The organism is Pseudomonas sp. NPDC089554, assembly GCF_050280645.1.
Taxonomy (GTDB): domain Bacteria; phylum Pseudomonadota; class Gammaproteobacteria; order Pseudomonadales; family Pseudomonadaceae; genus Aquipseudomonas.
Window position 1 is genome coordinate 1 of record NZ_JBNNVR010000010.1, and the last position, 89,729, is coordinate 89,729.

At 64.2% G+C, this 89,729-nt stretch carries 75 protein-coding genes, 3 pseudogenes and 1 riboswitch; of the genes and pseudogenes, 46 read left to right on the forward strand and 32 right to left on the reverse strand.

What is annotated here, in order from left to right:
* From ACQKPE_RS05030 to ACQKPE_RS05045, 4 genes and pseudogenes are all read left to right on the forward strand, one after another.
* A pseudogene (locus ACQKPE_RS05030) lies at positions 1 to 119 on the forward strand (hypothetical protein); the annotation flags it as partial.
* Positions 94 to 462 (forward strand): annotated as a pseudogene (locus ACQKPE_RS05035) (class II fructose-bisphosphate aldolase); the annotation flags it as partial. The pseudogenes ACQKPE_RS05030 and ACQKPE_RS05035, both read left to right, overlap by 26 nt.
* Before the next feature lie 178 nt (positions 463 to 640).
* Positions 641 to 1,942 carry a hypothetical protein gene (locus ACQKPE_RS05040; protein WP_427663751.1) on the forward strand — a complete coding sequence of 434 codons (1,302 nt, stop codon included), beginning with the start codon at positions 641 to 643 and terminating at the stop codon, positions 1,940 to 1,942.
* Between the two features lie 167 nt (positions 1,943 to 2,109).
* On the forward strand, positions 2,110 to 4,233 hold the full coding sequence (locus tag ACQKPE_RS05045; RefSeq protein ID WP_427663753.1) for a putative bifunctional diguanylate cyclase/phosphodiesterase: 2,124 nt from the start codon (positions 2,110 to 2,112) through the stop codon (positions 4,231 to 4,233).
* Positions 4,234 to 4,338: 105 nt separating this feature from the next.
* Here ACQKPE_RS05045 and ACQKPE_RS05050 read toward each other — a convergent pair whose 3' ends face one another.
* The 8 genes from ACQKPE_RS05050 to ACQKPE_RS05085 all read right to left on the reverse strand — a co-directional run bounded on the left by ACQKPE_RS05050 (position 4,339) and on the right by ACQKPE_RS05085 (position 13,689).
* Positions 4,339 to 5,271 (reverse strand): carbohydrate kinase family protein, encoded by a 933-nt coding sequence (locus tag ACQKPE_RS05050; RefSeq protein ID WP_427663754.1) that lies wholly within the window; start codon positions 5,269 to 5,271, stop codon positions 4,339 to 4,341.
* A gap of 38 nt (positions 5,272 to 5,309) precedes the next feature.
* The gene (xylB, locus tag ACQKPE_RS05055) at positions 5,310 to 6,821 is read right to left on the reverse strand and encodes a xylulokinase (RefSeq protein WP_427663866.1); all 1,512 of its coding nucleotides are present in this window, start codon (positions 6,819 to 6,821) and stop codon (positions 5,310 to 5,312) included.
* Positions 6,818 to 8,293 carry a mannitol dehydrogenase family protein gene (locus tag ACQKPE_RS05060; RefSeq protein WP_427663755.1) on the reverse strand — a complete coding sequence of 492 codons (1,476 nt, stop codon included), beginning with the start codon at positions 8,291 to 8,293 and terminating at the stop codon, positions 6,818 to 6,820. Before ACQKPE_RS05060 ends, xylB begins: the two co-directional genes overlap by 4 nt.
* A gap of 21 nt (positions 8,294 to 8,314) precedes the next feature.
* Positions 8,315 to 9,427, reverse strand: a complete 1,113-nt coding sequence (locus tag ACQKPE_RS05065) for an ABC transporter ATP-binding protein (protein ID WP_427663756.1) — start codon at positions 9,425 to 9,427, stop codon at positions 8,315 to 8,317.
* A 48-nt stretch (positions 9,428 to 9,475) separates the two neighbouring features.
* Positions 9,476 to 10,309, reverse strand: a complete 834-nt coding sequence (locus ACQKPE_RS05070) for a carbohydrate ABC transporter permease (RefSeq protein WP_427663757.1) — start codon at positions 10,307 to 10,309, stop codon at positions 9,476 to 9,478.
* Positions 10,310 to 10,319: 10 nt separating this feature from the next.
* On the reverse strand, positions 10,320 to 11,243 hold the full coding sequence (locus ACQKPE_RS05075; protein WP_427663759.1) for a carbohydrate ABC transporter permease: 924 nt from the start codon (positions 11,241 to 11,243) through the stop codon (positions 10,320 to 10,322).
* An 81-nt stretch (positions 11,244 to 11,324) separates the two neighbouring features.
* On the reverse strand, positions 11,325 to 12,635 hold the full coding sequence (locus ACQKPE_RS05080; RefSeq protein ID WP_427663760.1) for an ABC transporter substrate-binding protein: 1,311 nt from the start codon (positions 12,633 to 12,635) through the stop codon (positions 11,325 to 11,327).
* A 148-nt stretch (positions 12,636 to 12,783) separates the two neighbouring features.
* Entirely contained in the window at positions 12,784 to 13,689 is a 906-nt protein-coding gene (locus ACQKPE_RS05085) for an AraC family transcriptional regulator (RefSeq protein WP_427663762.1), read from the reverse strand.
* Positions 13,690 to 13,795: 106 nt separating this feature from the next.
* Between ACQKPE_RS05085 and ACQKPE_RS05090 the strand changes: the two genes are divergently transcribed.
* The 3 genes from ACQKPE_RS05090 (at position 13,796) to ACQKPE_RS05100 (ending at position 15,474) form a co-directional block, all read left to right on the forward strand.
* Complete coding sequence (locus ACQKPE_RS05090) at positions 13,796 to 14,296, forward strand: M48 family metallopeptidase (protein ID WP_427663764.1); 501 nt, start codon at positions 13,796 to 13,798, stop codon at positions 14,294 to 14,296.
* 13 nt (positions 14,297 to 14,309) lie between these two features.
* The gene (locus ACQKPE_RS05095; RefSeq protein WP_427663766.1) at positions 14,310 to 14,606 is read left to right on the forward strand and encodes a winged helix-turn-helix domain-containing protein; all 297 of its coding nucleotides are present in this window, start codon (positions 14,310 to 14,312) and stop codon (positions 14,604 to 14,606) included.
* A gap of 130 nt (positions 14,607 to 14,736) precedes the next feature.
* Positions 14,737 to 15,474, forward strand: a complete 738-nt coding sequence (locus ACQKPE_RS05100) for a substrate-binding periplasmic protein (RefSeq protein WP_427663767.1) — start codon at positions 14,737 to 14,739, stop codon at positions 15,472 to 15,474.
* Positions 15,475 to 15,493: 19 nt separating this feature from the next.
* Here the strand turns inward: ACQKPE_RS05100 and yccS are convergent, their stop codons facing one another.
* From yccS to ACQKPE_RS05150, 10 genes are all read right to left on the reverse strand, one after another.
* Entirely contained in the window at positions 15,494 to 17,677 is a 2,184-nt protein-coding gene (gene yccS, locus ACQKPE_RS05105; RefSeq protein ID WP_427663769.1) for a YccS family putative transporter, read from the reverse strand.
* Positions 17,678 to 17,753: 76 nt separating this feature from the next.
* On the reverse strand, positions 17,754 to 18,935 hold the full coding sequence (locus ACQKPE_RS05110) for an NAD(P)/FAD-dependent oxidoreductase (RefSeq protein WP_427663771.1): 1,182 nt from the start codon (positions 18,933 to 18,935) through the stop codon (positions 17,754 to 17,756).
* A 141-nt stretch (positions 18,936 to 19,076) separates the two neighbouring features.
* The gene (gene dbpA, locus ACQKPE_RS05115; protein WP_427663867.1) at positions 19,077 to 20,414 is read right to left on the reverse strand and encodes an ATP-dependent RNA helicase DbpA; all 1,338 of its coding nucleotides are present in this window, start codon (positions 20,412 to 20,414) and stop codon (positions 19,077 to 19,079) included.
* A gap of 112 nt (positions 20,415 to 20,526) precedes the next feature.
* Positions 20,527 to 21,954, reverse strand: a complete 1,428-nt coding sequence (gene mdtD / locus ACQKPE_RS05120) for a multidrug transporter subunit MdtD (RefSeq protein ID WP_427663773.1) — start codon at positions 21,952 to 21,954, stop codon at positions 20,527 to 20,529.
* A 108-nt stretch (positions 21,955 to 22,062) separates the two neighbouring features.
* The gene (locus ACQKPE_RS05125) at positions 22,063 to 23,394 is read right to left on the reverse strand and encodes a TldD/PmbA family protein (protein ID WP_427663775.1); all 1,332 of its coding nucleotides are present in this window, start codon (positions 23,392 to 23,394) and stop codon (positions 22,063 to 22,065) included.
* Complete coding sequence (locus ACQKPE_RS05130; RefSeq protein WP_427663777.1) at positions 23,394 to 24,836, reverse strand: TldD/PmbA family protein; 1,443 nt, start codon at positions 24,834 to 24,836, stop codon at positions 23,394 to 23,396. Before ACQKPE_RS05130 ends, ACQKPE_RS05125 begins: the two co-directional genes overlap by 1 nt.
* 30 nt (positions 24,837 to 24,866) lie before the next feature.
* Positions 24,867 to 26,669 (reverse strand): acyl-CoA dehydrogenase, encoded by a 1,803-nt coding sequence (locus ACQKPE_RS05135; RefSeq protein WP_427663779.1) that lies wholly within the window; start codon positions 26,667 to 26,669, stop codon positions 24,867 to 24,869.
* A 127-nt stretch (positions 26,670 to 26,796) separates the two neighbouring features.
* A complete protein-coding gene (locus ACQKPE_RS05140) occupies positions 26,797 to 27,399 on the reverse strand; it encodes a hypothetical protein (RefSeq protein WP_427663781.1) in 603 nt (200 codons plus the stop codon).
* Positions 27,400 to 27,609 carry a hypothetical protein gene (locus ACQKPE_RS05145; RefSeq protein WP_427663782.1) on the reverse strand — a complete coding sequence of 70 codons (210 nt, stop codon included), beginning with the start codon at positions 27,607 to 27,609 and terminating at the stop codon, positions 27,400 to 27,402.
* A gap of 53 nt (positions 27,610 to 27,662) precedes the next feature.
* On the reverse strand, positions 27,663 to 27,785 hold the full coding sequence (locus ACQKPE_RS05150) for a hypothetical protein (RefSeq protein ID WP_427663784.1): 123 nt from the start codon (positions 27,783 to 27,785) through the stop codon (positions 27,663 to 27,665).
* 511 nt (positions 27,786 to 28,296) lie between these two features.
* Here ACQKPE_RS05150 and ACQKPE_RS05155 point away from each other — a divergent pair.
* Together ACQKPE_RS05155 and ACQKPE_RS05160 are read left to right on the forward strand one after the other, a co-directional pair.
* Positions 28,297 to 28,539, forward strand: a complete 243-nt coding sequence (locus ACQKPE_RS05155) for a hypothetical protein (protein ID WP_427663786.1) — start codon at positions 28,297 to 28,299, stop codon at positions 28,537 to 28,539.
* Between the two features lie 74 nt (positions 28,540 to 28,613).
* Complete coding sequence (locus tag ACQKPE_RS05160) at positions 28,614 to 28,883, forward strand: DUF3077 domain-containing protein (protein ID WP_427663787.1); 270 nt, start codon at positions 28,614 to 28,616, stop codon at positions 28,881 to 28,883.
* A gap of 112 nt (positions 28,884 to 28,995) precedes the next feature.
* On the opposite strand, the gene putA is transcribed toward ACQKPE_RS05160, so the two are convergent.
* Positions 28,996 to 32,946, reverse strand: a complete 3,951-nt coding sequence (gene putA / locus ACQKPE_RS05165; RefSeq protein WP_427663789.1) for a trifunctional transcriptional regulator/proline dehydrogenase/L-glutamate gamma-semialdehyde dehydrogenase — start codon at positions 32,944 to 32,946, stop codon at positions 28,996 to 28,998.
* 356 nt (positions 32,947 to 33,302) lie between these two features.
* Here putA and putP point away from each other — a divergent pair, with 356 nt between their 5' ends.
* The 5 genes from putP (at position 33,303) to ACQKPE_RS05190 (ending at position 39,979) form a co-directional block, all read left to right on the forward strand.
* Positions 33,303 to 34,781 carry a sodium/proline symporter PutP gene (gene putP / locus ACQKPE_RS05170; protein ID WP_427663792.1) on the forward strand — a complete coding sequence of 493 codons (1,479 nt, stop codon included), beginning with the start codon at positions 33,303 to 33,305 and terminating at the stop codon, positions 34,779 to 34,781.
* Between the two features lie 107 nt (positions 34,782 to 34,888).
* Positions 34,889 to 35,725, forward strand: coding sequence for a 23S rRNA (adenine(2030)-N(6))-methyltransferase RlmJ (locus ACQKPE_RS05175; RefSeq protein WP_427663794.1), 837 nt, complete (start codon positions 34,889 to 34,891; stop codon positions 35,723 to 35,725).
* A 120-nt stretch (positions 35,726 to 35,845) separates the two neighbouring features.
* Positions 35,846 to 37,600: a carbamoyltransferase family protein gene (locus ACQKPE_RS05180; RefSeq protein ID WP_427663796.1), complete on the forward strand. Its 1,755-nt coding sequence runs from the start codon at positions 35,846 to 35,848 to the stop codon at positions 37,598 to 37,600.
* The gene (locus ACQKPE_RS05185) at positions 37,587 to 38,489 is read left to right on the forward strand and encodes a glycosyltransferase family 2 protein (RefSeq protein WP_427663798.1); all 903 of its coding nucleotides are present in this window, start codon (positions 37,587 to 37,589) and stop codon (positions 38,487 to 38,489) included. Before ACQKPE_RS05180 ends, ACQKPE_RS05185 begins: the two co-directional genes overlap by 14 nt.
* Before the next feature lie 8 nt (positions 38,490 to 38,497).
* Positions 38,498 to 39,979: a hypothetical protein gene (locus ACQKPE_RS05190; RefSeq protein ID WP_427663800.1), complete on the forward strand. Its 1,482-nt coding sequence runs from the start codon at positions 38,498 to 38,500 to the stop codon at positions 39,977 to 39,979.
* Here the strand turns inward: ACQKPE_RS05190 and ACQKPE_RS05195 are convergent.
* Positions 39,976 to 40,638, reverse strand: a complete 663-nt coding sequence (locus ACQKPE_RS05195; protein WP_427663802.1) for a lipopolysaccharide kinase InaA family protein — start codon at positions 40,636 to 40,638, stop codon at positions 39,976 to 39,978. The two genes, ACQKPE_RS05190 and ACQKPE_RS05195, sit on opposite strands and share 4 nt — an antisense overlap.
* 125 nt (positions 40,639 to 40,763) lie before the next feature.
* Here ACQKPE_RS05195 and msbA point away from each other — a divergent pair, with 125 nt between their 5' ends.
* The 4 genes from msbA (at position 40,764) to hldE (ending at position 46,363) form a co-directional block, all read left to right on the forward strand.
* A complete protein-coding gene (gene msbA, locus ACQKPE_RS05200) occupies positions 40,764 to 42,584 on the forward strand; it encodes a lipid A export permease/ATP-binding protein MsbA (RefSeq protein WP_427663804.1) in 1,821 nt (606 codons plus the stop codon).
* The gene (locus ACQKPE_RS05205; RefSeq protein ID WP_427663806.1) at positions 42,578 to 43,474 is read left to right on the forward strand and encodes a GNAT family N-acetyltransferase; all 897 of its coding nucleotides are present in this window, start codon (positions 42,578 to 42,580) and stop codon (positions 43,472 to 43,474) included. Before msbA ends, ACQKPE_RS05205 begins: the two co-directional genes overlap by 7 nt.
* A gap of 3 nt (positions 43,475 to 43,477) precedes the next feature.
* Positions 43,478 to 44,878: a PIG-L deacetylase family protein gene (locus ACQKPE_RS05210; protein ID WP_427663808.1), complete on the forward strand. Its 1,401-nt coding sequence runs from the start codon at positions 43,478 to 43,480 to the stop codon at positions 44,876 to 44,878.
* 63 nt (positions 44,879 to 44,941) lie between these two features.
* Positions 44,942 to 46,363, forward strand: coding sequence for a bifunctional D-glycero-beta-D-manno-heptose-7-phosphate kinase/D-glycero-beta-D-manno-heptose 1-phosphate adenylyltransferase HldE (hldE, locus tag ACQKPE_RS05215; protein WP_427663810.1), 1,422 nt, complete (start codon positions 44,942 to 44,944; stop codon positions 46,361 to 46,363).
* A 36-nt stretch (positions 46,364 to 46,399) separates the two neighbouring features.
* On the opposite strand, the gene ACQKPE_RS05220 is transcribed toward hldE, so the two are convergent.
* The 4 genes from ACQKPE_RS05220 to ACQKPE_RS05235 all read right to left on the reverse strand — a co-directional run bounded on the left by ACQKPE_RS05220 (position 46,400) and on the right by ACQKPE_RS05235 (position 49,790).
* Positions 46,400 to 47,368 carry a metal ABC transporter ATPase gene (locus ACQKPE_RS05220; protein WP_427663812.1) on the reverse strand — a complete coding sequence of 323 codons (969 nt, stop codon included), beginning with the start codon at positions 47,366 to 47,368 and terminating at the stop codon, positions 46,400 to 46,402.
* A gap of 37 nt (positions 47,369 to 47,405) precedes the next feature.
* Positions 47,406 to 48,218 carry an aldo/keto reductase gene (locus tag ACQKPE_RS05225; protein ID WP_427663813.1) on the reverse strand — a complete coding sequence of 271 codons (813 nt, stop codon included), beginning with the start codon at positions 48,216 to 48,218 and terminating at the stop codon, positions 47,406 to 47,408.
* A complete protein-coding gene (locus ACQKPE_RS05230) occupies positions 48,215 to 49,390 on the reverse strand; it encodes an NAD(P)/FAD-dependent oxidoreductase (protein WP_427663815.1) in 1,176 nt (391 codons plus the stop codon). The genes ACQKPE_RS05225 and ACQKPE_RS05230 overlap by 4 nt, the downstream gene beginning before the upstream one ends.
* A 67-nt stretch (positions 49,391 to 49,457) precedes the next feature.
* A complete protein-coding gene (locus ACQKPE_RS05235) occupies positions 49,458 to 49,790 on the reverse strand; it encodes a DMT family transporter (RefSeq protein ID WP_427663817.1) in 333 nt (110 codons plus the stop codon).
* Positions 49,791 to 49,877: 87 nt separating this feature from the next.
* On the opposite strand from ACQKPE_RS05235, the gene ACQKPE_RS05240 reads away from it, so the two are divergent.
* On the forward strand, positions 49,878 to 50,768 hold the full coding sequence (locus ACQKPE_RS05240) for a LysR family transcriptional regulator (protein ID WP_427663819.1): 891 nt from the start codon (positions 49,878 to 49,880) through the stop codon (positions 50,766 to 50,768).
* A 38-nt stretch (positions 50,769 to 50,806) separates the two neighbouring features.
* On the forward strand, positions 50,807 to 52,078 hold the full coding sequence (waaA, locus tag ACQKPE_RS05245) for a lipid IV(A) 3-deoxy-D-manno-octulosonic acid transferase (protein ID WP_427663821.1): 1,272 nt from the start codon (positions 50,807 to 50,809) through the stop codon (positions 52,076 to 52,078).
* A 113-nt stretch (positions 52,079 to 52,191) separates the two neighbouring features.
* Here the strand turns inward: waaA and ACQKPE_RS05250 are convergent, their stop codons facing one another.
* On the reverse strand, positions 52,192 to 53,628 hold the full coding sequence (locus ACQKPE_RS05250; RefSeq protein WP_427663822.1) for a TolC family outer membrane protein: 1,437 nt from the start codon (positions 53,626 to 53,628) through the stop codon (positions 52,192 to 52,194).
* 161 nt (positions 53,629 to 53,789) lie between these two features.
* Positions 53,790 to 53,896, forward strand: a riboswitch (TPP riboswitch).
* Positions 53,897 to 54,051: 155 nt separating this feature from the next.
* On the opposite strand from ACQKPE_RS05250, the gene thiC reads away from it, so the two are divergent.
* Positions 54,052 to 55,932, forward strand: a complete 1,881-nt coding sequence (gene thiC / locus ACQKPE_RS05255; protein WP_427663824.1) for a phosphomethylpyrimidine synthase ThiC — start codon at positions 54,052 to 54,054, stop codon at positions 55,930 to 55,932.
* Positions 55,933 to 56,011: 79 nt separating this feature from the next.
* Here the strand turns inward: thiC and ACQKPE_RS05260 are convergent, their stop codons facing one another.
* Entirely contained in the window at positions 56,012 to 56,758 is a 747-nt protein-coding gene (locus tag ACQKPE_RS05260; protein WP_427663826.1) for an RsiV family protein, read from the reverse strand.
* Positions 56,759 to 56,943: 185 nt separating this feature from the next.
* Between ACQKPE_RS05260 and ACQKPE_RS05265 the strand changes: the two genes are divergently transcribed.
* The 9 genes and pseudogenes from ACQKPE_RS05265 (at position 56,944) to ACQKPE_RS05305 (ending at position 66,318) form a co-directional block, all read left to right on the forward strand.
* Entirely contained in the window at positions 56,944 to 57,561 is a 618-nt protein-coding gene (locus ACQKPE_RS05265) for an NUDIX domain-containing protein (RefSeq protein WP_427663827.1), read from the forward strand.
* The gene (locus ACQKPE_RS05270; protein ID WP_427663829.1) at positions 57,516 to 58,004 is read left to right on the forward strand and encodes a DUF1249 domain-containing protein; all 489 of its coding nucleotides are present in this window, start codon (positions 57,516 to 57,518) and stop codon (positions 58,002 to 58,004) included. Before ACQKPE_RS05265 ends, ACQKPE_RS05270 begins: the two co-directional genes overlap by 46 nt.
* A gap of 85 nt (positions 58,005 to 58,089) precedes the next feature.
* Positions 58,090 to 58,899 carry a 3',5'-cyclic-AMP phosphodiesterase gene (cpdA, locus tag ACQKPE_RS05275; RefSeq protein ID WP_427663831.1) on the forward strand — a complete coding sequence of 270 codons (810 nt, stop codon included), beginning with the start codon at positions 58,090 to 58,092 and terminating at the stop codon, positions 58,897 to 58,899.
* A gap of 212 nt (positions 58,900 to 59,111) precedes the next feature.
* The gene (locus ACQKPE_RS05280; RefSeq protein WP_427663833.1) at positions 59,112 to 59,720 is read left to right on the forward strand and encodes a YqiA/YcfP family alpha/beta fold hydrolase; all 609 of its coding nucleotides are present in this window, start codon (positions 59,112 to 59,114) and stop codon (positions 59,718 to 59,720) included.
* A gap of 35 nt (positions 59,721 to 59,755) precedes the next feature.
* The gene (gene parE, locus ACQKPE_RS05285) at positions 59,756 to 61,660 is read left to right on the forward strand and encodes a DNA topoisomerase IV subunit B (RefSeq protein ID WP_375098837.1); all 1,905 of its coding nucleotides are present in this window, start codon (positions 59,756 to 59,758) and stop codon (positions 61,658 to 61,660) included.
* A gap of 5 nt (positions 61,661 to 61,665) precedes the next feature.
* Entirely contained in the window at positions 61,666 to 62,643 is a 978-nt protein-coding gene (locus ACQKPE_RS05290; RefSeq protein ID WP_427663868.1) for an esterase-like activity of phytase family protein, read from the forward strand.
* Positions 62,640 to 63,161: a retropepsin-like aspartic protease family protein gene (locus ACQKPE_RS05295; RefSeq protein ID WP_427663836.1), complete on the forward strand. Its 522-nt coding sequence runs from the start codon at positions 62,640 to 62,642 to the stop codon at positions 63,159 to 63,161. The genes ACQKPE_RS05290 and ACQKPE_RS05295 overlap by 4 nt, the downstream gene beginning before the upstream one ends.
* Positions 63,162 to 63,336: 175 nt before the next feature.
* Positions 63,337 to 65,429: pseudogene (gene parC / locus ACQKPE_RS05300) on the forward strand (DNA topoisomerase IV subunit A).
* A 178-nt stretch (positions 65,430 to 65,607) separates the two neighbouring features.
* Entirely contained in the window at positions 65,608 to 66,318 is a 711-nt protein-coding gene (locus tag ACQKPE_RS05305) for a PqiC family protein (RefSeq protein WP_427663838.1), read from the forward strand.
* Between the two features lie 64 nt (positions 66,319 to 66,382).
* Here the strand turns inward: ACQKPE_RS05305 and ACQKPE_RS05310 are convergent, their stop codons facing one another.
* Entirely contained in the window at positions 66,383 to 67,843 is a 1,461-nt protein-coding gene (locus ACQKPE_RS05310; RefSeq protein WP_427663840.1) for a histidine kinase, read from the reverse strand.
* Between the two features lie 136 nt (positions 67,844 to 67,979).
* Here ACQKPE_RS05310 and serB point away from each other — a divergent pair, with 136 nt between their 5' ends.
* A complete protein-coding gene (gene serB, locus ACQKPE_RS05315; RefSeq protein WP_427663841.1) occupies positions 67,980 to 69,194 on the forward strand; it encodes a phosphoserine phosphatase SerB in 1,215 nt (404 codons plus the stop codon).
* A 77-nt stretch (positions 69,195 to 69,271) separates the two neighbouring features.
* Here the strand turns inward: serB and asd are convergent, their stop codons facing one another.
* The 3 genes from asd to ACQKPE_RS05330 are packed head-to-tail and all read right to left on the reverse strand — an operon-like array spanning position 69,272 to position 72,541.
* Entirely contained in the window at positions 69,272 to 70,135 is an 864-nt protein-coding gene (gene asd / locus ACQKPE_RS05320; RefSeq protein WP_427663843.1) for an archaetidylserine decarboxylase, read from the reverse strand.
* 15 nt (positions 70,136 to 70,150) lie between these two features.
* Entirely contained in the window at positions 70,151 to 70,960 is an 810-nt protein-coding gene (locus tag ACQKPE_RS05325) for a rhodanese-like domain-containing protein (RefSeq protein WP_427663845.1), read from the reverse strand.
* A gap of 45 nt (positions 70,961 to 71,005) precedes the next feature.
* Entirely contained in the window at positions 71,006 to 72,541 is a 1,536-nt protein-coding gene (locus ACQKPE_RS05330; protein ID WP_427663846.1) for an HDOD domain-containing protein, read from the reverse strand.
* Positions 72,542 to 72,672: 131 nt separating this feature from the next.
* On the opposite strand from ACQKPE_RS05330, the gene motA reads away from it, so the two are divergent.
* Together motA and motB are read left to right on the forward strand one after the other, a co-directional pair.
* Positions 72,673 to 73,524, forward strand: a complete 852-nt coding sequence (motA, locus tag ACQKPE_RS05335; RefSeq protein WP_375098828.1) for a flagellar motor stator protein MotA — start codon at positions 72,673 to 72,675, stop codon at positions 73,522 to 73,524.
* Between the two features lie 3 nt (positions 73,525 to 73,527).
* Positions 73,528 to 74,544 (forward strand): flagellar motor protein MotB, encoded by a 1,017-nt coding sequence (gene motB / locus ACQKPE_RS05340; RefSeq protein WP_427663847.1) that lies wholly within the window; start codon positions 73,528 to 73,530, stop codon positions 74,542 to 74,544.
* Between the two features lie 32 nt (positions 74,545 to 74,576).
* Here the strand turns inward: motB and rsgA are convergent, their stop codons facing one another.
* Positions 74,577 to 75,608, reverse strand: coding sequence for a small ribosomal subunit biogenesis GTPase RsgA (gene rsgA, locus ACQKPE_RS05345; RefSeq protein ID WP_427663848.1), 1,032 nt, complete (start codon positions 75,606 to 75,608; stop codon positions 74,577 to 74,579).
* Positions 75,609 to 75,700: 92 nt separating this feature from the next.
* Here rsgA and orn point away from each other — a divergent pair, with 92 nt between their 5' ends.
* Entirely contained in the window at positions 75,701 to 76,243 is a 543-nt protein-coding gene (orn, locus tag ACQKPE_RS05350) for an oligoribonuclease (RefSeq protein ID WP_427663849.1), read from the forward strand.
* Between the two features lie 83 nt (positions 76,244 to 76,326).
* The gene (locus tag ACQKPE_RS05355) at positions 76,327 to 76,938 is read left to right on the forward strand and encodes a trimeric intracellular cation channel family protein (RefSeq protein WP_427663851.1); all 612 of its coding nucleotides are present in this window, start codon (positions 76,327 to 76,329) and stop codon (positions 76,936 to 76,938) included.
* 8 nt (positions 76,939 to 76,946) lie between these two features.
* Here the strand turns inward: ACQKPE_RS05355 and queG are convergent, their stop codons facing one another.
* Positions 76,947 to 78,020, reverse strand: coding sequence for a tRNA epoxyqueuosine(34) reductase QueG (gene queG / locus ACQKPE_RS05360; protein ID WP_427663853.1), 1,074 nt, complete (start codon positions 78,018 to 78,020; stop codon positions 76,947 to 76,949).
* A 65-nt stretch (positions 78,021 to 78,085) separates the two neighbouring features.
* On the opposite strand from queG, the gene ACQKPE_RS05365 reads away from it, so the two are divergent.
* The 11 genes from ACQKPE_RS05365 to ACQKPE_RS05415 all read left to right on the forward strand — a co-directional run.
* Positions 78,086 to 78,946 carry an NAD(P)H-hydrate dehydratase gene (locus tag ACQKPE_RS05365; RefSeq protein ID WP_427663855.1) on the forward strand — a complete coding sequence of 287 codons (861 nt, stop codon included), beginning with the start codon at positions 78,086 to 78,088 and terminating at the stop codon, positions 78,944 to 78,946.
* A complete protein-coding gene (gene tsaE / locus ACQKPE_RS05370) occupies positions 78,934 to 79,395 on the forward strand; it encodes a tRNA (adenosine(37)-N6)-threonylcarbamoyltransferase complex ATPase subunit type 1 TsaE (protein ID WP_427663856.1) in 462 nt (153 codons plus the stop codon). Before ACQKPE_RS05365 ends, tsaE begins: the two co-directional genes overlap by 13 nt.
* Positions 79,396 to 79,407: 12 nt before the next feature.
* Positions 79,408 to 80,847, forward strand: coding sequence for an N-acetylmuramoyl-L-alanine amidase (locus tag ACQKPE_RS05375; RefSeq protein ID WP_427663857.1), 1,440 nt, complete (start codon positions 79,408 to 79,410; stop codon positions 80,845 to 80,847).
* Positions 80,844 to 82,739, forward strand: a complete 1,896-nt coding sequence (gene mutL / locus ACQKPE_RS05380) for a DNA mismatch repair endonuclease MutL (RefSeq protein WP_427663858.1) — start codon at positions 80,844 to 80,846, stop codon at positions 82,737 to 82,739. The genes ACQKPE_RS05375 and mutL overlap by 4 nt, the downstream gene beginning before the upstream one ends.
* Position 82,740: 1 nt before the next feature.
* Positions 82,741 to 83,712: a tRNA (adenosine(37)-N6)-dimethylallyltransferase MiaA gene (gene miaA / locus ACQKPE_RS05385; protein ID WP_427663859.1), complete on the forward strand. Its 972-nt coding sequence runs from the start codon at positions 82,741 to 82,743 to the stop codon at positions 83,710 to 83,712.
* A 94-nt stretch (positions 83,713 to 83,806) separates the two neighbouring features.
* Entirely contained in the window at positions 83,807 to 84,064 is a 258-nt protein-coding gene (hfq, locus tag ACQKPE_RS05390; protein WP_427663860.1) for an RNA chaperone Hfq, read from the forward strand.
* 14 nt (positions 84,065 to 84,078) lie between these two features.
* Positions 84,079 to 85,380, forward strand: coding sequence for a ribosome rescue GTPase HflX (gene hflX / locus ACQKPE_RS05395; RefSeq protein ID WP_427663861.1), 1,302 nt, complete (start codon positions 84,079 to 84,081; stop codon positions 85,378 to 85,380).
* A 96-nt stretch (positions 85,381 to 85,476) separates the two neighbouring features.
* On the forward strand, positions 85,477 to 86,670 hold the full coding sequence (hflK, locus tag ACQKPE_RS05400) for an FtsH protease activity modulator HflK (protein ID WP_427663862.1): 1,194 nt from the start codon (positions 85,477 to 85,479) through the stop codon (positions 86,668 to 86,670).
* The gene (gene hflC, locus ACQKPE_RS05405) at positions 86,670 to 87,539 is read left to right on the forward strand and encodes a protease modulator HflC (RefSeq protein WP_427663863.1); all 870 of its coding nucleotides are present in this window, start codon (positions 86,670 to 86,672) and stop codon (positions 87,537 to 87,539) included. The genes hflK and hflC overlap by 1 nt, the downstream gene beginning before the upstream one ends.
* 266 nt (positions 87,540 to 87,805) lie before the next feature.
* Complete coding sequence (locus ACQKPE_RS05410; protein WP_427663864.1) at positions 87,806 to 88,993, forward strand: ATP phosphoribosyltransferase regulatory subunit; 1,188 nt, start codon at positions 87,806 to 87,808, stop codon at positions 88,991 to 88,993.
* 57 nt (positions 88,994 to 89,050) lie between these two features.
* Positions 89,051 to 89,729, forward strand: a 679-nt coding sequence (locus tag ACQKPE_RS05415; RefSeq protein ID WP_427663865.1) for an adenylosuccinate synthetase, incomplete at its 3' end; no start/stop codon positions are given.

An 89,729-nucleotide genomic window follows, 5' to 3' on the forward strand; every position in this document is an offset into this window, starting at 1 on the left:
TCCTGCTGACCGGCCTGCTCGGCGTGCTGTCGGTGCTGTGCTCGTGGAAAGAGATCCAGCGCCACGTCGGCTTCTTCCACCTCAACCTGATGTGGTTCTTCCTCGGTACCGCAGGACTGGCTGGCGATCATCAACGAGTACGGCGGCGCGATCAAAGAAACCTACGGCGTGCCGGTCGAAGAAATCGTCGAAGGCATCAAGTATGGCGTGCGCAAGGTCAACATCGACACCGACCTGCGCCTGGCCTCCACCGGTGCCATCCGCCGCTACATGGCCCAGCACCCGAGCGAGTTCGACCCACGCAAGTTCTTCGCCGAGACCGTGAAGGCCATGCGCGATGTGTGCATCGCCCGTTATGAAGCGTTCGGTACTGCCGGTAATGCCTCGAAGATCAAACCGATCTCCCTGGAAGGTATGTTCCAGCGCTATGCCAAAGGTGAGTTGGCTGCCAAGGTCAACTGATTGAAAATTTGAAATTAAAAACCCGCAGAGATGCGGGTTTTTTTATGGGCCTAATTAAGTTTGTCGCGTTGAACTGTCGATTTTTTCTTGGGGGATGTCTGGTACTTCTGGTAGGAGGCGAAGTTTTTTTCATGTGTTAGCTTTAGATTTTACTCACTATTGCAAGGCATGGTTTGCTGTGGATTTTGACAATGTAATAACGGCGCAGACGGGTGAAATGTTTATACTGCCGGAACATGAGGGCTCTGTAGAGTACGAGGCACGTGCGCACCTTGAAGGTATTTCGGAAGATCAGGTAGATGGCCTGGAGCCCAAGGACGGGTATTGCCCAGGTGGTGGCGTTAATAATGGTGTTTGTACACCGGAAGACTACGTCCGCTTTGACTGGATGGAGAGATACGCGGGTGTGCGGGTACTGCCGATAGGCGAAGCGATTCTGCTCGGTACCCATAATTCCGGTTTCGACAAAAAGGCATTTCCCGCCCCGTCTTCGGAGACGTGTCAGGATCGTCCGATAAACGATCAGCTGGCATGGGGTGTTCGTTCGCTCGATCTACGTGTCGAGTTTTTTAGCGCCAGTCAGGGTGCGAGACGCTTTCGCATCTTTCACAACAGTACTAATAATCGCACCGTGGAAACGGACGTTCTGCGAGCACTGTCGGAATACCGATATTACAAAGGTGCTCATAAAGAAATCGTTATTTTAAATTTCCATCGATTCAACAAGTTCACCTATGCTGCGCACGACGAGTTGAGGGAACTTATCAAACGGTATTTAGGTAAAACCATCGTTCCCGTTGCCTGTAAGGAGGCGGCCATCGTGCAGCTCTGGGCGATGGGCATGAATACCGTCGTGTCTTACAACCACACGTATCGTGATGCAAGTTTCTGGCCCGGCGTCCAACAGCGCTGGATTGGCAAGCATACGCCGTCGGAAAATGAGATGGCGAACTTCATTTTGAGAGTTGCTCAAGAAAACAAGGGGTTCGGTGATCTACGCGCCATACAAGCTGCTTATTATTCTCTGCCATTTTTCGTACCGAAAGACCTTTCCAGGCAGCTGATAACATGGTTTTCGGCCTGGGGGGACCACGCGCCGATTCAGGGGCATTACATCATCAATACGGATTGGTCTCTGCGTCAGAGGCTGGCAGATAAGGTGGTCTATGCGAACCAGCGGCGTGCTGCGGCTCGAGACCTCCGTATCATCGAATCCTCAACGTCGTCAGGCTCAGTTGTACAGACGCGTGCCTACGGGATCTTTTCCATCCTAAATGGCGGCTCGGGCGCCACGCTGACATTCGCCGCCAATACGTCCGGTAGCCCATCGATACAGGTCATTACCAATTTATCCGACTATGCTCGCTCGATCTCCTGGGCAGGGCAGATGAGGACAATCAACCGCAACGACTGTCTGGTGTTCAGGGTGCCGCACGGCGGCACACCGACGTTGCTCGGCACCTACAACAGATACACCTGATAGCGCCTCCAAACCTGGCTGTCACGCTGGCCGACTGCCCGTTAGTCGGCTAACGTGAAGCTAGATGGCCTATAGCCAGTTCTTCGCGTTGCGTCTTTCAATAGTAGGACTAGAGTGAGTAATCGGATCCGATTGCTTGACCTGGTTGGCCTTACAAGAGAAGCCGCATGGATGTCGCTCACACACAAACCCCGGATAGCCGCTCGGTTCTACTGGTCGTAGACGACTACCCGGAAAACCTGACCAGCATGCGGGCCTTGCTGTCGCGTCAGGACTGGCAGGTATTGACTGCCAGTTCCGGCATGGAGGCCCTGAGCACCCTGCTCGAACAGGAAGTGGACCTGGTCCTGCTCGACGTGCAGATGCCGGAAATGGATGGTTTCGAAGTGGCCCGCCTGATGCGCGGCAGCCAGCGTACCCGGCTTACCCCGATAATCTTCCTCACCGCCAACGAGCAGTCCCAGGCCGCTGTGCTCAAGGGCTATGCCAGTGGCGCGGTGGACTACCTGTTCAAACCCTTCGACCCGCAAATCCTCAAGCCCAAGGTGCAGGCGTTGCTCGAGCAGCAGCGTAACCGCCGCATGCTCCAGCGCCTGACCCGCGAGCTTGAGTCGGCGCGGGCGTTCAACGCCTCGATCCTGGAGAACGCCGCCGAAGGCATCCTGGTGGTCGACGAGGACGGGACTATCGGCTTCGCCAACCCGGCTATCTCGCGCCTGCTCGAAGCGCCTGTGGATAACCTCAAGGGCGCCCATGTGCTGGAGCTGATCCAGCTACCCAGCGCCAGCCTGTGGCGCGAGTCGGACTTCTACCAGGCCTACCTCGGCCGGCAGATCTTCCGCGTGCACGATGCCCAGCTGCGCAAGGCGTCGGGCCAGTTGGTGCCGGTGGCGCTGTCCTGTGCGCCCTTGCCGGTGGAGCAGCAGGCGATGGTGGTGACGGTGCTGGACATGTCGGTGGTGCGCAGCCTGCACCAGCAACTGGAGCAGCAGGCCGTCACCGACCCGCTCACCGGCCTGCTCAACCGTCGCGGCTTCTACCAGGCCGCCGAGAGCCAACTGGTGCGCAACGAGCGCACCGACAAGTTCCAGGCCCTGATGTACATGGACCTCGACGGCTTCAAGCGAATCAACGACAACCTTGGGCACGAGGCCGGTGACCAGGTGCTGCGTTGGGTCGCCGAGCAGTTGAAGGAGTGCCTGTGCAGCCACTCGCTGCTGGCGCGTATGGGCGGCGATGAATTCACCGTGCTGTTCGACGGCCTGGCCTACCCGGAACTGGCCGGGCGCTATGCCGAGCGCTTGCTCGAACGCATGGCCAGCTACCCGCAGCAGGATGGTATCGAGGTCAGCCTGGGGGTGAGCATCGGCATCGCCACCTACCCGGATTGCGGTTCGAATGTCGAAGGCCTGCTGCGCGCGGCGGACGCTGCGATGTATGCGGCCAAGCGCGCCGGGCGCCATCAGTACCGCTTCTACGACCAGGAGCTCAATGGCCGGGCCCGTTCGCGGCTGATGCTCGAGGATGGCGTGCGCACGGCCATCGAGCACAAGGATTTCACCCTGGTGTACCAGCCCCAGGTGGCGTTCGCCGATGGCCGCCTGCGCGGTTTCGAAGCCTTGCTGCGCTGGCAGCACCCCAGTGTCGGCGATGTGCCGCCTGGGCTGTTCATTCCCTTGCTGGAAGAGGCCCGGCTGATTCACCGCCTGGCCAGCTGGATCTACTGCAAAGGCGCGGCGCAGCGCCGCGAGTGGTATGGCGTCTTCGAGGACGCGCTGGTGCTGGGCATCAGCCTCAGCCGTGCCCAGTTCACTCAGCCGAACCTGGTGGATGAGCTGCAAAAGGTGATCCAGGAACAGGGGCTTGAGCCTTCGCAACTGGAAGTCGAGGTGGCCGAGACGTCGCTGATGTACGACATCGATGCGGCGGTGCGTCAGGTCAGCCGCCTGCGCGAGCTGGGGGTACGGGTGGCGCTGGATGATTTCGGTGCCGGCGATTGTTCGTTGCGCATGCTGCGCGATCTGCCCATCGACACGCTCAAGCTGGACCGCCACCTGGTGGCCAGGCTACCGGATTCGCAGGCCGATACGGCACTGGCGCGCAGCGTCATCGAGCTGTGTGCCGACTACGGCATCACGGTGATCGCCGAAGGGGTGGAGACCGAGGCCCAGGCGCAGTGGCTCAAGGCCAATGGCTGCGCCTATGTGCAGGGGTTCCTGGTGGCGCGACCGATGATGGCCAGCGATGCCAGGCAATTCCCGACGATGTATTCGTGGCCGTCGCAGTCATAGCGGTGGTTGTGTCAGTGCCGGCCTATTCGCGGGCAAGCCCGCTCCTACAGGGGCATCGCAAGCCCTGTAGGAGCGGGCTTGCCCGCGAAGAAGGCGCCGCAGTAACTAGAGTTCGTGCGCAAACGGCAACTGCGGCCCCGTCTTGGAACAGGTGATCGCCGCCGCACGAATGGCGAACGCCAGCATCTCATCGATAGCCTCGCGCCCAAGCCCAGCCAGCCCCTCCGGGCTGTCCGCGCCAAGCCGCACAAGGTACGCCAGCACCGCCGCCTGGAAGGTATCGCCTGCCCCCACCGTGTCCTTCACCGCCAATGAGTCGTCGGCAGGCCTGGCCCACGAGCCATGGGCGCAGTGCACGCTGGCGCCTTCGCCACCATGGGTGACGAACACCAGGCGGCAACGCGCGTTCAGCCAGCCGCGCGCGACGTCTTGCGGGTCGCGCCCGGGGTAGAGCAGGGCCAGGTCTTCCTCGCTGGCCTTGATCAGGTGGGCATGACCGGCGAACGCCTCTACCTGGCGCCGCCACAGCTGCACATCCGGCTGCGGGTTGAGCCGCACGTTCGGGTCCAGGCTGATCAGCCGCTGCCCACTCTCGCGTTGCACAAGGGCCAGCAAGGTATCGGCCACCGGCGTCACCACCAGGGTGTAGGAGCCCACGTGCACGCCGCGCACCTGTTCATCCAGCAGCGGCAGGTGCTCGTGGCGCACCTGCCGGTCGGCGCAGCCTTCGCCGCGGAACTGGTATTGCGCCGAACCGCTGACATCCAGGCCGACCATCGCCAGGGTGGTGGGCGCATCGCTGGTCACCAGCCAAGTGCAGTCCACCTGCTCGCCCTCCAGCACCCGGCGCAGGCGCGCGCCCAGGTAGTCGCTGGAAAGGCCACCGAACAGTGCCGAGGCTACCCCCAACCGCTGCAAGCCCACCGCCACGTTGAACGGCGAGCCACCGGCGATGGCGGTGAAGCCAAGCTCACCAGCACGCGGGCTGGTTTCTTGGCTGAAGACATCGAACAGGGCTTCGCCACACACCAGGTACATGAAATTCTCCGACTCGAAAGATGGGCAAGGATACCCGCTCAGCGCGCGGGCAACTGCGCAAGGTAGCGTTGATAGGCTATTTCATAGGCGGCCTGCTGGGCTGGCCGGGGCAGGGTGCGGGTGGACTCGTCGAGGCTGACGCAGCGTTGGCACAGGGCTTCCAGGCTGTCGCCGCCACCCTGCTGACGCCCCAGGCTCCAGGCCGCCTGGAGCGCCGCGCCGAGGGCACCGGCTTCGGTCTGGCGAGGACAGACCAACGGCAGGCCGAGCAAATCAGCGAGTACCTGGCGCCACAGCGGGCTTTTCGCCGCGCCACCCACCAGGCGAATTTCCGTGCCTTGCAGGCCCCTGGCGCGCATCAGGTCGAGGCCATGGCGCAGGCCGAAGCAGGTGCCTTCGAGCACCGCGCGGCAGAGGTTGGCGCGGGTCAGGTTGCTGCTGGTCATGCCGTGCAGGCTGGCGCTGGCATTGGGCAAGGCCGGCACCCGCTCGCCATTGAAGAACGGCAGCATCAGCAGGCCATCGGCACCGATCGGCGCTTGCCCGGCCAGCTGGGTGAAGTCTTCCAGTTTCAATTGCAACAATTCCTGCACCAGGCCGCAGGCGCTGGTCAGGTTCATCGTACAGATCAGCGGCAGCCAGCCGCCGCTCGAGGCGCAGAACGTGGCCACCTCGCCCAGCGGGCTGACCAGGGCATGCTCGGCGTGGGCCGCCAGGGTGCCAGAGGTGCCCAGGCTGAGGGTGATGACGCCGGGGTGGATATTGCCGGTGCCGATGGCGGTCAGCATGTTGTCGCCGCCACCCGTGGCTACCTGCGCTTTAGGTGAAAGGCCCAGCAGCGATGCGGCCTGCTCGCGCAGCGGGCCGATGCAGGTGCCAGGTTGCAGCAGTTCCGGCAATGCCGTCGGCAGGCGCTCGCCGGGCTCGATCAAATGCAGCACATCCGCGGCCCAGGCGTTGCGGCGGACATCGTAGTAGCCAGTGCCCGAGGCGTCGCCGGGCTCGGTGCAGACCCGGCCGGTCAGCCAGTAGTTGAGGTAGTCGTGGGGCAGCAGGAGATGCGCCGTGCGGGCGAACAGCTCGGGGAAATGGCGCTTGCTCCACAGCAGCTTGGACACCGTGTAGCCCGGCGCGATCACCAGCCCCAGGCGCTCCAGCGAGCCTTGGGGGCCGCCCAGGGCCTGGAGCAGCTCGAGGTTTTCCGGCGTGGTTTCGGTGTCGCACCACAGCTTGGCCGGGCGCAGCACCTGGCCCTGGGCATCGAGCAGCACCAGCCCGTGCTGCTGGCCGGACACCGCCAGCCCGCGAATGTCCGTACCCTCCACACCGGCTGCGTGCAGCGCATTGACCACCGCCGTACGCAGAGCCGCAAGCCAATCGGCGGGTTCTTGCTCGCGACGCCCTTCGTTACCCTGCGGCGGCGCATGGGTGGCGCTGCCCAGGCCCAGCACCTGGCCGCTGGCGGCGTCCAGCACCAGGGCCTTGGTGCCTTGGGTGCCGCAGTCGATGCCGAGAAACAGTCCATGCATGGGGGCGCGCTCCGGGGTCAGTCGCCGAGTACTTGGCTCAAGGTCTTGCTCACGCCGTGTTCGCGCAAGCTGTCGTACATGCGCTCGAACGCCGCAACGAACGCCTTGGAGGCCGGGATCGCCGTGCCGAAGATCACCTCGTCGCCCAGCACCCGTGCCGCCAGCCCTTCGCGCTGCACCACCCGGGCCTTGCAGTCTTCGGCGCGGGGGTCGGGGATCTCGTAGCGTGTGCCCTGCTCGTCCACGCCACGCAGGTACAGGGCCCAGGCCGCCACCACCAGCGCCACGCGCTCCAGTGGCTTGCCATCGGCGATCAGGCGGTTGGCAGTGGGCACGATGAACTTGGGAAACTTCGACGAGCCGTCCGAGCACACGCGCTCGAGCTGGTCGGCGATGGCCGTGTTGGAGAAGCGCTCGGTCAGGCTGCCCTTGTACTGCTCCAGGTCGATGCCAGGCACCGGTGCCAACTGCGGGGTCACGTCCAGGTCCATGAAGGTGCGCATGTAGCGGCGCAGCAGCGGGTCGGCCAGGGTTTGATGGACGAACCGGTAGCCTTGCAGGAAGCCCAGGTAGGTGAGCGCCAGGTGGCTGCCGTTGAGCAGCTTGATCTTCATTTCCTCGTAGGGCGTGACGTCGTCGGTGAACTGCACGCCGACTTTTTCCCAGGCCGGGCGCCCGGCCACGAACTTGTCTTCCAGCACCCATTGCAGGAACGGCTCGCAGACCACCGGCCAGCGGTCCTCGACGCCGTGGTGTTCGGCCAGTTGCAGGCGGTGGGCGGCGCTGGTCATGGGGGTGATGCGGTCGACCATGGCGTTGGGGAAGCTGACGTGGCTGGCGATCCACTGGGCCAGATCATGGTTGGCCAGGTGGGCGAAGGCCAGCAGGGCCTTGCGCGCCACATCGCCGTTGTGCGGAAGGTTGTCGCAGGACATCACCGTGAATGCACCCAGCTTGGCCTCGCGGCGTCGGCGCAGGGCCTCGCAGAGGAAACCGAAGACGCTGCGCGGCGCGCGGGGGTTGGCCAGGTCGTGCTGGATCATCGGCAGGTCGGCGCGAAATTCGCCGGTGCTGTCGTCGATGCAGTAGCCGCCCTCGGTAATGGTCAGCGAGACGATGCGAATGCCCGGCTCGCACAGCTTGTCCAGCAGTGCTGCGGGGCTGTCTTCGGCCAGCAGCATGTCGTTGATCACGCCGATCACCCGCACCTCGGTGTCGGGCGTGTCGCCCAGTTCGAACAGGGTGTAGAGGTGGTCCTGAGCATCCAGAGTGTCGCGCATGGCGCGGTCGTCACTGCGCAGGCCCGCGCCGCAGATCGCCCAGTCGAGGCCTTCGCCGCGGTTCATCAGGGCATCGGTATAGGCCGCCTGGTGCGCGCGGTGGAAGCCGCCGACGCCGATGTGCACGATGCCCTGGGTCAAGGTTGCCGGGTCGTATGAAGGGCGTGCGACGGTATTCGCCAGTTGCCCGAGGTTGTGCCGGTTGAGTTTCATCCTGGATACCTTGAGGCGGCTTCAGGCCGCCTGTTGCAGTCGTTTGTCGAGGGCTTGGCCGTTGCTGTCGAACAGGTGGCAGTGGCCCGGGTCGAAAGTCAGCTCCAGCTGCTCGCCATAGCCTGGGGCGAAGTCGCCGCGTACGCGCACGGTGAGCATTTCCCCGCAGGCGCTGCGCACATGGCAGTAGCTGTCGCTGCCCAGGCGCTCGCTGACGTCGGCAGTGACTTGCAGCGAACCCGCATCGCCAACGCCGGTGCGGGTGATGTTCAGGTGCTCGGGGCGGATGCCCAGGGTCACCGCGCTGCCGGTGGCCAGCTCGCCCACGCACAGTGGCAGGAGGATGCGCGCGCCGCACTCCAGGGCAACTTCGCACTGGTTGCCCTGGTTGCGGCTCAGGTGGCCGCGCAAGAAGCCCATCTTCGGGGTGCCGAGGAAGCCTGCGACGAACAGGTTGGCCGGGTGGTGGTACAGCTCCAGCGGCGAGCCGACCTGCTCGATGCGCCCGCCATTGAGCACCACTACTTTGTCGGCCAGGGTCATCGCCTCGACCTGGTCGTGGGTCACGTAGATCATGGTCGCGGCCAGCTCCTGGTGCAGCCGCGCCAGTTCAAGGCGCATCTGTACGCGCAGGGCGGCGTCGAGGTTCGACAGCGGTTCGTCGAACAGGAATATCTTCGGGTTGCGCACGATCGCCCGGCCGATCGCCACCCGCTGGCGCTGGCCGCCGGAGAGCTGGCGTGGTTTGCGTTCGAGCAGCGGTTGCAATTCGAGGATGCGTGCGGCGTTGTCCACCTTGCTGGTCACTTCGCGTTTGTCCACGCCAGCCAGGTCCAGGGCGAACGAGAGGTTCTTGCGCACGGTCATGTGTGGGTACAGGGCGTAGGTCTGGAACACCATGGCCAGGTCGCGTTTGGCTGGGGCGGTGTCGGTGATGTCGACGCCGTCCAGGGCGATGCTGCCGCTACTGACTTCCTCGAGCCCGGCGATCAGTCGCAGCAGGGTCGACTTGCCGCAGCCGGACGGGCCGACGAACACCACGAACTCGCGGTCGCGTACGTCTAGGTCGATGCCCTTGATGATGGCGTGGCCATCGAAGCCTTTTTGCAGGTTGCGGATCTTCAGGTCAGCCATGTCGAGTTACCTCCGCAGTGGCCAGAAATATGAATTGGAAGGGCCGGCTCATTTCACAGCCCCGAACGACAACCCTCGCACCAGCTGCTTCTGGCTGATCCAGCCGAAGATCAGGATCGGCGCGCACGCCAGGGTGGAAACGGCCGAGAGCTTGGCCCAGAACAGCCCCTCGGGGCTGGAGTAGGAGGCCACCAGCGCGGTCAGCGGGGCGGCGGCCGAAGAGGTCAGGTTGAGCGACCAGAACGCCTCGTTCCAGCACAGGATCAACGACAGCAGCAGGGTCGAAGCCAGGCCGCCACGGGCGATCGGCAGCAGCACATGGACGATCTCCTGCCAGGTGCTGGCGCCGTCCAGGCGGGCGGCTTCGAGGATGTCCACCGGGATGTCCTTGAAGTAGGTGTACACCATCCACACCACGATCGGCAGGTTGATCAGGGTGTAGACGATGATCAGCGCCAGGCGCGAGTCGAGCAGGCCGAACTGCTTGGCCAGCAGGTAGATCGGCATCAACACGCCCACCGGTGGCAGCATCTTGGTCGACAGCATCCACAGCAGCGTGCGCTTGGTGTGGCGGGTCTCGAAGAAGGCCATGGAGTAGGCCGCCGGCACCGCGATGAGCATGCACAGCAGGGTGGCCGAGAACGAGATCAGCACCGAGTTCCAGGCGTAGGCGAAGTAGTCGCTGCGCTCGTTGATGTGCAGGTAGTTCTCCAGCGTCGGCGTGAAGATGAACTGCGGCGGCGTGGCGAAGGCGTCCAGCTCGGTCTTGAGGCTGGTCAGCAGCATCCAGAAGATCGGGAAGAAGATCACCAGGGCGATGCCCCAGCACAGCAGGCCGATCAGCCCGTCACGCAGGCGGCGGTTTTGCTTGAGTGTCAGCATGGCGGGCTCCTTAGCTGCGCTCGGTGAGGTTCTTGCCGATCATTCGCACCAGCACGATGGCGGCGATGTTGGCGATCACCACGGCGATCAGGCCGCCGGCCGAGGCCATGCCGACGTCGAACTGCAACAGCGCCTGGTTGTAGATCAGGTAGGCGAGGTTGGTGGACTCGTACCCGGGGCCGCCGCTGGTGGTGGTGAAGATCTCGGCGAACACAGAGAGCAGGAAGATGGTCTCGATCATCACCACTACGGCGATGGGCCGGGCCAGGTGCGGCAGGGTCAGGTGCCAGAAGATCGCCAGGGGGCCGGCGCCGTCCAGGCGTGCGGCTTCCTTCTGCTCCTGGTCGAGCGACTGCATGGCGGTCATCAGGATCAGGATGGCGAACGGCAGCCATTGCCACGACACGATCAGGATGATCGACAGCAGCGGGTAGTGCGCCAGCCAGTCCACGGGCTGCGCGCCGAACAGCCGCCACACCGCAGCGAGAATGCCCGACACCGGGTGCAGGATCAGGTTCTTCCACAGCAGCGCGCTGACCGTGGGCATGATGAAGAACGGCGAAATCAGTAGCACCCGCACCACGCCGCGGCCCCAGAACTCACCGGCCTCGAGCAAGGCGGCGATCAGCACGCCGAGCACCACGCTGATCAGCAGCACGCTGCCGACCAGGGTCAGGGTGTTCAGTGCGCCGGGCATGAAGCCTGCGTCGGTGACGAAGAAGCTGAAGTTCTCCAGCCCCACGAAATCGTTTTCGCCGGGGTAAAGCAGGTTGTAGCGGATCAGCGAGAAATACAGGGTCATGCCCAGGGGCACGATCATCCACAACAGCAGCAGCGCCACCGAGGGGCTGACCAGGAACCAGCCGGGGCCGACCTTGCGTTTAGCGGGGCGCGGGGCGGCGACGGGCTGGGTGTCGAGGGCCGAGGTGTTCATGGCGACTCCGTGGGTTTCTTTCGAAAAGGGCGCGGCCGGCCGCCACCGCGCAAGGTCTGCGCGGTGGCGATCAGGGACGGGCTACTTGGGGTAACCGGCGCGTTTCATCTCGCGTTCGGTGGACTGCTGGGCAGCGGCCAGCGCCTGGTCGACCTTCATCTGCCCGGTCAGGGCGGCGGAGAACAGCTTGCCGACCTGGGTGCCGATGGCCTGGAACTCAGGAATGGTCACCAGCTGGATGCCCACGTAGGGCACGGGCTTGAGGGTAGGCTGCTTGGGGTTCACCCGCTTGAGCGACTCCAGCGTCACCTTGGCGAAGGGCGCGGCGGCCAGGTACGCGTCGCTGTAGGTCGAGGCGCGGGTGCCGGGCGGCACGTTGGCCACGCCTTCCTTCTCGGCCACCAGCTGGCCGTAGGCCTGGGAGGTGGCCCAGGTGCTGAAGGTCTTGGCGGCGTCCTTGGACTTGGAACTGGCAGGAATCGCCAGCGCCCAGGAATACAGCCACGAGGCACCTTTGTCGGTGACCTCTTTGGGCGCGAAAGTGAAGCCGGTGTCGTCGGTGACCTTGCTCTGGCTCTTGTCGGTGACGAACGAGCCGGCCACGCTGGCATCGACCCAGATGGCGCACTTGCCGCTGTTGAACAGCGCCAGGTTCTCGTTGAAGCCGTTGCTGGAGGCGCCGGGCGGGCCGTACTGCTTCATGGCGTCGACGTAGAAGGTCAGCGCGTTCTTCCACTCGCTGCCGTTGAATTCAGGTTTCCATTGCTCATCGAACCAGCGCGCGCCGAAGGCATTGGCCACGGTGCCGATCAGCGCCATGTTCTCGCCCCAGCCGGCCTTGCCGCGCAGGCACAGGCCGTACTGGCCCTGGTCGGGCTGGTTGAGCTTGGCGGCGAACTCGCCAATCTGTGTCCAGGTGGGCTGCTCGGGCATGTTCAGCCCGGCCTGCTGGAACAGGTCCTTGCGGTAGTAGGTGATCGAGGCTTCGGCGTAGAACGGCAGGGCGTACAGCGTGCCCTTGGCCGACAGACCCTCGCGCACCGAGGGGAACACGTCGTCGAGGTTGTAGTCGGCGGGCAGGTTGGTCATGGGTTCCAGCCAGCCTTTCTCGCCCCACAGCGCCGCTTCGTACATGCCGATGGTCAGCACATCGAACTGCCCGCCCTGGGTGGCGATGTCGGTGGTCAGGCGCTGGCGCAGCACGTTTTCCTCGAGCACCACCCACTTGAGCTTGATGTCCGGGTGCTGCTGCTCGAACACCTTGGCCAGGCGCTGCATACGGATCATGTCGTTGTTGTTGACCGTGGCGATGGTCAGGGTTTCGGCGGCCTGGGCGAACAGCGGCAGGCTGAGGCAGGCGGCGGCCATGCAGGCCTTGATCGAGTCGTTCATCTGTGAACTCCCCTCCCGGGCCGGGTGACGGCGCGGAAGACATTATTGTGTTTTTTTATGTCGCTCGCTGCCGATTACACCGTTGCACGGCCATGCGGACAAAGCCTTGCCTGCACAGTGGCTGATACTTTTTTGCGCTACTGGGTTTTCAGGGCTGGTTCTGCTCGGTCAGGCGCTGGGTCACCAGGCTGCGATAACCGGAGGGGGTCATGCCTTTGAGTTGCTGGAAGCGCCGGTTGAAGTTGGACAGGTTGCTGAAGCCCGATTCGAAGCACACCTCGGTGACTGGCAGGTCGCTTTTGGCCAGCAGTTCGCAGGACTTGCTCACCCGCAGTCGGTTGACGAACTCCACGAAGCCGCGCCCGGCAGTCTGCTTGAAGAAGCGCGAGAAGTAGGTGGGGGTCATGCCCAGGTGCTCGGCCACCTCGTTCTGGGTGAGGTCCTGGGCGTAGTGCTGGAAGATGTAGTCCACCGCCCGGTTGATACGCTCGACGTTGTGCTCGTCGGCCAGCTGCGAGGAGGTGACGGTGGACAGCAGTTGGTAGTCCTCGCAGGCGGCGAGCTGCTCCATGAGGATAAAAAAGTATCCCAGGCGGGTCATGCCGCGGCTGTCGGCGATGCGTTGCAGCAGCTGGCGGCTTTCGCCGATCAAGGCCGGGTCGCGGAATTCGATGCCGTAGCGTGCCCGGGCCAGCAGCGGGGCCAGCTGGTTCAGCTCGGAGAACACGCTGCTGCCGTCTTCCAGCACCTCGTCGGTGAAGTTCACCAGCATGTCGCGCTCGTGTACCGCTTCATCGGGGGCCAGCTGGCTGATCCAGTTGTGGGGCAGGTTGGGGCCGGTCAGGAACAGCGTGTCGGGGCCGAAGTTGCCGATGTAGTCGCCGATGAACACCTTGCCTGCGCTGGCGACGATCAGGTGCAGTTCGTATTCCTTGTGGAAGTGCCAGCGCACCAGCGGGCTGGGGAAGCCGTGCTGGCGGTAGATCAATGAATGACCTTCGTGGTCGTCCATCAATTCATAGGACGGGTCGGTGACTTTGCTGGTTCTGGGCATGGTGATCGCGTCGACCGGGGGCGAGTGGACATCCTAGCCAAAAATGCCAGCCTGTGTCGGCTCACTATTCGTTAAACTGCCACCATCGTTCTGCCAGCACACCACCATGACCCCCCTACGCTACCTGCAAGCCTACCCCCCGCACCTGCAGGACCAGGTCCGCCAGATGATCGCCAGCGACCGCCTGGGCGACTACCTGCAACAGCGCTACCCCGGCCGCCATGACGTGCAGAGCGACAAGGCGCTGTACAGCTACGCCCAGGACCTGCGCCAGGAATACCTGCGCACTGCGCCGCCGCTGGACAAGGTGCTCTACGACAACCGCCTGGACCTCACCCACCGCGCCCTGGGCCTGAACACGGCCGTTTCACGGGTGCAGGGCGGCAAGCTCAAGGCGAAGAAGGAAATCCGTATCGCCTCTTTGTTCAAGGACGCCGCCCCGCAGTTCCTGCGCATGATCGTGGTGCACGAGCTGGCCCACCTGCGCGAACGCGACCACAACAAGGCCTTCTACCAACTGTGCCAGCACATGGAGCCGGACTACCATCAACTGGAGTTCGACCTGCGCATCTACCTGACCTATCAAGAGCTGCCAGGCTCTGCATAAGGAACCCACCCCCATGGAAGTGAGCAAGACCAAGAGCAGTTTCTACCGCCGCCTCTACGTGGCCTGGCTGATCGACAGCCAGACCGCCACCAGCGTACCGGCGCTGATGGAAGCCACCGGCATGCCCCGGCGCACCGCCCAGGACACCATCGCCGCGTTGGCCGACCTGGACATCGTCTGCGAGTTCGAGCAGCAGGCCGGGGCGCGCAACCATGCTGGGCATTACCGCATCCACGACTGGGGCGCGATCGACAAGCAGTGGATCATCCAGCACCTGCGTCAGCTCCGCGAAGTGCTCGGCTACCCCTGATTCGGAAAAAGTTTCATGCATTTCGGCCAAAATAGAGGCTAAATGACATTATTGCCCGCTGCGGGCACCTTCTGCCTTTGTGTAATCTCCCGAAACCAGCGTGGAGCCCCAACTGCGAAAGGAACTGAGCATGCGGCCACTGCTTTGTGTTCTAGGTCTTGCGGTATCGATGCTTGCAACGCCTTCATGGGCACAGCAGCCCCTGCGCCTGGTGGCCGACCGCTGGCCACCGTTCACCGACAGCGGCATGCCGGGCGGCGGCCTGGCCACCGGCATCGTCACCGAAGCCCTGGCCCGCGCGGGCTATGCCAGCAAGTTCGAGGAAGTGCCCTGGGCGCGTGCGCTCATGGGGGTGGGCGAGGGGCGTTATGACGTGCTGGTCAACGCCTGGTACAACGAGGCGCGCACCCGCCTTGGGCAATTCTCAGGGCCTTACCTCACCAACCGCATCCGCCTGCTCAAGCGCCAGGGCGAAGCTTTCAGCTATGGCAAGCTGCCCGACCTTTACCCCTACAGCATCGCCGTGGTCCGCGACTACGCCTACGCGGCCGACTTCGACAGCGATACCCGGCTGAACAAAGTGCCCGTGCGCAACTTCCCCTCCGCGGTGCGCATGCTCGCGGCCGGCCGGGTGGACCTGGCGGTGGAGGATGAGTACGTGGCGCGCTTCAACCTGCGCTCAGAGTCGGCAGCGGTGCGCAATGCAGTGGACTTCGTCGAGCAGCCGCTGGGGGAGAACAGCCTGCATATCCTGGTCAGCCTCAAGCATCCGCAGCATCAGGTGATCGTCGAGCGGTTCGAGCAGGCGATCGAGGCGATGAAGGCCGATGGCAGCTATGCGCGGTTGTTGAAGCATTACGGCTTGTGAGCGATGAGGGCGGCACCGATCAGGCCGGCTCGCCTTCCTTGTTCAAGTGCGCCGCCAGCGTGCGCAGCGGCCCCAACTGCCTGCAGATCAACGCCAGCTGGGTCTGCACCAGCCGCTGGTGTTCATCCAGTTCCTCGGGCATCTGCTCCAGCTGGTTGGCCAATGCCTCCTCGCTGTCGCTGTGGATCGCGATCGGCGCCCGAGCCGCCAGGCCATTGGCGATGTCATCCAGGCTCTGCGCCAGGCTGCTGCCCGCACCATCGATCAACTGCTCGTGCACTTCGGCCGGCAACGCCGTGTCGCGGTGCGCCCCCAGCCCTGACAGGTAGCTGAGCAAGGTGTGCGACAACACCAGGAAGCGGAAGCCCACGTCGGCCTCCTTACGGAAATGCCCCGGCTCCATGAGCATGTTCGAAAGCGTGGTGGACAGCGCCGCGTCGGCGTTGTGCGCGTTGCGCCGGGCCAGGCGGTAGGCCAGGTCGTCGCGCTTGCCGTTGGCGTACTGCTGCATGATCTGGCGCAGGTACAGGCTGGCGCAGGTCAGGGTGTTGGCCAGCACCTTGTTCAGGCGTCGGCCCTGCCAGTCGGGCAGGAACAGGAACACCGCAAGAATGGCGATCAATGCGCCGACCAAGGTATCGAACAGGCGCGGCAGGAACAGCCCGTAGCCATCGCCGATCTGGTTGAAGCAGAACAGCACCATCAAGGTGATCGCCGCCGTCGCCAGGGTGTAGCGGGTGGTGCGGTTGACGAAGAACACCACCCCGGCGACCACCGCGAACAGCGACTGCACCAGCGGGTTGGGGAACAGGTCGAACAGCGCCCAGCCCACGGTCAGGCCGATGGCGGTGCCGATCACCCGCTGCACCAGCTTGCGCCGGGTGGCGCCATAGTTGGGCTGGCAGACGAACAGGGTGGTGAGGATGATCCAGTAGCCCTGGGTGGGGTGGATCAGGTGCACCATGCCGTAGCCGACCGACAGTGCCAGCGGCAGGCGCAGGGCGTGGCGGAACAGCAGCGAGGTGGGGGTGAGCTGGGTGCGCAGGCGCTTCCACACGTCCTTGAGGTTGCGCGGCGAGCGGTCGAGCAGGCTGCTGTCGCTGGCGTCGGCCAGGCTGTCGGGGTTGCTTGCGGCGCTGAGCAGGCGGTCGAGGGTGGCCAGGTTCGCGGCCAGGGCGCGTAGCGAGCGCAGCAGGCTGCGCCAGGCCGGGTTGTTCTGTTCGCGCAGGTGCTCCAGCGACGCGTTCAGGTCTTCCAGGGCTTCGGGGTAGCCGCTGGCGAGCACGAAGGGCTGGCGCAGGCGAATCGAGCGGGCCAGCTCCTGGCACGAGGCGCCTTGTTTGCGCAGCAGGCGCTGGCAGCGGAACATCACATCGCTGTGGAAGAACGCCTCGTTGAGGGCGTTGTAGGGGTAGTGCGAGGCGCTGACCCGCTCATGGATGTCCTGGGCCAGGAAATACAGCTTCAGGTAGCGGCTGACCTTGGAATTCGGCTGGCTGTTTCCGACCCGGTGCAGGATGATCTCCTTGGCCGCATTGAGCGCCGCCACCACCTTGCCGTTCTGCTTGGCCAGCTCCAGGCGCCCGGCCTCGACATCCAGCGTGCGCACCGGTTCGAACAGGCTGGCCTTGAGCTTGAGGTAGCTGCCCAGTTCAAAGAACAGCTTGGCCAGGCTCTGCTGCACCGGCTGGTTGGAGAACAGCGCCTGCCACAGCACCGACAGCGCCCCGTACCAGGCGGCGCCGGCCACCAGCATCATCGGTTCGTGCCAGAAATCGGTGACCTGGCCGCCGCGCTGGTCGACGCCGATCATGGTGTACACCGACAGAATCAGCGTGGCCGAGGCAATGGCGCCATAGCGCTCGCCGAGCGCGCCGAGCATGGTCAGGCCGAATGCCGCCAGGGCCATGGCGATGACGAAGACCCAGGGGTAGGGGAACAGCAGCTCCACCGACAGCGCGGCGACGGCGAAACACACCAGGGTCACCAGCAGGGCGCTGAGGCGGCCCTGCCAGCCATCGTCGGTCTCGGCCAGGGCGCTGGCGATGATGCCCAGGAACAGCGGGATGAGCAGGCTCATCTCGTTCTGGTACCAGCACCAGGCCATGCTGCCGGTGAGGGCGATGGTCACCCGGATGGCGTAGCTGAACTTGTCTTGGCCCCACAGGCGACGCAGGGAATGGCGGAACGAGCTCGATGACATGATGGCCCTGGGCGGTGAGCAGGAGAGAGTCCTGGCACGGACAGCAAGAAGCGTTCCGTGCTGAAAGGTTTCTACTCTACACGAACTGCGCCGCTGCGTTAGCCGAAGCCCAGGCCCACTGGAAGTTGAAGCCACCCAGGTGCCCGCTGACGTCCAGCACCTCGCCGATGAAGTACAGCCCCGGGCTCTTGAGCGACTCCATGGTCTTGGACGACACCTCGCGCGTGTCCACCCCACCCAGGGTCACCTCGGCAGTGCGATAGCCCTCGGTACCCGCTGGCACCACTTGCCAGGCCGCAAGCTTTTCGGCCACCTCGGCCAGTTCCGCCGGGGTGTACTGCTTCAGGGGCTTGGAAACGAACCACTGCTCGGCCAAGAGGTTGGCCAGCTTGCGGGTGAACACCTCGCCCAGCACGGTTTTCAGCTCAGTGTTGGGGCGCTCGGCCTGTTGCCCTTGCAGCCACTCCAGGGCATCGCGGTCGGGTAGCAGGTTCAGCTCGACCGTGTCGCCTGCCTCCCAGAACGACGACACCTGCAAGATCGCCGGCCCGCTCAGGCCGCGGTGGGTGAACAGCAGGTTTTCGCGAAAGCTCCCCCCGTTGCAGCTGGCGATGCAGTCCAGCGAGGTGCCCGAAAGCTCGGTACACAAGGCCTTGAGCTGCGGTTCGGTGATGGTGAACGGCACAAGCCCTGCGCGGGTCGGCAGCAGTTCATGGCCGAACTGGCGCGCCACCTGGTAGCCGAAACCGGTGGCGCCCAGGGTCGGGATCGACAGCCCGCCGGTGGCGATCACCAGCGACTGGCAAGCGAATGCCCCCGCACTGGTTTGCAGCTGGTAGCCGCTCTCGACCTTGGTGATGGTCTCGATGCTGGTGTTCATGCGCAGCTCGGCGCCGGCCTCGTCGCACTCGGCCAGCAGCATGTCGAGGATGTCGCTGGACTTGTTGTCGCAGAACAGCTGGCCGAGCTTCTTCTCGTGGTACGGCACGCCGTGCTTGGCCACCAGTTCGATGAAGTCCCACTGGGTGTAGCGGGCCAGGGCCGACTTGCAGAAGTGCGGGTTGTGCGAGAGGAAGTTGGCAGGCTCGGTGTACATATTGGTGAAGTTGCAACGCCCGCCGCCGGACATGAGGATCTTCTTGCCCGGCTTGTTGGCGTGGTCGAGCAGCAGCACGCGGCGCCCACGGCGGGCGCTGAGCTGGGCGCACATCAGGCCGGCGGCGCCGGCGCCGAGGATGATCACGTCGGTGGAGTGCACGGTAAAAACCTATCTTGATCGGAAATGGAGCACCGCCCCCTGTAGGAGCGGGCTTGCCCGCGAAGGCAGCACCGCGGTGCATGGCACCGGCTGTGCCGGTGTTCGCGGGCAAGCCCGCTCCTACAGGGGCACTGCAAAGCTTTAGAGGATGCGCACCTTCAGCGCGCGGCCCTTGATCTTGCCGCTATTGAGCCGCTGCATCGCCTGTTTGGCCACCGCCCGCTCCACGGCAACGAACGCCTGGAAATCGAAGATGGCGATCTTGCCCACCTGGGTACCGGGAATACCGGCATCGCCGGTCAGTGCGCCGAGAATATCGCCCGGGCGCAGCTTGTCCTTGCGCCCGGCGGCGATGCACAGGGTGGTCATGGTTGGCAGCAGCGGCTCGCCGCCCTTGCTCTTCAGGCTGTCCAACTGGTCCCAGCGCAGTGGACTTTTCTGCAGCGCTTCGATGGCCTGGGCGCGATGACCTTCGGCGGGCGCCACCAGGCTCACCGCGATGCCCTTCTCGCCAGCACGGCCAGTACGGCCGACGCGGTGCACGTGAATCTCGGCATCGCGCGCCAGTTCCACGTTGATGACCATGTCCAGGCCGTCGATATCCAGGCCACGGGCTGCTACGTCGGTAGCCACCAGCACCGAACTGCTGCGGTTGGCGAACATGGTCAGCACCTGGTCGCGGTCGCGCTGCTCCAGGTCGCCATGCAGGGCCTGGGCATGAATACCCTTGGCCGTGAGGTGGGCAACCACGTCTTCGCACTGCTGTTTGGTGAAGCAGAACGCCACGCACGACGTCGGGCGGTAGTGGCCGAGCACGCGGGTGGTGGCCTCCAGGCGCTGCTGCGGGTCGATCTCGATGAAGCGCTGCTCGATCTGGTTGTCGGCGTGCAGGCTCTCGACCTTCACCTGCTGCGGCTTGCGCATGAAATCCGCGGCCAACTGCTCGATACCCGCCGGGTAGGTGGCCGAGAACAGCAGGGTTTGGCGCCGGGCCGGGGTGCGCCCGAGGATGCTGGCGATGGCATCGAAGAAGCCCATGTCGAGCATGCGGTCGGCTTCGTCGAGCACCAGGGTGTTGAGCCCGTCGAGCACCAGCGTGCCTTTGTCCAGGTGCTGCTGGATGCGCCCCGGCGTGCCGACGATGATATGCGCGCCATGCTCCAGCGAGGCGATCTGCGGGCCGAGCGACACGCCGCCGCACAGGGTCAGGACCTTGATGTTGTCCTCGGCGCGGGCCAGGCGGCGCAGCTCCTTGGCGACCTGGTCGGCCAGCTCCCGGGTGGGGCACAGCACCAGCGCCTGGCAACCGAAGTAGCGTGGGTTGATAGGGTTGAGCAGGCCGATGCCGAAGGCAGCGGTCTTGCCGCTGCCGGTCTTGGCCTGGGCGATCAGGTCCTGGCCCTTGAGGATGACCGGCAGGCTCTGCGCCTGGATCGGCGTCATCGCGGTGTAGCCGAGGGTGTCCAGGTTGGCCAGCATGGCGGCGGACAACGGCAGGGTGGCGAAGGCGGTGGAAGTGGTGGTCACGGGGCAGGCCTGCGGTGCGAAGCGAAAAATGCCGCACAGTCTACCAGCCTCATGGCCATTCGCCCTACGATTCCACGTGTTGTTCCGGACGACGGGCACGCCTTCCGTCCGTCGGCGCCAGTTGCAGGAAGATGGTCGCCGCCAGCATGGCCATGACGCCGATAGTCACGAAGGTGAGCTGGAATGCGGCCAACGTGGTCTCCACGCCCTCGGCACTGCCCGAGGCGGTGAAGCCTCCGAGCAAGGCACCCGCGCACGCGACACCAAGGCTCAGGGAAATTTGCGCGACCACCGACAGCAGGCTGTTGCCGCTGCTGGCGCTGGCATCGTCCAGGTCGATCAGGGTCACCGTGTTCATCGCCGTGAACTGCAACGAGTTCACCGCCCCGAGCAGGGCCAGTTGGGTCAGCAGCAGCGGGTAGGGCGTGTGTTCGTCGACCAATGCCAGGCTGGCCAGCAGGATACCCAGCAGCAAGGTGTTGCCGGTGAGCACGATGCGATAGCCCAACCGCTCGATCAAAGGCCGGGCAATGGACTTGGCGACCATGGCCGCCGCCGCCAGCGGAATCATGCTCATGCCCGCCTGCGACGGTGAATAACCCAGCGCCACTTGCAGCAGCAACGGCACGAGGAAGGGCAGGGCGCCGCTGCCCAGGCGGGCGAACAGGTTGCCGAGGATACCGATCGCAAAGGTGCGCACCCGGAACAGGCTGGGCGAGAACAGCGGCTCCGGGTCGCGCCCGGCGCGTAGCCAGTAGGCCGCCAGGCACGCCATGCCGGCGAACAGCAGCAACATCACCCGCAAGTGCGGCAAGTGCAGTTCGCCCAGGCCTTCCATGGCGATGGTGATCAGCACCATCGCTGCGCCGAAGAGGATGAAGCCCGGCGTGTCGAAGCGCGTGCGCTCGCTGCCGCGCAGGTCGGGAATGAATCGCCACACCGCATAGCAGCCCAGGGCGCCGACCGGCAGGTTGATCAGGAAGATCCAGTGCCAGCTGAGAATCTCCACCAGCCAGCCGCCCACGGTCGGCCCCAGCAGCGGGCCGAGCAGGCCGGGAATGGTGATGAAACTCATGATCCGCACCAGCTCCGAGCGCGGGTAGGCGCGCAGCACCACCAGCCTTCCCACCGGCAGCATCAGCGCGCCGCCCAGGCCCTGGATGACCCGCGCGAAAATCAGGAAGCCCAGGCTGTTGGCGATGGCGCACAGCAGCGAGCCGAAGCTGAACAGCAGGATGGCGCCGAAGAAGATGTGCTTGGTGCCGAAGCGGTCGGCGATCCAGCCCGAGGCCGGGATCAGCAGGGCCACGGTGAGCATGTAGGCGATGATCACCCCCTGCATGCGCAGCGGGTCTTCCGACAGCGAGTGGGCCATGGAGGGCAGCGCGGTATTGAGGATGGTGCCGTCCAGCGACTGCATGAAGAAGGCGATGGCCACTACCCAGGGGATCCAGCGGGCGGTGGTGGGGTCTAGCGGGGCGCGTTCGGGCATGACGTCCTCTTTTGTCAGTGCCTGCCTATTCGCGGGCAAGCCCGCTCCTACAGGTTCGGTGGTCCACTGTAGGAGCGGGCTTGCCCGCGAAAGGGCCGGTACAGCCAATCACAATGTCAGGGTCAGGGCTTTGACCAGCGCTCCCGGCAAATGGCTCGAACCGGTTTGGCGCTGCCCATAAGTGCTGGTCGACAAGATCATCTCGCGTTCGCGGGTCAGCTCTTCCAACTGAGCCCCCAGCAGGCTGTACAGGCTGTCATCGAAGCGCATGGTGCTCACCGGCCCTTGGATCTGCCCATCCTCCACCCAGAACGTCGCGAAGCGGGTCAGCCCGGTCATGCGCGCGGCGGGCAGGTCAGAGTAGTTCAAATACCACAGGTTGCTGATGTACAGCCCCGTGCCCAGGCGTTCGAGCACATCGGCCATGGCCAGCGAACCGGGCGCCAGGCTCAGTGCGCAGGGGGACTCGTGGCCGTCGGCGCCGTTGGCCGCCAGGGTGAATTCGGCAGCACTGCGGGCGCAGGTGAGGCGCTCGATGGCGCGGCCTTCCGACACCAGGCGCAGGTCCTGGCGCGGGGAGCCTTCGTTGGAAAATGCTGGGCTCAGGGAACCTGCGACCTGCTCATCGAAACTCACCAGCGGGCTCAGGCGTACATCGCCGTTGTACAGGCGCTGCAACGGGCTGTTGCCGGTGGCCAGTGCCTGGGCCGAGAAGCCGCCCCAGGCGAGCATGCCGGCAATTTCTTCCATCGCTGCCGGGGCCAGGTAGGCGCGGTAGTTGCCGGGCTTGAGGGTGACGGCTGGGCGGCCCAGGAATGCCAGTTGCTCGCGAGCCTGGCGCAGGCGCTCGGCGAAGGCCTTGGCGCTCCAGGTTTGGCCGGCATAGTTGGCCTTTACCGCCTGGCCATTGTCATGGAACAGGCTCCAGTCGATGTTGAAGCTGTTTGCCTGGTGCCAGCCGAAGGCACCGAACGAGCTGGCGAAGCCTCGGCAGATCGGCCCGGCGGCGTAGATGCCGACCAGGTCCAGGTCGCCGGCCTCGCGCTCGATCAGCGTCAGTACTTCGGCCAGTTCGGGTAGCGCCTGGTCCTGCTGGCTATGGCTGCGCCAGGCGCTTTCGTCCAGTTGCAGGTAGGGGTCGAGGGGCAGCAGGGGGAGGGTCTGGCGCAGTTGCTCCAGCGCCTGGTGCAGGTGCTGGCTGTCCAGGTGCGGGTCATCACACAGGGTAAGCTGCTGCTCGGCCTGACGCCCCTCGCGCACCAGGCGCAGCAGTGCGCTGGCCTGGGCGACTTCACCGGCCTGGCGCACCTTGGCGTGGTTGAAACGGATGAACCGCGACTGCTCGGCGCTGTAGCCAAGGGTGAACTGCTCGCCGGGCTGGAGGGCGGCGTTGAGGCTGTCGAGTAGGTGCTCGAAGCGTTGCTGGTAGGGGCTGCTCATCAGGCGTCTCCTCCGAATACATCGACCTGGCGGAATACGCAGGCGGGCGAGGCATGGCCTACCCGCACAACCTGGTTGGGCTCGCCTTTGCCGCAGTTTGGGGTGCCGAGCACCTGGAAGGTGCTGGCGTCGCCCACCGCTGCGAGGCTGCGCCAGAAGCTGGCGGAAATGCCGCGGTAGTTGGGGTTCTTCACCACGCCCTTGAGCTGGCCGTGTTCGATCAACTGGCCCCATTCGCAGCCGAACTGGAACTTGTTGCGCGCGTCATCGATGGACCAGGAGCGGTTGGTGCGCATCAGGATGCCGTGCTCGATACCGCCGATCAGCTGTTCGAGCGACTGGTCGCCCGGCTCGATATTGAGGTTGGCCATGCGGTCGATGGGCGCGCGGTTCCAGCCGCAGGCGCGGCTGTTGGCCACGCCCGAAAGGCCCGAGCGGAACTGCGACAGCGCGCCGCCCAGCGGGCGCAACAGCAGGCCGTTTTGAATCAGGAACTGCTTGCTGGCCGGGGTGCCGTCGTCGTCGAAGCTGTAGCTGGCCAGCTCTTCGCCCAGGGTCGGGTCGAAGGTGACGTTGAGCAATGGCGAGCCATATTGCAGGTGGCCGAAATCGCTGGCTTTCACGAAGCTGGTGCCGGCGTAGTTGCGCTCATCGCCCAGGATGCGGTCCATCTCCAGCGGGTGGCCGATGGACTCGTGGATCTGCAGCATCATCTGGTCGGGCATTAGCAGCAGGTCGCGCGCACCGCTGGGGGTGTTGGGCGCCAGCAGAAGTTGCAGGGCCTGGTCGGCGATGCGTTTTCCTGCGCCGACCAGGCCGCAGCGCTGGATCACCTCGAAGCCGCCTTGCTGGCCGAAATTCTCCCGGCCCAGGCTGCGGATCTGGCTGTCCTGGCCGTCGCTGGCGGTAACCGCAAGGCCGGGGAACAGGAAGCGCTGGGCGTGGCGCAGTTCGGCGCCGAGGTTGTTCAGGTAGGTTTGCTCGACCTCGGTGATGCCCAGGCTGGCCTGCCAGTCCACCAGGCGGCTGTCCTTGGGCACGCTGGCCGACTCGGCGGCCAGCAGTTCCAGGCATTCGGCGAGGCTGGGCAGGGGTTGCTCGAGGTTGGGCGAGAGGTGGTCGTGGCGCTGGTCCGGCGCGGCGTGCTCGCGCAGGTCGAGCAGGTTGTGGGCGGCGATGCCCCGGGCCAGGGCTTCGGCTTGTTCCAGGGCACGTTGCAGGCCGCTCTGGGACAGGTCGGCGGTGGCGGCGTAGGCCTCAACGCCGTTGACCCGCACGGTCAGCATGGCGCCTTCGTCCTGGCTGAAGAAGGGTGGCTCGGCCACGTTGCGGCGCACCGACAGGGCCTGGTGCGACTGCTTCACATGACGCAGGGAAAACACATCGGCCTTGCTGCGCAGCGCGGCGAAGCGCTGGCGCAGCAGGGCGCTGGAATCGAACATGCGGGAACCTCCGTGTGTGCGGCGGCTCCCCTAGAACCACCCCTCTTGCATGGCCAGGCACGTGTCGTCACGGGCCTCGAGCAATGCCAGGTCATTATGGCAGGGAGGTACTTCCCAGGTGAGGAAATAACGCGCGGCCTGCAGCTTGCCCTGGTAGAAGTCGCGGTCGGCCTCGATGCCCTTGAGCAAGCCCAGCTCGGCATGAATCGCCTGCTCCAGCCAGCGCCAGCCGACCACGCAGTGGCCGAAGGCCTTGAGGTACAGCGCCGAGTTGGCCAGGGCGCCGACGACCTTGCCTTGGGCCAGGTCGCCGAGCAGCGCCAGGGTCACGGCTTGCAGGCGGTTGACCAGTTGCTCCAGCGGCTGGCGCAGGGCGTCGAGGTTGGGGTGGTGGCTGGCGCGCTCGCAGGTGGCTGCGATCAGGCGGAGCAGCTGCTTGAGCCCGGCACCATTGTTCTGCGCCAGCTTGCGGCCTAGCAGGTCGAGCGACTGGATGCCGTGGGTGCCTTCGTGGATGGGGTTCAGGCGGTTGTCGCGGTAGTACTGCTCCACCGGGTATTCGCGGGTGTAGCCGTGGCCGCCGAGAATCTGGATCGCCAGTTCGTTGGCTTTCAGGCAGTACTCCGAGGGCCAGGATTTGACGATCGGGGTGAGCAGGTCGAGCAGTTCGTGGGCCTGGCGGCGGGCGGTGTCGTCTTCGGCGGTCTGGGTGTCGTCGAACAGCCGCGCAGAATACAAGCCCAAATCGAAGGCGCCTTCTACATAAGCCTTCTGTGCCAGCAGCATGCGCTTCACATCGGTGTGGGCGATGATCGGCACGGCAGGGCTGGCGGGGTCTTTGTTATCCACAAGGCGGCCTTGCGGGCGTTGGCGGGCATACTCCAGGGAGTACAGGTAGCCCGCGTAACCCAGCATCACTGCGCCCATGCCGACGCCGATGCGCGCCTCGTTCATCATCTGGAACATGCACGCCAGGCCCTGGTGCGGCTGGCCGACCAGGAAGCCGACGCACTGGCCGTTATCGCCGAAGTTCAGCGCCGTGGACGTGGTGCCGCGCCAGCCCATCTTGTGGAACAGCCCGGCCAGCAGCACATCGTTGCGAGGGCCCAGGCTGCCATCAGTGTTGACCAGGTACTTGGGCACGATGAACAGCGAAATGCCTTTCACTCCGGCGGGGGCGTCGGGCAGCTTGGCCAGCACCATGTGCACGATGTTTTCGGACAGCTCGTGGTCGCCGCCGGAAATGAAGATCTTGTTGCCCTTGAGGCGGTAGCTGCCATCGCCTGCGGGTTCGGCGCGGGTGCGGATGTCGGCCAGCGATGAACCGGCGTGGGGCTCGGTGAGGGCCATGGTGCCGAAGTAGCGCCCTTCGATCATCGGTTGCAGGTAGAGGCGCTTCTGCTCGTCGGTGCCGAAGCTTTCGATCAGGTTGGCGGCGCCCATGGTCAGGAAGGGGTAGGCGGTGGTGCCGGCGTTGGCGGCCTGGAAGTGCGCGAAGCAGGCTTGTGATACAAGGCTGGGCAGTTGCATGCCGCCGGCTTCGAAGTCGCGGTTGGCGTTGAGGAAACCTGCGTCGAGGAAGGCGTCGACGGCGGGCTTCACTTCCGCAATCAGCTCGGCGCGGCCATCCACGTAGCGCGGCTCGTTTTCGTCGGCCTTGCGGTTGTGTGGGGCGAAGAGCTTCTCGGCCAGGGTGCGGGCGGTGGTGAGCGCGGCGTCGAAGGTTTCGCGGTTGTGCTCGGCGAAGCGCGGGCGCTGGGTGAGGGCTTCGGCGTCGAGGACTTCGTAGAGTTCGAAGGCGAGGTTGCGGGGGTTGAGCAGGGTATCGGACATGTCGACATTCCTAAGCAGGCGTTGGACGAGTCTAGGATTGGCCCGACAGGGCTGGCTACCATGATTGATTCAGATGATGTTCAGCCACAGACGCCTTCGTTTACACCGGCTTGGAGGATGAGCCTGATTAAGGCTGGAACAGAGTACCGTCGGCATTCAGCGGCCGGAAATACCCCTTGATGCAGGTGATGCTGCGTACGCACAGCTGGGTATGAGTTTGCTGCCGGAATGACGTGCCTGGATATAGCGGGGCACCTTCAAGGAAGGGCGAACGAATCGACTCGTAGGGCTCTAGCCCCACGAGTCTCCTGGCTGAATGAAGGGCTTTGAATACAGCGCAATCAAGGAAACGCTTCAGATTGTCAGGATCGCCAGAGAAACCAGGTTTGTTCTCTGGAAGCGCTTCAACGCTGGCGTTAAGGAGTTGGTAAGCCTCTCCCAGCTCCTGCAATGCGCCTTCCTCTGTCAAGTTGAGACAAAGACCCAGATCAATGACTGCGCCGACGACAAATGGGTCATTGATTGATCCTTGGCCTCGCTTATATCGCTTTACCAGCTGCGCATAGCTGAGTGCGCGCTCAGGGCTGTTCTCCCAGAGATAAGCACCTGCACCGAGCCAGTCATAGTCATTGACACTGGGTGAAATTGGCTCGCCTGCCAAAATGGCTTCCCCGGTTTTGCGATCACAGCCATGAAATCCAAGAACGAATGATGGAAGCTGCCTATACATTTATCGATACTTGGCCTTGAGCGCACCTTTGGCGGTGAACATACCTATCTCGGCACGGAATGCTTTGGCCTCATTTGGGTTTTGGGCGAGGATCTGAGCTAGCTGTCGAATGCGTTGAGCGGCTTCTATATACGGGTTATCCGCTTTGGGCTTGTTGGGGGATTTTGCAGTCATGCCGACCTCCAGCGGGTCGTACAGGTTGGCGATCATGATAAACCTTAGGAAGTAAACGTAGGTTTTTCAGTTTAACGGCCTCGATAATCCTAAAAAATCTCAGATATCTGCTCTGTCTTGTAGTCCATTTCCCAAACACGCACAGCGTCTTCGAAGCCATTGCGGTGCTCGCCGAACTTGAAACGGCATGCCGTTGCCTTGCCGATGTACATGCCTTATCTCCAGAAACACGAAAGCCCGACACACAAAGTATGCCGGGCCTCGGAGACGGAGCGACCTTGATCGCGTCCTGAGCGGAATTATGCACTACTGGGAGGGAGAGTCCATCTCAATGGCTGGGCTAAAGCGTTTCGGCTTTTTTTAAGTAGTTGACGTTTCGGATATTTCTTACCATATGCACGTTGGATTTCCTGTGTATGCAAGCAGGCGTCATGGGAATTTCCCTATTCCGTGTAGTACGTTTCCTAAACATACTTTTAACGCCTTTGAGCCATTGCGGTGGTCTGGGTTGGCTTCTAGTCTCCGGCGGTCGTTGCGAATCAACGACCGGCTTTGACAGGCCGACTAGGTCTATCCCGATGGCTTTGCCTTATATGGCGGCTGTGCATGGGGCACTTCGTGTGCGCCGGGTTCTGGGATACCTACCGGTCTGTCAACCTATGTACAGCTGCCACCCTCTTGTTTGACAGCCGGCGTGTGGTGGCCCTTACCAGGTACCCCAAGATGCTGAAGATAGTCCCCGACCCGCCCCACAATCACCACTCCCTCGAAGACACCCTCATCCAGGCCACGGAATACGCCCTCTGTGCGCTGACTGTCGGCCAGCAAGCCGTTCGTCTCCAGCCCAGGTCACACGCCTCGATCCTGATGATGGCCTCGATGCATGAGGTCGAGTCGCTGCGTGTGCTGCTCGAATCGGCCTTGATCCAGGTGCAGCTATCGGCGCCGCCGCAGGCGCGGCACTAGGCCTTCATTCATGTATTGGCTGTACTGGCCCTTTCGCGGCGGTTCAAACACCGGAAAATTCAGGGAAATCCACCATGAGCACAGACGACCCCACCCTCAAAACCACCGTCGGCAAGACCAAGTTCTACCAAGGCGAAGGCATGACCCAGCCGCTGTTCTGCATCGAGCCCGGCATTTCCTGCCAGCATGCCCGCGAGCAGGCTTCGGAATTGATGGGCTACGTGCGCGACATGACTCTGAGCGGGGTGATGGACAACAACCCTCAACTGGTCTGGGCATCGCACTACTTGAGCGCCCTAGCCAAGGCGCTGATGGATGATGCCGAGCTGGGCATGATGCACTGACCACCCCCAAAAGCATCGCGGGGCAAGCCCGCTCCCACAGATAATTGCGCCGCCTGACGGATTGGCGCAGTACCTGTGGGAGCGGGCTTGCCCCGCGATGGCGTCAGTGGTTTTAGCCGATAGTCATCAAGCTCGCATTACCACCCGCAGCAGCAGTGTTCACACTCACCGCCCGCTCGATCACCAGCCGCTCCAGGGCAATCTGGTGGTCACCGCTGGACAACCCATGCACACCGACGATAGCGCCAGCCCGCTTGGCCACCTGCTTGCAGATACCGCGCAGTTGGTCGGAGTCGCCATGGTGGATGACCGCATCGAGCGCGACTTCATCCTTGCTCCAGTCGGCCACCAGCTTGACCTTGCCCTGCAACTCCTTCGGCAGGCGGGTGCGCAGGCTCTTGGCCGGCTCGCCCTCGACCCATACCGCCTCGCTACCCACCGCCAGCACCGCCGCGAACTGCGCCAGCAGGTCGGCTTCGTTGTCGGCCAGGCACAGCACGTGTTCGCGTGGCAGCACGGTATAGGTGTTGCGCTCGCCGGTCGGGCCGGGCAGAACGCGGGTGATGCCGCTCTGCGATTGCTCGGCGAAGGTGTCGCACAGTGCGGCCAGCTCAGGCTGGCTGCTGCCGGCCCAGGCTTTCAGGGCGTGCAGCGGCTTGATCTGCTGGTCGCGCAGGGTGGTGTCGGCCTTGCTTTCGCCATCGGCACGCTCGAAGTGGCGGGCGATGGCGTCGGCTGGGCGTGTCGACAGCAGGCGGTAGAGGTACAGCGGGCCGCCGGCTTTCGGGCCGGTGCCCGAGAGGCCTTCACCGCCGAACGGCTGTACGCCGACCACGGCACCGACGATGTTGCGGTTGACGTACATGTTGCCGGCGTTGACGTTGCCCACCACCTTGGCGATGGTTTCGTCGATGCGGGTGTGCACGCCCAGGGTCAGTCCGTAGCCGGAAGCGTTGATCTGCTCGATCAGTTGGTCGAGGTGCTTGCGGTTGTAGCGCACCACGTGCAGCACCGGGCCGAAGATCTCGCGTTTGAGCTCGTCGAAGCTTTCCAGCTCGATCAGGGTCGGCATCACGAAGGTGCCGCGTTTGACCTCGTCACCCTCGGCGATGGCCACCTGGTACACGCTGCGGCCTTTCTCGCGCATGCCCTGGATGTGTTTTTCGATGCCAGCCTTGGCTTCGGCGTCGATCACCGGGCCGATGTCTACCGACAGGCGGTCAGGGTTGCCCAGGCGGCTCTGCGCCATGGCGCCCTTGAGCATTTCGATCACGCGGTCGGCGGAGTCTTCCTGCAAGCACAGTACGCGCAGGGCCGAGCAGCGCTGGCCGGCGCTGTCGAAGGCCGAGGACACGACGTCGATCACCACCTGCTCGGTGAGGGCCGAAGAGTCGACGATCATCGCGTTCTGCCCGCCAGTCTCGGCGATCAGCGGAATCGGGCGGCCCTGGGCGTCCAGGCGGCCGGCGACGTTGCGTTGCAGCAGGCGCGCCACTTCGGTGGAACCGGTGAACATCACGCCTTTGACGCGCTCGTCACCCACCAGGCCCGCACCGACGGTTTCACCACGGCCTGGCAGCAGTTGCAGCACGCCTTCGGGAATACCGGCTTCCAGCAGCAGGCGCACGGCCTGGGCGGCGATCAGCGGGGTTTGTTCGGCGGGCTTGGCCAGCACCGGGTTGCCGGCGGCCAGGGCGGCGGCGATCTGGCCGCTGAAGATGGCCAGCGGGAAGTTCCACGGGCTGATGCACACCACAGGGCCCAGCGGGCGGCAGGCGTCGTTGCGCAGGTCGTTGCGTGCCTGCACCGCGTAGTAGCGCAGGAAGTCCACGGCCTCGCGCACTTCGGCGATGGCGTTGGCGAAGGTCTTGCCGGCTTCGCGGATGAGCAGGCCCATCAGCGGCTGGATCTCGGCCTCCATCAGGTCGGCGGTGCGCTCGAGAATCGCGGCGCGCTCGGCGGGCGGGGTGGCCTGCCAGATCGGTGCGGCGTTCAGCGCGCACTGGATGGCATTGTCGACATCGGCGACGGTGGCTTCTTGAACGTGGCCCACCACGTCGCGGTGGTCGGCAGGGTTCAGCACCGGCTGGGCGGCGCTTTCGCTGGTAGCGCAGGCCAGCAGCGGGGCAGCTTTCCAGTCGTTGTTGGCCGTGGCCAGCATGGCGCAGGACAGCGATGCCAGGCGGTGTTCGTTGGCCATGTCGATACCGGCCGAGTTGGCCCGCTCGCTGCCATACAGGTCACGCGGCAGCGGGATGCGCGGGTGCGGCAGGCCGACGCTGCCTTCCTGGGTGGCCATGCGCTCGATGCTGGCGACCGGGTCGGCAACCAGTTCCTGGATGGAGATGGAGTGGTCGGCGATGCGGTTGACGAACGAGGTGTTGGCGCCGTTTTCCAGCAGGCGGCGGACCAGGTAGGCCAGCAGGGTTTCGTGGGTGCCGACCGGGGCGTACACGCGGCACGGACGGTTCAGCTTGCCCTCGGAGACCTTGCCTACGACCTGTTCGTACAGCGGCTCGCCCATGCCGTGCAGGCACTGGAATTCGTACTGGCCTGGGTAATAGTTCTGGCCGGCGATCTGGTAGATGGCCGACAGGGTGTGGGCGTTGTGGGTGGCGAACTGCGGGTAGATCGCTTCCGGCACCGACAGCAGCTTGCGTGCGCAGGCGATGTAGGACACGTCGGTGTAAACCTTGCGGGTGTACACCGGGTAGCCCTCCAGGCCCTCGACCTGGGCGCGCTTGATCTCGCTGTCCCAGTAGGCGCCTTTGACCAGGCGGATCATCAGGCGGTGGCGGCTGCGCTTGGCCAGGTCGATGACGTAGTCGATCACGTACGGGCAGCGCTTCTGGTAGGCCTGGATCACAAAGCCAACGCCGTTCCAGCCGGCCAGCGACGGCTCGAAGCACAGGCGCTCGAGCAGGTCCAGCGAGAGCTCCAGGCGGTCGGCCTCCTCGGCGTCGATGTTCAGGCCGATATCGTATTGCTTGGCCAGCAGCGTCAGCGACAGCAGACGCGGGTACAGCTCGCTCATCACGCGTTCGTACTGGGCGCGGCTGTAGCGCGGGTGCAGGGCCGAAAGCTTGATCGAGATGCCCGGGCCTTCATAGATGCCGCGGCCATGGGAGGCCTTGCCGATCGAGTGGATGGCCTGCTCGTAGGAGGCCAGGTACTTCTGTGCGTCGTGCTCGGTCAGTGCGGCTTCGCCGAGCATGTCGTAGGAATAGCGGAAGCCTTTGGACTCGAAACGGCTGGCGTTGGCCAGGGCTTCGGCGATGGTCTCGCCGGTGACGAACTGCTCGCCCATCAGGCGCATGGCCATATCGACGCCCTTGCGGATCATCGGCTCGCCGCTCTTGCCAATGATGCGGGTGAGCGAGGAACTCAGCCCGGATTCATTGTGAGTGGACACCAGCTTGCCAGTCAGCAGCAGGCCCCAGGTGGCGGCGTTGACGAACAGCGATGGGCTGTTGCCCAGGTGCGGCTGCCAGTTGCCAGTGCTGATCTTGTCGCGGATCAAGGCGTCGCGGGTGCCTTTGTCTGGAATGCGCAGCAGCGCTTCGGCCAGGCACATCAGCGCCACGCCTTCCTGGGACGACAACGAGAACTCTTGCAGCAGGCCCTGGACGATACCGGCGCGGCCGCTGGCGCTCTTCTGGTTACGCAGTTTGTCGGCAAGGCCGGCCGCCATCTTGTTGGTGGCTTCGGCCTGCGGTGCGGCCAGGCGTGCCTGCTCCAGCAGCATGGGCACCACTTCCTGCTCGGGACGGCGGTAGGCGGCGGTGATGGCCGAGCGCAGCACCGACTGCGGCAGGATGCTTTCAGCGAACTCCAGGAAGCACTGGTGGGCGTGGTCGGCGCTGACTTCGCCGGCGTCATCGCCCTGCGCGGGCGCATGGCCACTGAGTTCGTTCAGGGTGGCGCCACCCTCGAGCTTCTCCAGGTAGTTGAAGATCGCTTGCTTGATCAACCAGTGCGGGGTGCGGTCGATGGACTGCGCAGCGGCTTTGAGTCGCTCACGGGTTGGGTCGTCGAGTTTGACCCCAAGGGTGGTCGTCGCCATTTCTTATCCTCGTTATTGCCACGGCGGTGGCCTAAGCTGGATGCAAGATTAGCTGTAGGAGAATTCGGGTGCAACCGGGTGCAACCTTAAATCGGGTTTGAAGAGGTGCAACTCGTCCGGCGGTAATCTCCGCACAGTAAAAAGGGTCGTTCGTGGTGCATTTTCTTATAAGAAAAACCGCTTTTGCTGCCTTTCGGAGCAAGAAAGCGGTTTTATCGGAAAAGTCACTGTGAGGTGCAACTTGCAAATGAAAAATGGTTGCACCTCGTTCATGTTGTTGCATAGCATGCGCCGCCTGGGTGCAACCGACTGATCGAGCGGTCGCACGAGATAAAAACAACGCCAGGGCACAACTCATGGGCAATCCAATCACGGTCACATTCGTGATCTATATCGCGGCAATGGTGCTGATCGGCTTCATGGCCTATCGCTCCACCAAGAACCTTTCCGACTACATCCTGGGCGGTCGCAGCCTGGGTAGCGTAGTTACCGCGCTTTCTGCCGGCGCCTCCGACATGAGCGGCTGGCTGCTGATGGGCCTGCCGGGCGCCATCTACATGTCGGGCCTTTCCGAAGCCTGGATCGCCATCGGCCTGACCGTCGGCGCCTACCTGAACTGGCTGTTCGTCGCTGGCCGTCTGCGGGTGCAGACCGAGCACAACGGTGACGCCCTGACCCTGCCGGACTACTTCGCCAGCCGCTTCGAAGATAAAAGCGGCCTGCTGCGTGTTATCTCGGCCGTGGTCATCCTGGTGTTCTTCACCATTTATTGCGCCTCCGGCATCGTTGCTGGCGCCCGCCTGTTCGAAAGCACCTTCGGCATGTCCTACGAGACCGCGCTGTGGGCTGGTGCTGCCGCCACCATTGCCTACACCTTCGTCGGTGGTTTCCTGGCAGTGAGCTGGACCGACACCGTGCAGGCCTCGCTGATGATCTTCGCGCTGATCCTCACCCCGATCATCGTGCTGATCTCCACCGGCGGCTTCGACACCACCTTCCTGGCCATCGAAGCGGTTAACCCGGCCAACTTCGACATGTTCCGCGGCGCGACCTTCATCGGCATCATCTCGCTGATGGGCTGGGGCCTGGGCTACTTCGGCCAGCCGCACATCCTGGCGCGCTTCATGGCTGCCGACTCGGTCAAGTCGATCGCCAACGCCCGCCGCATCTCCATGACCTGGATGATCCTGTGCCTGGCCGGTACTTGCGCCGTGGGCTTCTTCGGTATCGCCTACTTCTCGGCCAACCCTGATCTGGCTGGCCCAGTCACCGAGAACCACGAGCGTGTGTTCATCGAGCTGGCGAAGATCCTGTTCAACCCATGGGTTGCCGGTGTGCTGCTGTCGGCCATTCTGGCTGCGGTAATGAGCACCTTGAGCTGCCAGCTGCTGGTGTGCTCCAGCGCGCTGACCGAAGACTTCTACAAAGCCTTCCTGCGCAAGAATGCCTCGCAGAGCGAGCTGGTGTGGGTCGGTCGCTTGATGGTACTGGCCGTTGCGCTGGTCTCTATCGCCCTGGCTGCCAACCCGGAAAACCGCGTACTGGGCCTGGTGGCTTACGCCTGGGCTGGCTTCGGCGCCGCCTTTGGCCCTGTGGTTCTGCTTTCCGTACTGTGGAAAGGCATGACCCGCAATGGCGCGCTGGCCGGTATCGTCGTGGGTGCCCTGACTGTGATCCTGTGGAAGAACTACGTGGGCCTGGGCCTGTACGAGATCATTCCAGGCTTCCTGTTCGCCACCCTCGCCATCGTGTTCGTGAGCAAGGCGGGTCGTCCTTCGACCAGCATGGTTTCGCGCTTCGAAACCGCCGATGCGGCGTACCACGCTGACAAGTAACACCCGTTGAAACGGCGGCGCCTGCTTTGCGGGTGCCGCCGTTCGACCGTCTTACCTGACGACTCCCGCACGACAAGGTAAACTTGCCGGCCCCCGCAGGAGCCGCCATGAACTACCGTCACGCCTTCCACGCCGGCAACCACGCCGACGTCCTCAAGCATATCGTGCTGACCCGCCTCATCGCCCTGATGTCGCGCAAGGAGCAGCCGTTCGCCTACCTCGACACCCACGCCGGCCTCGGCCTGTACGACCTTCAGGGCGACCAGGCAACCCGTACCGGTGAATACCTCGAAGGTGTCGCCCGCCTGTGGGGGCGCGATGACCTGCCTGAAACCACCGCCGACTACCTGCGCATCATCAAGCGCCTGAACCCGGACGGCGAGCTGCGCTACTACCCAGGCTCCCCCGAGCTGGCCCGACGCCTGATGCGCCAGCAGGACCGCGCGCAGCTCAACGAAAAGCACCCCGAAGACGGCCCGTTGCTCCGGGAAAACATGAAGAAGGACCCGCGTGTAACCGTGCACCTGGGTGAGGGCTGGCATGTGCCGCGGGCCTTGCTGCCGGTGCAGGAAAAACGCGCGATCATGCTGATCGACCCACCGTTCGAGCAGGCTGACGAGCTCAAGCGTTGCACCCTGGCGATGAAGGAAGCGATCGGGCGCATGCGCCAGACCGTCGTGGTGATCTGGTACCCGATCAAGGACCAACGTTCCCTGACCCGCTTCTACCAAGACCTGACCAGCACCGGCGCGCCAAAACTGCTACGCGCCGAGCTGTACGTGCATCACCAGGACAGCCCCCAGGGCCTGAACGGCTCAGGCCTGGCCATCGCCAACCCGCCATGGGGGCTGGAAGACGAACTGCGCGAACTGCTGCCCTGGCTGGCCAAAGAACTGGCGCAGACCGCCGGCAGCCACCGCCTGGACTGGCTGATCGCCGAGTGAAGTGTCTGGTTACCGGTGGGGGCAGTGTGCCTTCTATGTTTGCGCTATAATCGCGCCCTTTAGCCGCCGCCCGCCCATGAGGCCGCCGGCGCATCCCTAGCGAATGAAGAGGCTGAACCCTTGGCATTGACGATTCTTGGCCTGTCCGGCGCCCTTAGCCATGACCCTTCCGCGGCCCTGTACATCGACGGCAAGCTGATTGCCGCCGCCGAAGAAGAACGCTTCGTGCGTGACAAGCATGCGAAGAACCGCATGCCCTACGAGTCGGCGAAGTTCTGCCTGGAGCAGGCCGGTATCAAGCCTTCGGACGTCGACGTGGTGGCCATTCCCTTCGCGCCTATCAGCCTGTTCGGCAAGGCCCGCTGGCACTACGCCAAGCGCTACTGGTACGCCCCGGATCGCGCCCTTGACGCGATCCTGATGGGCAACCGTCGCTACAAGCGCTACCGCAAGAAGATCGTCTGGTGCCTGGAACAACTGGGCTTCGACCCGAAGAAGGTCAAGATCGAGCCGGTCGAGCACCACCTGGCCCACGCTTCCAGCGCCTACCACTGCTCGGGCTTCAAGGAAAAGACCGCGATCCTCGGCATCGACGGCAAGGGCGAATACGCCACCACCTTCTTCGGCTATGGCGAAAACGGCAAGATCCACAAGATCAAGGAGTTCTTCGACCCGGATTCGCTCGGCGGCCTGTACGGCGCGATGACCGAGTTCCTGGGCTTCGAGATGCTCGATGGCGAGTTCAAGGTCATGGGCATGGCGCCGTACGGTGACGCCAGCAAGTACGACTTCTCGCGTCTGGCCAGCTTCGAAAATGGCGAGCTGGTCATCAATACCGACTACGCCAATGTCATCGGCCTGCGCCGCTATAAAGAGAAGGGCAAGGGCTTCTACTTCTCGCCCAAGCTGATCGAATGGCTGGGCCCCAAGCGCGAAGGCGACATCGCCGACGAGCCGTACATTCACTACGCGGCGAGCATGCAGGCGCTGTTCGAGAAGCTGGCGTTGCAGATGATCGACCATTACCTGGGCGACATCCTCAAGGAAACCGGCAAGCTGGCCTTCGCGGGTGGCTGTGCACTGAACGTCAAGCTCAACCAGAAGATCATTTCCCGCCCAGACCTCAAGGAGCTGTTCGTGCAGCCAGCATCCGGCGATGCCGGTACTGCCGTGGGGGCTGCGGCCTATGTTTCCCACGCCCGTGGTGTGCCGGTCGAGAAGATGGAGCACGTGTACCTTGGCCCTGCGTACTCCAACGAAGACGTGATCGCCGCCTGTGCCCGCCACCCGAATGCGCCCAAGTGGCGCAAGCTCAACGACATGCCCGAGCGCATCGCCAAGATCATGGTCGATGGCAACCCGGTGGCCTGGTTCCAGGGCCGCATGGAGTTCGGGCCGCGCGCCCTGGGCGGTCGTTCGATCATCGGCTGCCCGAGCGTGCCGGGCGTGGCCAACCGCATCAACGAGCAGATCAAGTTCCGCGAGCGCTGGAGACCTTTCTGCCCGTCGATGCTCGACACCGTTGCGCCGCAGATGATCAAGGTCGACCACCCGGCGCCGTTCATGACCTTTACCTTCGAAGTGGCCGAGGAGTGGAAAACCCGCGTGCCGGAGGTGGTCCACGAGGACGGGACGTCCCGTGCGCAGGTCCTGAAGCGGGAGTACAATCCGCGTTACTACGACATGATGAAGGCGCTGGAAGCGCTGACTGGCAATGGCGTTTCGCTGAACACGTCGCTCAATCGTCGTGGCGAGCCGATGATCTGTTCGCCGACCGATGCACTGAACATGTTCTACGGTTCTGACCTGCAGTATCTGATCATGGAAGACATCCTTGTGGTTAAAGAGGGTGCGCCAGAGTATGAAGAGTCCTGAAGTCCTGATCAGCCTGGTCGTTCCAGCCTACAACTATGGCAAGTTGCTGCCGCGGGCACTCGATTCGGTATTTGGCCAATGGGCCGATGACCTCGAGCTGATCGTGGTCAATGACGGCTCCAGGGATAACACCCTGGAGGTACTGGCCGGCTACTCAGCCCGCTATCCGCAGTTGCAGGTCGTCGACCAGGCCAATGCCGGTGCCGCCGCAGCGCGCAACAAGGGTATCGCCTTGGCGCGCGGTCGCTACGTGCTGCTGCTCGACGCCGATGATGAGTTGGCACCAGGTGCCATCGAGACATTGCGCGAGGTGCTGCGAGCCAACGCTGATGTTGGCATGGTGCTGGGTGGGCAGATCTCGGTGTTCCCGGATGGCAAGGAGCGCTTGCGCCTGCCGACACCCGTGCCGCGGGCAAGCGCGCGGGAGTTGGCTCGCAGTTATCTGCTGGAAAAGCGCATCACCGTTTCGCATTGCTGCACGCTGTTCGCCCGTGAGCTCCTGCTGCGCCGTCCGTACCCTGAGGGCTTGCGGACCAGCGAGGACATTCCGGTGTTCGCCTTCCTGGTGGTAAACGCCAAGGTGGTGACCACCGATGTCCCCATTGCGCGTATCCACAAGCACCCGGACAGCCTGCGGCACAATCGTGAGAACGAAGAAGACTATGCGATGAACCTGGTCGATGAGGTGTTCGCCAGCTTGCCTGACGAGTGTCAGGACCTGAGCGTGCGCTACAGGGCGCAGCGTTACCTGTCGCTGTTCCGAGCCGCGCTGCTGTCGGGTGACCGCAGCTCGGCGCGACGCTTCTACGGCCAAGCCTTGCGTCTGAGCCCTATGCAAGCGATGCGTTGGACGTACCTGCGCAAGGCCTCACGGCTGGTGGTGGCTTAAGGATTTCAATGAGTACTGTTGTCGACAGGATGGATGCCGGATTGGGTAAGTTCGTTGCAAGGATTGTTGGGGAGTATCCTGTAAGGCTGGCTTTCTTCGCCAGCCTTTTGCTTTCGGTGATTGCAGTGTTTGGCAGTCCGACACTCGGGCGAGATGCTGCGTTCTACCTGAGCATTGCCGAACGTGTAAGTCTTGAAGGGCCGCAGGTGGCCTGGCAGTTTTTCAACTGGCCTTGGTTCACCTACCTGCTCGCCGCCACCCACGTGGTAACTCGCCTGCCCTTGGAGTGGTGCGCGCACTTGTGGTGTGGACTGTTCATGGCCGGCACCTGTGCGCTATTGGTGGACGTCGTGCGCCAGCGTGCGCCAGCTGCTGCGGGCTGGGCTTGCCTGGTGGTATTGGCGATGCCGGCAGTAAACCAGTTCCGTAATGACATTATCCGCGAGTATGGCTTCTGGTTCTTCTGTGTGCTGGCCTTGTGGCTGGTGATGCGCTGGCAGGCGCGAGGCGGATGGTTGCGTGCATCAGCAATCCACCTGGCGATCGGCTCGGCAATGTTGTTCCGCCTCGAGGCGCTCGTGCTGGAGGTGGCTTTGCTGCTTTGGCTGTTGGTGGGGGTGCGCGAGGAGCATGGGGTTAAGCGCCTGGTTCAGTTCTTGGTGTTGCCGCTGCTTGGTGGTGTTGTCGGTCTGTTGGCCTTGCTAGCCAAGGGCGGGGCTACTTCTGGGCGGGTGCAGGTCTACCTGGAGATGCTCGACCCTAGGGGGGTCTACGCCGCTTTTCGCCAGGTAGCCGATCAGTTCGGCGACAGCATGACTTACAAGTATTCGCGTGATGAAACAGGCCGTATCGTCTTCTTCGGCATGCTGGCGGCGTTGTTGATCAAGTTCGTGTCATTGAGCGGCCCGTTCTCCCTGCCGTTCCTGAGGCACGAAAGCTGGCGGGCGTTACGTACCTATCTGCGCGACTATCAGGTGTTTGCCTGGGCCGCGCTGATGTACCTGGCGGTGTTGATGTTGTTCTTCATCAACATGCAGTTCATGAATGGCCGTTACCTCAGCTTCCTGAACCTGCTGACCGTGCCTTTGCTGGCAGTCGGCATCTGGCATTTCGCGAGTCGCTTTCCACGCATGAGCAAGGTGTTGCTGGTTGTGGGGCTGCTGATGATGCTGTCCAACGTGATTTCCACGGGGGCACGCAAAACGCACTTGATCGAGGCTGGAGAGTGGGTCTCTGCCAATCTGGATCCGCAGGCCAAGGTCTACTACGACGATGGCCGGGTCAGCTATTACGCTGGGCGTGGCTATGTGGTCTCACCGCCGCAGAATGATGTGATCCACGGCAAAGCTGTCCAGCAATACAGTTACTTCGTGCTGGAAGGTCGTCCTGGCGAGCCGTGGCTCACCACTTGGCTCGAGCAGCACCAGATGCGCGTATTGGCAAGTTTCGCCAACCGCAAGAATGCAACCGTGGTGGTAATCGGCCGCTAGTCGAGCAACTGCCGCAGGTTGTTCAGCAAGCGTGGACGGGGCCGGCTCTGGCCCCGTTCCAGTTCCTGGCGATAGCTTTCCAGAAAGGTTTCGCCAGCGTCCTCGCCCAACAGCCACAGACGGTCCTGCGAATAGCGCAGCATGTGGTGGAAGTTGCGCTCGCGCTGGCTGTCGCGCAGGGCACGGCGCTGGCAGCGCAGGTCGGCGATGTCGATCAGCCCCAGTTCCTGCTCGGGCGTCAGTACCACATTGCCCAGGTGTAGCGAGCGAAAGTAAACCCCTGCTTCATGCAACCGTGCGACGAAGCGCCCGAGCTGCGTGCGCAGCGCCTGGCCCTGGGGCGCGTCATCGAGCAATTGGCGCAAGGTCTGCCCGGGCAGCGGCTGGTAATACACGGCGTCACGGGCAATGCTGGCAATACGGTAGGTGGCGATCACTGCCGGGCAGGGGATGCCCAGGCTGGCAAGGGCCTTGGCATTGTCGGCGAAGCGTTCGGCATAGGGGAAGAACAGCGCCGAGCTGAGCAGGCGCTTGCGCCGGAACAGCTTGAGCATGTGGCCGTCACGCAAACGCAGCACCTTGTCGCCGGAACCGTCGGCCTCCAGCACCTGGGCGTCTTCGCGTAGAGCCAGGTAGGCGGAATGATCCAGTGCTTGCATGCATAACCTCCGATAAACAGGCCAGTTATCTTATCTGACTTGGCGAGGTGTCGCTGCTGTCGGTTTCATGGGGGTGAAAAGTCGCTGTGATATGATCGGCGCCTCATTTTAGTGTGCGGATTCCCATGAGCAGTCCTGAACCTCGCCCTCAGTCCACCCTGGCGATCTATTTCCGCCTGTTGACCTATGTGCGCCCTTACATCGGGTTGTTCATCCTCAGCATCGTAGGCTTTTTGCTGTTCGCCTCGACGCAGCCAATGCTGGCCTACATCCTCAAGTACTTCGTCGACGGCCTGGCCAACCCGGATGCCGTGTTGTTTCCAGGCAACCCCTGGCTAGGCGAGTTGCGCCTGCTGCAGGCCGTGCCGCTGATGATCGTGGCAATCGCCGCCTGGCAAGGCGTCGGCTCGTACCTGGGCAACTATTTCCTCGCCCGGGTTTCCCTGGGGTTGGTACATGACCTGCGGGTGGTGCTGTTCAACAAGCTGCTCGAGTTGCCCAACCAGTATTTCGACAAGCACAACTCCGGGCATCTGATCTCGCGCATCACCTTCAACGTGACCATGGTGACCGGCGCGGCCACCGATGCTATCAAGGTGGTGATCCGCGAAGGCATGACCGTGGTCTTCCTGTTCTGCACCTTGTTGTGGATGAACTGGAAGCTCACGCTGGTGATGGTGGCGATCCTGCCGATCATCGCCCTGATGGTGAGCAGCACCAGCCGCAAGTTCCGCAAGCAGAGCAAGAAGATCCAGGTGTCCATGGGCGATGTCACCCACGTGGCCTCGGAAACCATCCATGGTTACCGCGTCGTGCGCAGTTTCGGCGGTGAGACCTACGAGCAGGACCGTTTCAAGCAGGCCAGCCTGAGCAACACCAAAAAGCAGTTGTCGATGACCAAGACCGGCGCGGTCTACACCCCGACCCTGCAACTGGTGACCTACAGCGCCATGGCCGTCGTGATGTTCCTGGTGCTGTTGCTGCGTGGCGAGGCTTCCGCCGGGGACCTGGTGGCCTATATCACCATGGCCGGCCTGCTGCCTAAGCCGATCCGCCAGCTTTCCGAGGTCAGCTCGACCATCCAGCGCGGTGTGGCCGGTGCGGAAAGCATCTTCGAGCAACTCGACGAAGCGCCGGAAGTCGACAGCGGCAGCATCGAGCGCGAGCGCGTGCAGGGTCGCCTGGAGGTGCGCAACCTCAGCTTCCAATACCCAGGCACCGACAAGAAGGTGCTCGACGACATCAGCTTCGTCGCCGAACCTGGGCAAATGGTGGCGCTGGTCGGACGCTCCGGCAGCGGTAAGTCGACCCTGGCTGGGCTGATCCCGCGCTTCTACCAGCACGAGCAGGGGCAGATCCTGCTCGACGGCGACGAAGTGCAGGCATTCACTCTGCGCAACCTGCGCCGTCACATCGCTCTGGTGAGCCAGCAGGTGACCCTGTTCAATGACACGGTCACCAACAACATTGCCTACGGCGACCTGGCCGGTGCGCCCATCGAGGCGGTGCACAAGGCGGCCGGCGAGGCCTATGCCGATGAGTTCATCCGCAAGATGCCCCAGGGTTACGACACCCTGGTGGGAGAGAACGGCGTGCTGCTGTCCGGCGGGCAGCGCCAGCGCCTGGCGATTGCCCGGGCCTTGCTCAAGGATGCGCCGCTGCTGATTCTCGACGAAGCCACCTCGGCGCTGGACACCGAGTCGGAACGTCACATCCAGGCCGCGCTCGACCACGTGGTGCAGAACCGCACCACGATCGTGATCGCCCACCGCCTGTCGACCATCGAGAAGGCCGACCTGATCCTGGTGATGGAGGACGGTCGTATCGTCGAGCGTGGCTCGCACGACGAGCTGCTGGCGCGCAACGGGCACTACGCGCGTCTGCATGCCCGCGAATTCGAAGAAGGCGACGACGACAAGCCGACGCAGGCCGCGGACGTATGCTGAACCTGTTGCGCGCGTGGCGTGAACGGGGTTGGCAGGAGATCGACGCAACAGACTACGCCAAGGCATGGCATCGATATGGCGGCAGCTTCGTCACACACCCCGAGGTGGTGGCGCGGCTGTCGGCGTTTCTCGAACTGCCGGTTCGCTACCTGGGTTGGTACGTCGACGGCCAGTTGCTAGGCGCCATGCCCTGTTCAGGGCGGTACCTGGCGCTGTCCAAGGATGTGCTCAAGCGCGAGCGCAAGCGTGGCCTGCTGGACCTGGGCAATGCCGAGGTCATCCTGCCGATCGCGGCATCCGTGCAGGTGCCGGTGCGTCAGCGCATGGGCTATGTCTCCGAACTCAATGCCGGCAATATCGCAACCCTGCGTAGCCAGCCCGAGGGCTTGGCGCTGGCCCGCGAGCCGGAGGACTACTCGAAGAAGTTTCGCTACAACCAGCGGCGCGAGCTGCGTCTGCTCGAAGAGTCGGGTGGCAGCCTGCGGCCCATGAGCGACTTCACGCCTGCCGAGCAGGCAGCGATGTACGCCGACCTGTTCCAGCGCCGCTGGGGGTTCGAGGTGCCGGGCAAGCAGGGCCTGGTGGAGGTGTTCAGCCTGCTGCGCGAGTTCATGACAGGCTCGCTGGTGCTGCTCGATGGTGCACCGGTGGCCGTTCAGGTTCTGTACAGGGTCGAGGCGCCAGAATGGGTGTCGCTGGAGTACATCAATGGCGGGGTCGATCCGCAGAGCCGTGCTTTCAGCCCTGGTAGCGTATTGAGCTTCGTCAACACCCAGCAGGCCTGGGAAGACGCCAGGGCGACGGGCAAGCCCCTGCGTTACTCGTTCGGTCGCGCCGATCGTGAATACAAAGACCGTTGGTGCCGGAAGGTGGCGGTCTATCAGGTCTGAGTAATGAGCGCACGCAAGCAACTGCTCTTGAAGGCTCACCGTCGTAGAAAGCGCATGTCCCTGCTGGCCGTGCTGTTGGCTGCCCTGGCCTTGGGTGTGGCCGTCGTCTGGTGGTTGCTGCCCTTGGTGCTGCTGTTGGCCTGGGTTGCCCACGAGGCGTGGTTTGCCGACCACCTCTTCTACCGCAGCAGCGACGACTACCAATACCTTTTCCCCGATGACGCGCACTCACAACCCGTCACCCTCGAGGGTGGACGGGTAGTGTTGTCCCATGAATTGGAGGAAGGGGAGACCCTGATCCTCTGTGTTCGCGTGCAGCATTGCTGGCTGGGCCGCTGGCTGGACCCGTTCATCGAGGTTGGCGATGACCGCCAGGACTTCGAACGGCGCGCCAGCGGCCAGCGCTACCTCAACCTGTCCGGCCAGCGCGAGCAATTGGCCAGCGGTGAGTTGGTGATACGTGGTCGACATTGCCGGGTGCGTCGCGAGGCGCGGCTTTATGTCATGGCCAGCCCGGACTACCGCCAGCAGCGCACGCTGATCCTCGCGCCCCACGCCGATGATGCGGAGCTCGCGGCATTCGGCTTCTACAGCCGTAGCCCCGAGGTTGCCATCGCCACCCTGACCCAGGGTGAAATCGAGGCCGATAGTTACCAGGAACTGGGCCTGGACAGCGCTGGCGCTGCCCGCCTGAAAGGGCGCCTGCGCAGCTGGGACAGCATGGCGGTACCGCTGTGGGGCGGCGTGAAGGCCAGCCACTGCGTGCAACTGGGCTACTACTGCCTGCAACTGCCGGCGATGGTCGGGGAGCCCGGCAAGGCATTCGGTTCGCGTGAGTCAGGTGAAAGCGACATCCGCAGCGTGCGGCGCCACAACCCATTGCAACTGCCAGCCGATAGCGATGGTGCGCCCACCTGGAACAACCTGGTGGCGGACCTTGTGGCCGTGCTTGAGCACTATCGCCCCGAAGTCATCATCACCCCGCACCCCGAGCTGGACCCCCATGCCGACCACGTCGCCACCACCCAGGCGATTTTCCAGGCCATCGCGCAGAGCCAGTGCAAGCCCGGCACCGCGCTGTTCTACGCCAACCACCTGCACGACAACGACCGCTGGCCAATGGGCCCGGCAGGCACGGGTGTTGCCTTGCCGCCCACCCTCGAGCCGCTGCCATCCGATCGCCTGTGGAGCCCTTCGCTGGACCCCGAGACCCAGCTGGACAAAGCCATGGCCTTGGGCATGCAGCATGACCTGCGCGGGCCGTTGCCGCTCAAGGAGCGTGTGCGCCGCTTGATCCAGTGGCTGCTCGGCGCGCGGCGCTGGCCGGTGACGGGTGACGACGAATTCTTCCGCAAGGCGGTCAGGCGTCACGAACTGTTCTGGGTGCGGCGAATCGTCAATTGACGTGGTGTCATTAGCCTCTGTGCTAATATCCCGCCCCTGTTCATTCTGTCTGATGGGTTGTCCATGAAGTTGTCCATGCCGCGTTTCGATCAAGCCCCGGTATTGGTGGTCGGCGATGTCATGCTCGACCGCTACTGGCATGGCGGTACCTCGCGTATTTCGCCTGAAGCGCCGGTGCCGGTGGTCAAGGTCGACCAGATCGAGGACCGCCCGGGTGGCGCGGCCAACGTCGCCTTGAACATCGCCGCGCTGGGTGCGCCGGCCTCGCTGGTCGGCGTCACCGGCCAGGATGAGGCCGCCGAGAGCCTGGCCAATAGCTTGCAAGCTGTCGGCGTGCGTTCGATCTTCCAGCGCATCGCCCACCAGCCGACCATCGTCAAGCTGCGGGTCATGAGCCGCCACCAGCAACTGCTGCGCATCGATTTCGAAGAGCCGTTCGCCACTGACCCGCTGTCGCTGGGTGCGGAAGTCGACAACCTGCTCGATGGGGTCAAGGTGCTGGTGCTGTCGGACTACGGCAAGGGTGCCCTGCGCAACCACCAGAGCCTGATTGAGGCGGCCCGGGCCAAGGGCATTCCGGTGCTTGCCGACCCCAAGGGCAAGGACTTTTCCATCTACCGTGGTGCCAGCCTGATCACCCCGAACCTGAGCGAGTTCGAAACCATCGTTGGCCGTTGCGCCGACGAAACCGAACTGGTTGGTAAAGGCCTGAAGCTGCTCGAAGAGCTCGACCTCGGTGCCTTGCTGGTGACCCGCGGCGAGCACGGCATGACCCTGCTGCGCATCGGCCATCCACCCCTGCACCTGCCGGCCCGTGCTCGCGAAGTGTTCGACGTGACCGGTGCCGGCGATACGGTGATCTCCACCCTGGCCGCGGCCATCGCCGCTGGCGAAGACCTGCCCCATGCTGTCGCCTTGGCCAACCTGGCTGCCGGCATCGTGGTTGGCAAGCTGGGTACCGCCGCCATCAGTGCCCCTGAGCTGCGCCGGGCGATCCAGCGCGAGGAAGGTTCCGAGCGTGGTGTACTGGGCCTGGAGCAACTGCTGCTGGCCATCGACGATGCCCGCGCGCACAACGAAAAGATCGTTTTCACCAACGGCTGCTTCGACATCCTCCACGCGGGCCATGTGACCTACCTCGAGCAGGCGCGGGCCCAGGGCGACCGGTTGATCGTCGCAGTCAACGACGACGCTTCGGTAAGCCGCCTGAAAGGGCCTGGTCGGCCGATCAACAGTGTCGACCGGCGCATGGCCGTGCTGGCAGGCCTGGGCGCGGTGGACTGGGTCATCAGCTTCCCCGAAGGCACGCCCGAGAACCTGCTGCGCCAGGTCAAGCCGGACGTGCTGGTCAAGGGTGGCGACTATGGCATTGACCAGGTGGTCGGGGCCGATATCGTCACGGCCTATGGCGGCACGGTGAAGGTGCTGGGGCTGGTAGAAAACAGCTCGACCACTGCGATCGTCGAGAAGATCCGCAAGAACTGATGGATATCGAAAGGGGCTGCATTGCAGCCCCTTTCGTTATTTTTGCAGCGACGTGCGGGCCCGTCGCAGCAGCGCTTTTGCCTTGTCACTGAAGCGCTGCAAGTGCGACGCCTTGCTGGCTTTCGGCTCTTCCAGGCCCTGCTGCTTCAACCATTCCTTCCAGCGTACTCGTTCATCCTTCACCACCCAGCCTTCCTGGCGCGCGAAGCTTTCCGCCAAGTACAGGCCGCGTGTGCTCGCCGGCACCAGCTGGTCTTTCTTCAGGGTGTAGAGTTCGGCAGTTGGCTGGCCATCCTTGAGCGGCATCAGGTACAGGTCAGGGCGCTTGCGGTTCAGGCGCGCCACCAACTGGCCACCCTCCAGTCGTTCATCGACGTGGAACAGGCTCAACGACTTGACGTCCTTCGGCACCTGCAAGCGCAGGTCGTAGATCAATTGCAGCGAGGCGGTGGGCAGGTGTACATAAGCCCGAGGTCGCTCCAGCAGCATCAGGTTGGCGCAGTGCACCGGCCGCGCCGCGCCGGAGGCTGGGAACAGCTCGAAAGGTGGCGTTTCCCGGTAATGCAGGGCCGCCGCGTAGGGGGCGGGCAGCCAAGTGTCGTTGAAGCGCCCGCCCAGCCAGCCTTCAGGCGTTTCCAGCAGGCACTCCTCGGCCACTTCCTGGATGGCCGTGTGCAACGGAATGTTCAGTTCCTGGGCCGGCACATAGCCCGAGATCAGCTTCAGCACCACATCGCCGCGGTCCTGGCGTCGCTGGCGCACCAATACCCAGTAGTCGCGGTTCTGCCAGTGCAGGGTCAGGCGCACCGAAACCCCGAGGTTAGCCAGTTCCGTGACGAAATGCTCGTTGTCGCTGACGCTGATTGCCTTGCGCCGCTGTAGCGTCTGGGCGAAGTTCAGCGGCATGCCGATGCTCTTGTAGGTCAAGCCGTCGGGGGTCGCTTCGACATGCAGTGGCAGGGTCTTGAAGTTGCTCGGGTTCTTGCGGATCAGCGTTCGCGCCACGAGGCTCCTCCTTGCGTTGGGCGGCCGCGCTGGCGGCTCAGGCCTGGCCCAGGATACGGGCGACGGTGGCCACGTTGTGGGCCAGGTGCACAGGGTTGATGGTGCCGACGATAGCACTGCTGACGCCGGGGTGGGCAAACAACAGCTCGAAGCTGGCCTGCACCGGGTCGATGCCAGGGGCCAGGCAGATGTGACCGCTGGCCAGGGCTTTCTTCACCAGGATGGCCTTGCCGTGTTCGGCAGCGTAGTCCAGCACCGGGCGCTCCGCCTGTTCGTTCAGGTTATAGGTGACCATGGCGCAGTCGCCTTGTTCCAACGCTTTCAGGCCGCCCGCCGCCGTCTTGCCGGAGAAACCATAGCCGAGGATCTTGCCTTCCTGCTTGAGCGCGGCGAGGGTCTGGTACACCTCCTGCTGCTCGAGGATGGCCAGGTCGTTGCCATCGGAATGCACCAGCACCAATTCGATACGATCTGTTTCCAGACGCTTCAGGCTGCGTTCCACCGAGCGGCGGGTGTGCGCTGCGCTGAAGTCGAAGCGTGACTGGCCATCGTCGAATTCTTCGCCGACCTTGCTGACGATCACCCATTGCTCGCGCTGGCCGCGCAACAGCGGCCCCAGGCGCTCTTCGCTGCGGCCATAGGCGGGGGCGGTGTCGATCAGGTTGATGCCCAGCTCCCGCGCCTGGGCCAGCAGCAGGCGGGCTTCGTCGTCGCCTGGAATGGTGAAGCCGGTGGGGTATTTCACGCCCTGGTCGCGGCCCAGCTTGACCGTGCCCAGGCCCAGCGGCGAAACCTTGAGGCCGGTGCTGCCCAGTGGGCGGTGGAAGTCGTGTAGGGTTGGCAGGCTCATGGCAGCAGTTGCTCCCAGGCGGGCACGCCCAGCGGCGGGCGTGGCAGGTCGTTGAGGTCGGGGTGGGCGAGGGGGCGTACGCCGTCGCGCTCGAAACTGGCCAGCACGCGGTCGGTGAAGTCTGGCGCGAGGGCCAGCTTGGTTGGCCAGCCCACCAGCAGGCGCTGCTGTTCGGCGAGGAAGGCGTTGTCCGGGCGCACCAGGCCCGATTGCGCAGGCTCGGCGCGGTCGATGCGCAGGGTGGCCCAGCGCACCAGGCTTTGGTCGACCCAGGGCAGCAGGCTGGCGATTTCTTTTTGCGCTGCGGCGATCTGCGCTGCGGGCTCGCGTGCTACGCCATCGGCTTCGGCAAGGTCGCCGCCCAGGTACCAGACCCACTGGCCATCGCTGCCCGGGTGGGTGGTCACGGTGACCCGGGGCTTGGGCCCGCCACCCAGGCAGTGGGCGTACAGCGGCTTGAGGTTCGGCCCCTTGGCGATGACCATGTGCAGCGGCCGCAGCTGCATGCCGGGCTGTTCCAGGCCCAGCGCCTTGAGCAAGGCCGCGGTGCCGCCACCGGCACTGAGCACTACACGTTGTGCGCGAATTTCGCGGCCATCGACCACCAGGCCCACCAGCTCGTCACCTTCATGCAATGGCTCTATGCGCTCACCGGCCAGCAGGCTGTTGCCAGCCAATTGGGCGAGGTTGGCCAGCAGGCTAGGCACGTCGATCACCAGTTCTGCCAGGCGATAGACCTTGCCCTTGAAGGCGCGGTCTTGCAGGGCGGGCGGCAGTTGCTCGCCCTTGACCTGGTCGACCCGGCCGCGCACCGCCTTGCTGGCGAAGAAGCTGGTGAGGTTGCCGGCCAGGGTGCCGGGCGACCACAGGTAATGCGCATCGGACAGCAGCCGGGTGCGGCTCAGGTCCAGTTCACCACTGCCCGACAGCGCCTCGCGCCAGCGCCGGGGCATGTCGGCGATGGCTTCCGAGGCGCCGGTGAGGGCGCCATGCAGGGCATATTTGGTGCCGCCATGGATGATGCCCTGGGACTTGATGGTTTGCTCGCCGCCCAGGCTCGCGCGTTCCACCAGCACCGTCGAATAGCCCAGCTGGCGCAGCCGGGCGTTGAGCCAGAGCCCTGCGACCCCGGCGCCGACGATGAGTACGTCAGTGGAAATGGCGGATGGCATGCGGGTACCTCGAAGACTGGAACGATTGCCCAGTATACAGCCCGCGTCAGGCACATGTGCCTATCGATCAATGCCCCGTGGTCTTGGAGAACAGCTGGATCACCACCACGCCGCCGACGATCATGGCCATGCCGAGCATGGCCGGGGTGTCCAGCTTCTGCCCGTAGATCACCAGCGCTGCCACGCTGATCAGCACGATGCCCATCCCGGCCCAGATGGCGTAGGCGATACCGATGGGGATGGTGCGTACCACCAGGGTGAGCATCCAGAACGCCAGGATGTAGCCGCAGATCATCAGCATCAGCGGCAGCGGTGTGCTCAAGCCCTTGACCGACTTCATGGAGGCGGTGGCGATGACTTCGGCGAAGATGGCGATGGTGAGGTAGAGGTAGGCGTTCATGGTCCGATTTCTCCGTTACTGAGCGGGCATTCTAGGCGCTACCTGGATGGGGTAAAGTCATTACCTATCGTTTATGGAGATAGGTCGATGGCCGAACAGTGGAACCTCGAACAGCTACGCCTGTTCGTCCAGGTCGCCGAATTGCGCTCGTTTTCTGCGGCAGCGCGGGCGCAGCGTAAGGCCCAGTCGGCAGTGAGCAGCGCCATCGCGTTGCTGGAGGCCGACCTCGACGTGACCTTGTTCGAGCGCAGCAGTGGTCGCCAGCCTAAGCTGACCGAGAGTGGCGCCGCGCTGCTGGAAGATGCCCGCGAGTTGCTGCGCCAGTGCGAGCACCTGGAAGGCCGGGCGCTGGCCCTGATGCGTGGCCAGGAAGCGCTGCTGCGGGTGGCCCAGGACGAAGCCATGCCTTACCAGCCGGTGATCGACAGCCTGGACGAACTGGCTAGCCGCTACCCCTATCTGCCAGTGCAACTGGCCAGCGCCGCCCAGGGCGATGTGGCGCGCAAGCTGGTTGAGCGGCGCGCCGACCTGGGTTTGTTCTTCCACCACGAGAGCATTCCGACATCGCTGGAGCGACGTGTCCTGGGCAGCGTGGAAATGGTCACCGTGTGCGCCGTGGGCCATCCCCTGGCCCACCTGGGCAGCGTCACCCGCCAGCAATTGGCGCGTCATCGCCAGCTATTGATCGCGCCCCAGGAGAGCGACTACCCCGGCGGCCAGGCGATCAGCCCGCAGGTGTGGCGCGCCGACAGCTTCTACGCCATGGCCGAGCTGCTGATGCGCGGCCTGGGCTGGGCCTGGTTGCCGCGCCATGTGGTGCAGTACCCGACCTACCAGGCGCATATGGTGGAACTGGCCAGCGAATGGCGGCCTCCGGCGCTGGTGGTCGAACTGGCCTGGCGTCGCGACCAGCCGCTGGGGCCGGCGGCGCAGTGGTTGGCGCAGCGCTTCGCCGTGCACCTGAAGGCGATTGGCTAGCAGGCCTTTTTCCACCGATCCTTGTACACTTCGCCGCCATGAACAGAACCCTCTATAGCTTGCTGTTTCACCTGGGCCTGCCGCTGGTTGCGCTGCGCCTGTTCCTGCGTGGTCGCAAGGCGCCGGCCTACCGACAGCGTATTGCCGATCGCTTTGCCCGTGGCTTGCCGACGATGCGTCGTGGCGGCATCTGGGTGCATGCGGTGTCGGTGGGCGAGAGCATTGCCGCCGCGCCCATGGTGCGCGCCTTGCTCCAGGCCTACCCGGACCTGCCGATCACCCTGACCTGCATGACCCCCACCGGCTCCGAGCGCATCCGCGCGATGTTCAAGGACGAGCCGCGCATCCAGCACTGCTACCTGCCCTACGATTTGCCTTGGGCCGCCGGGCGTTTCCTCGATCATGTGCAGCCGCGCCTGGGCATCATCATGGAAACCGAGCTGTGGCCCAATCATATTCATCAGTGCGCCAAGCGCGGCATTCCGGTGGCCTTGGCCAATGCGCGGTTGTCCGAACGCTCGGCACGTGGCTATGCCCGCTTCGCCGGCCTGACCCGACCGATGCTCGAGGAAATGAGCCTGATCGCCGTGCAGACCGAGGCCGAGGCCGAGCGTTTTCGCAGCCTGGGTGCGCGTGCCGAGTGCGTGCAGGTGACTGGTTCGATCAAGTTCGACCTGAAGGTGGACGAGCAGCTGTTGCCGCGTGCTCGCCAGTTACGTGAACAATGGGCTGCAGCGCAGCGCCCGGTGTGGATCGCCGCCAGCACCCACGAGGGCGAAGATGCGTTGATCCTCCAGGCGCATCGCCAGTTGCTGGCAGTGCACAGCGATGCGTTGCTGGTTCTGGTGCCGCGTCACCCGGAGCGTTTCGCGGCGGTGCATGCGTTGTGTGCCGAGGCGTTCACCGTTGCACGTCGATCCACTGGCGAGAGGGTCGACAGCAATACCCAGGTGCTGCTCGGCGACACCATGGGCGAGCTGTTATTCCTCTATGCCCTGGCCGATATCGCCTTCGTCGGCGGCAGCCTGGTGCCCACGGGCGGGCACAACCCGCTGGAGCCGGCGGCGCTGGCGCTGCCGGTCATCACCGGGCCGCATGTGTTCAACTTCCTCGAGATCAGCGCGATGCTGCGCGAGGCCGGTGCGTTGCGCCAGGTGGACGATGCCCAGGGGTTGGCGCAGGAAGTGCGCAGGTTGGTCGAGTTGCCGCAGGATGCGCGGCGCATGGGCGAGGCGGGCAGGGCGGTGATGCAGGCCAACCAGGGGGCGCTGCAACGGCTGCTCGACGGTTTGGCGCGGCTTCTTCGTTGATTTTGAGGGCCCTATCGCGGGGCAAGCCCGCTCCCACAGGTACACCGCTGTTCTGAAGGGCAGCGGTGTACCCCGGGCTTGCCCCGCGATAGGGCCCGGACAGACGACGAAAATCAGGGCCTACGTTCGAAATTCTTCGCCGCCGCCTCCGCCAGGTCCGGCGGCAGGAAGTCCTTGTCGGGGTTGTAGTCCGCCTTCAGAAAACGCCCCAGGTCCTGCAAGTCCTGCGGGCTGAGGGTACCCGCCGCCTGCTTCAGGCGCAGGTTGTCGAGGATGTAGTCGTAGCGGCTGTTGTTGTAGTCGCGCACCGAGGTGTACAGCTGGCGCTGGGCATCGAGCACGTCGACGATATTGCGGGTGCCGACCTGGTAGCCAATCTCGGTGGCCTCCAGCGCGCTCTGGTTGGAAATGATCGACTGCTTGCGTGCCTGCACCTGCTCCACATCGGTGTTCACCGCGCGGTGCAGGTTGCGGGTGTTCTCCACCACCTGGCGGCGCAGGCTCTCGCGTTGTTGTTCGGTCTGGCTCAGGCGCGAGTAGGCTTCGCGCACCTGGGAGCTGGTCAGGCCGCCGCTGTAGATCGGAATGTTCAACTGCAAGCCGATGCTGGTCTGCTCCACATCGCCGCCATAGCGCACGCCGGGTTGCGGCGCTGGGTTGGTGAAGCCGAGGTTGTCGTTGTCGCCCTTCTGGTAGCGTGCCACTGCATCGAGCGTCGGGGCATGCCCGGCCTTGCGCTGGCGCAGGGTTTCCTCGGCGGCGGTGACGGCGTAGTTGGTGGCCAGCAGGTTGAGGTTCTGGCGCGCGGCGGTTTCGACCCAGGCCTTGGCGTCGTTGGGCGTCGGCACCTGCACCGGCAGGCTGTGGACCACGCCCTGGAGGGAGGCGTATTCGCGGTTGGTCAGGGTCACCAGGGCCTCGAAGGCATCCTGTACGCGGCGTTCGGCGATGATCCGGTTGGCGCGGGCGGTGTCGTAGCTGGCCTGGGATTGCAGCACGTCGGTCTTGTCGGAAAGGCCCACGTCGAAGCGCTCGTTGGCCTGGTCGAGCTGGCGCTTGAAGGCCGCTTCCTCGGCCTTGGTCGAGGCCAGGTTGTCCTGGGCGCGTAGCACCGCGAAGTAGTTCTCGGCGGTTTGCAGGATCAAGTTCTGCTCGGTGGCCGACAGCTCCAGTGCGGCCTGTTCGTTGACCGCTTCGGCGGCCTGCAGCTGGAACCAGCGGTCGGCACGGAAGATCGGCTGCGACAAGGTGGCGCTCCAGCTGTTGCCACCACGGTTGGAGGTGATCGAAGGCTCGTCCAGTTTGGTGCGGGTGCTAATCATCTCGGCCCCGCCCGACAGGTTCGGCAGCAGGCCGGCGCGGGCCTGCGGCACCACCTCGCGGCGGGCGCCGTAGTCGGCGCGGGCGGCGGCAAGGTCGGCGTTGTTGTCGACGGCTTCCTGGTAGACGCTGACCAGGTCGGTCTTCACCGTCGTGGGCACGTCCGCTGCCCAAACCACTCCGTTGGACGCACAAGACACGGCTATCGCCAGTGAAAGTTTGCGCAGCATAGGACGATCCTTGAATTTCTGAACTGTTGAGTTTTGTTAGATGCGCCAGTGTAGTGCCACGCGCACCCGGCAACAATCGCCCATCGCGCCTTTCATCACCCGGCCCTGGCGGGCCGCATCAGAGTGCTTGGCTTTGCCGGCCACTCCAGTCTAGACTGCCCACGTTCTTGTCGGGGTGCCTTGAATCGAAGGCTGAGATCGCATAGGTGCGGATCCCGTTGAACCTGATCAGGTTAGCGCCTGCGTAGGGAACAAGATTGCTCTCACTTCCCGGGAGCCTCTTGTGCCAGGTCCGGGATTGTCGACGTTCATGCTCGATGGCACTCCAGGTATCCGGCACTGCACCCATCAAGGGGTGCGTCCGTGCCTTTCAGGTTCTTCCCCCGACATTCCGCCCGCTGGAAGCCGTCTGGAGAGCCTGTGATGAGCAAACAAGAAAAAACGATCCACCTCAGCGAGTCGGCGCAAGTCGACCAGCAGTCCGTGCAGCCGCTGCCCAATTCCCGCAAGGTCTATGTTCAGGGTTCGCGCCCCGACATTCGCGTGCCCATGCGCGAAATCAGCCTGCATGACACCCCCACCGACTTCGGCGGCGAAAAGAACGCCCCGGTGCTGGTCTACGACACCTCCGGCCCCTACACCGACCCCAACGTCATCATCGATGTGCGCAAGGGCCTGGGCGATGTGCGCTCGGCGTGGATCGACGCCCGTGGCGACACCGAGCGCCTGGGTGGCCTGAGCTCGAACTTCGGCCAGCAGCGCCTGAACGACGCCGAGCTTGCCAAGCTGCGCTTCAACCACGTGCGCAACCCGCGCCGCGCCAAGGCCGGCGCCAACGTCTCGCAGATGCACTACGCCCGCCAGGGCATCATTACCGCCGAGATGGAATACGTCGCCATCCGCGAGAACATGAAGTTGCAGGAAGCCCGCGCCGCCGGCCTGTTGAGTCAGCAGCACGCTGGCCACAGCTTCGGCGCCAGTATTCCCAAAGAGATCACCCCTGAGTTCGTGCGCGAGGAAATCGCCCGCGGCCGCGCGATCATTCCGGCCAACATCAACCACACGGAACTGGAGCCGATGATCATCGGCCGCAACTTCCTGGTGAAGATCAACGGCAACATCGGCAACAGCGCTCTGGGTTCCTCGATCGAGGAAGAAGTGGCCAAGCTGACCTGGGGCATCCGCTGGGGTTCGGACACGGTCATGGACCTGTCCACCGGCAAGCACATCCACGAAACCCGCGAGTGGATCATCCGTAACTCGCCGGTTCCTATCGGCACCGTGCCTATTTACCAAGCCCTGGAGAAGGTGGGGGGCGTCGCCGAAGACCTGACCTGGGAGCTGTTCCGCGACACCCTGATCGAACAGGCCGAACAGGGTGTGGACTACTTCACCATCCACGCCGGTGTGCTGCTGCGCTACGTACCGCTGACCGCCAAGCGCGTGACCGGTATCGTCAGCCGCGGCGGCTCGATCATGGCCAAGTGGTGCCTGGCGCATCACCAGGAGAACTTCCTGTACACGCATTTCGAAGAGATCTGCGAAATCATGAAGGCCTACGACGTCAGCTTCTCGCTGGGCGACGGCCTGCGCCCAGGTTCGATTGCCGACGCCAACGACGCGGCCCAGTTCGGTGAGCTGGAAACCCTCGGCGAGCTGACCAAGATCGCCTGGAAGCACGATGTGCAGTGCATGATCGAAGGCCCCGGCCACGTGCCGATGCAGCTGATCAAGGAGAACATGGACAAGCAGCTGGAGTGCTGCGACGAGGCGCCGTTCTACACCCTCGGCCCGCTGACCACTGACATCGCCCCCGGCTACGACCACATCACCTCCGGCATCGGAGCGGCGATGATCGGCTGGTTTGGCTGCGCCATGCTTTGCTACGTCACGCCCAAGGAGCACCTGGGCCTGCCGAACAAGGATGACGTGAAGACCGGCATCATCACCTACAAGATCGCCGCCCACGCCGCCGACCTTGCCAAGGGCCACCCTGGCGCGCAGATCCGCGACAACGCGCTGTCCAAGGCACGTTTCGAGTTCCGCTGGGAAGACCAGTTCAACCTCGGCCTGGACCCGGACACCGCCCGTTCCTTCCACGACGAGACGCTGCCCAAGGAGTCGGCCAAGGTCGCGCACTTCTGCTCGATGTGCGGGCCGAAGTTCTGCTCGATGAAGATTACCCAGGAAGTGCGTGAGTACGCCGCGAAGATCGAAACCGTGGATGTGACGGTGGAGAACGGCATGCGTGAGCAGGCCGAGCGGTTCCGTCAGGAAGGTAGCCAGTTGTACAAGAAGGTGTAAGTGTTTGGGCGGCGTAGCCGCCCGGTATTATCGATGTATCACGATCGGGGGAGCGGCGTTGTCCGCTCCCCCGATCGTTTCAGCCGCGACCTGGGAACAGCTCGGGCTTGAGCACGCCATTGAGGCGCGGGTAGGGGATCTTCAGTTCCACATGGCCCATGGAGTAGGGCGCAATCGCATACACCTCGTACTTCACCACCACCGCCCCGTAGGTCAGCGCCACGTGTGGCGAGCGCTTGAACGGCCAGGTCTTCACGAACTCGGCGTCTTTATCCATGCCGGTGCTGATCATCCAGGCGCGGTGCGATTCCTCCACGGTTTTCCAGAAGGTTTCCTCCTGGCCCGGCACCAGCATGTCCTGCAGGGTCAGCACCTTGTCCAGCTTGCGCGAATAGTTGATGAAGGCGCGCCCCGGCATACCATGGGCGCCGCCGGTGTCGAGGTAGCTGGACAGCTCGACGATCACCAGTCCGTCATGCTGCTCGCGTACCTTGGCCTGCAGGTAGCTGCTGTTGCGCTTCTGCGCGCTGGCCAGGTACTGCTGTTCGTAGGCTTGCAGGGTGGTCGGTGCGTTGCTGCGCTGGCTGTCCTCGGTCAGTTGCAGCAGGCGTTTCTCGACGATGCCGTCGAGCTTGGGCAGGGCCGGGAAGTGCACGGTGTCGATGTTCACCAGCGGGCAGTCGCTTTCGCTGCAGCCAGGTTTCACGTGCTCCCAGGCTTCGCGCTTGACCTCCAGCGGAGCCCGGTAATTGGGCGCGAACAGGCTCTGGCAGGCGCCGAGGGTCAGTGCCAGCACGGCCACGGCAGTCAGTTTGACAAGCGTCATGAGGATCCTTGCAGAACTTGGATGAATCGGCCTTGGACCGTCGGCACGGCCTTCGGTTCGCCACTAAGCTATCAAAGACAAGGCGGCCTGTCCCGCCTGCCCGAACGGTCGCGTCAAGGGGATGAAACGCGGCGGCACGCAGAGTAGGATGGCGCGATGCGGTAAACGAGGTAATGAGGATTCCCATGTCAGACACGTTGAATTCGGTGCCTGCGGCGGTCGAGATCGTCGAGCGCATCAACTGCTTCCAGGGCTTCTACAAGCTCGACAGGGTGCACCTGCGCCACGAGTTGTTCGCCGGCGGAATGGGCCGTGAGATCAGCCGCGAGCTGTTCGTGCGCCACGACGCCGTCTGTGTACTGCCCTACGACCCGCAGCGCGACGAGGTGGTGCTGATCGAGCAGTTCCGCGTCGGCGCCTTGGGCAAGGTGGCCAATCCCTGGTTGATCGAGCTGGTCGCCGGCCTGATCGACAAGGACGAGCAACCTGAGGAAGTCGCCCACCGCGAAGCCGATGAAGAAGCCGGCCTTGCGTTCAGCGCCCTGTGGCCGATGACCCGCTACTTCCCCTCGCCCGGCGGCAGTGACGAGTTCGTGCACCTGTTCCTGGGCCGTTGCAGCAGCGAAGGCGCGGGTGGCCTGCATGGCCTGGAAGAGGAAGGTGAAGATATCCGCGTGCGCGTGTGGTCGTTCGAGGATGCCCTGCAAGCCGTGCGCGATGGGCGTATCGCCAACGCCGCGAGCATCATCGCCTTGCAATGGCTGGCGCTGAACCGCGACGAAGTGCGGGGGATGTGGAAGTGAGCCCGCTGCGCGAGCGCTACCGGGTCGACCTAGCTGGCCTGCAGGCGGTCTGCGAGGCCAATTATGCGCGGCTGATGCGCCTGTTGCCGGAAATGCGCAATACCCAGGGTTCGCGGCGTATCGGCATGACCCAGGGCGAGCAGATGCTCGGCGTGCTGGCGCTCGATGTGTTGCTGGCCTGCCCCTACACCACCACGGTGCGGGTGCGTCAGGAGCACAGCCTGCCCTGGCTGCCGGTGCCGCAACTGGAAGTGCAGGTGTACCACGATGCGCGCATGGCCGAAGTGGTGAGCGCCGAGCACACCCGGCGTCTGCGCAGCATCTACCCCTACCCCAACGACGCGATGCACCAGCCGGACGAAAAGGCCCAGCTCAACCTGTTCCTCGGCGAGTGGCTGAGCCATTGCCTGGCCTGCGGCCACGAGCTGGAAGCGGTGCGCTGAAATGTGACGCCCGTCGGTTTCGAATGTTTGCTCGAAACCATTCTCACGCCATAATCTGTGCTGAATCCGCTCCAGGAGAAGGCCGTTGGCCCAGCCAGACCCATCCCCCGTCCCTGCCCCCGTACACGTGGTGCAACTGACCGACGCCCACCTGTTCGCCGACCCGGCCGGCACCCTGCTGGGCCTCGCCACGCGCGACAGCCTGCGCCACGTGGTCGAGCAGGTACGCCGGGAGCAGCCGCGCATCGACTTGCTGCTGTGCACTGGCGACCTGTCCCAGGACGCTAGCGTCGCCTCCTACGAAGCGTTCCGCGAGTTGACGGCGGTGTTCGACGTGCCTACCCGTTGGTTGCCAGGCAACCATGACGAGGCGCAGGTCATGGCCCAGGTGGCGCCGCAACTGGTGCAGGCGGTGACCGACATCGGCGCCTGGCGCATCGTCATGCTCGACTCGGCGGTGGTGGGTTCTACCCATGGTTTCCTGGAGCCTGCACAACTGGCCACGTTGCAAACGGCCCTGGCCGAGGCCGGCGAGCGTCATTGCCTGGTGTGCTGCCATCACCAGCCGGTGGATATCGGCTGCGCCTGGATCGCCCCCATTGGCTTGCACAATGCCGATGAGCTGTGGCAATTGCTGGGGCGTCACCCGCAGGTCAAGGCCGTGCTCTGGGGGCATATCCATCAGGAGTGGGATGAGCTGCGCGATGGGCTGCGCCTGCTGGCAACGCCCTCCACCTGCATCCAGTTCGCCCAGCGCAGCGAGGACTTCAAGGTCAGCGAGGAGCCGCCGGGTTACCGCTGGCTGCGCTTGCATGCCGATGGGCGTATCGAGACCGGCGTGGAGCGTGCGCGGGATTACGTGGTGAGGTTGGACTTCAACAGCCCAGGCTACTGAGGCGTTTTCTTCGCGGGCAAGCCCGCTCCTACAGGGTTCGCGCTGACTCTGTAGGAGCGGGCTTGCCCGCGAATAGGCCCGCGAGGACAACATCATTTTTGAAGGTTATGTTGCGAAAAACCTGACATTGCGCCAAAACCCGGCGAACACGCTACACTGCGCGTCCCTGCGCCCACTCGACCGGGCGCGAAGCCACAGATTCCGGGGGCAGCATGTCGGGTTCCATCCTCTATATCCATGGCTTCAACAGCTCGCCGCTGTCGATGAAGGCGCGCCAGCTCGAGGCGGTGATGCAGCACCTGGGCCTGGCCCAGCAGGTGCGCGTCCCGGCCCTGCACCACCACCCGCGCCAGGCTATCGCTCAGCTCGAAGCGTCCATCGCCGAGCTCGGTGCCCCTTTGCTGGTCGGCAGTTCGCTGGGCGGCTACTATGCCACTCACCTGGCCGAGCGCCATGGCCTGAAGGCCCTGCTGGTCAACCCTGCGGTACGGCCGCACCTGCTGTTCGACGGCTACCTGGGCACCCAGCGCAACCTCTATACCGACGAAACCTGGGAGCTGACCCTGGACCACGTGCAGGCTCTGGCCGAACTGGAAGTGCCAGAGCCCCAGGACGCCGCGCGCTATCAAGTGTGGTTGCAGACTGGCGATGAAACACTGGACTATCGCCATGCCGAGCGCTACTACCGGGCCTGTGCCCTGCGCATCCAGGCGGGCGGTGACCACAGCTACCAAGGCTTCGCCGAGCAAATGCCAGCCTTGCTGGCCTTCGCCGGTATTGCCCGCCAGCAATATGCAGCACTCGATTTTTCTGTATTTTGATTTTTCCGCATTCACCCGACTGACGACGAGAACCCATGGCCAATCCCAGCGCTAGCGCCTATAACGCAGACGCCATCGAAGTCCTCTCCGGCCTTGACCCGGTCCGCAAGCGGCCAGGCATGTACACCGACACCAGCCGGCCCAACCACCTGGCCCAGGAAGTCATCGACAACAGTGTCGACGAAGCCCTGGCCGGCCACGCCCGCTCGGTGCAGGTGATCCTGCATGCCGACCACTCCCTGGAAGTCTGCGACGATGGCCGCGGCATGCCGGTGGACATCCACCCTGAAGAAGGGGTGTCCGGGGTCGAGCTGATCCTCACCAAGCTGCATGCCGGCGGTAAGTTCTCCAACAAGAACTACCAGTTCTCCGGCGGTTTGCACGGCGTTGGCATCTCGGTGGTCAACGCCCTGTCGAGCCAGGTGCGGGTGCGGGTCAAGCGTGACGGCAACGAATACCAGATGACCTTCGCCGATGGCTTCAAGGCCAGCGAGCTGGAAGTGATCGGCACGGTCGGCAAGCGCAACACCGGCACCAGCGTGTACTTCAGCCCCGACCCGAAGTACTTCGATTCCCCCAAGTTTTCCATCAGCCGCCTCAAGCATGTGCTCAAGGCCAAGGCCGTGCTGTGCCCGGGGCTGTCCATCAGCTTCGAGGACAAAGGCACCGGCGAGAAGGTCGAGTGGCACTACGAGGACGGCCTGCGCTCGTACCTGGTGGACTCGGTCAGCGAGTTCCAGCGCCTGCCCGACGAGCCGTTCTGCGGTAGCCTGGCCGGTAATAAGGAAGCGGTGGACTGGGCCCTGCTGTGGCTGCCCGAGGGCGGCGACAGCATCCAGGAAAGCTACGTCAACCTGATCCCCACCGCCCAGGGCGGCACCCACGTCAACGGCCTTCGCCAGGGCCTGCTGGATGCCATGCGCGAGTTCTGCGAGTTCCGCAACCTGCTGCCGCGTGGCGTCAAGTTGGCGCCGGAAGACGTCTGGGAACGCATCACCTTCGTGCTGTCGATGAAGATGCAGGAACCGCAGTTCTCTGGCCAGACCAAAGAGCGCCTGTCGTCGCGCGAGGCTGCGGCGTTCGTCTCCGGCGTGGTCAAGGATGCCTTCAGCCTTTGGCTCAACGGCCACCCCGAGCTGGGCATGCAACTGGCGGAACTGGCCATCAGCAACGCTGGCCGACGCCTGAAAGCGAGCAAGAAGGTCGAGCGCAAGCGCATCACCCAGGGCCCGGCCCTGCCTGGCAAGCTGGCCGACTGCGCTGGGCAGGACCCGATGCGCGCCGAGCTGTTCCTGGTCGAGGGTGACTCGGCCGGCGGTTCCGCCAAGCAAGCGCGCGACAAGGAATTCCAGGCGATCCTGCCGCTGCGCGGAAAGATCCTCAACACCTGGGAAGTGGACGGCGGCGAAGTGCTGGCCAGCCAGGAAGTGCACAACATCGCCGTGGCCGTGGGCGTCGACCCCGGCGCCACCGACCTGTCGCAACTGCGCTACGGCAAGATCTGCATCCTCGCCGACGCCGACTCCGACGGCCTGCACATCGCGACCTTGCTGTGCGCCTTGTTCGTCCAGCATTTCCGCCCGCTGGTGGAAGCCGGGCACGTTTACGTGGCCATGCCGCCGCTGTACCGCATCGACCTGGGCAAGGAGATCTACTACGCCCTGGACGAAGCCGAGCGCGATGGCATCCTCGACCGGCTGGTGGCCGAGAAGAAACGCGGCAAGCCGCAGGTCACGCGATTCAAGGGCCTGGGCGAAATGAACCCGCCGCAGCTGCGCGAAACCACCATGGACCCCAACACCCGGCGCCTGGTGCAACTGACCCTCGATGACCTGCAAGGCACCACCGAGATCATGGACATGCTGCTGGCCAAGAAGCGCGCCGGTGACCGCAAGAACTGGCTGGAAACCAAGGGCAACCTGGCCGAGGTCCTGGTTTGACGCGTCTGCTACTCGCCGCCTTGTTCGCGCTGTTCGCCTTGCCAGCACTGGCAGGCGACTGGCCGCAGTTGAGGCTGACCAGCGAGCACCCGATCGAAGGCATGCGCGGTGGCAACCTGTCGGGCCTGGCCCTGTGCCGTGGCGCCTTGTGGGGCGTTTCGGACCGGGATGACGACCAAGTCTACCGGCTCGACCAGCAGGCCCGCGTGTGGCAAGCCGAAGCGCTGGCCTTCGTCCCGCCTCCTGCACCGGAGAGCGGCCTGCCCTGGGGCCTGAAGGTGCGCAACTGGGCGGTGTCCTTCATTCGGGGCGGTGAGCTGGACTACGAAGGCATCACCTGCGACCAGGCGGGCAACTTCTACCTGGCCAGCGAAACCCACGCTGCCGTGTTGCAGGTGCCGGTCGAGGGCGAGCCGAACTGGCTGCGCATCGACCAGGCCATGGTGCGCCAGGCTCGCGCCAGCGGCATGTTGTTGCACTTCAACGCCTTGTTCGAAGGCCTGGCGATCAACCCGGCGGGCGACCGCCTGTGGCTGGCCGCCGAGCGCGAGCGCCGCGGGCTGATTGCCGTGCAGCGCCAGCAGGCGGTGTGGAACTGTGGCAACAGCTGCGTATTGCTCAGCGAGGCCGGCGTGGAGATGCAGCCGCCGCAGATGCCCGGCTCGCGCGCGCTGCCGCGGGATTTCGGCGACCTGGCGCTGTTCGAAGGCAAGCTGTTCACCCTCGAGCGCAATGCCTTTCGCATCTGCCGTCGCGATGCCGACACTGGCGCGGTCGAGCGCTGCTGGTCGTTCGCTGCCGATGCGTTGACCGACGAGCGCCGCTACGACCAGCCGTTCGGCCTGGCCGAGGCGTTGGTGATCGACAAGGATGGCGCCTGGATCGGCTTGGACAACAACAACGGCAGCCGCGCCGATGGCGAGACGCGCCCGATCGTCTGGCGCTTCGCCGCGCCCGACGGTGGCTGGAGCGCCAAGCCTTGAGCCAGCAGCCGCCAGGGAAACGCGCCGGCAGGGTGCTGATGGTGTTGGCCTGGGCCGCGGCGATGTTCCTCGCCACGCGCTTCTTTGGCGAATGGGAAGACCGTCAGCAGAACCCCAACGCCGTGGTGCAATCCGAACGCGGCGACGGCTTCATCGAAGTGCGCCTGCTAGGTAACGGCCAAGGGCATTTCGTCGCCGATGGTGCGATCAACGGCAAGGTCGTGCATTTCATGCTCGACACTGGCGCCACCGATGTCGCGATACCCGAGGTGCTGGCCCGCGACCTCGACCTGCCGCGCGGTGCCCCCGTGCTGCTGAGCACTGCCAATGGCCGCACCGAAGGCTACCGTACGCGCCTGCAAAGCCTGCAGCTGGGCGACATTCGCCTGAGCGATGTGCGTGCCGTGGTGGTGCCCGGGCTGGATGGCCAGACGATATTGCTGGGCATGAGCGCCCTGAAACAACTTGAATTCACCCAGCGCGGCGGCACCATGCTGCTGCGCCAGAACCTGAAATGACGAGGCCCGCATGAGCGACTCACTGGAACTCAGTCTCGACGGCGTAGAGCGCCGCTCCCTGGCTGACTTCACCGAACAGGCCTACCTCAACTACTCCATGTACGTGATCATGGACCGCGCCCTGCCGCACATCGGCGATGGCCTGAAGCCGGTGCAACGACGCATCGTCTATGCCATGAGCGAGTTGGGGCTGGATGCCGACGCCAAGCACAAGAAGTCGGCGCGTACCGTGGTGACGTGCTCGGTAAGTTCCACCCCCATGGCGATTCGGCCTGTTATGAGGCCATGGTGCTGATGGCCCAGCCATTCAGCTATCGCTACACCCTGGTCGATGGCCAGGGCAACTGGGGTGCGCCGGACGATCCGAAGTCGTTCGCCGCCATGCGTTATACCGAGGCGCGGCTGTCGCGCTACTCCGAAGTGCTGCTCAGCGAGCTGGGCCAGGGCACGGTGGACTGGGTGCCGAACTTCGACGGCACCCTGGAGGAGCCGCAGGTGCTGCCGGCGCGCTTGCCGAACATCCTGCTCAACGGCACCACCGGTATTGCCGTGGGCATGGCCACCGACGTGCCGCCGCACAACCTGCGTGAAGTCGCCAGCGCGTGTGTGCGCCTGCTCGATGAGCCGAAGGCCACCCTCGAGCAGCTGTGCGAGCACATCCAGGGGCCGGACTACCCGACCGAAGCCGAGATCGTCACCCCGCGCGCCGAAATCCTGAAGCTCTACGAGACGGGCAAGGGCTCCATTCGCATGCGTGCGGTGTACCGCGTTGAAGACGGCGACATCGTCGTCACCGCGTTGCCGCACCAGGTCTCCGGGGCCAAGGTGCTGGAGCAGATCGCCGCGCAGATGCAGGCCAAGAAGCTGCCGATGGTCGCCGACCTGCGCGATGAGTCGGACCACGAGAACCCCTGCCGCATCGTCATCATCCCGCGCTCCAACCGGGTCGATGCCGATGAACTGATGCAGCACCTGTTCGCCACCACCGAGCTGGAAAGCACCTATCGGGTCAACATCAATATCATCGGCCTGGACGGCCGCCCGCAGCTGAAGAACCTGCGCACCCTGTTGCAGGAGTGGCTGCAGTTCCGTATCGGTACCGTCCGTCGCCGCCTGCAGTTCCGCCTGGACAAGGTCGAGCGCCGCCTGCACCTGTTGGACGGCTTGCTCACTGCGTTCCTCAACCTGGATGAAGTGATCCACATCATCCGCACCGAGGACCACCCCAAGCAGGCGCTGATCGCCCGCTTCGAGCTGAGCGAGATCCAGGCCGACTACATCCTCGAGACCCGCCTGCGCCAGCTGGCGCGCCTGGAAGAGATGAAGATTCGCGGCGAGCAGGACGAACTGCTCAAGGAACAGAAACAACTGCTGGCCCTGCTGGGTAGCGACACCAAGTTGCGCAAGCTGGTACGCAGCGAGCTGCTCAAGGACGCCGAGACCTATGGCGACGACCGCCGCTCGCCAATCGTCGCCCGTGCCGAGGCCAAGGCCCTGTCGGAAAACGAGCTGATGCCGACCGAGCCGGTCACCGTGGTGCTGTCGGAGAAGGGTTGGGTGCGTTGCGCCAAGGGCCATGATATCGATGCCACGGGCCTGTCCTACAAGTCCGGCGACGGCTTCAAGGCCTCGGCGGCTGGGCGCTCAAACCAGTTCGCCGTGCTGATCGACTCGACCGGGCGCAGCTACTCGCTGGCCGCCCACAGCCTGCCCTCGGCCCGTGGCCAGGGCGAACCGCTGACCGGGCGCCTGACACCACCGCCGGGCGCTACCTTCGAGTGCGTGCTGTTGCCTGATGACGACGCCCTGTACGTGGTGGCGTCCGACGCCGGCTACGGTTTCGTGGTCAAGGGCGACGACCTGCAAGCCAAGAACAAGGCCGGTAAAGGCCTGCTCAGCCTGCCCAACGGTGCCAAGGTGATTACCCCACGCCAGGTACTCGACCGCGAGCAGGACTGGCTGGCGGCGGTGACCACCGAAGGGCGCCTGCTGGTGTTCAAGGTTGCCGACCTGCCACAACTTGGTAAAGGCAAGGGTAATAAGATTATCGGTGTGCCGGGTGAGCGAGTGGCCAGCAGGGAAGAATTTGTTACGGATCTTGCAGTGATCGGTGAGGGTTCGACCCTTGTATTGCAAGCTGGCAAGCGTACCCTGTCCCTCAAGCCCGATGACCTCGAACACTACAAAGGCGAACGGGGTCGTCGTGGTAGCAAATTGCCACGTGGCTTCCAGCGGGTCGATGGCATGCTCGTAGAGCGGCCAGAGTAAGCGATTCGGTGGTCTGGAACGGCATTTTCGGCGTTTTACACGGCGGAAATGCTGGAGTCCTGGGGTTATTTCGCGGATGATAGTGCCCTTGCAGGCTCGGCGTGGCCGTTTGTCTGTAGGAATATTCACATATGGGTATCACTGCGGTTGCCGGGTGGCGGCCGCTTGGATGGAACGAATGAAATTTCTGCGCCTTCCATTTGCGCTGCTGATGACGGGCTTGTTGGGCTTGAGCGGGTGCAGCATGCACCAGCCGGTCGCTTTGTATCAGCTCGACAGCGGTGCTCCCGGCCAGCCTTCGCAAGCAGCGGGCATGGCGGTGGTGCTCGGCCCGGTATCGGTGGCCGACTACCTGCAACGCGAAACCTTCCTGCAACGCCAGGCTGATGGCAGCCTGACCGCAGCGACCGATGGTCGCTGGGCCGGTAGCCTTTCGTCGGATATCGACCAGTTGCTGGTACGCCAACTGGCCTGGCGCCTGGACAGCCAGCGGGTAGTGCTGGCACCGGCGAGCACCGGCTTCGCCCCGGATGTGCAGGTGCTGCTGTCGATCACCCGCCTGGATTCCGGTGTCAACCAGCCGGCGATCCTCGACGCCCAGTGGCGTGTGCTCGACCGCCGCGGCAACGTGCGTGACAACCGCATCGTCCACCTGGAGCAGCAGCACCAGGGCACCGAAGCTTCGCAGGTACAGGCCCAAGGCCAGTTGCTGCAGAAGCTGGCCGAGCAGTTGAGCGTTGCGGTCAAGCCGCTGGCCAACCAACCGGCGATCGCCGAGCAGACGCCGAAGAAGCCTTCTGCGCCGGTACAGGTGAAGAAGGATCCGGAGAAGAACAAGATCCCGATGGCTTCGCCGATCCGCACCGACATGGAAGTCTATCGATTCTGATCGATACGCCAGACACAAAAAAAGCCCGCATTGCTGCGGGCTTTTTTGTTTGTCTGTGTGCAGGTCAGGCGCGGCGTTCGTGCATCCGCGCCAACTGGCGTTCGAGCATCGAGGGGTAAGGTTCCATCAGCCGCTCGACACAGCAAGCACCTTCGGGGCTGGCGATCGGGCGAATACGTGCGCGCTGGCGAATCAACGCATCGTCGCTGACCTTGCGCTCGACCAGCAGCAGGTTGCGGCTGTGCTGGGACAGCGCCAGGGCATCCTGGGCCTTTTCGGTCATCAGCAGGTCGACCTGGTCCAGCCCCTGCAGGTCTTCATCGCCCAGCACCAGGCCCAGTTGCAGTTGCAGGGTGATGCCGCTGTCGGCCACCTCGATCTGCAAGGCGTGGCCCAGGGCACGCAGCAGCTCACCGCAGCAGATGGCGTTGGTCAGGTAGTCTTCGCCGCTGTCCTGGGTGTGGAACAGCAGCAAGGTGCTGCCATCGTTCAGGGTGTGCACTTCACCTTCGTATAGCGAGGCGGCCTGCTCCAGGCAGTCACGGTAGCGCTCCAGCAACTCGGTCAGGCGTGTACGCGGCAGGCGGCGCAGCTGCTCCTGGGAGCCGAGTTGCACGGCCAGTACCGCGCTGCTCTGCGGCTCGTCCGACACCACGGCGGCGACTGGCCTGGCGGGGCTGTCATCTTCGTCGATCAGACCGGCGAAGGCCGCGTCGTCTTCGTCCTCTTCGGCAACGGGGCGAGGGCGTGGCACGGCCTTGGGCGCCACGGGCGCAGTGTCGTGCAGGTCGGCGAAGTCGTCTTCGTCCTCCTCCTCAGGCTCCTCCGGTGGCGGTGGCGCCAGGCGTGCGTGCAGCTGGCGGGCCAGGTCGCCGATCTCGTCCTGGCGCTCGATGCCCGGGGTGTAGGGGTGTGGGTCGCGCAGCCACACGCGCAGTTGCAGCAGCGGCGTGGAAATGAAGCGGCCAAGGCGCAGGCTCAGGGCCAACGCCAGGGCCAGCAGGATGGCAGCGAGGATGCCCATGCTCTGCAAGCTGATCAGCATCGGCTGCTGGAACTGGCTCATGTCCAGGCTGATGCGCAGTTGCCCGGCAGTCACGTCCTGGAAAGTGATCTTGGTCTGGTACAGGCCTTCGGCTTCGCCCAGCAAGCTGTTCTTCGGGCGCTGGCCGGCTTCGGCGAGGATTCGGTTGTCCACGCTGTAGATGGCGGCGTGCGCCACCAGCGGGTTCTTCACCAGGTTGCCCAGCAGCACGTTGAGGCTGAGGATGTCGTTGGACACCAGCAGCTCGGTCGCCGAGGTGGCGGTCTGGGTGGTCAGGCTCTGGCCTACGGCATCGGCCTGCTCGTGCATGGCCTGCTTGAACTGCAGGCCCATCACGCAGGCATAGATCACCAGCGCCAGGGCAACCAGGAAAATGTTGTGGCTGGCGATGCGCAATGCCAAGGGAACACGACGCTGGCGCAGGGCTCGGAAGATCATCAGGAAGAAGTTGTCGGTCTTGACGGGCGTGGGCCGGTTCACAGAGCGCGGCTCTTTATGGCGATATAGGTGGTGCGCAGTATAGCGAGCGGAGTTTTGTCGGCAAAGTATCGATGCCGCCCGATGGTCACGGAAAATCGGTAGAATGCGCATTTTTCATCGAATTGGAGCCCCGGTCTTGCGCGAAATCGTCCTGATCAATATCACTGGTGAAGACCGTCCCGGTCTTACTGCGGCCATCACCGGCGTCCTGCTCCAGGGCGGTGTGAACATTCTCGACATCGGTCTTGCCGTGATGCACGGCACGTTGTCGTTCGGCATCCTGGTCGACATTCCCGACAACGAAGTGGCTACCCAGCTGCTGCAAAGCGTGCAGGGCAAGGCCCACGAGCTGAACTTGCAAGCGCGCTACACGCCGGTTTCCGAGGCTGACTACCAGCACTGGGTCGACAACCACGGTGATGGCCGTCACATCGTGACCCTGCTAAGCCGAAAGGTCACTCCCGAGCAGTTGCAGCGGGTGAGTGCGGTGATCAGCCAGTACGGCCTGACCATCGAGCGCATCGAGCGCCTGTCGGCCCGCGTGGCGTTGAATGCGCCGAGTGAAAAAGGCCGTGCCTGCCTTGAGATTTCCGTGCGTGGCGAGGCGAGCGATGCCCAGGCCCTGCGTGCCGATTTCTTTGCCTTGTCGGCCGAGCTGAACGTCGACATCGCCTTCCAGCAGGACGACCTGTTCCGCCGCAACCGCCGCCTGGCGGTGTTCGACATGGACTCCACGCTGATCGAGGCCGAGGTCATCGATGAGCTGGCCAAGGCGGCAGGCGTGGGCGAACAGGTGTCGGCGATCACCGAGCGGGCGATGCGTGGCGAGCTGGATTTTCGCGCCAGCTTCAAGGAGCGCATGGCCTTGCTCAAGGGCCTGGACGTGAGTGTACTGGACCAGATCGGCGCTTCGCTGCGCCTGACCGAAGGCGCCGAGAACCTGTTCGCCGAGCTGCGTCGCCTGGGGTACAAGACCGCCATCCTTTCGGGCGGCTTCACGTATTTCGCCAAGCAAGTGCAGGCGCGCCTGGGTATCGACTATGTCTTTGCCAACGAGCTGGAAGTGGTCGACGGCAAGGTCACTGGAGTTGCCGTGGAGCCGATCGTCGATGCCCAGCGCAAGGCGCAACTGCTGCAGGAGCTGGCACACAAGGAAGGCCTGCAACTGGAGCAGACCATCGCAGTGGGCGATGGCGCCAACGACCTGCCGATGCTGTCGCTGGCAGGTCTGGGCGTGGCCTTCCGTGCCAAGCCGCTGGTGCGTCAATCGGCCAAGCAGGCCATTTCCACCCTGGGGCTCGATGGCGTGCTGTACCTGCTGGGCTGGCGCGACCGCGACTCGCGCGGCTAAGCCTCATGAAATGACGGCTCCATGAAAAAGGCCCTGCCCGGTGAACCCGGACAGGGCCTTTTGCGTTGCCGTGGCGATCAGCCCTGGGCAGGCAGCGCCAGCTGCTGGCCCATGCGCACAGCGGAACCGGCGCCAAGGGTCTCGGCCCATTTCACCTGGTCCGGCCCGAACAGCACGATGGCCGTGGAGCCCAGCTTGAAGCGGCCCAGCTCGGCGCCTTTTTCCAGGTGGATCGGCGCACGGCTGGCTTCGTCGTAGCGCAAGGTCTTCAGCTCGCGTTTCGGTGGCGTCACCAAGCCTGCCCAGACGGTCTCGATCGAGGCCACGATCATCGCGCCCACCAGCACCACGGCCATCGGCCCGCGCTCAGTGTCGAACAGGCAGACCACGCGCTCGTTGCGGGCGAACAGCTCGGGCACGTTCTCTGCGGTGGTCTGGTTGACCGAGAACAGCCGGCCCGGCACGTAGACCATCTCGCGCAGGGTGCCGGCCAGCGGCATGTGCACGCGGTGGTAGTCCTTGGGCGACAGGTAGATAGTGGCGAACTCACCACCCATGAACGGCGCCGCCAGCGCCGGGTCGCCGCCCAGCAGTTCCAGGGCACTGAAGCTGTGGCCCTTGGCCTGGAAGATACGGCCGTGCTCGATCGGCCCGAGCTGGCTGACTGCGCCATCTGCCGGGCAGAGGATCGACCCTGGGGTCTCGTCCAGCGGGCGTGCGCCAGGCTTCAGGGCGCGGGTGAAGAAGGCGTTGAAGTGCTCGTAGGCGGTGAGGTCCTCTACCAGCGCTTCGTTCATGTTCACCTGGTAGCGCTTGGCGAACCAGGCGGTGAAGGCATTCTTGAACCAGCGCACGCGACACTCGGCAATGCAGCCGGCCAGCCGCGACAGCAGGTGGTGCGGCAGCAGGTGCTGGCTGATGATGAACAAGCGGGATTTCATTGGGTTTCCTTGAATTCAGGCTTCTACAGGCGTGTCTGGGTGGTTGCCCCACTCGCCCCAGGAGCCGGCGTAGGCTTTGACGCGTGGGTAGCCGAGGTGCTTGGCCACCAGGTAGGTGAAGCCGGAGCGGTGGTGGCTCTGGCAGTGGGTGATCACTTCCTTGTCGGGGGTGATGCCCAGTTGCTGGAGTATGTCGCTGATGTCCTTGCGGATGCGCAGGTGGTCGTTGAGGTCCATGCCAGCGGTCCATTCGAAATTGACCGCACCGGGGATGTGCCCGCCCTTGGCTGCCAGGACTTTCTCGCCGCTGTACTCCAAAGGGCCGCGTGCGTCCCAGATCGCCAGGTCCGAGGCGCCCAGGCGGCTTTGCAGGTACTCGCGGGTGGCGGTGGGTTCGGCATGCACTTGCAAGCTTACCGGGCCGCCGACGTTGCTTGGCACTTCGGTGGACAGCTTGTCGGCCGGCCAGGCCTGGATACCGCCATTGAGGTAGTGGTACTTGCTGTGGCCGATGACGTCGAGCAGCCAGATGAAACGCCCGGCCCAGCCACCCCCTTCATCGTCATACACCACGTAGACCGCGTCGTTGCGATGGCCGAGCTCGCCGAACAGTTTTTCCAGGTCGGCACGTGCCGGCAGCAAGCCCGGCGCAGGGGGTTGGCCCAGTTGGGTACGCTTCGGGTCGACGAAGCGGGCGCCGGGAATGTGCCCGCTAACGTAGCGGTTGGCGCTGCTCAGGTCGACCAGGATCAGCGAGGGCGAGCCCAGGCGCGGCAGCAGGTCGGCGGCTTCGATCACCAGGGGCAAGCCGGAAAAATCAGTCATCCACGGTCTCCAGGGTGGAACGGAGGGGCGATTGTAGCGCAAGGCTCAGGCATTGCGGTTGGCGAAGGTAGCCAGGGCCCGCTCGATGCATTGGGCGGTCTTGGCGAAGCCCTGCACGCTGACGTCGGCCATGGGCCTGCCGTCCTGGTCGGCGATCGCCAGCATCAGCACTTGCTCGCCCACCGCCAGCGAGCGCATCAGCAGGTGTTCGCCGCTGAACAGCGTGCGCAGTGGCGCGGGCAGCAGGGCGGCAAACTGGGCGTGGTTTTCCGGGCTCAGGCGCAGTTGCCCGGTCTTGCTGACCAGGCGCTGCAAGAGTTTGCTTTCAGCCAGCGGCAGTACCAGGGCGGCGGCTTCACGTGGCACGCCGGCGGTCTGTTGCACGCGCAGGCAGTCCTGTTGGCGGTCGACCATCAACAGCATGATCCGGGTCAGGCCGCAGGCTTGAAGGGCCATACGCGCCTGGGTCGCCAGGTGCACCGCATTGGTGAACGGGCTGGGTTGGGCCAGCAGGTCGCCGCACAGTGTGCGCCAGCGCTCCAGGTCATGGGGCGGTGGCGGCGGCGGGGTGAGCATGTCGGGGTGCGGGCGGCGCTGGTCCCATGGCCAGATGAGCGCCTCGGCAGGGTGGAACAGGGCGTGGCGGGCGTGGTGGCGGGCACTGGCCGCAGCCTGTTGGTGAACCTGCTGCTGAACATCGTCCAGCGAGGTTTGCAGGTACAGCGCGGTGAGCAGTTGCCAGCGCAGCAGGTGCGGGTTGTCCCAGCCGACCTGCGCCGAGAGCGCCAGGCCGTTGGCCAGCAGCACGGTGTTGGGTGGCTGGTTGAACCAGCGGCGCAGGGCCGGCGCTTCATCCAGCAGGTGTTGCTGGGTGAAGGCATCCTGCTCACGGGCGATCAGCAGCGCCTGCGCCAATTGCTCGCGCTCTTCGAGTAGCAGGCGGTAGCCCTGGGTCACCCATCCGGGCAGGCGCCAGTGCTCGGCAACAACTTGGCACAAATGCATGATGCGCACGCCAAACAGCTCGTGCTCCACCTGCGCGGCTTCTTCGCCCTTGTGGATAACCCGCAGCTCCCAGGCATCGAGCAGCTTGGGGTAGGCCAGGGCCATGGCCCAGAGCGGCGAGAGGAACAGCAAACTGCCCCAGTGGATTTCCTGCCACAGGCGTGCCAGGCGGCTGGCGAACAGGCCGTTGGCCTGCTGCGTGGCATGTTGGCTGATCAACAGGAACTGGCGCAGCACCGGCGGGAAATCGTCACCGGGTATTACCGGCAGGCGCGCGAGCATTTCGGCGATGCGCGTCAGGCCCAGGCGATTGAGGGCCACTTCCAGGCTCTCGGCGGGTTGCGCCTGGCTGGCGTTGGCCGGGTGGTTGGCCTCGCGCATCACGCACAACACCAGCGACGGGCTATCCTGCATCAGCTCGGCGATGTCGCGCAGCGAGCTGCGGCTATCGCGGATGGCCGCCATGACGCTTTCGTAGCTTTCCTTGGGAACCGGTACGCGAACACCGTCGAGCAGCTTTACCCAGGCATCGAGGGAGGAAGGGATCTGAGCGGGTAGCTTGGTTTCAATTGGCATTTTGACATCAGTCCAAACTGGCTTTTCGCGATTTGTGGCTATAGTCTGGCGCAGTTCTGCCGATAAGTAGAAGAAGTGTTTAACAGCTTCCGCACACTGACCCCGACCACGACAGCAAGTGCTTTGAACCTATGGCTAAAATTATCGGCATCATCGTCGTATTCGCGAGCGTGCTCGGCGGATATGTGCTCTCCCACGGCAAGATCGCAGCACTGATCCAGCCATACGAAGTACTCATCATTGGCGGTGCAGCCTTCGGTGCATTCCTTCAGGCGAACCCTGGATACATGACCATGCATGTATTCAAAAAGTCGCTGAAGATGTTTGGCACCCGCTTCACGCACACCTTCTACCTGGAAGTGCTGGGCCTGATCTACGAGATCCTCAACAAGAGCCGCCGTGAAGGCATGATGGCCATCGAAGGGGATATCGAAGACCCGGCGGCCAGCCCGATCTTCGCCAAGTACCCTGCGGTGATTGGCGACGAGCGCATGACGGCGTTCGTCTGCGACTACCTGCGCATCATGTCCACCGGCAACATGGCGCCCCATGAGCTCGAAGGCCTGTTCGACATGGAACTGATGAGCCTGAAGGAAGAGCTCGAGCACCCCTCCCACGCCGTGACTGCCGTGTCCGACGCCCTGCCGGGCTTCGGTATCGTGGCGGCGGTACTGGGTATCGTGATCACCATGGCCTCGCTGGGCGAGGGCGACCAGAAGTCCATCGGCCTGCACGTCGGTGCCGCATTGGTGGGTACCTTCCTCGGTATTCTGGCCGCCTACGGCTTCTTCGGCCCGCTGTCCACCTCGCTGCGCCACGATGCCAAGGAAGAACTGAACGTCTACGAGGCGATCAAGGCCTCGCTGGTGGCCTCGGCGTCCGGCATGCCGCCGTCGCTGGCCGTGGAGTTCGGGCGCAAGGTGCTGTACCCGGCGCACCGCCCGAGCTTCGCCGAACTGGAACAAGCGGTTCGCGGTCGCTAAGCCATGGAGAACAATCAGCCCATCATCGTCAAGCGCGTCAAGCGCTATGGCGACGGCCACCACGGCGGCTCCTGGAAGATTGCCTTCGCCGACTTCGCCACGGCGATGATGGCGTTCTTCCTGGTGCTGTGGCTGCTGTCCACTGCCACGCCCGAGCAGAAGATCGCCATCGCCGGCTACTTCAAGGACCCGATCGGCTTCTCGGAAAGCGGTACGCCCTATGTCATCGACCTGGGCGGCTCGCCGCAGCTGGCGCCGGAAAAGACCATCAACCCGGAAGAAAAAACCGAGCCCACGCCTGACACCAGCATCCAGCTGGACAAGGACCGGATCGAGAACATGGCCGAGCAGGTCGAGCAGGAGCGCTTGAACCTGCTGCTGCAAGAGCTGCAGAACAAGGTCGAGGAGAACCCTGAGCTACAGAAGTTCAAGGACCAGATCCTGTTCGAGATTACCCAGGACGGCCTGCGTATCCAGATCATGGATGCCGAGAACCGGCCCATGTTCGACCTGGGCAGCGCGCGCCTGAAGCCGTACTTCGAAGACATCCTGCTGGCCATGGCCGACACCATCAAGGCGGTGCCGAACAAGATCAGCGTCAGTGGCCATACCGATGCCAAGCCTTACTCCGGCACCGGCGACTACGGCAACTGGGAGCTGTCGGCCAACCGCGCCAACGCCGCGCGCCGTGCGCTGGTCGCCGGTGGCTACCCGGATGCACAGGTGGCGCGGGTGGTGGGTTATGCCTCGTCGTCGCTGTTCGACCGCGAGAACCCGCTCAACCCGGTGAACCGGCGTATCGACATCGTCGTGCTGACCAAGAAGGCCCAGCGCGATATCGAAGGCGAGCAGGGTGCGCCCGATGCGCCGGCCAATCCGGCACCGCCTGGCGATGCCGCACCCGGCGCCTCGGCACCGCCCGCCGACGGGTCGCAGCCGATGCAGCCGCGTGAGTTGCGCCAGAAGCTGAACATCTTCGAAGAGGGCGTGTTGAAGATGGATGAGCCCAAGGAAAACTGAGAACCGAGGGGCCGCTATGCGGCCCTTCGCATTCAGTAGGTGTCTTGGGTCAGGCTCGCCACGATCGCGCGATAGCTGTGCATCCGCTGCGCCGACACCCGCCCTTCCTCCAGCGCCTTGAGCAGCGCACAACCCGGCTCGCGGTCATGCTTGCAGTCGCGAAAGCGACAGTTGCCGAGCAGGTCGCGGAATTCGACGAACCCCGCCTCCACATCATCGCGGCTGACATGCGCCAGGCCGAACTCGCGAATGCCCGGCGAGTCGATCAGGTCGCCGCCATTGGGGAAGTGGTACAGGCGTGCGGTGGTGGTGGTGTGGGTACCCTGGCCCGACCATTCCGACAGGTCGCCGACCCGGCTTTGCGCATCGGGCAGCAGGCTGTTGACCAGCGAGGACTTGCCCACGCCCGATTGTCCGACGAACACGCTGATGTGGCCATCGAGCGTCTGCTGCAAGCGTTGCATGCCATCGCCGTGGTGGGCGGACACTTCCAGCAGCGGGTAGCCGAGGTCGCGATACACCGCCAGCAGCGCGTTGAGCGTGTCGGCATTGGCGTCGTTGACCAGGTCGGCCTTGTTCAGCAGCAGCAAGGGGCGGATGCCCGCATGTTCGGCGGCTACCAGGTAGCGGTCGATCAGGTTGGCCTGGGGCTCGGGGGCCGGGGCGAAGACGATCACGATCAGGTCGACGTTGGCCGCCACCGGCTTCAGTTGCCCGTGGTTGTTCGGCCGACATAGCTCGGCGCTGCGCGGCATCTGCGCGACGATCACGCCATTGCCCTGGTTTCCGGCGCGCCATACCACGCGGTCGCCGGTCACTAGCGCTGGCAGGTTGGCGCGCAGATGGCAACGGAACACCTGGCCTGCGCTGTCGCCATCCTGCGCCTCGACCTCGACGGTCACGCCAAAGTGGGCGATCACCAGGCCCAATTGCTCGGGGCCCAGGTCGCCGCCTTCCAGTTCCTGCAAGGCATGCTGCTCACGTTTGGCGGCGCGGGCGGCGCGCTCGCCCTGGATCTTTTCGATGCGCCAGTTCTGGCGGCGGTTGAGCTGGCGTTTGGCCATGAAGGTTCCGTGTTGGCGGGGCAAAAGAAAACGGCAGGCAGTTTAGCATGCTCCACTAGGCTAATATGGCGGCCTATTCGAGGAGCCCCTACATGCAGAACCCACAGAACCTGATCTGGATCGACCTGGAAATGACCGGCCTGGACCCGGACAGCGACGTCATCATCGAGATGGCCACCATCGTCACCGACAGCGAGCTGAACACCCTGGCCGAGGGCCCGGTGATCGCCATCCACCACAGTGATGAAGTGCTGGCGCGCATGGACGAATGGAACACCCGCACCCACGGCGCTTCGGGCCTGACCCAGCGCGTGCGCGAAAGCCGCGTGAGCATGGCCGAGGCCGAGGCCCAGACCATCGCCTTCCTCGAGCAGTGGGTACCCAAGGGCAAGTCGCCGATCTGCGGCAACAGCATCTGCCAGGACCGGCGCTTCCTCTACCGCCACATGCCGGCGCTGGAAGGCTACTTCCACTACCGCAACCTGGACGTCTCGACCTTGAAGGAGCTGGCCGCGCGCTGGGCCCCGCAGGTGCGTGACAGCTTCCAGAAGGGCAACACCCACCTGGCCCTGGACGATATTCGCGAATCCATCGCCGAGCTGCGCCACTACCGCGAGCACTTCATCAAGGTGTAAATGCCGAGGGCGCCACGGCGCCCCCTTTTGGTGCGCGACCTTAATCGGTAGACTGCGCGCCTTTTCTCGCCTGGGCCCGCGCCATGCTGTTGATGCTCTACCTGATTGCCATTACTGCCGAAGCCATGACTGGCGCGTTGTCTGCGGGGCGTCGTGGCATGGACTGGTTCGGCGTGGTGCTGATAGCTTGCGTCACGGCATTGGGGGGCGGCTCGGTGCGCGACGTGCTGCTCGGGCACTACCCGCTGACCTGGGTCAAGCACCCGGAATACCTGGTGCTGACCAGCTTCGCGGCGCTGCTGACCATCTTCATCGCGCCGCTGATGCGCCACCTGCGCTCGCTGTTCCTGGTGCTCGATGCGCTAGGCCTGGTGGCCTTTACCCTGATTGGTTGCATGACCGCGCTGGAAATGGGGCAGGGCATGTTGGTGGCATCGATCAGCGGGGTCATCACCGGGGTGTTCGGCGGCATCCTGCGGGACATCTTCTGCAACGACATTCCCCTGGTATTCCGCCGCGAGCTCTATGCCAGCGTGTCGTTCGCGGCGGCCTGGTTCTACCTGGGCTGCGTGCACTTCAAGGTGCCGGCCGAGCAGGCCATGCTGCTGACCTTGTTCGGCGGGTTCCTGGTGCGGTTGTTGGCGATTCGTTTCCATTGGGAAATGCCCAAGTTCCACTACAACGACCAGCAGTAGGCGGGCGGCTACCTAAGGCCATTCGCCGCGTGCTGCGCTAGCGCCCATTCGACATGCTCCCTGACCAGCTCCGACGGGTGCTCGCGCCGCGCTTTCAGCGCCTCCAGCACCGGTATGGTCGACGGCGCATTACCCAACCCCACCGCCAGGTTGCGCAGCCAGCGCTCGTAACCTGCACGCCGTAGCGGCGAGCCCTCGGTGTGGGCCAGGAAGGTCTTCTCGTCCCACAGGAACAAAGTGGCCAGCTCGGCGTTGTCCAGCCCATGGCGCGGCTTGAATTCGTTTTCGTCGGTGGGCTTGGCGAAGCGGTTCCAGGGGCAGACGATCTGGCAGTCGTCGCAGCCGAACACGCGGTTGCCGATCATCGAGCGCAGCTCCACCGGAATGGCGTGCTTGAGCTCGATGGTGAGGTAGGAAATGCAGCGTCGCGCGTCGAGTTGGTAAGGGCCGACGAAGGCCTGGGTCGGGCAGATGTCCAGGCAAGCCTGGCAGCGCCCGCAGTGTTCGCTGCCCTGGGCGCCGTCCACCGGCAGGGGCAGGTCGACGAACAGCTCGGCGAGGAAGAAATAGCTGCCCGCCTTGCGGTTGAGCAGCAGGGTGTTCTTGCCGATCCAGCCCAGCCCGGCCTGTTCGGCGAGGGCCTTTTCAAGCACCGGTGCGCTGTCGACGAAGGCGCGGTAGCCGAATGGGCCGATGGCTTCCTGGATACGGTCGGCCAGGTGCTGTACGCGTTTTCTCACCAGCTTGTGGTAGTCGCGGCCCAGGGCGTAGCGCGAGACGTAGGCTTTTTCCGGCTGGGCCAGGCGTTGCGCCATCAGCGTGTCGCCGGGCAGGTAGTCCATGCGCATGGACACCACCCGCAAAGTACCGGGAATCAACTCGGCAGGGCGTGAACGTTTCGTGCCATGTGCTGCCAGATACTCCATCTCGCCCTGGTAGCCGGCTTCGAGCCAGCGTTGCAGGTGCTGTTCGTGCTCGCCAAGCTCGATATCGGCGATGCCCACATGGGCAAAACCGAGGTCCTGGCCCCAATTCTTGATCGATTGGGCCAACGCGGCGAGGTCGGGGGGCGATACAGGCATGGATGGGCAAGGCAATACAGGCTCAGGTGCGTATAATTCTGCCAGACATTGGAGCCTTTGACCCCATGCCTCGGACCAAACACCCCGACAACGCCCCGGAATTGCTCAGTAGTGTGAGCGTTGCCCGCTTGCCCTCGCGCCCGCTGGACAGCCACAAAGGGGATTTTGGCCATGTGCTGGTGGTCGGTGGCGACCTGGGCACTGGCGGCGCCGTGTTGCTCAGTGCCGAGGCGGCGTTGCGCTGTGGTGCCGGCCTGGTTAGTGTCGCGACGCGCCCGGAGCACGTGTCGGCAAGCCTTTCGCGCTTGCCCGAGGTGATGTGCCTGGGCGTAAGTTCGGCCAACCAATTGATGGCCGTGCTCGAGCGTGCATCCGTGCTGGTGGTGGGGCCGGGGCTTGGCCAGGCGGCCTGGGGGCGCAGCTTGTTGTCGGCGGTTGCCAATGCCCAACAGGCCCAGGTGTGGGACGCCGATGCACTGAACCTGTTGGCCCAGGCCCCCCTGGCGCTGCCCAGCGCCAGCATCCTCACCCCACATCCGGGGGAGGCGGCGCGCCTGCTCGGGGTTGGCACCGAGGCGGTACAGGCAGATCGGCCCGGTGCGGCGCGTAAACTGGCGCGTCGACATGACAGTATCTGCGTGCTGAAAGGTGCAGGCACCTTGGTCGCTGCCCCGGACGGGCGCTTGGCGCTGTGTGCACGCGGGCATCCGGCCATGGCCGGCGCGGGCCTTGGCGATGTGCTCACCGGGGTGCTGGCAGCCTTGCTGGCCCAGGGGCTCGATGCCTGGCAGGCCGCGTGCCTGGGGGTGTGGTTGCACGCCTGTGCCGGCGAGCGGTTGGGAATAAAAGGTAGAGGGTTGGCCGCCAGTGACCTGGTGCCGACCATTCGTGAGTTGTTGGAGGAGCATTCAGCGTGTCAGGCATAACCCTGTTTCTGGCCGACGAGCCAGCCACCGTCGCGTTCGGCGCGCGGCTGGCCGAGGTGACCGGCGGCCATGGCGTGATCTTTCTCGAGGGCGACCTGGGCGCCGGCAAGACCACGCTGTCCCGCGGCTTGATCCGCGGTCTGGGCCATACCGGCCCGGTGAAAAGCCCGACATTTACCGTGGTGGAACCCTACGAAATCGGCGAAATACGCGCCTTCCATTTCGACCTGTACCGCCTGGTCGACCCGGAAGAGCTGGAGTTCATGGGCATTCGCGACTACTTCGAGGGCGACCCGCTGTGCCTGTTCGAATGGCCAGGCAAGGGCGCGGGCGTTTTGCCAAAGCCTGACCTGACCATTACCATAAGCCCCCAGGCGGGCGGCCGCTCGCTGAACCTGTCGCCGCAGGGGGCTCGCGGCGAAGCCTGGTGTGCCGCTCTGGCTGCCTAACACAAACAGTAAGTGGGGAATGGTATGCGCATACGCGCACTGGTCGCCGTCGTTGGGCTGCTGCTGACCGCGGTGACCGTCGACGCGCTGGCCGTCACACAAGTCAAGAGCATGCGTCTGTGGCGCGCCCCGGACAACACGCGGCTGGTCTTCGACCTCTCGGGCCCGGTGCAGCACAGTGTCTTCACCCTGAGCGCACCGGATCGCCTGGTCATCGACATCAATGGCGCCACCTTGGCCGCGCCGCTGAACGTCGCCACCTCGAACACCCCGATCACCAGCGTACGCTCGGCCCAGCGCACGCCCAGCGACCTGCGCGTGGTGATCGACCTGAACAAATCCGTCACGCCCAAGAGCTTCACCCTGGCGCCCAATGCCCAGTACGGCAACCGCCTGGTGGTCGACCTGTACGACCAGGAAGCCGACGCCGTCGCCGCCAGCAACCCGGCTCCGGCCCCGGTGCCTGTGCCGGCCACCACCCCGGCGGTACCGGTGACCCCGGCGCAGCCGGCTATCAAGCTGCCACCGGCGCCCAGCGGCAAGCGCGACATCGTGATCGCCATCGACGCCGGCCACGGCGGTGAAGACCCAGGTGCCTCTGGTTCGCGTGGCCAGCACGAGAAGAACATCGTCCTCGATATCTCCCGTGAACTGCAGCGCCAGATCAACGCCGAGAAGGGCTACCGCGCCGAGCTCACGCGTACGGGCGATTACTTCATCCCGCTGCGCAAGCGCACCGAGATCGCCCGCAAGAAGGGCGCCGACCTGTTCATCTCCATTCACGCCGACGCCGCGCCATCCAAGGCCGCGTTCGGGGCCTCGGTGTTCGCCTTGTCCGACCGCGGCGCGACCTCCGAGACCGCGCGCTGGCTGGCCGACAGCGAAAACCGCTCCGACCTGATCGGCGGTGCCGGCAACGTCAGCCTCGACGACAAGGACCGCATGCTCGCCGGGGTGCTGCTCGACCTGTCGATGACCGCCACCCTGAGCTCCAGCCTGAACGTGGGGCAGAAGGTGCTGGGCAACATGGGCCGCATCACCTCGCTGCACAAGCGGCGTGTCGAACAGGCGGGCTTCATGGTGCTGAAGTCGCCGGACATCCCGTCGATCCTAGTGGAAACCGGCTTCATCTCCAACGCCAACGAAGCCGCCAAGCTAGCGACCAAGAGCCACCAGCAGGCGCTGGCGCGTTCGATCCACACCGGTGTACGGCAGTTCTTCCAGCAGAACCCGCCGCCTGGCACCTACATTGCCTGGCTGCGCGACACCGGCAAGATCGCCCAGGGGCCGCGTGAGCACACCGTGCGCCCTGGCGAAACCCTGGCGATGATCGCCGTGCGCTACCAGGTCAGCGTTGCTAGTGTGCGCAGCGCCAACAGCCTGAAGACAGATGAGCTGAAGGTCGGTCAGCAGCTGGATATTCCCGGTACCACCTTGGCGTCCCAGCAATGAGTGGTGGTTCGCGCATCCAGCTGCTGAGCCCGCGGCTGGCGAACCAGATCGCCGCTGGCGAGGTGGTCGAGCGGCCCGCCTCGGTGGCCAAGGAGTTGCTGGAGAACAGCCTGGACTCCGGTGCTCGGCGCATCGACGTCGAGGTCGAGCAGGGCGGCGTCAAACTGCTGCGCGGGCGCGACGACGGCAGCGGCATCGCTGCCGACGACCTGCCGCTGGCCCTGGAACGCCATGCCACCAGCAAGATTCGCGAGCTGGAAGACCTTGAAGGCGTGTTGAGCCTGGGCTTTCGCGGTGAGGCGCTGGCCTCCATCAGCTCGGTCGCGCGTCTGACCCTCACCTCGCGAACCGCCAGCGCCAGCGAGGCCTGGCAGGTCGAGACCGAGGGGCGCGACATGTCTGCGCGGGTACAGCCCGCCGCGCACCCGGTTGGCACCTCGGTGGAAGTGCGTGACCTGTTCTTCAATACCCCGGCCCGGCGCAAGTTCCTCAAGGCCGAGAAGACCGAATTCGATCACCTTCACGAAGTCATTCGCCGCCTGGCGCTGGCGCGCTTCGACGTGGGCTTCCACCTGCGGCATAACGGCAAGAGCATCCTCAGCCTGCACGAGGCCGCGGATGAAATGGCCCGCGCGCGACGCGTCGGCGCGATCTGCGGGTCGGGGTTCCTGGAGCAGGCGCTGCCCATCGATGTCGAGCGCAACGGCCTGCGGTTGTGGGGCTGGGTAGGCTTGCCGACCTTCTCGCGCAGCCAGGCGGACCTTCAGTACTTCTTCGTCAATGGCCGCGCGGTGCGCGACAAGCTGGTCGCCCATGCGGTGCGCCAGGCGTATCGCGACGTACTGTTCAATGGTCGGCACCCGACCTTCGTGCTGTTCCTGGAGCTCGAGCCCAACGGCGTCGACGTCAACGTGCACCCGACCAAGCATGAAGTGCGCTTTCGCGAAGGGCGCATGGTGCATGACTTCCTGTACGGCACCTTGCACCGTGCGCTGGCCGATGTGCGCCCGGAAGACCAGCTGGCGGCACCTGCGGCTGCCGCCGATATCGTCCGCCCGAGCGGGCTGCAGGCGGGCGAGTTCGGCCCCCAAGGTGAGATGCGCCTGGCGTCGCCGGTGCTCGAACAGCCCCAGGCTGAACAACGCCCGTCCTACTCGTCCGCCGGTGCCGGCTACCAATACCAGTACAGCCCGCGTCCGGCTCAGCCGGTGGCCACTGCCGAGGCCCAGGCGGTCTACCGCGAGTTCTTCGCGCCGCTCGAAAATGGCGCCCAGGCACCTGCAATGTTGCCCGAGGCGCAGGGCGACGTACCCCCGCTGGGCTATGCCCTGGCCCAGCTCAAGGGCATCTATATCCTCGCCGAGAACGCGGTGGGCCTGGTGCTGGTGGACATGCACGCCGCCCACGAGCGCATCATGTACGAACGCCTGAAGGTCGCCATGGCCAGCGAGGGCTTGAGCGGCCAGCCATTGCTGGTACCGGAGTCGCTCGCGATGAGCCAGCGTGAGGCCGATTGCGCCGAAGAGCATGCGCAATGGTTCCAGCGCCTGGGCTTCGAGTTGCAGCGCTTGGGCCCGGAAACCCTGGCCATTCGCCAGATCCCGGCCCTGCTCAAGCAGGCCGAGGCCAACCGCCTGGTGCAGGATGTACTGGCCGACTTGATGGAATACGGCACCAGCGATCGCATCCAGGCGCACCTCAACGAACTGCTCGGCACCATGGCCTGCCATGGTGCGGTGCGGGCCAACCGGCGCCTGGCCATTCCCGAGATGAACGCTCTGCTGCGCGACATGGAGAACACCGAGCGCAGCGGCCAGTGCAACCATGGTCGCCCTACCTGGACTCAGCTCGGGCTGGACGATCTGGACAAACTCTTCATGCGCGGTCGATGACATGAGTGGCAAGCCCCCCGCGATATTCCTCATGGGCCCGACGGCAGCTGGCAAGACCGACCTGGCTATCGAGCTCACCAAGGCCTTGCCGTGCGAACTGGTGAGCGTCGACTCGGCGCTGGTCTACCGCGATATGGACATCGGCACCGCCAAGCCTTCCAGGGAAACCCTGGCGGCCTATCCCCATCGCCTGGTCGATATCCTCGACCCCGCGCAGAGCTATTCGGCTGCGCAGTTTTGCAGCGATGCGCTTGAGGCGATGGCCGAGATCACCGCGCGGGGCAAGATCCCGCTGCTGGTAGGCGGCACCATGCTCTATTACAAGGCGCTGATCGACGGGCTGGCCGACATGCCGCCTGCGGATGCCAGTGTGCGCGCAGCGCTGGAGGCCCAGGCCCGTGAGCTGGGGCTGGCCGAATTGCATCGCCAGCTGGCTGAAGTAGACCCGGAGTCGGCGTCGCGCATCCACCCCAACGACCCGCAACGTTTGATCAGGGCGCTGGAGGTTTACCAGGTCAGTGGGCAGAGCATGACAGCCCATCGCCAGCGACAATTGGCCGAAAGTCGCGATTCAGACACAGGCGCGAGTGGGCATTTGCCCTATACTGTCGCGAGTTTGGCGATTGCTCCTACAGATCGTCACATTTTGCATGATCGAATTGCGTTACGATTTTCACAGATGTTGGAACAGGGCTTCGTCGACGAGGTCCGAAAGCTGCGCGCCAGAAGTGACTTGCACGCGGGGCTGCCGTCTATACGGGCAGTGGGGTATCGACAGGTCTGGGACTATCTGGATGGCAAGCTGACCGCAGACGCCATGCGCGAACGCGGTATCATCGCGACACGCCAGCTGGCCAAACGGCAGTTCACCTGGTTGCGCGGTTGGTCCGGCGTGCACTGGCTCGACAGCCTGGCCTGCGACAATCTGTCCCGCACCTTGAAATACCTTGGGGCCATCTCCATATTGAGCTGAGTCCCTGCATTTGCCGTCTATCCTTGCGGGTGGGCGGCGAACTTATTCGTTTTTTATTGCTTTTCTACTATTGATCCTTACAGGAGTGCGGCATATGTCAAAAGGGCATTCGCTACAAGACCCTTACTTGAACGTTTTGAGAAAAGAGAGAGTTCCGGTTTCCATCTATCTGGTCAACGGGATCAAGCTGCAGGGCCAAATCGAGTCGTTCGACCAGTTCGTCGTTTTGCTGAAGAACACCGTCAGCCAGATGGTCTACAAGCACGCGATTTCGACCGTGGTGCCTGCGCGTCCGGTTCAGTTGCCCAAGAGCGAGTCCGATCACGGCGACAGCGAGCCAGGCAACGCCTGAGTTAGGAGCCCGCATTGTTCTTTGAGCGCCACGGTGGTGGTGAGCGGGCCTTGCTCGTTCACTTGGAAGGTCAGAACCCTGAGGCGCGCGAAGACCCGCAGGAGTTTCAGGAGCTGGCACTGTCGGCAGGAGCGGACATCGTCTACCTGGCTACAGTTGCACGGCACCAGCCTACGGCCAAGTTCCTTATCGGCAGCGGCAAGGTCGAGGAACTGCGTGATCTGGTCAAGGCTGAAGAAGCCGACCTGGTGATCTTCAATCACACCCTCACCCCCAGCCAGGAGCGCAACCTCGAGCGCGTCTTCGAGTGTCGTGTGCTCGATCGCACTGGCCTGATCCTCGATATCTTCGCCCAGCGGGCGCGTACCCATGAAGGCAAGCTGCAGGTCGAGCTGGCCCAGCTTGAGCACATGAGCACGCGGCTGGTGCGGGGCTGGACCCACCTTGAGCGACAGAAGGGCGGTATCGGCCTGCGTGGTCCGGGTGAAACCCAGCTGGAAACCGACCGCCGCCTGTTGCGGGTACGCCTGCGGCAGATCAAGGCGCGCCTGGAAAAGGTGCGCAGCCAGCGTGAACAGGCCCGTCGTGGCCGCAAGCGCGCGGACATCCCGTCGGTGTCGCTGGTGGGTTACACCAACGCCGGCAAGTCCACCCTGTTCAATGCCCTGACCCACGCCGAGGTGTATGCCGCCGACCAGCTGTTCGCCACCCTCGACCCGACCCTGCGCCGGCTCGAGCTGGCCGACCTGGGGCCGATCGTGCTGGCCGATACCGTGGGTTTCATCCGTCATCTGCCGCACAAGCTGGTCGAGGCTTTTCGAGCTACGCTCGAGGAGTCGAGCAACTCCGACCTGCTGCTGCACGTGATTGATGCCCACGAGCCTGAACGCATGGAGCAGATCGAACAGGTGCTGGCAGTTCTCGGCGAGATCGGTGCCGAAGGCTTGCCGATCCTCGAGGTCTATAACAAACTCGACCTGCTCGAAGATGTCGAGCCGCAGATTCAGCGCGATGCCGATGGCAAGCCGCAGCGGGTCTGGGTATCGGCACGTGATGGACGTGGCCTGGAGTTGGTCGGCCAGGCGGTTGCCGAGTTGCTGGGGGATGACCTGTTTGTCGGAACCCTGCGCCTTGAACAACGGTTCGCCCGCCTGCGCGCGCAATTCTTCGCGCTCGGTGCGGTGCAAGGTGAAGAGCATGATGAGCAAGGCAGCAGCCTTTTGAGCCTGCGCCTGCCCCAGGTCGAGTTGAATCGCCTGGTCAGTCGCGAAGGGTTCGAGCCGCAGGCGTTCATTGAGCAACACACTTTGCAATAAATGCTCGGAGAGGTCGCCGGGCGACCGTGACAGGCATTCTGTAGCATTGGACGGCGCGCCGTGGGCGCGTCTTTGCTTTATCAGATGGAGAGCGCTATGGCTTGGAACGAGCCGGGTGGCAACTCGAACAATCAGGATCCCTGGGGCGGCCGTCGTGGCGGCGGCAACGGGGGTGGCGGTGGCGACAAGAAAGGGCCACCGGATCTCGACGAGGCCTTCCGCAAGCTGCAGGACAGCCTGAACGGCATGTTCGGCAGTGGCAAGAAACGCGGTGGTGGCGGTGGTGACCGCAACATCGGCAAGGGGGCTGGCTTCGGCCTGCTGGGCATCGGCCTGGCAGTTCTCGCGGCTATCTGGCTGTACAGCGCCGTGTACGTGGTGGACGAGCAGGAGCAAGCCGTGGTGCTGCGCTTCGGCAAGTACTACGAGACCGTCGGCCCGGGCCTGAACATCTACTTCCCGCCGATCGACCGCAAGTACATGGAAAACGTCACGCGTGAGCGTGCGTACACCAAGCAGGGCCAGATGCTCACCGAGGACGAGAACATCGTCGAGGTGCCGCTGACCGTGCAGTACAGGATCAGCAACCTGCAGGACTTCGTGCTCAACGTCGACCAGCCGGAAGTCAGCCTGCAGCACGCCACCGACAGCGCCCTGCGCCACGTCGTGGGCTCCACCTCCATGGACCAGGTGCTGACCGAAGGCCGTGAGCAGATGGCCGTGGATATCCGCGAGCGCCTGCAACGCTTCCTCGACACCTACCGTACCGGTATCACCGTTACCCAGGTGAACGTACAGAGCGCGGCAGCCCCGCGTGAAGTGCAGGAAGCCTTCGACGACGTGATCCGTGCCCGTGAAGACGAGCAGCGTGCGCGCAACCAGGCCGAGTCCTACGCCAATGGCGTGGTGCCAGAAGCCCGTGGTCAGGCGCAGCGTATCATCGAGGATGCCAACGGCTACCGCGATGAAGTGATCGCCCGCGCCAAGGGTGAAGCCGACCGCTTCACCAAGCTGGTTGCCGAGTACCGCAAGGCACCTGACGTCACCCGTCAGCGCCTGTACCTGGAGACCATGCAGGAGGTCTACAGCAATACCAGCAAGGTCATGGTGGCCACCAAGGATGGGCAGAACAACCTGCTCTACCTGCCACTGGACAAGATGGTCGAAGGCAGCCGCAATACCGCAGCCTCGGGCAGCAGCGTGTCGCCGTCGGTCAACGACGCCGCCGCTCGTGCGGTCCAGGACCTGCAACCGCAACAACAGCCGCTGCGTTCTAGGGAGAGCCGCTGATGAGCAATAAATCGCTGATCGCCCTGATCGCCGCTGTGGTGCTGGCCGTCGTGGCCTTCAACTGCTTCTACATCGTTGCCCAGACCGAACGTGCGGTGTTGCTGCAATTCGGCCGTGTGGTCCAGGCGGATGTCCAGCCAGGCCTGCATGTGAAGGTTCCCTACGTCAACCAGGTGCGCAAGTTCGACGCCCGCCTGATGACCTTGGACGCCCCGACCCAGCGCTTCCTGACCCTCGAGAAGAAAGCGGTGATGGTCGATGCCTACGCCAAGTGGCGAGTGAAGGACGCCGAGCGCTTCTATACCGCAACCTCGGGTATGAAGCAGATCGCCGACGAGCGTCTGTCCCGTCGTCTGGAAAGCGGCCTGCGTGACCAGTTCGGTAAACGCACCCTGCACGAAGTGGTTTCCGGCGAGCGTGACGCGCTGATGGCGGACATCACTGCATCGCTGAACCGCATGGCGACTGCCGAGCTGGGTATCGAAGTCATCGACGTACGCGTCAAGGCCATCGACCTGCCGAAGGAAGTCAACCGCAGCGTGTTCGACCGTATGAGCACCGAGCGTGAGCGTGAGGCCCGCGAGCACCGCGCCAAGGGTAACGAGCTTGCCGAAGGTATCCGTGCCGATGCCGACCGCCAGCGCCGTGTACTGCTGGCCGAAGCCTATCGCGAAGCTGAGGAAACCCGCGGTGATGGTGATGCCGAGGCAGCCTCCATCTACGCCAAGGCCTACGGTATGGATGCTGACTTCTTCACGTTCTACCGCAGCCTGCAGGCGTACCGCGAAAGCTTCGCCAGCAAGAGCGACGTGCTGGTCCTGGATCCGAAGAACGAGTTCTTCCGCTTCCTCGACAAGAGCAGGCCGTAACAGGAAATACCCTCGCCGGGCAGCTAAAGTGTCCGGCGGGGTGCATCCCGAACGAAAACGGGTGTATGATGAGTCAGCCGGGAAATTCCCGGCTTTTTTGCGTCTGCAAGGTTGATTCGTATACCAGAACCGCAGCGCAACGTAATTCGAGGGTGTTGGCACGGCGGTGGCGCTGGGATGAGTGCTGCCTGTTGTTGTGTGCCAATGCCTGCTTCACAGACGGCTCGCCCCAGGCAGGCCGCCCGGACCAGAGGGGAAAAGGCTTAATGGCAACGGTAGACCGCTGGCTTCTGCCAGATGGCATCGAGGAAGTACTGCCACCTGAAGCGGCGCGTATCGAGATCGCGCGGCGCCAGGTGTTGGACCTGTTCCAGAGTTGGGGTTACGAACTGGTCGTCACCCCGCATATCGAGTACCTGGAATCGTTGCTGACCGGCGCGGGCCAGGACCTGGACCAGCGCACCTTCAAGGTCGTCGACCCGCAGTCTGGCCGCCTGATGGGCTTCCGTGCCGACTTCACCCCGCAGGTGGCGCGCATCGACGCCCACACCCTGCGCCGCGAAGGCCCGAGCCGCCTGTGCTATGCCGGTAGCGTGTTGCATGCCCAGCCGCGTGCCTTGTCCAACTCGCGCAGCCCGATTCAGTTGGGTGCCGAGCTGTATGGCGATGCCAGCCCCACCAGCGATGTCGAAGTCATCAGCCTGATGCTCGCCACCCTGCAACTGACCGACGTTGCAGATGTGCACATGGACCTCGGCCATGTCGGTATCTACCGCGGCCTGGCGCGCGCCGCCGGGCTTTCCGGCGACGTCGAGCAGCAGCTGTTCGATGCCTTGCAGCGCAAGGCCAGCGATGAAGTCCAGGCGCTGACCGCCGACTTGCCGAAGGACCTGGGCAACATGCTGCGTGCCCTGGTCGAGCTGTGCGGTGGTCGCGAAGTGCTGAACGAAGCCCGCGTACGCCTGGGTCGTGCACCGGCTAGCGTGCTGGCGGCACTGGACGACCTGCTGGCGATCGCCGATCGCCTGGCGGCGCGCTACCCGGACCTGCCGCTGTATTTCGACCTGGGCGAACTGCGTGGCTACCACTACCACACCGGTGTGGTGTTCGCCGTGTTCGTGCCAGGCGTCGGCCAGTCGATCGCCCAGGGCGGTCGCTACGATGACATCGGTGCCGACTTTGGCCGGGCGCGCCCGGCTACCGGTTTCTCCACGGATTTGAAGACCCTGGTCACACTGGGGCGAGCGGAGGTTGTGTTGCCCGCTGGCGGGATCTGGACGCCCGACAGCAGCGATGCAGCCCTGTGGCAGCTGGTCTGCCAGTTGCGCAACGAGGGCCAGCGTGTGGTCCAGGCTCTGCCTGGCCAGCCGCTGAGTGCTGCCCGCGAGGCGGATTGTGATCGTCAATTGATTCAGCAGGACGGGCGCTGGCAGGTTCTGCCGCTGACCCAATGAGATTTTCTCGTCGGCGTATGGCCGGCAACCAAGTTTGCGTGAATGAGGACAAGTGTTATGGGTAAGAATGTCGTCGTCCTGGGCACCCAGTGGGGTGATGAGGGCAAGGGCAAGATCGTCGATCTGCTGACCGAACATGCTGCCGCCGTAGTGCGTTACCAGGGTGGCCACAACGCAGGTCACACCTTGGTGATCAACGGTGAGAAGACCGTTCTGCACCTGATTCCATCGGGCATCCTGCGTGAAGGCGTACAGTGCCTGATCGGCAACGGCGTGGTCGTTGCACCGGACGCCTTGATGCGCGAAATCACCAAGCTGGAAGAGAAGGGCGTACCGGTGCGCGAGCGCTTGCGCATCAGCCCGGCCGCGCCGCTGATCCTCGCCTACCACGTGGCCCTGGACCAGGCCCGTGAAAAGGCCCGTGGCGAAGCCAAGATCGGCACCACCGGCCGTGGCATCGGCCCCGCCTACGAAGACAAGGTCGCGCGCCGCGGCCTGCGCGTGGGCGACCTGTTCCACCGCGAGCGTTTCGCCGCCAAGCTCGGCGAGCTGCTGGACTACCACAACTTCCAGCTGGTGAATTACTACAAAGAGCCGGCCATCGACTTCCAGCAGACCCTCGACGAGTGCATGGCCTACGCCGAGCAGCTTCTGGCGGGTTTCGTCGACCTTCGCCGAACCGCCCTCGACCTTGCCCAGGGCGCTGTCGTGGGCGGCCTTAAGGTCCTTGACGATG

Coding starts and splice junctions, on each gene's coding strand:
- ACQKPE_RS05045 (WP_427663753.1), top strand. CDS start 2,110: ATGGATGTCGCTCACACACAAACCCCGGATAGCCGCTCGGTTCTACTG.
- ACQKPE_RS05050 (WP_427663754.1), bottom strand. CDS start 5,271: ATGTACCTGGTGTGTGGCGAAGCCCTGTTCGATGTCTTCAGCCAAGAA.
- ACQKPE_RS05060 (WP_427663755.1), bottom strand. CDS start 8,293: ATGAAACTCAACCGGCACAACCTCGGGCAACTGGCGAATACCGTCGCA.
- ACQKPE_RS05065 (WP_427663756.1), bottom strand. CDS start 9,427: ATGGCTGACCTGAAGATCCGCAACCTGCAAAAAGGCTTCGATGGCCAC.
- ACQKPE_RS05070 (WP_427663757.1), bottom strand. CDS start 10,309: ATGCTGACACTCAAGCAAAACCGCCGCCTGCGTGACGGGCTGATCGGC.
- ACQKPE_RS05075 (WP_427663759.1), bottom strand. CDS start 11,243: ATGAACACCTCGGCCCTCGACACCCAGCCCGTCGCCGCCCCGCGCCCC.
- ACQKPE_RS05080 (WP_427663760.1), bottom strand. CDS start 12,635: ATGAACGACTCGATCAAGGCCTGCATGGCCGCCGCCTGCCTCAGCCTG.
- ACQKPE_RS05085 (WP_427663762.1), bottom strand. CDS start 13,689: ATGCCCAGAACCAGCAAAGTCACCGACCCGTCCTATGAATTGATGGAC.
- ACQKPE_RS05090 (WP_427663764.1), top strand. CDS start 13,796: ATGACCCCCCTACGCTACCTGCAAGCCTACCCCCCGCACCTGCAGGAC.
- ACQKPE_RS05095 (WP_427663766.1), top strand. CDS start 14,310: ATGGAAGTGAGCAAGACCAAGAGCAGTTTCTACCGCCGCCTCTACGTG.
- ACQKPE_RS05100 (WP_427663767.1), top strand. CDS start 14,737: ATGCGGCCACTGCTTTGTGTTCTAGGTCTTGCGGTATCGATGCTTGCA.
- yccS (WP_427663769.1), bottom strand. CDS start 17,677: ATGTCATCGAGCTCGTTCCGCCATTCCCTGCGTCGCCTGTGGGGCCAA.
- dbpA (WP_427663867.1), bottom strand. CDS start 20,414: ATGCTGGCCAACCTGGACACCCTCGGCTACACCGCGATGACGCCGATC.
- mdtD (WP_427663773.1), bottom strand. CDS start 21,954: ATGCCCGAACGCGCCCCGCTAGACCCCACCACCGCCCGCTGGATCCCC.
- ACQKPE_RS05125 (WP_427663775.1), bottom strand. CDS start 23,394: ATGAGCAGCCCCTACCAGCAACGCTTCGAGCACCTACTCGACAGCCTC.
- ACQKPE_RS05130 (WP_427663777.1), bottom strand. CDS start 24,836: ATGTTCGATTCCAGCGCCCTGCTGCGCCAGCGCTTCGCCGCGCTGCGC.
- ACQKPE_RS05135 (WP_427663779.1), bottom strand. CDS start 26,669: ATGTCCGATACCCTGCTCAACCCCCGCAACCTCGCCTTCGAACTCTAC.
- ACQKPE_RS05140 (WP_427663781.1), bottom strand. CDS start 27,399: ATGTATAGGCAGCTTCCATCATTCGTTCTTGGATTTCATGGCTGTGAT.
- ACQKPE_RS05145 (WP_427663782.1), bottom strand. CDS start 27,609: ATGATCGCCAACCTGTACGACCCGCTGGAGGTCGGCATGACTGCAAAA.
- ACQKPE_RS05150 (WP_427663784.1), bottom strand. CDS start 27,785: ATGTACATCGGCAAGGCAACGGCATGCCGTTTCAAGTTCGGCGAGCAC.
- ACQKPE_RS05155 (WP_427663786.1), top strand. CDS start 28,297: ATGCTGAAGATAGTCCCCGACCCGCCCCACAATCACCACTCCCTCGAA.
- ACQKPE_RS05160 (WP_427663787.1), top strand. CDS start 28,614: ATGAGCACAGACGACCCCACCCTCAAAACCACCGTCGGCAAGACCAAG.
- putA (WP_427663789.1), bottom strand. CDS start 32,946: ATGGCGACGACCACCCTTGGGGTCAAACTCGACGACCCAACCCGTGAG.
- putP (WP_427663792.1), top strand. CDS start 33,303: ATGGGCAATCCAATCACGGTCACATTCGTGATCTATATCGCGGCAATG.
- ACQKPE_RS05175 (WP_427663794.1), top strand. CDS start 34,889: ATGAACTACCGTCACGCCTTCCACGCCGGCAACCACGCCGACGTCCTC.
- ACQKPE_RS05185 (WP_427663798.1), top strand. CDS start 37,587: ATGAAGAGTCCTGAAGTCCTGATCAGCCTGGTCGTTCCAGCCTACAAC.
- ACQKPE_RS05190 (WP_427663800.1), top strand. CDS start 38,498: ATGAGTACTGTTGTCGACAGGATGGATGCCGGATTGGGTAAGTTCGTT.
- ACQKPE_RS05195 (WP_427663802.1), bottom strand. CDS start 40,638: ATGCAAGCACTGGATCATTCCGCCTACCTGGCTCTACGCGAAGACGCC.
- msbA (WP_427663804.1), top strand. CDS start 40,764: ATGAGCAGTCCTGAACCTCGCCCTCAGTCCACCCTGGCGATCTATTTC.
- ACQKPE_RS05205 (WP_427663806.1), top strand. CDS start 42,578: ATGCTGAACCTGTTGCGCGCGTGGCGTGAACGGGGTTGGCAGGAGATC.
- ACQKPE_RS05210 (WP_427663808.1), top strand. CDS start 43,478: ATGAGCGCACGCAAGCAACTGCTCTTGAAGGCTCACCGTCGTAGAAAG.
- hldE (WP_427663810.1), top strand. CDS start 44,942: ATGAAGTTGTCCATGCCGCGTTTCGATCAAGCCCCGGTATTGGTGGTC.
- ACQKPE_RS05225 (WP_427663813.1), bottom strand. CDS start 48,218: ATGAGCCTGCCAACCCTACACGACTTCCACCGCCCACTGGGCAGCACC.
- ACQKPE_RS05230 (WP_427663815.1), bottom strand. CDS start 49,390: ATGCCATCCGCCATTTCCACTGACGTACTCATCGTCGGCGCCGGGGTC.
- ACQKPE_RS05235 (WP_427663817.1), bottom strand. CDS start 49,790: ATGAACGCCTACCTCTACCTCACCATCGCCATCTTCGCCGAAGTCATC.
- ACQKPE_RS05240 (WP_427663819.1), top strand. CDS start 49,878: ATGGCCGAACAGTGGAACCTCGAACAGCTACGCCTGTTCGTCCAGGTC.
- waaA (WP_427663821.1), top strand. CDS start 50,807: ATGAACAGAACCCTCTATAGCTTGCTGTTTCACCTGGGCCTGCCGCTG.
- ACQKPE_RS05250 (WP_427663822.1), bottom strand. CDS start 53,628: ATGCTGCGCAAACTTTCACTGGCGATAGCCGTGTCTTGTGCGTCCAAC.
- thiC (WP_427663824.1), top strand. CDS start 54,052: ATGAGCAAACAAGAAAAAACGATCCACCTCAGCGAGTCGGCGCAAGTC.
- ACQKPE_RS05260 (WP_427663826.1), bottom strand. CDS start 56,758: ATGACGCTTGTCAAACTGACTGCCGTGGCCGTGCTGGCACTGACCCTC.
- ACQKPE_RS05265 (WP_427663827.1), top strand. CDS start 56,944: ATGTCAGACACGTTGAATTCGGTGCCTGCGGCGGTCGAGATCGTCGAG.
- ACQKPE_RS05270 (WP_427663829.1), top strand. CDS start 57,516: ATGGCTGGCGCTGAACCGCGACGAAGTGCGGGGGATGTGGAAGTGAGC.
- ACQKPE_RS05280 (WP_427663833.1), top strand. CDS start 59,112: ATGTCGGGTTCCATCCTCTATATCCATGGCTTCAACAGCTCGCCGCTG.
- parE (WP_375098837.1), top strand. CDS start 59,756: ATGGCCAATCCCAGCGCTAGCGCCTATAACGCAGACGCCATCGAAGTC.
- ACQKPE_RS05305 (WP_427663838.1), top strand. CDS start 65,608: ATGAAATTTCTGCGCCTTCCATTTGCGCTGCTGATGACGGGCTTGTTG.
- asd (WP_427663843.1), bottom strand. CDS start 70,135: ATGAAATCCCGCTTGTTCATCATCAGCCAGCACCTGCTGCCGCACCAC.
- ACQKPE_RS05325 (WP_427663845.1), bottom strand. CDS start 70,960: ATGACTGATTTTTCCGGCTTGCCCCTGGTGATCGAAGCCGCCGACCTG.
- ACQKPE_RS05330 (WP_427663846.1), bottom strand. CDS start 72,541: ATGCCAATTGAAACCAAGCTACCCGCTCAGATCCCTTCCTCCCTCGAT.
- motA (WP_375098828.1), top strand. CDS start 72,673: ATGGCTAAAATTATCGGCATCATCGTCGTATTCGCGAGCGTGCTCGGC.
- motB (WP_427663847.1), top strand. CDS start 73,528: ATGGAGAACAATCAGCCCATCATCGTCAAGCGCGTCAAGCGCTATGGC.
- rsgA (WP_427663848.1), bottom strand. CDS start 75,608: ATGGCCAAACGCCAGCTCAACCGCCGCCAGAACTGGCGCATCGAAAAG.
- orn (WP_427663849.1), top strand. CDS start 75,701: ATGCAGAACCCACAGAACCTGATCTGGATCGACCTGGAAATGACCGGC.
- ACQKPE_RS05355 (WP_427663851.1), top strand. CDS start 76,327: ATGCTGTTGATGCTCTACCTGATTGCCATTACTGCCGAAGCCATGACT.
- queG (WP_427663853.1), bottom strand. CDS start 78,020: ATGCCTGTATCGCCCCCCGACCTCGCCGCGTTGGCCCAATCGATCAAG.
- ACQKPE_RS05365 (WP_427663855.1), top strand. CDS start 78,086: ATGCCTCGGACCAAACACCCCGACAACGCCCCGGAATTGCTCAGTAGT.
- mutL (WP_427663858.1), top strand. CDS start 80,844: ATGAGTGGTGGTTCGCGCATCCAGCTGCTGAGCCCGCGGCTGGCGAAC.
- miaA (WP_427663859.1), top strand. CDS start 82,741: ATGAGTGGCAAGCCCCCCGCGATATTCCTCATGGGCCCGACGGCAGCT.
- hfq (WP_427663860.1), top strand. CDS start 83,807: ATGTCAAAAGGGCATTCGCTACAAGACCCTTACTTGAACGTTTTGAGA.
- hflK (WP_427663862.1), top strand. CDS start 85,477: ATGGCTTGGAACGAGCCGGGTGGCAACTCGAACAATCAGGATCCCTGG.
- hflC (WP_427663863.1), top strand. CDS start 86,670: ATGAGCAATAAATCGCTGATCGCCCTGATCGCCGCTGTGGTGCTGGCC.
- ACQKPE_RS05410 (WP_427663864.1), top strand. CDS start 87,806: ATGGCAACGGTAGACCGCTGGCTTCTGCCAGATGGCATCGAGGAAGTA.